Source organism: Bacillus sp. FSL P4-0334 (assembly GCF_038004825.1).
Lineage (GTDB): Bacteria > Bacillota > Bacilli > Bacillales > Bacillaceae > Bacillus > Bacillus velezensis.
In genome coordinates, this window is sequence record NZ_JBBORX010000001.1 from 2,445,812 (window position 1) to 2,561,154 (window position 115,343).

A 115,343-nucleotide genomic window follows, 5' to 3' on the forward strand; every position below is an offset into this window, starting at 1 on the left:
CCAATCTGCCTCTCAAGCCATTCCCCTTTACCTTGTTGACTCATTAGTAAAAAGGCATAACGGGACAATTATTTTTGACACAAAGAGTCAATCTCCAAAAGCTATTTTTACTGTCAATCACGATAACAAGGGGCTGTTGCCTTCGGGAACATATACATTATGGTTTGAAAATGAACAGTCACTCAGAGCAAAAATAAAACTCGCTCAAAAATATAATCTGAAAGGTCTTGGCAGCTGGAGTCTTGGACAAGAGGATGCGTCAGTCTGGAATACAGTGTTTAAAAATATATAATGATTTATAGTTCAAAGCAAAATTCGAAGATAATTGCAATGAATCTCTATCCTGAATGGATGCTGGTTTATCTAAAAAACATGATGAGAATTGATTGACCACTCTCATTAAAGGATGGGGAAATTCAAGGCGCCAAGGTACGTGGAGAACCATGACTTGTTGATAATCGACCATATAGTTTCTCCTCAGAAATGAGGGGGTTTTACATAAAAAAGACGAGCGAATCCGGGGGGAATTCCACTCGCCGCTTTCTAATGAAAAGACGGGTGCTGGATGGCAGCTCGTCTGTTTCATTATAAAATAGGGAACGTATGTTTGTAAAGGCCTGCGCTGTTTTTTCTCATTCGGAGCGGATCAATTGTAAAGGAATGGTCAGCATGATAGCATGTCCTGTAAAAAGAAGGAGTGTTCGTTATGGAGCCGTTAGAGTTAAACGGTGTAAGACTGAAAATGTATGATTGTAAAGAAAGTGCGGGTGAAAACGGCCGCATGATTTCATTTATATTGAAGGTGACCTCTGAAACGTATCATGATATTGCCGTCCTTTTGTATGAAAAAACATTTGACATCAAGGCGCCCGAGCGTGGGCTTGAATTCCGCGGTAAAATAACCAACTACTATACATCCGTCACTAATCTTTACAATAAAGATGAGACAGGTGATTTTTTTGTAGAAATGACCGAGATCTGAATTCATTTGAAAAAGCTGCCGGGCGGCAGCTTTTGTGCGGGATATGTAAATGGTTCGGATTGTTCGGGGGGTTTAATAGGAGTCTCTGATGATTTTATAATTCTTATGGTTGACGACAGTGAGGGAATCTAATTCAAGGTCACGATAATTATCCATGATGGTTACATCAACGATGACGGAGTTTTCATTTACTTTTTCAACAATACCGGTTAATCCGTTTTTAAATTCAATGACGTTTCCAACCTTAGCAATTTTCACGAGCTTCCTCTCCTTTATCATAAATCCTGTTTGAAAATATTTTGCAGTATTTTCTTTAAGAAGTAAAGCGATATGGGTATCAGCCCGCTCAATCATTGTCCCGGCGGGGGAAAGATGGTATATTGATTTTCGGGAAAAAGCCGAGAAAAGGAGGCTGTGTTCGTTGCTGCCTGAGGAAATTTCAGAATGTATCAACCAAATGCGCACCGGGGAAGTCAAAGAATTCAGGGTGCAGAAAGAACATTTTCTTGCATTTCGAGCAGTTTTATCGAAGCAGGAAGATTTTAAGCATTTCCGCGGTATTGCACAGCAGGGCGGAGATGTTGTTTTCCAGTATTTAGAACAGCCAAGAAGCTGACGGCTCCTCGCACTTGAGGAGTCTTTTTTTGTTTCTTAGTTTCTCATTTCATCTGGCTGTAACAGATGTAAACAAAATGTAAAATCCCTCCGATGGATACTTTTACTGCTATTTGGTTAATGTTGTGAAAATGACGGCTGTTTTCCTGCCAATAACAAGGCTGTTAACGAACTTCTTCCATCATAAAAGCTGATTGGGAGCACTGGAAAATCTTTAACCGTGAATTTGCGCACAGCTCTTGTTAAGGTAGTGAAGTATTTAAGGAGGAAATCGTATGACGACAAAATTTGCTGCCTTGGCTGTCTTTTTTCTATGTTTTATGCCTGCATCAAAAATTGAACATACAGAAGCTCTGTTTACTTTTGCGAAGAAGCCAAAGCAAGAACCCAGCACACTGGTTGCTGATTTAAATAAAAAAAGCTCGGTTCCGAAGCTTTCAAAAACGGATTATAAGCATTCTATCCAACCGATAAAGCTGTCATCTCACCAAGAGAAGAAAGCAAAACCGGAAGAGACGGCTTATCAGCCGCCGAAAAAAACGTATTCCCGCGCTGACAGACAACTTCTGTCGCGTCTCGTTCACGCAGAAGCGAAAGGTGAATCTTATAAAGGGAAGGTTGCGGTAGCCAGCGTAGTGCTGAACCGCACTGAAAAAAACGGCTTCCCGGATACCATTCGGGGTGTGATCTATCAAAGGAATGCATTTGAACCGGTAGCAAACGGAAGCATTAATCAAAAGCCGGATAAGGATTCCATCGCCGCCGCAAATGAGGCGCTTGACCATCCGGGCAGAGAAACGAACGCGTTGTTTTTCTACAATCCGAAAACGGCATCTGACCACTGGATCCGTTCCCGAAAAATTATCGAACGGATCGGCAGACACGTATTTGCGATGTAAGCATAGCGGGATCAAAAATATCCCGGCTATGCTTTTTTCAATTTTGAGAAATCGAAAATATTTTCAGAACTTGTCTCATATGATGATGGAAGAACGAGAGACAAGGAGAGACACCATGAATCGATTTGTGAAAGGGATCATTCTTTTATCCATCGCCGCCTTTTTCGCGGAATGTCTGGAATTTGTCGTGAATATGATACTGGCGCGGGAGCTTGGCGAGCATGGGATGGGACTTTACATGAGCATTCTGCCCACCATTTTTTTAATTATCGTCATCGCCAGTCTGGAGCTTCCGATCTCCATTTCAAAATTCATCGCGGAATCCAATCAGAAGCTGCATGAAAGCATGCTCCGGCATGCCTTCAGAATGACCGCCGTTTTTACCGCGTTTTCAACCGCGGCCGCAAGCATCGCGCTGCCGTTCATTCCTGTATTCGATACGTATCACCCGTTTATTAAAGGGATTGTCATCGGGCTGATTCCAGTCGTCGCTTTTACATCCATCGCCAGAGGTTATTTTATGGGTGTGCAGCAAATGGGAAAAATCGCGGTTGCGAATGTCATGAAAAAAATCATTCAAGTGCTTTGTCTGTTTATCTTTTTTCAATGGTACTCTTTTGAAATTGATATGGCCGTGCTCATTTCATTATTTGTGCTGGTCGCAAGCGATGTCGTGGTGTTCGTTTACTTGTATACGCAGTTTATTTTGGCGCGGAGGGCGCTTTCCGGCCATCAGCACATTCATCTGCGCGGCAAGGACGTGCGGAAACGCCTCCTGGCCGTATCCATCCCGACAACGGGACTTCGTATATTTCATGCGGTGACGAACGCCATTGAACCCTTTTTAGTGAAAGGAGCGCTGCTGGCGTCCGGGGCAGCCGGGACAGCCGCGATTGATCAATACGGCATGCTTGCCGGTGTTGCGATGACAATCGGTTCGTTTCCCGCATTTATCGCCCATTCGCTGATGGTCGTCATGATTCCCAGCATTTCAGAAGCGTATGCGCTGTCCCAATATGATATTGTGCTGAAACGGCTGAGACAAGCGATTTTTATTACATTCGGCTACGGCATTCCGGCAGTCTGGGTCATGTTTCAGTTCGCGGGCCCGCTGACCCATTTGTTTTTTCAGTCTCCGGAAGCGCAGTATTATTTGCAGCTTTTGTGGCCGTTTTTTCTTTTTCATCTGTTTGTGATGCCGCTTCAGGCCTGTCTGATCGGTATCGGCCACGTGAAAACGGCGTTTTATCATAACGTATGGAGCAGCATTGTAGGGCTTTCGATGATGTATGTGCTCGGTTCTATGCCGGAATTGCAAATGCTCGGCATTATACTCGGCATGAATACCGGCATGATTCTTCTGACAAGTTTACATTACGCGACGATCTGCAAAGACCTCGGTGTCTCCGTGTTTTTGACGGGCGGCGGAAGAACAGCGCCCCGGATCGAAAGCTGAAAAGGCTGATACATTTCAATAAGGAAGGGCAAGCTATCCGAAACGCGTGAAAGGAAGATCATATGCATAAAAACCGCCTAATTGTATGTGCAGTCCTTTTGATAGCTGCCGCCGTCTGGATGCCTGAAGCAAAAGCCTCATCAGAAAAACAGGCAGTTCCAGCCGTGTTTCTGATGAAGACGATTGAAGGAGACGAGATATCGATTCCGAATAAAGGGCAGAAAACGATTTTGCATTTTTGGACATCGTGGTGTCCGCCGTGCAAAAAAGAACTGCCTCAGTTCCAAACGTATTATGAACAGCATCAGTCCGATGATGTAAGCCTTGTAACGGTAAATTTGATGAATGCCGAGCGAAACAAAAATACCGTTCAAAACTTTGTCAGTCAGCACCATCTCACTTTCCCGATTGTTCTTGACACGAAAGGCGAGCTTATGAAGGAATACGATGTCATGACGATTCCCACGTCATTTCTGCTGAATGAAAAAGGAGAAATCGAAAAAAAGATCGTCGGTCCGATGACCGCCTCACAATTAAAAGAATGGTCAGAGAAATAAAAAGGTGCTGGAGGAATTCCTCCCGCACCTTTTTTGCATATAATGAACAGCTGAAGAAACACTAATGATAATTATTATCAAAAAGAAATTAAAACAATTATAATTGAAATCTTCCGCCGGCATGCTATAATAAAGGAAACACTGCGATAACACTGTGAAAATGCTGCCTGTCAGGCGGCTGTTTTGCTTTTATCGGGGAATTGAAGATGATTTGCGTTCTCAATTAGAGAGGAGAATTCATAATGAATGAACAAGTGATGACACAAACCCATTCACAACAGCACATACAAGAAGAGCGGGCCGGAAAAAAGTGGCTCCAGCATGCAGAACTCATTGCGGCGCTCGTATCCGGCGTCCTTATTCTTGCGGCCTGGTTTTTTACCGAAACAAAAGGCCTGTCCGTCACTTTGTATATCCTTGCCTTCCTGATCGGGGGATTTGCAAAAGCGAAAGAGGGAATTGAGGATACCATTGAGACGAAGGCGTTAAATGTGGAACTGCTGATGATTTTTGCGGCTGTCGGCTCCGCCCTGATCGGTTATTGGGCTGAAGGCGCTGTTCTTATCTTTATTTTTTCGTTAAGCGGCGCGCTCGAAACATATACGATGAATAAAAGCAGCCGTGATTTAACATCTTTAATGAAACTGGAACCGGAGGAAGCGACACTGCTTGCGGACGGACGGGAAAAGCGGGTGCCGGCTGCTGAACTTAAGATCGGTGACATGATCGTCATTAAGCCGGGCGAACGCGTAGCAGCAGACGGGATCATTGAGTCTGGCGTGACGAGCCTCGATGAATCGGCGCTTACGGGTGAAGCGATGCCGGCGGAAAAAACAGCCGGAGATTCTGTGTTTACAGGAACGGTAAACGGAAACGGCTCCTTAACGGTCCGTGTGACGAAAACAAATGAACAGTCTTTATTCAGAAAAATCATCCGGCTGGTGGAATCAGCCCAAAACAGCGTGTCACCGGCTCAGGCATTTATTGAGCGGTTCGAAAGTGTCTATGTCAAAGGCGTGCTGTTAGCCGTGGCTTTGCTTTTATTCATTCCTCATTTCGCTTTAGGCTGGAGCTGGAGTGAAACCTTTTACCGGGCGATGGTGTTTATGGTGGTCGCCTCCCCGTGCGCGCTTGTCGCTTCTATTATGCCCGCTGCGCTTTCCCTTATCTCAAATGGGGCCCGCAACGGATTATTGGTTAAAGGAAGTGTGTTTTTAGAGCAGCTGGGAAGCGTACGGATGATCGCTTTTGACAAAACCGGCACGGTAACAAAGGGACAGCCGGCAGTCGCGGCGTTTCAAGCTGCCGAAAATGTGAGTGAAGATGAGATCATGCAAGCGGTGTATGCGATGGAAAAGCAATCAAGCCACCCGCTTGCAAAAGCGATAGCTGAATTTGCCGAAAGCCGGGGTGCCGCGCCCGCAGGACATCTATCGATTGACGAGACGTCCGGATTCGGTGTTCAGGCTGAAATAGAAGGCGTCAAATGGATGGTCGGAAAAGCGGGGTTTGCAGGTGAAGATGCGGCAGATGCTTTTTTGCAAACATCGGGAAAAGAATTAAGGGATAAAGGTTTTACACTGGTCTTTGTTAAAAAAGATGACCGGATTGCGGGCTGCTTTGCCTTAAAGGATCAAATCCGACCTGAAGCCAAAGCCGTGATGGCTGAGCTTGAATCACTGGGCATTAAAACAGCCATGCTCACCGGCGATCAGTCTGAAACTGCGGCTGCCATTGCAAAAGAGGCGGGCATGACGACGGTTGTTGCCGATTGTCTGCCGGACCAAAAGGCAAAAGAAGTGAAGAAGCTGAAAGAAACGTACGGCACAATCGCCATGGTGGGGGACGGCATTAATGACGCGCCCGCTCTGAAAACCGCTGACGTCGGTATTGCGATGGGCGGGGGAACGGACGTGGCCCTTGAAACGGCTGACTTAGTCCTTATGAAAAATGATCTTCACAAGCTTGTGAAAATGTGCAGACTCTCAAGGAAAATGAACCGGATTATTAAGCAGAATATTGTTTTCTCGCTCTCGGTCATCTGCCTTTTGATCTGCGCTAACTTTCTGCAGGTGATGGAACTGCCGTTTGGCGTGATCGGGCATGAGGGGAGCACGATTCTGGTCATTCTGAACGGACTGAGATTATTAAAATAAACATGACAGCCGCACATCGGACGGCTGTTTTTTTAATGTTCGTTCACAGCATAAACGCCGGAAAACTGATAGAATGAATAAAGAGTCACTTTGGTAAGGAGGAAAAGCAAAAAATGAACAGATTAGAACGTGTTTCATCTTGGCTGAAAAAAGAAGGACATGATGCGGCGTTTATACATACAAAGGAAAACGTATTTTATTTAACTGATTTTTACACGGATCCGCATGAGCGGTTAATGGGATTGTTCCTGTTTCAGGAACAGGAGCCGTTTTTCGTTTGTCCGGGAATGGAAGCCGGACAAGCCCGCAGCGCCGGGTGGGAGCATGGTATTATCGGCTACGGCGATCACGAAGATCCGTGGGAGCTGATCAAAGCCGAGCTCACAAAACGAAATGTGCGGCTTGATTCCATCGCGGTTGAAAAGGATTCGATCTCTCTTTCCCGCTCAGAACAGCTCAAACAAGCTTCAGGGGGCGCGGCATTTGTTTCGGCAGAAGAAACGCTCAACCAATTCCGTCTCGTGAAAGATGAGAAGGAAATCAGCATTCTCAGGGAAGCGGCAAAACTCGCGGATTACGGAGTTGAAGTCGGTGTTGCGGCGCTTAAAGAGGGTGTGAGTGAAACCGAAGTACTCGCGCAAATTGAGTTTGAGCTGAAGAAAAAAGGCGTGCAGGGCATGTCATTTTCAACGATGGTGCTGTTCGGGGAAAAATCAGGCCAGCCCCATGGGAATCCGGGTGCAGACCGGTTGAAAAAAGGCGATTTCGTTCTGTTTGATCTGGGCGTTATTCTTGACGGCTACTGTTCAGACATTACGAGAACATTCGCATACCAATCAATCAGCCCGAAACAGGAAGAGATTTACGAAACGGTGCTTAAAGCTGAACAGGCGGCGCTTCAATTAAGCAAACCCGGCGTCAGAATCGGCGATCTCGATTTAAAAGCCCGCGGCATTATTGAAAAAGCCGGATACGGAGACTATTTCCCGCACCGCCTCGGCCACGGACTCGGGATTTCGGTTCACGAATATCCATCAATGAGCAGCGCGAACGACACACTCCTCAAAGAAGGCATGGTCTACACGATAGAACCGGGGATTTACGTGCCGGATGTCGGCGGCGTGCGCATTGAAGACGATGTGTTCGTCACAAAAGACGGCGCCGAAGCATTAACGCAGTATCCGAAAGAATTAACGATTCTGAAATAAAAAGCTTTGTGATAAAAAAGGACGGTTCTGAAACGCAGCGTCCTTTTTTATCACCTTTTAAATGAAAAAATCATCAAAATGCTGAAATGGTTTGATGTCATGCTTTTCATTCAGGGGCCGCATGGCAAGGTAACTGCCGCCGAGTATGGCGAGACACAAACCGATTAAGCAAAGAATCCCCATCGCTGTTCTTCTCCTTTCAAACGAATAGGCTGTTTCTGTTTCTAGCTTACTGTATGAAACGCATTCCAGATCAAGGGAAAAAAAGAAAGGGGGGGACGCAATGGCTACGATCAGAGACATTGCCGGCGCTGCCGGGGTTTCCGTTACAACGGTATCAAGAGTTTTAAACGATCATCCTTATGTAAGTAAGGACAAAAGAGAAAGAGTGAAAAAAGCGATGCAATCGCTCGGATATACGCGCAACATTCATGCTGTGCATTTATCAAAAGGTTTTTCCGATATGATTGGCGTTGTGCTTCCGTCGGTGAATCTTCCGTATTTTGCAGACCTTGTTGCAGGTATTGCCGAGGCTGCCGAAGCGTCAGGCGTGCATCTTTCTTTATACCAGACAGATTATCAGCAGCAAAAAGAACGTTTTGCCTTATCACAGTTACAGGAGCGCCAAGTGGACGGCCTGATTATCTGCTCCAAAGCAATTCCTGATGAACATCTGCTTACCGTGAAAGAACCGCTCATCCTCTGCCAGTACACTGATGCGGCAGGGCTTTCCTCCATCAGTAATCCGCATCGGGAAGCATTTCGGCACGGTCTGGATTATCTGATAGAAAAGGGACACCGGAAAATAGCGATCAGCCTGGCCAGAAAAAAGGGAAAAAACAGTCAAGTACGCATTGCCGCATACAAAGAGGCGCTCAAGAAGATCGGGCAGCCTTACAGGGAAGAGCTGGTTGTGGAAAAGGCGCTGACGCTGCTTGACGGGAAAGCCCTTTTTCAGAGATGGAAGAGCTGGGATGACAAACCGACTGCGCTGTTTGCGGCGAATGATCAAGTATCCGCAGGTCTTTACCTTGAAGCCAAGGCAAACGGGACGCGCATCCCGGAAGAGCTTGCGATTTTGAGCATCGACAATCATGATATCAGCAAGATGTTAGGTATTTCCACAATAGATATACAAACAAAAGAAATGGGAAAGCAGGCTTTTCACATGCTTGAGAACAGGATCAGCGGCGGGCCTCCGGCAAGGAAAGTTCTTGATTACCGCCTTATTGAACGATCAACCGTCTAAAAAAAGAATTGACGCGCTTTCCGTTCGTTTTGTACGATATGAGGTATTGAATGACAAAGGAGCTGAGGATCATGAAGGGGTCCTTTACAGTTGAAAAGGTATTAAATAACAATGTGCTCATCGCAACACATGATAGATACAGTGAGGTCGTCTTAATCGGAAAAGGGATCGGCTTTGGAAAAAAACAAGCGGATGTCATTGAAGATAAAGGGTATGACAAGATGTTCATCTTAAAGGATGAAAAAGAACAAAAACAATTTAAAAAGCTCCTCGGTTATGTGGACGAGACACTTGTCGACATCTCCAATGACGTCATTTATCATATCAAGAAGCGGACAAGCCAACCGTTAAATGAGCATATCCATATTGCGCTGACTGACCATATCGCATTTGCGGTAAAGCGGCTGCAGCAGGGTTTTGACATTAAAAACCCGTTTCTCATGGAAACCGAAACGCTTTATCCGGAAGAATTCCAAATTGCCCGTGAAGTCGTCGGCATGATTAATGAAAAGACGGGAATCTGCCTTCCGGAAGGGGAGATCGGCTTTATCGCTCTGCATATCCACTCCGCCCTGACGAATCGGCCCCTTTCAGAGGTCAATCAGCATTCACAGCTGATGTCCCGGCTCGTTCAGGTGATTGAGGAATCTTTCCAGATGAAAGTGAATAAAGAAAGCGTCCACTATTTGCGGCTGATCCGGCATATCAGATTTACCATAGACAGGATTAATCGGGAAGAGCAGACAAAAGAACCAGAAAAGTTAATGTTATTATTGAAAAATGAATACCCGCTATGCTACAATACTGCTTGGAAACTGATAAAAATCTTGCAGCAAATACTGAAAAAACCAGTTCATGAGGCGGAAGCGGTTTATCTCACGCTTCATTTGTACCGATTAACCAATAAAATTTCATAATTTCAGTTGAAACCTTAAAAACGTGTCACTGATTCGATCAGGCATGAGTGATTGAGGGTGAAAAACGGGAAGAACGGTCCCGTTATTTTGCACACCCTTTTTACTCATGCCTTTTTTGTTGTGTAAAAGGGCAAATGTAAACGGTTAAACTGAAGACTTGCGCCAGTGAATTTGTTGTCATGAATTTTCGCTGTAAGGTCACACTAGCTAACAGAGGAGGTACATCTTTTATGTTTAAAGCATTATTCGGCGTTCTCCAGAAAATCGGCCGTGCTCTTATGCTTCCGGTTGCGATTTTACCGGCTGCGGGGATCTTGCTTGCGTTAGGGAATGCCATGCAGAACAAAGATATGATTCAAGTCATGCACTTCTTAAGCAATGATAACGTTCAGCTTGTGGCGAATGTCATGGAAAGCGCCGGCCAAATCGTATTTGACAACCTGCCGCTTCTTTTTGCAGTAGGGGTTGCGATCGGTCTTGCCAACGGAGACGGTGTTGCCGGAATCGCGGCTATTATCGGATACTTGGTCATGAACGTATCCATGAGCGCCGTGCTTATGGCAAACGGCAGTATTCCGTCTGACAAAATTGAACGGGCAAAGTTTTTTGCGGAAAACCATCCGGCCTATATTAACATGCTGGGGATACCCACTTTGGCGACGGGCGTGTTCGGCGGTATTATCGTCGGGGTTCTGGCCGCGTTATTGTTTAACAAGTTTTATAAAATTGAACTTCCGCAGTACCTGGGATTCTTTGCGGGTAAGCGGTTCGTCCCGATTATCACATCGATTTCCGCATTAATTCTCGGTCTTATTATGTTAGTGATCTGGCCTCCGATCCAGCACGGTCTGAATTCCTTCTCCACGGGTCTTGTGGAAGCGAATCCAACCTTGGCGGCCTTTATTTTCGGGATGATTGAGCGGTCATTGATTCCGTTCGGTCTTCATCACATTTTCTACTCGCCGTTCTGGTATGAATTTTTCAGCTATAAAGATGCGGCCGGAGACATCATCCGCGGAGATCAGCGGATTTTTATGGCTCAGATCAAAGACGGCGTACAGCTGACGGCGGGAACATTTATGACGGGGAAATATCCGTTTATGATGTTCGGTCTTCCGGCGGCAGCGCTTGCAATCTATCATGAAGCGAAGCCTGAAAAGAAAAAACTTGTAGCCGGAATCATGGGTTCTGCCGCTCTGACAAGTTTCTTAACGGGAATTACCGAGCCGCTTGAATTCTCATTCTTGTTTGTGGCTCCTATCCTGTTTGCGATTCACTGCGTATTCGCGGGACTTTCCTTTATGGTTATGCAGCTGCTGCATGTAAAAATCGGTATGACCTTCTCAGGCGGTCTGATTGACTACTTCCTGTTCGGAATTCTGCCTAACCGGACGGCTTGGTGGCTTGTCATTCCGGTCGGCTTAGGATTAGCCGTCATTTACTACTTCGGTTTCCGGTTTGCTATCAGAAAGTTCAATCTGAAAACGCCGGGCCGTGAAGAAGAGGCTGCGGATGAAGGTGCGGGCGCCTCAGGCGAAGCCGGCGACCTTCCTTATGAAATCCTGCAGGCAATGGGTGATCAGGAAAACATTAAGCACCTTGACGCTTGTATCACGAGACTCCGCGTTACGGTCAACGACCAGAAGAAAGTGGATAAGACTCGTTTGAAACAGCTTGGCGCCTCAGGCGTTCTTGAAGTCGGAAACAACATTCAGGCCATTTTCGGCCCGCGTTCTGACGGTTTAAAAACACAGATGCAGGATATTATCGCCGGACGCACGCCGCGCCCTGAACCGAAAGTATCCGCGCAAGAAGAAGTCAGCCAGCAGGTTGAAGAGGTTATCGCAGATCCGCTCCGAAACGAGCAGGGTGAAGAAGTGTTCGCTTCTCCGATCACCGGCGAAATCCATCCGATTACCGATGTGCCTGACCAGGTGTTCTCAGGAAAAATGATGGGTGACGGTTTTGCGATTCTTCCTGAAGAAGGAATCGTCGTATCGCCTGTCCGCGGAAAAGTGCTGAATGTTTTCCCGACAAAACATGCGATCGGCCTTCAGTCTGACGGCGGAAGAGAGATCCTGATTCATTTCGGAATCGACACAGTCAGCCTGAAAGGCGAAGGATTCACTTCTTTTGTTTCTGAGGGTGACCGGGTTGAACCGGGACAAAAGCTGCTTGAAGTTGATCTTGAAGCGGTTAAACCTCATGTTCCTTCATTAATGACACCGATTGTCTTTACAAATCTTGCCGAGGGTGAAGCGATTTCCCTTTCGGCCGAAGGTACCGTAAAACGGGAACAAAAAGATATTGTGAAAATCGGAAAATAAGCATATAAATACGCCGTGCTTGTCAGATGACAAGTACGGCTGTATGATATAATATTGTGTAGTAAAATAGCTTTAATTTAAAGGAGAATGATAATCATGGCACAAAAAACATTTAAAGTAACAGCAGATTCCGGAATCCACGCTCGTCCTGCGACAGTTCTTGTACAGACTGCAAGCAAATACGATGCTGACGTAAACTTAGAATATAACGGCAAAACAGTAAACCTTAAGTCAATCATGGGCGTTATGTCTCTAGGTATTGCTAAAGGCGCTGAAATCACAATTTCCGCTTCAGGCGCTGACGAAAACGATGCTCTTAACGCTTTAGAAGAAACAATGAAAAGCGAAGGACTCGGCGAGTAATGCAAGAATTAAAAGGAATAGGCGCTTCAGCCGGAATTGCGATTGCGAAAGCATACCGGCTTGAAGAGCCGGACTTAACGGTTGAAAAGAAAAACATTGCTGATGCTGCGGCTGAAGTAAGCCGTTTTGATGAAGCGATTGTACGTTCTAAAGAAGAGCTTGAAAAAATTAAAGAGCATGCTTTAAAAGAACTGGGACAAGACAAAGCTGACATTTTCTCCGCGCACCTTTTAGTTCTGAGTGATCCTGAGCTGTTGAACCCGGTAAAGGAGAAAATCAGCACAGATTCAGTCAATGCTGAATTCGCTTTGAAAGAAACAGCTTCCATGTTCGTTACTATGTTTGAATCAATGGATAACGAATACATGAAAGAGCGTGCGGCGGATATCCGTGACGTAACAAAACGTGTGACAGGGCACCTGCTGGGCGTGGAAATTCCGAACCCGAGCATGATCTCAGAAGAGGTTGTTATCGTGGCTGAAGATTTGACACCGTCTGATACGGCGCAATTAAACCGTCAGTTTGTAAAAGGTTTTACAACTGATATCGGCGGACGCACTTCACACTCCGCGATCATGGCCCGTTCGCTTGAAATTCCGGCTGTCGTCGGCACAAAAGCGGCTACAGGGACAATTGAAAACGGTGTTACGGTAATCGTAGACGGCATCGATGGTGATGTGATCATCGATCCTTCCAGTGAAACGTTAAAGAAATATGAAGAAAAGCACAGTGCTTACCTGGCGCAAAAAGCTGAGTGGGCGAAGCTCGTCAATGAACCGACTGTTTCTAAAGACGGCCATCATGTAGAGCTTGCCGCAAATATCGGCACACCGGACGATGTAAAAGGCGTTCTTGAAAACGGAGGAGAAGCTGTAGGGCTTTACCGTACGGAATTCCTTTACATGGGACGCGACCAGCTTCCGACGGAAGACGAGCAGTTTGACGCTTATAAAACGGTTCTTGAGCGTATGGAAGGAAAATCAGTTGTCGTGCGGACATTGGATATCGGCGGCGACAAAGAGCTTCCTTACCTGCAGCTACCTAAAGAAATGAACCCGTTCTTAGGCTACAGAGCCATCCGCCTTTGCCTTGAAGAGCAAGAAATCTTCAGAACTCAGCTTCGTGCGCTGCTTCGTGCAAGTACATACGGAAACTTAAAAATCATGTTCCCGATGATTGCGACAGTAAACGAGTTTAAACAGGCGAAAGCGATTCTTCTCGAAGAAAAAGAAAAACTCGTCGAAGCCGGCGTAGCGGTTTCTGACGATATTGAAGTCGGTATGATGGTAGAGATTCCGTCTACAGCCGTTATCGCAGATCAGTTTGCCGCAGAAGTTGACTTCTTCAGTATCGGAACAAATGACTTGATCCAATACACGATGGCTGCTGACCGCATGAACGAGCGCGTAGCTTATCTGTATCAGCCATACAATCCGGCGATTCTCCGTCTGATCACCCTTGTTATTGAAGCCGCTCACAAAGAGGGCAAATGGGTCGGCATGTGCGGAGAAATGGCGGGAGACGAAATTGCGATTCCGATTCTTCTCGGCTTAGGCTTAGATGAGTTCTCGATGAGCGCTACATCCATCCTTCCGGCAAGAACGCAGATCAGCAAGCTTTCTAAAAAAGAAGCTGAATCATTCAAAGAAACAATCTTGTCTATGAGCACGACAGAAGAGGTTGTCGCATTCGTTAAAGAAACATTCAATAAGTAATACAAAAGCCAGACGGTGTAAGCCGTCTGGTTTTTGTCATATTCGGAAAAAAGGGGGGAACAATAACTTTCAACAGGAGGGATTATCATGACAAAATCATTTGCAGCGGGGGATACGGTCTATGTGATTTACCGCAATCCGCATGCCGCCAATGTTGCCCATATTAAAGAGGCGGAGATCGTCCATCACCCGTATCATGAGGGAGAGTTGTCTCTGTTTTTATACGAAACCTATCATCCGCTGGCCGAAGATGACGCGGTCTTTTCGACATATGAGGAAGCGGAAGCGCTTTACAGCGAGCTTTTTGAAGAAGACCGGTATCATTGATCAAAGGAAATGTTTACAACGCATATTCACTCTCTTTTAAACGGAAAGTAACAACATGAGAATATGTAAAGGGAGTGTCTGTCTATGCTGAAGCCGTTTGTGCCCCAGCTTGTTTATATTGAACCGAGAGCGCTCGAATACCCGTTAGGACAAGAGCTGAAGAATAAGTTTGAAAACATGGGGCTTGAGATCAGAGAAACGACATCGCATAATCAAGTCCGGAATATTCCAGGGAAAAATCACTTGCAGCAATACCGGAACGCGAAATCAACATTGGTAATCGGCGTCCGGAAAACACTGAAATTCGATTCTTCAAAGCCGTCCGCCGAATATGCCATTCCATTTGCGACGGGCTGTATGGGGCATTGCCACTATTGCTACCTGCAGACGACGATGGGGTCAAAGCCCTACATCCGGACATATGTCAATGTGGAAGAGATTCTGGATCAGGCTGATGAGTATATGAAAGAACGGGCGCCGGAATTTACAAGATTTGAAGCCTCTTGTACGTCTGATATCGTAGGAATCGATCATCTGACACATACATTAAAAAGAGCCATTGAACATTTCGGACAAAGCGAATTGGGACAGCTCAGATTCGTGACTAAATTTCACCACGTCGATCATTTGCTTGATGCAAAACATAACGGAAAGACTAGGTTCAGATTCAGCATCAATGCGGATTATGTCATTAAAAACTTTGAACCGGGAACTTCTCCGCTCGACAAACGGATAGAAGCCGCCGTGAAAGTCGCTAAAGCGGGCTATCCGCTCGGTTTCATCGTGGCGCCGATTTATATTCACGATGGCTGGGAGGAAGGCTATAAGGAACTGTTTGAGAAACTGGATGCGGCGCTTGATGAAGACGTTCGGCATGACATCACATTTGAACTGATCCAGCACCGTTTTACAAAACCAGCCAAACGGGTGATTGAGAAGAACTATCCGAAAACAAAGCTTGAGCTTGATGAAGAAAAGCGCAGATACAAATGGGGACGCTACGGAATCGGCAAGTATATATACCAAAAAGACGAAGAGCATGCTTTAAGGGAAACACTGGAATCTTATATCGAAACCTATTTTCCGAAAGCGAAAATCGAATATTTTACGTAAGGCGGAGCTGTCGGCATGACGGCTCTTTTTTTGCTGCGCCAAATGGCGGAAATTTTTGATATTTATTTCAAGGTTTATTCATTTTCATGGCCGAAAGACCGATATAACTCTCAGGAGGGGATGGTTATGTTTAAAAAAATGCATATCAAAATTGCTGTGTTTGTATCGGCAATGCTTATCGTAACGGTTGTTTTTTTAACGGTTTCTTCATATTTGACATTAAAGCCGATGATGACGGAGGAAGCAAAACGTACGACAGAGAATGTCACCAATTCACTCGGTCAGAACATTGAGCTTCAGCTGAAAAATGATGAGACCGTATTATTGAGATTAGCAGGCGGTGAATTGTCCCGGTCTTTTCTATCAGATGGGAACAAAGAAACCGCGCGGCTTTTTAACGATGAGTTAAAACAGATCGGACAGAATGACAAATATGTCGCGCTTGCGTACGTCGGAACCGCAAACAAACAAATGTTTACATATCCAAAGGCCGATTTTGCCAAAGACTATGATCCGACAAATAGAACGTGGTATAAGATGGCGGCTGAAAAACCCGATAAGGTTGTCTGGACTGACCCTTATAAAGATGCAGTGACGGGAGACATGATCGTGACGGCGTCAAAAGCCATTCAAAACAGCGGAACCGTCGTCGGAGTGGCGAGCTTAGATCTGAAGCTGTCCTCCATTCAGAGCATGGTCAACGAGCAAAAGGTACCGTATAAAGGATTTGCGTTTTTGGCGGATGAAAACGGCTCTCTTCTGGCGCATCCGGAAAAACAGGGAAAAAATATTTCGGAAGATCAGACGTTAAAAGACATCACCACGGATAAAGAAGGCGTCAAAGAGCTGCAGGGGAACATGGTCGTCTACCAAACGGTAAAAGAAACAGGGTGGAAAGTCGGAACGCAGTTTGAAAAAGATCAGCTGATGGGAGTAGCCGATAAAATGAACACGGTGAGCATTTTTATGTCACTGATCGCCCTTGTGATTACGATCGGACTCAGCTATTTCCTAGCAAAAACGATAACCGGGCCGATTCAGCAGCTGATCGCCAAAACAAATTCAGTCTCAGCTGGAGATTTAACCGTCCGCGCCCAGACGAAATCAAAAGATGAAGTAGGCGAGTTAACAAAAGACTTTAACCAAATGGTTGAAAATATGAAAGAGATGGTCGAACAGGTTAAGGCCTCCTCAGAAAATGTGTCTGATACATCTGACCAGCTAACCGTCATTTCACAAGAAACAAATGAAACGAGCGGACAAATCGCAAAAGCGATAGAGGAAGTCGCCGCCGGAGCGACAGAGCAAGCGTCAGAGGTTGAGACGATCAATGAAAAATCAGAAAATCTCTCGGTCAAAATAAAAGGAATCGCAGATCGCGCGGGCAGCATAAAACAACTCTCAAAATCTTCAGAGGATGCCAGCTACAAAGGATTGGACGCGCTCGGGCAGCTGCTGATGAAGTCAAACGAAGCCAATTCAGAAACGAAAAAAGTAGAGGCAATGCTGAATGACCTGGAAGAACAAACGAAAAACATAGAAGAAGTCGTGACGGCAATATCCGCCATTTCAGACCAGACGAACCTCTTGGCGCTGAATGCGAGCATTGAAGCCGCAAGAGCGGGAGAAAGCGGCCGGGGCTTTGCCGTCGTCGCTGAAGAAGTCCGCAAGCTTGCTGAACAATCAGCTCTTTCTTCCGGCCATATCAGTGAGACGGTCCGTCTGATTCAATCTGAGACAAAAGAAGCGTCACACGCGATGATTGAGGCAAGCAGAATGAATGATGAACAAAACAGCGCCATTCATGAAACGGGTGAGGTCCTCAATCTGATTACGACGGAAATGCAGTCTCTCGTTCAAGGTATAGATCATATTTACAATGACATTCAAAAAATGAGTGAAGAACAAGCCGGAATTCAAGAAGCAATTCAAAGCATCTCCGCCATTTCTCAAGAATCTGCGGCAGCCGCGGAAGAAGTGAATGCTTCTACTGATGAACAGCTCGTTACGCTTGAAAAAGTGAAGCAATCGACTGACATGTTAAAGAGCGCGAGCGAAGATCTGATCAGCGCGATTTCTAAATTCACCTTGTAACGCGGTCTCTATCAGCCTATAATATGGTAATATAGACATGAAAGAATGATATTATGAATCGCATCATGGGAGGAAAGCGCAGTGAACAAAACGGTCGGATTTATCGGTTTAGGCGTCATGGGAAACAGTATGGCATCGCACATTTTAGAAGCGGGCTATCCTGTTTTAGTCTACACGCGGACGAAACAAAAAGCGGAAGAGATTCTGAATAAGGGAGCGGTCTGGCAGGAGACGGTCAAAGACCTTTCAGAGAAAGCAGACATCATTATTACCATGGTCGGCTATCCGAGTGATGTCGAGGAAATCTATCTCGGCGAAAACGGCATTCTCCGGCACGCAAAAGAAGGGACGTTTGTCATTGATATGACGACATCAAAACCGTCTCTGGCGAAAAAGATTGCGGAGCAGGCCAAAGAAAAGTCCATTCACGCCTTGGATGCACCCGTTTCCGGCGGAGACATCGGCGCCAGGAACGGAACGCTTGCCATTATGGCCGGAGGAGAAAAAGAAGCGTTTGAAGCATGCCTGCCGCTTTTCTCCGTTATGGGGGAAAACATTCAGTATCAAGGGCCGGCCGGCAGCGGCCAGCATACGAAAATGTGCAATCAGATCGCGATTGCAGCGGGAATGGTCGGAGTGGCTGAAGCGATGGCTTACGCTGAAAAATCCGGTCTGAACCCGGAACAAGTGCTGAAAAGCATTACAACCGGAGCTGCCGGAAGCTGGTCATTGTCCAACCTCGCTCCCCGTATGCTGAAAGGCGATTTTGCACCAGGATTCTACGTGAAACACTTTATTAAAGACATGGGAATCGCCCTTGAAGAAGCGGAACTGATGGGAGAAGAGATGCCCGGATTGGCGCTCGCCAAATCATTATACGACAAGCTTTCCGCGCAAGGTGAAGAAAACAGCGGAACTCAAAGTATTTATAAGCTTTGGGTGAAATAAAAAAGATTGCCCGAACGCGACTATTTTATGGATGCTGAGGAAGCGATGGCTTTACGGTATTGTTGATGGTGTTTTGTAAACAATGATCTGCAAACCTTGTATTCTTAGAGCCTTTAATGAAGACAGGAACTTGGCAGGATAATGTATTAACGTGCATCCATTTATAATGCTCTACTGTGAATAATTTGGAAAATCCCCCTCGTTTGTTTGATGCAGACTGTCTATTATAAATCTAAAGGGGGATTTCCGAATAATGATTAGGATTAATACAACTTTCCAAAAGTAGGATGTATCATGACTGATTCAACTATGAATTCGAGTAACCCAAATGTACATAGCAATTAATCGAGTTCGTATTCCCGCAATTAAAACCAAATAATTTGGCATCCGAAATTGAAACTCTACAGATTAGCCTTCGCAAAACTGAAAAATAAAAGAGGATGTATCGTAAAAAATCCAAGAGATTTACGAAAACATCCTCGATTCAGAGATTTCATCTTTACATGCTGTTTTTTGAGAATTCCAGATGAAATCAACGTTAAACCCATTTGTTAATAATATGAATTTTAATGTTGTACAGTAATATAGTGTTTCAGTTCTCCTCTATGGGTTTGATTTCCCCAAGGCAATGCTACCACCACATCATACTTGCCTGCTGGAATATTTTTTGTCAAAAAGCTCACTTTAAAACTGCGAATATTACGGCCATTAACATCTATATCTTTGACAACATCTCCTTTTTTATTTTTAAGAAAAACTGTAACACCCCAGTTTACCTCATATTTTGAAGGCACAGTACCTGTTACGACAATAGAAGTAGCGTGTTTTGAGTAAGTATTAGCATCTGTTTGGAATTTAATTGCTCCTTTTGAAGTCATGGCTAACGCTTCTGAACTGTTTGAGAAAATCCCGAATGTCAATAGAGCAACTGTGAATAGTGTCATTACAATTTTTTTCAATTTAAACTTCCTTTCTCCATTTATTTAGAAACCCATTCAATATATTACTAAATTTTGAAAAAATATTCAACAGAAAATAGGTAAATTCTACTTTTTATTAAATAAAGTATTACTAAAGAAGCAAAGGCTAACAAAACCAATTTAATCATCACGTTTAAGATTTTACAAAAAAGCTCCCAGCACTTATGTGCCGGGAGCTTCAAAATTTATAAATTTATAAAGTGTCAGGCCCTTCTTCGCCCGTACGGATGTTGATTGTATTGGGAACTTCGAAAATTAAGATTTTGCCGTCACCGGGTTCACGGGTTTTGAGCACTTTTTACGCCGTCTCAGCCACTTTTTCGACAGACAAAAGATTGCCCGCCGGGGCAATCTTTTTTTGTTTATTTTCCGATGAATTGCTGTGTCCAGATGTTTCCTGATTCTACATAACCGACACCGATTTGAGTGAACTCAGGATTCATGATGTTCTTTCTGTGGCCTTCACTGTTCATCCAAGCTTTAACGACAGCTTCAGGAGTCGGCTGTCCTTTGGCGATATTTTCACCGGCAGTTTTATAAGTGATTCCGAAAGACTTCATCATATCGAAAGGTGAGCCGTAAGTAGGGCTTTGGTGATCGAAATAGTTTTTGTCTTTCATATCTTGTGATTTTGCGTGAGCTGATTTGCTTAATTTATCATCAATCTGCAGAGGTTTTAAGCCTTGCTTTTGTCTCTCTGCGTTTGTCAATTCAACGACTTTCTTTTCGTACGCACTGACAGATGAAGGAGTTTTCTCGCTGCTGTTGTTTGTGTTATCTGTCTGTTTTGCATTGTCAGCCGTCTGGTTTTGATCGGCTTTCGGTTTTTCGGCAGCTGCCGGTGCCGTTTTTGCCGGTGTTTCTTTTTGAACGTCTTTAACTGTCATATCAGAATGCTTTGCGTGTTTTTGCAGCTGCTGTTTCAGTTCTTTCTCATTTTTAACGTTCAGCTTTTTCACGCTCGTTTTCATATGTAGTTTTTCAACAGCCTCTTGAAGAGTCAGATGCTGTACGGTGTTTCCTTTTTTCACAGTAACGACGTGCTGGCATGACAGCTCTTTGGCAGATGCCTGCTGAATGCCTCCGAATGTAATCAAACTGACTGCCGCGGCAGCAGATAAGAGAAATGCTTTTTTCATAGTTAATAGCCTCCCAGAGAAGTTTTTTTCTACATGAAAAATCTTATCACAGCTTTTTTGTCATAATGCAGGCAGCCATTTCCTTTGACAACAAACGTTTGTCATAATTGTAATTGAGCACAGAAAAATGGCTTTATATCAGGAAAAACGATCTGTATTTATTTTTTAAAATCCGTTACATCTCTTCAAATTATTTGAAGTGTTAGATATATTTTAAGATAATTTGATCTTGACAGTTTTTTTTACCCGTTTTCGCTGTAACAACTTTTACAAAAATGTTACAATTAAAATCTGTTTATGTAAATATATTCAATGATTTGAGAGGTGTAACAGAAAGTGGCTGAAGTCGCGCGCGAACCAAAGAAAAAAACGAAACGTTACAGAGCGCTGAGAATGAATCTCTATTTTTTAGTTGTTTTCCTTCTCTTTACGGCACTGATTTTTAAACTCGGCATCGTCCAGATTGTCGAAGGGGATAAACACCGCCAGGATGCGGAGAAGGCAAATGCAAAAACCGCCTATTATCCGACACCGCGGGGAAAGATGTATGACAAGCGGAACAGAGTGGCGGTTGATAACCAGGCTGTGCCTGAAATTGTATACGTTTCTACCTCAAAAACCTCGGCAAAGGACAAATTGAAAACGGCAAAAAATCTTGCCGCACTGATTCATATTGATACTGAATTTATGAAGGATCGAAATATCATTGATTACTGGCTTGCCGCACATCCGAAGAAGGCGGAAAAGCTTATGAAGGATTCAGAAAACAGCCTGAAATCCCAAGAAGTATACAAACGCCAGATTGAACGCGTCCCGAAGCAGGAGATTGATGCGATCAAACAAAATAAAAAAGAGCTGGAAATCGCGGCGATTTATACGCGTTTTTCAAGCGGCAACGCCTATCAGCCGCAAGTCGTCAAATCAATGGACCCGAATAAGCTGAACGGAAACGGAAACAGCGGTTCACTGCTTGACGAGCATGAAAACAACAAGCAAAAACCAAAAAGCGACCTGACATATGAAGAAGTTTCCGTGGTATCCGAGCACCTGAAAGAGCTCCCCGGCATTGACGTGATCAATGACTGGACGCGGAAATATCCATACGACAAAACGCTGTACTCTCTGTTCGGCGGTGTGACGACACCGGAACAGGGATTGTTGGGCGAACGGAAAGATTATTATGTCACAAGAGGCTACTCACTGAATGACCGGGTGGGTAAAAGCTACATTGAATATCAGTATGAAGACTATTTAAACGCACATAAAGAAAAAGTAGAGTATGTGGAAAACAGCAAAGGTGAAGTCGTCAGCCAAAAGCCCGTCGATGAAGGCAGCAGAGGCTACGATCTGCAGCTCTCGCTCGATATGGAATTACAGTCGAAAGTCGAAAAAGTCATTGAAAAAGAGCTGAGAAGAAGCCGCGCCGCAGGCAACTTTATGGTTGACAGAGGATTTGCCGTCATGATGGATCCGAACAACGGGGATATTCTCTCAATGGCGGGGAAACGCATCGATCTCGAAACAAATAAAACACAGGATTTTGCGATCGGAGCATTTACGACCCAATATGAGATGGGCTCTTCTGTTAAAGGAGCGACTGTTCTCGCGGGTTACCAAAGCGGCCTCCCGCATTATAAAACGTTTGTCGATGCACCGCTTGTATTTAAAGGCAAAACGAGAAAACAATCGTGGACACAAATGGGAGCCATTACTGAGCTGACCGCGTTGCAAAGAAGTTCAAACGTATATATGTTTCATGTGGCCATGCATATCGCCGGCATTACCTACAGGCCGTACGGCACGCTGCCTGCCGGATTAGACGATATTAAGAAAATGCGCAACTACTACGCCCAATTCGGTTTGGGTGTGAAGACCGGGATTGATCTTCCGCAGGAATCAGCGGGCATGCAGTCAAATCCGCAAATGGTCGGGGGATTGCTGCTTGACTTTGCGATCGGACAGTTTGATACGTATACGCCGCTTCAAATGGCTCAATATATTTCAGCCATCGCAAACGGCGGGTATCGCGTTCAGCCGCGGATCGTCACAAGCATTCATGAACCGGACAGCAAAAATAAGATTGGAAAAGCGATTGAACAGCGAGATATTAAAATTTTGAACAAAGTAAATAACAGCCCGAGCGATTTTGATCAGGTTCATAAAGGAATGAAATTGGTCACAAGCTCACCTCAAGGAACGGCTTATTCAACATTCCAAGGTTCCGGCGCTGATGTTTCCGGAAAAACGGGAACCGCGGAGACGCACTATTACGGCACGAACAAAAACTGGTGGGGGAAGTACACGTATAACCTGACCTTTGTCGGCTATTATCCGTCAGAACATCCACGAGTGGCATTCAGCGTCGTCGTTCCGTCTGTTCGAAATGATAAAGATCATGTAAGCAAAAACATTGCCAAGGGAGCAATTGACGCTTACAAAGAACTTGAAAAGAAATACAATAAAAAATAACAAATGAAAGGGCGGCCGAACATCTCGTGCGCCCTTTCTTTCATTCAGGAAAATTGACGTTCACAATAAGAATAGAAGGAGAATGCTCATTTTTTAGCGAATCAATCTAGTGGAATTTCATTTTATACCAGTCCGTGTCCAGCCTGCAGTGCGAGTATAATGCAAAGGAGGGATTCTGTGGAACAGGATACTCAGCATGTCAAACAGTTTCAATCGAAAACCGATCTTCATGCCGTTTTGACGTCTAACGGGCGTATTATGTATATTTCTGCAAACTGCAAATCGTACTTCAGTTATTCTCAGGAAGAGATGATCGGGTCATTTCTCAAAACGTTCCTGCATGAAGAAGATCAATTTTTGGTTGAAAGTTACTTCTATAATGAGCATCATTTGATGCCTTGCACCTTTCGTCTTATTAAAAAAGATCATACCATCGTATGGCTTGAAGCGGGTGTGGAAATTGTCACACCGCAAATGGAGGGGACGGATCGGGAAATCATCCTCAAAATCAAGGTGCTTGAGGAGAAGACGCCCCGCCGGCCTTATATGTATGAACAAAAGAAGCAAAAGGCAGAACAACAGTCGGAAGATGCGGCTGGAAACGGCGAATTCGAGCGTCTTGTCGAAATGCTGCCGAATCCTTTATATGTCAGCATCAACGGCACAATCGCCTACGCCAACAACGCGATGCTTGCCATGCTGGGAGCCGAAAGCAAAGACGAGGTAATCGGCAGGCGCTCTTATGAGTTTATTGAAGAAGAGTATCACGACATTGTGAAAAACCGAATTGTGCGGATGCAAAAAGGAATGGAAGTCGGAATGATCGAACAGACGTGGAGAAGACTCGACGGCACGCCCGTTCATTTAGAAGTAAAGGCGGCACCGACGACATATAAAAATCAGCGGGCGGAATTGCTGCTTCTGATTGATATTTCTTCACGGAAAAAATTCCAAACGATTCTGCAAAAAAGCAGAGAGCGTTATCAGCTCCTCATTCAGAATTCAATTGACACGATCGCCGTGATTCACAATGATAAATGGGTATTCATGAATGAGTCGGGCATTTCGCTGTTTGAGGCTGAAACATATGAAGATTTAATCGGGAAAAACGTCTATGATCAGCTTCATCCCTGTGATCATGACGGCGTGAAACAGCGGATCCAAAATATTATCAACCGAAAGACTGAGTCAGAAATTATTAAGCAATCGTGGTTTACCTTTAAAAACCGGCTGATCTACACGGAAATGGTCTGCATTCCGACGACGTTTTTCGGAGAAACGGCCGTGCAGGTCATTCTGCGTGACATTTCTGAGCGGAAGCAGACGGAGGAATTAATGCTGAAATCAGAAAAGCTGTCTATTGCAGGGCAGCTGGCGGCGGGGATCGCTCACGAAATCCGCAATCCGCTGACGGCGATCAAAGGATTTTTACAGCTCATGAAGCCGACGATGGAGGAAAACGAACATTACTTTGAAATTGTGTTTTCTGAGCTGAGCAGAATCGAATTAATTTTAAGTGAGCTTTTAATGCTTGCCAAACCTCAGCAAAACGCCGTGAAAGAGCGTGTAAACTTAAAGAAAATTATAAGTGAAGTGACCGCTCTTTTAGAGACGCAGGCAAATCTTAAAGGGATTTTTATCAAAACGGATTACGAACATGACAGCATGTATATTAACGGTGATCAAAATCAGCTGAAACAGGTGTTTATCAATCTGATTAAAAATGCCGTTGAGTCGATGCCGGATGGGGGAACGGTTCACATTCTTATGACAGAAGATGAGTATTCCGTTAATGTGACGGTGAAAGACGAGGGTGACGGGATACCGGAAAACGTGCTGAAACGAATAGGCGAACCGTTTTTGACAACGAAAGAAAAAGGAACCGGCCTGGGGCTGATGGTCACATTCAACCTTATTAAAAACCACCAGGGAGCTATCCAAGTAGACAGCAAACCGGATAGAGGCACGGCCTTTCACATTACATTCCCGAAACAATAAAAAACAACGGCGTTATGCCGTTGTTTAAATAGTCTGCATGGATTCTCTCGTTTTTAAAATAAATGCTTCCAGCCGGTCCAAGCCTTCTCTCAATGTATCCAGTGAATATGCGAATGACAGCCTCACATACCCTTCACCCAACTTTGAAAACGAGCTGCCGGGCACAAGAGCCACACCTGCATCCTCTAAAAGAGCCATACTAAAATCAAACGATGACATTCCGAATGACTTAATGGAAGGGAAGATATAAAATGCGCCTGACGGCTTTACGACGTCAAGCCCCATTGAAACAAGACGGTCATATACATAGTCAAGCCGCTTTTTATACTGTTCTCTCATAATAAGCGCATCATCAACACCGTTTGTCACCGCTTCAAGAGCCGCTTTCTGAGAGATTGAAGACGCGCATGTCACACTGTATTGGTGAACTTTTAAGATGTGCTTGGCAATTTCTTTCGGTGCGAAAATGAAACCGATTCTCCAGCCCGTCATGCTGTGTGATTTTGACAGGCCGTTGATGACGATCGTCTGGTCTCTCAAATAAGACGCGATCGAATAATGCGGTCTGTCATAGGTTAATTCGCTGTATATCTCATCAGACAGGACAAAAACATTTCTGCCCTTCAGGACGGCTGCGATGTTTTGCAGCTCTTCCTCAGACAATGTCACTCCGGTCGGATTTGACGGATAAGGAAGAATGACGCATTTTGTTTTTGGTGTCAGCGATTCTTCAATGAGCCGCGCCGTCAGCTTAAATCCGTGTGTCGTCGTATCCACATGGACCGGAACGGCGCCCGACATGCGGATGATCGGTTCGTAGCCCGGATATATCGGTCCGGGGAGAATAACTTCATCGCCCGGAGATAAAATCGTCCGCAAAGACGCGTCAATCGCTTGGCTTGCCCCGGTTGTGACGATGATTTCAGTTTCAGCTTCATAATTCAAATCAGCTTTTTTCTTCATATAAAGCTGTACGGCCTGTCTCAGCTCAAGGCCGCCCGCATTCGGAGTATATGCCGTTGCGTTCTCGGCGATTGCCTTTTTGGCAGCCGCTTTGACATGGTGCGGCGTGAAGAAATCCGGCTGACCGATCGTAAGCGAAATGACATTGTCGTGCTGAGCTACAAGATTTGAGAATTTGCGAATTCCTGAAATTTCAATTTCTTTTACATTCGGATTAAGCAAATGTTCCATAATTCATCACCTTATACTATATATTGAGTTTCTCCTATTTTACCACTAGCTGAGCATTTGTCATCTTTTTATTGAACTATCCCGAGTATATGTCCGATATGTGAAAACATACCTTCTTTCAGAAAAAAATAAGACAACCAGCTGAAATGATTGTCTTCATTGTATCATGATCTATCTATTGTGATATGTGGCGAATGTCATTAATACCCGTATTCAAAGCTGACGTCTTCCCGCCATAAGATGTATGGAGCGGGCTTGTCGGGACGCTCTTTCGCCTCTTTTTTCATTTGCAGGTAAGCCGTTTTGCTGATATCTTCTAACACCGTCATTTGATCTTGGTCGAATATGACTACTGTACCCATTTATTACACCCTTCTTCCTGAAAAATCCTTGACTATTTTACCACTCGATGTCAAAAAGTCAATGGGATATCAGAAAAAAGCATCTTTTTATAAAGAGTTCATGGCCAGTTGGCCCGAATACATTCACTTTTTCCGTTTCCAGCCGATATATACAGTACAATACTGAATGCGGATAGCGAGGGATTGAATTGTCTTTACAACAATACGATATTTTATTGGATTCAGGCACAAACGAATTAGAAATCGTCAAATTTGAAGTAGGTGTCAATACATTTGGCATAAATGTGATGAAAGTCCGGGAAATCATTCAGCCGGTAGATGTCACATCTGTGCCTCAGTCTCATAAAGACGTAGAAGGGATGATTAAGCTGAGAGGCGAAATTCTTCCCGTCATCAGTCTGTATACCTTTTTCGGCGTTGATGCCGAAGGAGCAAAAGACGATAAATATATCGTAACGGAATTCAACAAGCGGAAAATCGTCTTTCACGTCGGTTCCGTTTCACAAATCCACAGGGTGTCCTGGGAGGCGATTGAAAAGCCGACTTCCCTGAACCAGGGCATGGAGCGGCACTTAACGGGAATCATCAAACTGGAAGACACGATGATCTTTCTGCCTGATTATGAAAAGATCATTTATGATATTGAATCGGCATCCGGAGTTGAGACTTATCATGTCCATCAGGAAGGATTTGATGAAAGACGGGCGGGTAAAAAACTGATCATCGTTGAAGATTCGCCGCTTCTGATGCGTCTTTTGACGGATGAGCTGACTGAGGCGGGGTACAGTGAAATCGTTACGTTTGAAAACGGAAAAGAAGCGTATGATTACGTCGTGGAACTGACGGATAACGGAGCAAACCTGTCAGACCATATTGACATGATTATCAGTGACATTGAAATGCCGAAAATGGACGGGCATCGTTTGACGAAGCTCCTTAAGGATAACCCGCAAAGCTCTGATGTGCCGATTATGATTTTCTCGTCCCTGATTACGGACGACCTGCGCCACCGGGGCGAAGTAGTCGGAGCGGATGAACAGATCAGCAAGCCTGAAATCAGCGAGCTCATTAAAAAAGTGGATACGTACGTGATTGAATAGAAAAAAGCCGATGCATGACGCATCGGCTTTTTTTGCGGCGGAATTAAAAATAACTCTCACCAAGTTTTTTAAATACGGGTTTATGATAAGCGGGCTGCTGCCTGTTGGCGGCAAGCGGTTTTTCCTTTAAGCCCACATATTTTTGCAATACGTTTTTCGCTTTTGTCAAAGACATTTGTGCTTTAGGATTGCGGTACGACTGATTTAACGTACCTAAATGCGGAAGATGCTGGAAGTCTTCTTTTGTTGGAGGCATGTGAAAATAGTAGTCTCCGATAGAGATAAGTACGTCTGACTGCTGTTGGCTAAACCTGGGATTATTTGAAAAGTGAAGCCCTATTTTTTTCCCTTTGCCTTCTTTCACAAGCTTTTGTAATGCCCGTTTTTTCAGCAGATAAAGGTATTTAGGGTTGGGGGCGGTTTTTGCATGGCGGTTCACAGTATAAACAGCTTTTGAAAGATTCTCGATGGTTGGCTGCAGCTCTTTCGAATAAGCGTGGTCGTCCATTATTTCTCTCCTTTGCATTGATCAAGTTCATATATAGATTATACTTTTTTAGCGTTGAAATGCAAATATTGATTATAAAAATACGCCTTTTTCTGATGAAAAGGGCGCATCTTTTTCCTTTATTAGACAGGTTTCGCATGTTTTTCAGAATCAGCCTTTAATGATTGCTGCACATCGATCTCTGCTGCCTCGGCGCTGTATTTCGGAAGAGCGATAAAATAGAACACAAATACCGCTAAAATCACGATTCCCATGCCGTAATAAAGGTAATCAATATTGGTAACGAATTTCGGAAATAACAGGGCGACCAGTCCGAGTGTAATCGATTGGGCAAACATCATAAAAGGATCCTGCCAGCCGCTGACCCGGCCCATTATTTTCGGATGAACGATTTTCGGCATCCAGCCGCCGATGGCGATATTGACAGGGCCGATGCACATGCCGAGGACGAAAGCCGCCGCATAATAAATCCACAGCTTATCCGTATAGCCGAGGACAAAAATGAGCAGTCCGGCTGCCAAAATAGGAATCGACATCAAATGATGCGGTTTGACTTTTTTTGCGATCATCGTTCCGATCACACTTCCTGCAAGCAGGCCGAAGCCGAGTGCAACGGTGAAGATGGAAGTATGTGATTCGTAATGATCAGGCGCAAGTCCGTATTTCATCGTAAACATCGGCAGTACGGCAAAGCCGCCGTTGACAAAACCAAAGATAAAAAAGCCGAAAATAAGGGAAGCAAGCAATTTGTTTTTAACAATATATACGATCCCTTCCTTAAAATCAGCGACCGAGTCTTTCAGAAACGAATCTCCCCATTTAAAAGGGCCGTTCGGCTGACGGGCTTCTTTCGGAATGCGGCACGCGCGGATCAGAAAGCCTGATACAATAAAGCTGACAAAATCAAGGATAATGGCTCCGTGAATACCGATCGTTTTATACATAAACGCGCCTATACCGACGCCGAATACCATGAAGATGCTGAACAGAATCTGGTTAAGTCCCGCCGCTTTCGCGTAATGCTCCTTAGGCAGAATAGCTTGTACAAGGCTGGCTTCCGCCGGGAAAAAGAACTTGGTCACGGCGCTTCTGATGAACAAAATACAGAACACGAGAGGGATGCTCCCGGTGTATAATGCGGCAAACAATACGATCGTCAGTCCGGCTCTGATCCAGTCACAATTCTCTGCGACCTTTTTCCTGTCAAGCCGGTCAGCTGCGACACCGACAATCAGAAATACGAAAACTGTCGGCAGTGAATACATCAGCTCAGCCAAAGTCGTGTATGCCGGCTGGTTTGAAAAATGGTCCAGCAAGTAAAAAGCGAAAGCCATATTACCTACAGTCGTTCCCATTTGAGAAGCGAGTGCTGCGAAAAAGAGACGGACAAAATTGCGATTTTTAAATATATCCATAAACACGCTCCTTACCCTAAAGGTCCCACTGTAATATATTATCATCAGCTCGTTCCATTAACAAATAAGATCTTTCTATCTTATAATAGTCACTCTTGTTCCATTAGGAACGGTAGCGGCAAGTTCAGTGACGTCCTGATTATACATCCGGATGCATCCTTTTGATACTGCTTTGCCGATGGAGGAAGGATTATTTGTTCCGTGAATGCCGTAATGAATTTTAGAGAGGCTGAGCCAATAAGCGCCGAACGGGCCGCCGGGCTTAGGCTGGCGGTTCACGATGTAAAATTCTCCGGTCGGCGTGGTCGTCAATATTTTTCCGACTGCGATGGGATACGTACGGATGAGCCTGCCAAGGCGGTATAACTCCAGTTTCTTCGCTCCGATATACACGATGATGGAGTAGGGAATGGTGGATGGGTCGGGAAGATTCGGTATGATAATATGCTGTCCCGCGTATATGACCGATTGGATTGAGGGATTTGCCTGAAGGAGAGCAGCAGTGCTTATTCTGAAGTCTTGCGCAATGCTTGAGATGGTTTCTCCTTGTTTCACTTGATATGTCAGCAGTTTCATCACCCTCCTTTTTGCTCTTTTCCATATACATATTACGGAGGGGGTGTCTGTGCATCAGGATAAAAGTCTTATTTTTGCTCGGTTTTCAATGTGAACAGCGTGATTTCCGGTCTGGCTAAAAATCGATACGGCAGTCTTGTCGTACCGAGCCCGCGATTGACGTAAACGGCTGTGTCATGCAGCGTATACATGCCGTCGGTATACGTTTTTCCGTAAGGAGGCGTAATGAGAGGGCCGAAAAACGGGAGCTGGACCTGGCCGCCGTGAGTGTGTCCCGACAGCTGGAGGTTTACGGGATATCCGCCTATCTTAAGAGCGGCATCAGGCTCGTGGACGATTAAAATGGAAAACGCATCTTCGGAAAGGCGTGACAGGGTGCCTTCATAATCTGGTTTTCCGAGCATAACATCATCCAAAAACGCGAATTCAATCCGGCTTCCGTCTGTCAGCTGCACCTGACGGTAGCCGTTTCGAAGCACTTGAAAATCAGCCGCTTCCATCAGAGCCTTGTACGTGTTCGTACCGTAGCCTCCATGGTCATGGTTTCCGTAAACACAAAGTTTGCCGAAGGGAGCTTCAAGATTTTGCAGCACGGCGAGTGCATGCTGGTGATCATTAAATAAATGCGGCTTATCAATTAAATCTCCCGTAAAGATGAGCAGATCGGGTTTCAGCTGATTGATCTTTTCCGCTGCTTTATTCAAGTCACCGGATGTAAACACATCACTGAGATGTGTATCGCTGAATTGAACGATTTTAAAATTGTCAAAGCCGCGGGGGATCAGGCGGCTGGTGATTGTATGCCGGGTGATCTCAATCATGCGCGGTTCAATATACCGGGCATAGCCGTAACCTCCGCAAGCCATTGCGAGAGCTGCACCCAAAATGCCGAATCCTCTTTTTAAAAATGTTCTTCTGGTCATTTTCTCCATATGTAAAACCAACCTTTGTCAGAGTTGTTCTATTATATCATCCGCCTGGCTGAAAAATCCCTTCTCAGCATGTAATGACGCGGATAGACATCTGTGATAAAATTATGAATGATTATTCATTCAATAAAAAGGGGTGGGTTTGTTATGGATAAGAAAGCGGTAATCATTACAGGCGGTTCAAGCGGCATGGGAAAAGCAATGGCGAAAAAACAGGCTGAATTAGGATGGCACGTCATGGTGACAGGGAGGAACCATGAAGCACTTGAGGAAACAAAAAAAGAAATTGAGACCTTTGAGGGACAGGTCGCCTGTTTTCAAATGGATGTCCGTTCTGATTCCGCCGCTTCAGACATGATTACAGAAGCGAAAAAAGTCTTTGGCCGGCTCGATGCGCTGATTAACAATGCGGCCGGCAACTTTATTTGCCCGGCAGAGAAGCTGACGCCCAATGGATGGAAAGCTGTTATTGAGATTGTTTTAAACGGCACATTTTTCTGCAGCCAAGCAGCGGCAAGGCATTGGATCGAGCAGGAGCAGAAGGGCGTCATCTTAAATATGGCCGCTACATACGCATGGGGAGCGGGAGCGGGTGTCGTTCATTCCGCTGCAGCCAAAGCGGGGGTATTGTCACTGACAAGAACGCTGGCCGTTGAATGGGGGAGCAAATACGGCATCCGCACAAACGCGATAGCCCCAGGCCCGATTGAACGGACAGGCGGTGCGGAGAAGCTGTTTGAATCGGAAAAAGCGGTGTCCCGCACTATGAACAGTGTGCCGCTCGGCCGGCTGGGCACACCGGAGGAAATCGCCGCGTTGGCAGCGTTTTTACTATCTGATGAAGCGTCCTACATAAACGGGGACTGTATCACAATGGACGGGGGGCAATGGCTGAATCCTTATCCGTTTTAATTTTTCATATATTGATTATTTTGCAAAACAAGCGAACGTTAAAGCCGCCGTTCGCTTGTTTTATTTTCTATTCAAAATTATGATATAATTTTGAAAGATTAAGGGGCGATTAATTGAAGAAATTATGAAAATGGTTCGTTGTACTATTTGTAAGCAGTTTCGTTATCATCTTTAATATTTGGTACTTTATTATTTGTGCTTTTACTCCGGAGTATTATCAAAATACCAATCTTACATCTGATGAAATAATCAGATTTGAAAAGCTATTTCACATAGATTTTCCTGATGAAACGAAATTTATTAAAGCCAGGGAGTATTTGAGTGGGCTCGGAGGCGATACATCGGCTGTATTATATGTGTCTCTGCCAACCAAGCTGGCGGAACGATTTTATCTGATTATACGTATATGCCAATAAATCATACTGATCATGCCGGTTCAATGTATGGAGTTGACGTTTCCGAGAGTGTTGGCGGGTTAACAACTCTTACATGTGGCACTTTAGATAAAAAAGGAACTTTCTTTCAGTTGAAACATGATGATGATTGGATATATAACAGCACTGATTGGAGCCATTATTTTGGATAGATGCCGGTTATAATGCTCTTATATTTATCCTTTTATTTGTGATTGTGAAACAAATGAATAACGTCCTTAATTAACCGGTCTGAAGAGTGATCTTAAAAATGTCCCCCTTTTATTTAAAGCTGCGGCCATACTGCCTCCTTTTCCCCTAATCTAAACATTTGTGGTGCTGATATAATTGTGTATAATCAGACAAAGATAGAGAAGCAGGTGATAACATGTTGGACCCACTTGATATACTGACGAATATTGATGATGTCATTCCGTATTACCAAGCGATTTTTAACGCTGAGGAACAAAGAGTCGTAGGCTACGAAGTGCTTGGGCGGATTTTGGCAGATGCGGAGATTGAGAGCCTCGGGCCGTTTTTCTTAGATTCCGGCATTCCGGAAGAATATAAGCTTGAGGTCGATGACAGAGTCATCAGGCAGGCGCTGGAGCGGTTTAAAGAAGCTGACCGTGATCTGTTGATTTTTATCAATCAGGATGCGAATGTATTGATGCTTGACCACGGCGAAAGTTTTCTTGAGCTTTTGAAAGAATACGAAGAGCAGGGCATTGAATTGAACCGTATTGTGCTTGAGATCACCGAGCACAATTTCGAAGGCGACATTGAACAGCTGTACCATATGCTTGCCTACTATCGTACATACGGCATTAAAATCGCGGTGGACAATATAGGTAAGGAGAGCAGCAACCTGGACAGAATCGCGCTCCTTTCACCGGACCTTCTGAAAATAGATTTGCAGGCGCTGAAGGTATCTCAGCCGTCACCATCATATGAGCATGTGCTGTACAGCATTTCATTGCTGGCGAGAAAAATCGGCGCCGCGCTGCTGTATGAAGATATAGAAGCTGATTTCCAGCTCCAGTACGCATGGAGAAACGGAGGCCGATTTTTTCAAGGCTATTATCTGCAGGCGCCGAGCGGGGATTTTATAGACCGGAGCCTGTTAAAAGCACGCTTGAAAACGGAGTTTCAGCAATTTATCACGAGAGAAAAAAAGAAGCTGGAAACGGTATATGAACACTCTGAGAATTTTTATAAGCGGGTCAATCAGGCAGTTTCCGAACTGAAGAAAACCCATCAGGCGGACGATGAGTTTATTAAAAAACTGGCGGAAAACCTGACGGACTGCTGTTTCAGAATTTATATGTGTGATGAAGAAGGCTATCAGCTGACGGGAAATGTGTTCAAGCAGTCCGGCGAATGGCTTTATCAGCCTGAATACATGGAGAAAAACTGGAGCTGGCGTCCGTACTTTTTAGAAAACATCATGAAGATGCGGAATTCAAGAAAAGGTTTTTTCAGTGACCTGTACAGTGATATTGAGACAGGTGAGATGATCAGAACCTTTTCATACCCGATGGATGACAATATGTATTTATTTATCGATCTGCCTTACTCTTATTTATATGAACAGGACGGGTTACTTTAAAGCGGCTGCTGTATGCCGCTTTTTTTGTTCATTTGAAAAAAGTTTTAAAAAACGATTGACAATGATACTGATAATCATTATCATTTAGTTATAGAGAGAAGTTACTCTCTGTTCCCCAACCCCTCTATCAGATCAAGATCCGAAAAAACTTGGCGCTACCCCCGCCAAGTTTTTTTATGCTGTCTCCTCATAAAAGGGCTTCTCCTTACATACATCTGATAATGGCGGCTCAAAAAGCGAAAAATTATTTTTGAAAGGTGTATGACATTCCGAAAAAAGCTTCAAACTATTCGAAAACACGGTTTTTCCCGTTTATTTCTTTTTGAAAATCCAGCGGGAAAATGCCATCCCGGTCTACTTTATGGTATGATGCTCTGTAGAACTTGTATTATAATAAATACTTGTTGATTTGAAGTTGTTTTTTGAAAGGAGTCTTTTTTTAGAATGTCACAATTAATGGGTATCATCACGCGGCTGCAAAGTCTGCAAGAAACAGCGGAAGCGGCTAACGAGCCGATGCAGCGTTATTTTGAAGTTAACGGCGAAAAAATTTGCAGTGTTAAATATTTCGAAAAAAATCAAACGTTTGAACTGACGGTTTTCCAAAAAGGTGAAAAACCTAACACATATCCGTTTGATAACATTGACATGATTTCTATTGAAATTTTTGAGCTCCTTCAGTAATTTGATTTGATTTTTCAGGCTGACCAAGCTTCCGGTCTTCCGCAAGCGGAGCTTTATTAAATTATGCAAAGGAACGTGCTTGTTCGTTTGGTTGTAGACTCTGGAAAGAGGAGTGTCCGTACATGGCTGATTCTTTTCTGTTTTATAATCTTTCTGAGGCACAGATGACCTTTCAAGACGTGACGGAGCGGCTGAAACGCTTTGTCAATAAAGACCCCCGTTCAGCATACGTGCTGTCTGTAGGGACTGATTCACAAGTTTACCGCGACTTCACAAAGTTTATTACGGCTATACACTTGCACCGTACAGGCAAGGGAGCTTGGGGCTGTTTGAAAAATCACGATCTAGCAAGACCGATACATAGCCTTCGCGAAAAAATTTCGCTGGAAACCGCGTTCAGCCAGGAGATGGCTGCGCATATCCTCGACGGCCGTCTTATGGAAATGACAGATTTACTCTTGCCTTTTGCGGATGAAGGGGCGGATCTTTCATTTGAAGTGCATCTGGATATCGGTCAAAAAGGACTGACAAAAGAATTGATACAAGAAATGACCGGCCGCATTACCTCGATGGGCATTGAAGCGAAAATCAAGCCCGATTCCTGCACAGCATTCAGTTATGCCAATCGTTACACAAAATAATATTTCATACAGAGTCCGCAAAATGTCGAATTATGCGGTTGACGATTTTTTTCTGTTTACTTATTCTAGCGGTAGAGCTGAAAGCAAATTTCACCTTGCTTTCGGAGGTATTCAGTTAAAAATAGGGGGCCTGATTACGTATGAGTCTTATCGGTGAACGATTTACGGAAGAAGAACAGAAACTTCTGCTGAATATCCTGATCAATCAAGAATATGCCATTGAGCTTTTGACCAGCGAAATCAACGATATAGAAGCAGGGTCAAAAAGCGTCGATGGAACCACTTATAAAAAACTCGTAACGCTCTATGACCGTTTTCGGAATGAAAATTAATCAGCGGCCTATAAATTGATACTCGATTGCAAAGAGTATCTTTTTTATTGACGGAAACTTTTCGACAAAAAATGATAATGTTTATATTATTGCAATATAGGGAATACATGCTTTGATGAAAAATGTAAAGGGGTCGAAGGAACATGATTAGCTTACAATCAGATCAGCTTCTTGATGCAACAGTCGGACAATTTATGATCGAGGCGGATAAAGTGGCGCACGTTCAAGTCGGAAACAACCTTGAACATGCTCTATTAGTGCTGACGAAAACCGGCTATACCGCCATTCCCGTCCTCGACGCTTCGTACCGTCTGCACGGTTTGATCGGGACAAATATGATTATGAACAGCATTTTCGGACTTGAACGGATCGAGTTTGAGAAGCTGGATCAAATTACGGTTGAGGAAGTCATGCTGAAAGACATTCCCCGTCTCCACATCAATGATCCGATTATCAAAGGATTCAGCATGGTCATTAACAACGGCTTTGTCTGCGTTGAAAATGATGAAGGCGTCTTTGAAGGCATTTTCACGAGAAGAGTCGTATTAAAGCAGTTGAGCAGCCATATCAGATCATTGAATAAGTAGGCTCGCACGATCAGCCTATTTGTTCTTTTGCATGCCGGAAAAAGAAAACGCATACATATGAGTGGCGCTTGCCTCGGCAGCCTTTATTTTATTAGAATGGTAGATAAGAAATACGAAAAGGCATTGAAAAGGAGGACGACATGCAGCTTCAAGAGCTTCATATGCTCGTAGTTTTAGCTGAGGAATTAAACATGAGGAAGGCTGCCGAACGGTTATTCGTGTCACAGCCGGCTCTGTCCCAGCGATTGCAGACCATTGAAAAAGCCTGGGGAACAAAGATCTTTCTTAGGTCTCAAAAAGGACTTACGGTAACGCCGGCAGGAGAAAAAATCATACAATTTGCAAATGACGTCACGGATCGGCAAGAAAGAATCAGAGAAAACATTGATGAACTTGAGGGTGAGATTCACGGCACATTAAAGCTTGCCGTCGCCTCGATTATCGGGCAGCACTGGCTTCCGAAAGTGTTAAAAACATATGTGGAACGATATCCGAATGCAAAGGTCTCTCTCATTACAGGGTGGAGCAGCGAAATGCTGAAAAGTCTGTATGAAGATCAGGTACATATCGGCATTATCCGGGGAAATCCGGAATGGAAAGGCCGGAAAGATTATTTAATGACCGATCATTTATATTTGGTCGATACGGAAATTTCCTGTATTGATGATATTGCCCATACCGACCGGCCGTTCATCCAATTCAAAAGTGACAGTACATATTTTCAGGAAATTCAGCATTGGTGGCATCAAAAATTCAAAACCTCGCCGAAACAGACCATCCTTGTCGATCAGATTGAAACGTGCAAGCAGATGGCGCTGCACGGGATCGGATATGCCATTCTGCCGTCAGTCACCTTAGAAGAGGAAGACAAAGTAAATAAAATGCCCCTGCTTGATACAAAAGATCATCCGATCGGCCGTGACACATGGCTGCTCGGTTATGAGCCGGCATTTGAATTAAAACAGGTGCAGGCTTTTGTTTCTGTCATTAAAGATATGCTGAAGCAGGAACGCCCATTTTAGAAAGACAGCAATCATGCTGTCTTTTTTTTATTTTTTATTGACAATGAAAATCATTATCATTTAAAGTGTTATATATGTTAATGAAAATCATTATCAATTACGAGGTGGTCATATGCAGAAAGCATTAATGATATACGCAAGCATGTCGGGGAATACAGAGGATATTGCCGGCATTATAAAAGAAACACTGAGCGGGCATCAGATAGCAGTTGACTGTCTTGACATGGACGAAGCAGATGCGGATTCTCTCGAAGCATATGATTATGTTTTTGTCGGCACGTACACATGGGGGGACGGTGATCTTCCTTACGAAGCGGAAGATTTTTACGAAGATATTCTGCACAGCCAGCTCAACGGACTGAAAACGGCCTGTTTCGGTTCAGGCGATCACGCCTACCCGAAGTTTTGCGAAGCGGTCACGCTGTTTTGCGATGCGTTTGAACAGGCCGGAGCCAATTTATATCCGGAAACGCTGAAAATTGAGCTGGCGCCCGAGACGGCTGAGGATCAGGAATGCTGCAAAGAATTTGTCCGCGGTTTTCTTGCATGGGCCGCTCACCACGGAGACCGGTGCCATGTTTCATAAAGGCGCGACGGCTGTGATGGCATCAGTATCTTCGGGATTTTTTGTGGCTGTGAAAGGCGAAGGTATTTTTCATTTTTCGGCGGAAGAAGGCTGGAAAAGACTGTTCCGAGTGAAAAGCAGAATTCATGTGCTGACTTACATAGGGCCCTACATATTCGCGGCTGGAGAAAAAGGCGCCGTCCTCAGATCAGCCGATCAGGGAAAGACCTGGACGGCCTCCCGGTTTCCGACCAGCGCCTCCGTATGGGCCGTTGCCGGGCGGAATGACGGGTTTGTCTGTGCGCACGGCACATACTGCCTCTACTTATCTGATGATTTCGGCGTCACTTGGCATGTGGCTAAGCCCTTTTCACAATTAAAGGAGCCGCCTGTCATCCGTTCGCTTTGTTTACACGGTCAGACGATTTATATCGGCACCCGGATTCACATGAATCATGGCGGCATTTGGGCGTATGATCTGACGGAAGACCGCATCCGGCGTATAAGCCGCGAAAGGCAGCGCATGACGGCTTCAATGAGGATGTATCAGAATGACTGGCTCATTGCAGCAAAGGGCGCGGCAAAGGGAGAACGGGGGGAGGTTGCCGTCCGAAACGTGCGGACGCAAGAGGAGTTTGCCATTACAGCCGGACCCGCCGTACGGGAAAAATCATTTCTCGACGTTTCTGAGGATAACGGGATTATTTATGTCACATCGACACAGGACGAAAACGGATTTTCGCGTATTTATCAAGCTGATCTCGCCGCCGGTGAATTAAAGTGGTTTGATACGATCCGCGGTCACGGATGGCGGGTGGCCAACCGGGAAGAAAACTTTTTTTGCGCGGGCCTTTACGAAAGTAAGTTTGTCAGACCGTATGAGGCGGTTCGGCTCGCACATTAGTTTTTATGCATAAAGGAGAGACGAAGATGGGGAATGTATTGCTTGTTTACGCCACAATGTCAGGAAACACCGAGGCGATGGCGGATTTAATTGAAAAAGGGCTGATCGAAGCACAAGCATCCGTAGACAGATATGAAGCGATGGATATTCATGCCGAACTTTTTAATGATTACGAGTATATTTTATTAGGCACATATACGTGGGGAGACGGGGATCTTCCTGATGAAATGCTCGATATTGCTGAAGATATGGAAAACCTGGAGTTTACGGGAAAAACATTTGCTTTGTTCGGTTCCGGAGATACGTCCTATGAGTTTTTTTGCGGGGCGGTTGACGAATTGGAAAAAGTAATCACGGCCCGCGGCGGGCGGGTGGTGCTGCCGTCGGTCAAAATTGAAAACAACCCTGAGGGCAGTGAGGAAGAAGAGCTCCGGGAATTCGGAAGACAGTTTGCCGCGCTGTGCAGCCAGCCGGCAGAATAAAGGCTTGTTCCTTTTTTTCTTGTCTTTGTATCCTTCCTTTGTTACAGTAATGAGGTAGAAAATCAGAGGAGGACAATACATATGAAAATGATGGATGCAAATGAAATTATTTCATTTATTCAAAATAGTACAAAATCAACGCCTGTAAAAGTGTATGTAAAAGGCGATCTTGAAGGAATCAGCTTTGGCGATTCCGCTAAAACATTCCTGAACGGCCAATCCGGCGTCGTTTTTGGCGAGTGGGCTGAAATTAAAAGCGTAATCGAAGAAAACAAAGACAAAATTGAGGATTACGTCATTGAAAATGACCGCCGCAACTCTGCGATCCCGATGCTTGATTTAAAAGATGTTAAAGCGAGAATCGAGCCCGGCGCTATTATCCGCGACCAAGTTGAAATCGGCGACAATGCCGTTATCATGATGGGTGCATCTATTAATATCGGTTCAGTCATCGGCGAAGGTACGATGATTGATATGAACGTTGTTCTCGGCGGACGCGCGACTGTCGGCAAAAACTGCCACATCGGAGCGGGTTCTGTATTAGCGGGCGTTATTGAGCCGCCTAGCGCTAAGCCTGTTGTCGTGGAAGACGACGTTGTGATCGGCGCAAATGCGGTTGTGCTTGAAGGCGTAACAATTGGTAAAGGCGCGGTTGTAGCTGCCGGAGCCATCGTTGTAAATGACGTCGAGCCATATACCGTTGTAGCGGGAACACCTGCGAAAAAAATCAAAGATATCGATGAAAAAACAAAAGGCAAAACAGAAATCAAACAGGAATTACGCCAGCTGTAAGGAATGGTTTGATAGAATGGGCGTGGATGATAAAATCCACGCCTTATTCTTATCTCAAGGAGGAATACATATGGAAAAAGAGCGGCTCATTGCCATCCGAAGAGATCTGCACCGCATTCCGGAGATCGGGTTTCAGGAATATAAAACCCAACAGTACCTGCTGAATCTATTGAACCAATATCCGGAGGAAAGAATTGAAATTGAAACTTGGAGAACCGGCATCTTTGTCAAAGTCAACGGCACGGCTCCGGAAAAAATGCTCGCCTACAGAGCGGATATAGACGCTCTGTCGATTGAAGAGCAGACGGGGCTTCCGTTTGCATCTGAACACCCCGGTTTTATGCACGCATGCGGCCACGATATGCACATGACCATCGCGCTCGGCATTATTGATCATTTTGTCCATCATCCCGTCAAACATGATCTGCTCTTTTTATTCCAGCCGGCTGAAGAAGGACCGGGCGGAGCGGAACCGATGCTTGAAAGCGATGTGCTGAAAAAATGGACGCCGGATTTGATTACCGCTCTCCATATAGCACCTGAGCTTCCTGTAGGCACAATCTCCACCAAAAGCGGCTTGCTGTTTGCCAATACGAGCGAACTCGTCATCGATCTCGAGGGGAAAGGCGGGCATGCGGCATATCCGCATACAGCAGACGACATGGTCGTCGCCGCGAGCACGCTTGTCACGCAGCTGCAGACGGTCATATCCAGAAATACGGATCCGCTTGACAGCGCTGTGATCACTGTCGGAACGATTACCGGGGGCACGGCGCAAAATATCATCGCAGAGCATGCTCATCTGGAGGGAACCATCCGGACGCTTTCCGAGGAATCAATGCGTATGGTGAAAAAGCGGATTGAAGAGCTTGTCAAAGGAATTGAAATCGGCTTCCGATGCAAAGGAAAAGTCACGTATCCGTCCGTTTATCATCAAGTTTATAATACAAGCGGCCTGACCGAAGAATTTATGCAATTTGTCAGCGATCATCAGCTTGCTGACGTGAGAACGGCGAAAGAAGCGATGACCGGAGAAGATTTCGGATATATGCTGAAAAAATATCCCGGCTTTATGTTCTGGCTGGGGGCCGATTCATCCCACGGGCTTCATCACGCCAAGCTGAACCCGGATGAAGATGCGATGGAAACCGCGGTAAATGTCATGGTCGGATATTTTTCGAAGTATGCCAATTAAATCCGAAAAGAAGAATAATCTAACAAAAATTGAGCATTCTACATAACGGAGGTGTTCAATATGACGAAAAAAATTGGAATTGAACAATCTTTATCGGATGTAGAACAGGCGTTAAAACAAAAAGGATATGACGTAGTGATGATGAAGACTCCTGAGGATGCGAAGAATTGTGACTGCTGTGTTGTAACCGGACTTGACAGCAATGTCCAAGGAATTGCCGATACGTCAACTCAGGCTCCCGTCATTACGGCTTCCGGAATGACCGCCGACGAAATCTGCAGCGAAGTGGAAAAAAAATTTCATTAAAAAGAAAAAACCGAAGCTTACGCTTCGGTTTTTCTATTCGGCGGAAGCGGCGTTTTTAAAACGGTCGAGCGCGATTTTTATTTCTCTCCGCAGTACGCGTTCAACCCGCCATTGCTCCATATTTTCTGTTTTGGCAATGATTCTGATTACCATTTCTGACGTGCTTAAATCCTGAACCCCGATGACGTCCGGCCCTTCCTTAATCTGCGGGAACTCAGCGGCTGCTTTGTCACACGCGGTTTGCAGGATTTGAATGGTTTCATCAAGATTTTTTTCAAGCGGCACTTTAATATCGACAAGCGCCTGCATCGTTCCGCGGGAATGGTTGCTCACATTCGTAATGCCCCGGTTGGGAAGATAGTGAAGCGTGCCGTCAAAGCTCCGGATTTGTGTCGTACGGAGACCGACCTGCTCGACAATGCCGCTGTAGCCGGCAACCGTAATATAATCGCCGACGTCGATCTGTTTTTCCAAAAGGATAAAAAATCCGGTGACGATGTCACTGACAAGCCCCTGAGCCCCGAAGCCGACTGCGAGACCGACCACGCCGGCGCCGGCAATGAGAGCGCTCGGATTGTAGTGAAATAAATCCAAAATCATTACGATAAAAACGAAAATCAGGATGTATCCATATACATTAAGCGCGAGGCTTCGCAAAGTATAAGCGCGGCCTGTGGAGAGGTTGTTTTGTTGCTCGAATTTCTGAAACAGATGCTTGATCAGCTTTTTTCCTGCCGCCCGGAAAATAAAGTACGCTAAAATAATGAGAGCCAGCTTTATGATGAAAATCCCGGCAGATGTGAGAAGCCCGGCCCAGTCAAAGTGTTTTAAATCAATCATAGTGATGTCTTCCTTTCAAGTCTTTTGCGGAAAAAGCTAAAAGTGATATACCCGTTTTTAAAAAAAATAAACCTTTTAATAGAAACCAGTTATTTCATTTATGATTTGTTCATATTGCCCGGTTTCAATATCATCATTTTTGTGAAGATATGAACTAAGGAATCGCCACACTCATTTTAACATGGTGATTCAGCCAAATCATATCCTTTGGAGGGAAAACAGGAGAACGTTGCCCGGCGAAACTGAAAGCCCCGGCAAAAAACCTTTTTCATAAGGAGGGAAATAAGATGAAATTACGTCAGCAAATGCCTGAATTGACAGGCGCTAAAGCATGGATTAACAGAGAAGTCACGAAGGAACAGCTGGTCGGCGGAAAGCCGGCACTGATTCACTTCTGGTCCGCCAGCTGCCGCATGTGTAAAGAAGCGATGCCTGAGATGAACGAATTTCGTGATAAATATAAAGATCAGCTGAATGTGATGGCCGTTCACATGCCCCGTTCCGAAGACGATCTTGACCTTGAGAAAATCAAGGAAACAGCGGCTGAACACGATATCTCTCAGCCGATTTACGTCGACAGCGATCATACGCTGACTGAAGCATTTGAAAATGAATATGTGCCGGCTTATTACCTTTTCGATAAAACCGGACAGCTCCGCCATTTTCAAGCGGGAGGAAGCGGGATGAAAATGCTTGAAAAACGCGTCAGCCGAGTACTTTCAGAAACGGAGCGGGCTTCTGAGTAATCGGGACAATCTCCGTCGGACTATTGTCTCGGTTCTGCAAACCCTTTGCCGTTTAGGTAACAGGGTTTTTTTGTGCCTATTGGATAAAAAATTCCAATATGACATGAGCGGCTTTAAAAATAAGAGAAACAGCCGTAAACACGCTGTACCGCTTGTTTTATCGATATCATTATCTTTTACATATTATAGTCGAAAATTGTAGATATCACGCTAATTTTCATTAAACAAGTAATTTCAAGTTATATTTTGAAATGGTTGAATAAATTGGAACTTTGTCCAGAATCCCCTATATGACAAGGGATTTTTGTATATAAAGTACCATTTTCAGAAAATAAGCAATTTTTCATAGAGTAAATAAAATAGTAAAATGATAAAATAATAGTTGATAAAATTACTTTTGTAATCTAATATCTTAATAAAAGCGTTTAAATTTTTGACAGGGGGTTTTACACATGTTTAATGAAAGAGAAGCGCTACGCTTACGTTTAGAACAATTGAACGAAGCAGAGGTAAAAGTCATTCGTGAATATCAAATAGAACGTGATAAAATATATGCAAAACTGAGAGAATTAGACAATACAGGCAGCCTGTCCGATACAAAAAAAGAGTTTCGTCCGGAGAAAAAAAGTGACTCTCTCCCTGTGCTTGCAGAGCTTGCAGCACAGGAAATGAGAAGCTATCAAAAGCCGCAGGCACAGCCTCAATCCTCCCAGCCGCAGATGCAGTCTATTACGTCTCTTCCCGCCGGCATTCCAGACGGTTCTACAAGAAGAAGAAGAGGGACGGCGAGACCGGGATCAAAAGCGGCAAAACTGCGCGAAGCAGCGATTAAAACATTGAAACGCCACAATGCAGCGATCAAAAGTTCCGAACTGCAAAAGGAAATTGAAAAGGAAAGCGGCCTTGAAATTCCTAATATGACAACATTTATGCAAAGCTTAATTAAAATGTATCCGGAAGTGAAAAAACCATACCGCGGCCAATATATTCTTGAGGGAGAAATTTCTCAGGAAACAGCAGAAACGGCAAATGATACGGCTGCTGAATAATAAAACAGTAAAAACTGCTTGCGTTACTCAAGCAGTTTTTTTGCGTTTTCCCGCTTATTCTGCGGAAGTGACGCCTCTTTTCCAGGCTTTTTTTCAAGCTTGACGACATATTTTTGGAAAGGCTTTTCGCCGTCAGCACGTTCTTTCAACGCATCCAGTTTTTCATCAAACGACTGATCGCGTGACTCTGATTGTACAAATTGTTTTTGCAGGGAGATGACTTGTTCGGTAACGGCTTTAAGCAAGTCTTCTGCCTGAACAGTCTCTTTGGAAACAGAAGGGATTTCCAGAGCTTGTTCCGCCGGTTCCGCCGTGCGGCTGTCAATATCAGCAAAATGGCCGGCAATCCAAGCATCACTTTCGTCCAGCTGCCGTTTATACGAAAGAATGGTTTCTTGAAATAACTTTTCTTTCGTTTTTTCTATTTCTACAAGCCGTTCTTTTGTTTCTAGTATTCGATCTCTCATATGATTAATTTCTATTTTAATATGTTTGAGCTGGTATTCTTTTTCTATCATTTGTGTTTGAAGCCGGGTATTTTCGTCTGCAGCGGCATGATAACGCTGTTTCATATCTTCGTGAGAAGTCCGTTCAGTTTGAATGGCGGTCTCAAGTGAGCGGATGCGGGTATGTAAGTTTTTATTTTCTTCTTCAAATTTTACATTTGTAAGATGCAGACGGTGCTTTTCTTCCATCTCATTTTTCCGCCGAAACGTTTCCTGCTGAAGTAGTTCTTGCAAAATGACGATTTTATCGAGCAGCCCGGCTCTGATTTCATGCAAAGAACGTTCCGTGTCACTTGTCTGTTTGTGTTTTTGAGCCATGGCTTCCAATTCGTCAGAAAGCTTGTGAAGCCGCTCTTTAATATTGGCGTTTTCCTCCTGAAGCTTATTATTTTTCTGATGGAAGTAGCTTGCTTCAAATTCTGAAATTAATTTTCTGCATCTGGAAAGTTCGGATTTCAAGTAAAGGTTCTCTTGAGAAGTGTCGTGGAAAAACGGACCGGATATTTTCATAAGAACCATCTCCCTCATGATGTTAACACTACAATATGGGAAAGGATCAACGGCTATTCCTCTTAATTAAACAGACAAGCACCGTAATATTGTATTTCGGCTGAGGCGTTTGCTATGCTTTTATATAGAATGGGAGAGAGATGACATGAAACGGGTGAATGTAATATTAGCAGGGGGAGCTTCCCGAAGATTCGGAGAACCGAAAGCTTTTGCAAAGTGGAAGGGCGGCATGTTTTATGAACAGGCGAAAAAAGCCTTCGGCGGCGGAGAAACGGTAATTATCAGCCGCCCTGAGCATATAAAAAAGTTCTTATCAAACAGGGAGCGGCATGTTTTGGCCGATGAGCCGCGGTTTCGGGGAATGGGCCCGCTTGCCGGCATCTATACGGCAATGAAACAAACGGAAGGCGAAATATATACGGTCATATCCTGTGACACGCCGCTCGTGACAAGAAAAACGATGGCTGCGCTTGAAATGAAGCTGACCGGAAACCTGGACGCTGTCATACCGGTTTGTGAAAACAGAGAGCAGCCCCTCTTGGCGGTTTACCATAAACGGGTGCAGGATGTGCTTTTTGATCAGCTGACACAAAACAAACTGAAAATGACAGACACGCTGAAACGGCTGTCTGTCTGTTATGTGCAGGCTGAAGACATCGGCGCCGGGCCGGAGGAGTTCGCTAATATCAACACACAGGACGATTACACCAGACTTTTGGCGCATGTCGAGTCTTCAAATCAAGACTGATCGGGAAGAAACATGGTATGATGGAAATAAAAATGCAAGGGGACAACACAGATGGAAGAGCGCTATTCGCGGCAGACAAGATTTAAGCCGATAGGGGAAAAAGGGCAGCAGGCGCTGGCTGACAGCAGTGTCCTGATTGTCGGAGCCGGAGCCCTCGGAACAGCCGCGGCAGAGGGCCTGGCAAGAGCCGGAGCGGGCCGTATGGCGATTATTGACCGGGATTATGTGGAATGGAGCAATTTACAAAGACAGCAGCTGTATACAGAAGAAGACGCGAGACAGCGCCTGCCGAAAGCAATGGCGGCTAAGGCGCGTCTTTTGGCGGTAAACAGTGATATACATATCGATGCTTACGCGGCGGAAGGTACGGCGGAAACGCTCGAACCGCTGATCGAACAAGCGGATTGCATCGTGGATGCGACAGATAATTTTGAAACGAGAATGGTCATCAATGATCTGGCGCTGAAAACGAAAACACCTTGGATTTACGGTGCCTGTGTCAGCAGTCAGGGAATGTGCATGACGATTATTCCGGGGGTTACGCCGTGTTTATCCTGCCTGTTTGAGCAAATGCCCGTGGGCGGAGCGACATGTGATACAGCAGGTATCATACCTCCGGCGGTTCATATCGTCTCCGCTTATCAGCAGGCTGAGGCGCTGAAATTGCTGACAGGAAATCATGCGGCGGTAAATCGGCGCTTTTTCACGTTTGACGTGTGGAATAACACCAATATGAGCATAAATGTGGATCAGATCAAACGGGATCATTGCCCTTCCTGCGGCGCGGAGCCCGTATATCCGTATCTGCAGCCTGAAAACAGGCCGAAAGCAAGCGTGCTGTGCGGAAGAGACACCGTTCAAATCAGATCGGAAGCCTTAAAGAGGCTGGATAAAGAAGAACTTGTCAAACGTCTGAAGCAGATCGGTAAAGTGGAAGCAAATGAATTTCTGCTGCACATGGCGTATGAGCGCTTCAGAATCGTTATTTTTCAGGACGGACGGGCTTTGATTCACGGTACAAACGATATAAAAGAAGCAAATTCAGTTCTGGCCAGGGTGATCGGCCTGTAGGAAGGGGAGATATTGCTATGCTTGAAAAAAGAACGCCGATTCAGGTGGACGAAGCAGTCCGCCGGGTGAGCCGGTATAAAAAACAGGGGGATACCGAATGGGTGGCGCTTGAGGACAGTCTCCACCGCTATTTGGCGGAGGATGTTAAGGCGGATCATGATGTGCCGGCCTTTAACCGTTCCCCGTATGACGGGTTTGCCATCAGGGCGAGCGATTCAAAAACGGCTTCCCGTGACAATGCCGTCACCTTTGAAGTCATTGACCATATCGGGGCCGGCGCCGTGTCAGAAAAAGAACTCGGGCCTTATGAAGCGGTCCGCATTATGACGGGGGCGCAGATTCCAAAAGGCGCGGATGCCGTAGTGATGCTTGAGCTGACAAGAACGTTTTCTGAAAACGGGACGAATTACATGTCAGTGAAACGCCCTTTCCATGCGGGCGATAATATTTCATATCAAGGAGAAGATGCGAAAAAGGGCAGCCCGCTATTAAAAAAAGGGACGAAAATCACGCCGGGCGTAACCGCTCTTTTAGCAACCTTCGGCTATGCTTCCGTTCCCGTGGTCAGAAAGCCGGTTGTCGGCATTATCGCAACGGGGACCGAGCTTCTTCATGTCAGCGATCCGCTTGAGCCGGGGAAAATCCGCAACAGCAACGCTGCGATGGTGTATGCCCAGGTCATTGAAGCGGGCGCGGTGCCGCTGAACTTAGGGAAAATTTCCGATGATTTTGATGACAGCTATGATGCGGTGAAGGAAGCTATGAAAAAAGCTGATTTTCTGATCACGACCGGCGGCGTGTCAGTCGGCGATTTTGATTTTCTTCCAGACATTTATAATAAGCTCGGAGCGGAAGTTCTTTTTAACAAAGTGGCAATGCGCCCGGGGAGCGTGACAACTGTCGCCCGGGCCGATGACATGCTGCTGTTCGGCCTTTCAGGCAATCCGTCCGCATGTTATGTCGGATTCACCCTGTTTGTCAAACCGATGATTCAGACGTGGCTTCTGAATGAAAAACCTCATTCCGGATGGGCGGAAGCCGTGTTAATAAACGACTTTCCGAAGCCGAATCCGTTTACGAGATTTGTGAGGGCGTTTGTTTATCATAAGGACGGAAAGATGATGGCGTCACCGGTCGGCCTCGACAAATCAAGCTCAGTCACATCTCTAGCCGAAGCAAACGCGTTTATCCTTCTGCCGGGAGGAACGAGGGGATATGAAGCGGGCCGGACGGTTCACGCGCTCCTCATCCGTGATGAGAATGGAAGTGAATGGCCGTGGTCAATTCTTTCCCGATCGTCCAGATCGTAGGTTTTCAAAACAGCGGTAAAACAACGTTTATTGAACGTGTGCTGAAAGCGGCGCCGAAAGAGTGCGATATTGGATGTTTAAAACATCACGGACATGGCGGAGAGCCGGAACCTTTTTCTGACGGAAAAGACTCGGAGCGTTTTTCAAAAGCCGGGGCCGCGGTTACGGCAGTAGAAGGGGACGGCGTCCTGCAGCTTACGGCGCGAAAAAAATGGGATCTGGCGGGTTTAATCAGTCTGTATGAACGTCTGGGAATTGACGGTCTTCTCATAGAGGGATTTAAACATGCGCCGCATCCGAAAATCATTATGATCAAAGACAGCGAAGATTGGCAAAAGCTGAAGCATTTGGAGCGCGTGATCGCGGTTGTCAGCAGAAATACGGAGCATATGCCGGCAGATGCAGGCATGCCCGTATTCCATGCGGACGATCCGGCTGCCATGATGTTTGTGCTTTCGCAGCTGAAAGGGGAATCTGCATAAATGGAACGTTTTCAAATTACAAGGGAACCTATCATTGCGGAAAATATCGTAAAAAAAGTTGAAAAGCGTGAAGCCGGCGCCATCACAACGTTTATCGGCACGGTCAGAGAGTGGACTGCAGGACGGCGGACGGTGCGTCTCGAATATGAAGCGTATGAACCGATGGCTGTTCAAATGCTTTCTCAAATCGGCAGTGAAATCAGCGCGAAATGGGAAGGAGCCGAAGCTGCAATCACTCACCGTGTCGGCGTCCTTGATATCGGAGAAGCCGCGGTCGTAATCGCCGTGTCTTCTCCGCACAGAAAGGCGGCATATGAGGCGAATGAATATGCAATTGAACGGATAAAACAGATTGTGCCGATATGGAAAAAAGAAATCTGGGAAGACGGAGAAGAATGGATAGGCGATCAGCTGGAAACAACGCCCTATCCGAACGGAAAACCGGATTTGGATAAAGGGGAATCGCGATGATTAAAGTATTATTGTTTGCCGGGCTTGCGGAGCAGGCGGGAACACCGGTCATTGAACTTGACGAAAAAGAGACGGCGGCGTCTGCTGTAAAAACGCTGCTAAAGGAACGGTACGGCCTTCAGACGATTGACAATGCCATGATCGCAATCAATGAAACATATGTAAAAGACAACAGCATCGTAACAGAAGGTGATACCATTGCCTTTATCCCTCCTGTAAGCGGAGGGTGAAAAAAGAGCCGGATGTGCATCATTGCCATCCGGCTTTTTTGTATATAGGCGCTGAATTCCAGAGAATATCTAAATGGGATTTAAAGGGATTTGCGATTGAGCTGGTTTTGACTGCATGAATAGGCTGAAGACAGTGCCTTCACAAGGCTTTGAGCCTCCCGTCATACCGGTCTGACAATGCTTTTTTTTACATAATTATGGAACGTAAAGCTGAGAATTTGTGTTACAATTTAGCATAAATACGCAAACGGCAAAAAAATTGAAACTTCTCTCAGCCTAAAGCGTACGTATAAACAGAATAATACATAGGAGGCATCAGCAATATGGAACCAAACCTGGAAAAAGGCAATACGGCAGTAACGGAAAAGCCGTCAATTTTCGGCGTCATTACAAGTCCTGTTGTGCAGTTTAAAAGATTAAAAGAAAAGCCGGTCATCGGCATTCCTCTCCTGATTGTCATCATTCTCATCGCGGCCGGCAGTATTTTGCGCGGACTGGGGATGAATTATGAAGAAGTGCTGAACAGCCCATCTCTTGACGGTTTGACGGATGATCAGATTGAAATGACCAAAACCTTCGCTAAATTCGGCACGATGTTCGGAGGAATCTTCGGGGGCATTATCGCTCTGTTTATCGTTCCGCTCATTTACTGGCTGTGCGTCAAAATTTCAGGCGGCGTGACAACTTACAAAAAAATGCTCTCACTCAGCCTGTTTACGGCATTTATTACCAATATCGGCTTAGTTATTAACGGTCTTGTTACTTATTTTACCGGTGCGGGCTCATTGTATGCCGTAACATCTTTGGCGAGTGTCATACCGGCCGGAGACGGCGTCGCGGTCTTTTTAAGCGCGTTCGACATTTTCAGCATCTGGAGCTATATTCTGCTCGCTTTGGGACTTCGCTATACAGGCGGCATTTCGAAAAAAGCGGCCTGGACTTCCGCGATTGTCCTGTTTGTTATTATGCTTTTAGTTTCAGCAGTCGGAGGACTGTTAAGTTCAGTGACAGCAGGTGTATAACATGAAAAAAATTTGGATCGGAATCGGCATCGCCGTAATTGTTGCAGTATTCATCGGTATCAATATTTATAAGTCTGCCGCTCCCGCGGGCGGCAGCGCCGGGAAAAAAATCGAAACCGGAACCATTGAAAATAGAGAAATCTCCTCTACGGTTATGGTTCCGGGAACACTTAAATTCTCTAAAGAACAGTATGTTTTTTATGAAGCGGATAAAGGAACTCTTGATAAAGTGAAAGTAAAAGAAGGCGACAAAGTAAAAAAAGGATCGTCGTTAGTCACGTATACAAATGAGCAGCTCAATCTTGATAAAGAACAAAACGAGTTGACAGAACAATCAAAACGGATGCAAATCGAACAAGTTGAAGAAAAACTCAGAGCATTAAACAGCAAGGAACAAGATCTGGCAAAACAAGTGGGAGAAGCGGAAGCCAAAAAACAAATTGAATCCGAACGGACTGATCTGCAGCTTCAGCAAAAAACGGCGGAAATCGAATTAAAGCAATCTGATTTGCAAAAGCAGTCTCTTGAAAATCAGGTGGCGAATCTCAATGTTAAGAGTGAGATGGACGGGACGGTAATCTCGGTAAATCAAGAAGCGGCTTCTAAAAAATCGGATATTCAAGAACCGGTTATACATATAGGAGACCCGGAACACCTGATCGTTGCCGGCAATTTGTCCGAATACGACACGCTGAAAGTGAAAAAGGGACAAAGCGTTACGATTACCTCAGACGCCATCCCCGGTAAAACGTGGAAAGGGAGAGTGGCGGCTGTCGGCCTCGTTCCTGATCAAAAGTCAAGCGCTGCTTCGGGGGAAAGCACGGAACAGGCTGTGCAGTATCCGTTTCAGGTTAAGCTGATCGGAAACCTTCCGGAGGGCAAGCCGGGGTTTAAATTAATTATGAACATTGAAACCGACAAACGGAAAGCCGATACGCTGCCGTCCTCCGCGGTCAAAAAAGACGGAGATGAGCACTGGGTCTTTACGGTAAAAGACGGGAAGGCCAAACGCGTGAAAGTTAAAGTCGGCGATACCGCAAATCAGCTTACGGAGATAAAAGAGGGGCTTTCAAAGGATGATAAAGTCATTCTGAATCCGGCTGACGGTTTGACTGACGGAACGGATGTGAAAGCATAGATGATTCAGCTTTCAAAGGTGAAAAAAAGCTATCAGATCGGCAAGGAGACGTTTGATGTTCTCCGTTCAATCGACTTGACGATTGAAGAAGGAGAATATGTGTCAATTATGGGACCGTCGGGATCGGGAAAATCTACGATCATGAATATCATCGGCTGTCTGGACAGACCGACGTCCGGCAGTTACAGGCTTGCGGGCGAAGATGTTTCTTCATGCACCGAAAAAGAGCTTGCGGCGGTCCGGAACAAATCAATCGGATTTGTCTTTCAGCAATTTCAGCTGCTGCCGCGATTGAATGCAAGAAAAAATGTCGAACTCCCCATGATCTACGCCGGTATCGGCAAAAAAGAGCGTGAGGAACGGGCTGAGCATGCGCTGGAAAAAGTCGGTTTGGCGGATCGGATGCGTCACATGCCGAATGAGCTGTCCGGCGGCCAGAAGCAGCGTGTCGCGATTGCAAGAGCCATTGTGAACGAACCGAAGCTCATTTTAGCTGATGAACCGACCGGCGCGCTGGATACGAAAACAAGCATTTCCATTATGGAGCAGTTCACAGAGCTTAATGCAGAGGGCGTGACCGTGGTGCTTGTGACTCATGAGCCTGAAGTGGCGGACTGTACAAACAGAGTGATTTTCGTCCGTGACGGCATGATCGTTTCCCGCGATGCTGAGCAGAGGAGAGTGGGGGAATGAGCCTGTCAGAAAATCTCCGGATGGCCCTCAGTTCCGTAAGAGCTCACAAGCTGAGATCGATTCTGACAATGCTCGGAATCATTATCGGCGTCGGTTCAGTAATCGTTGTTGTGGCTGTCGGCCAGGGCGGAGAGCAAATGCTGAAGCAATCCATCAGCGGGCCGGGCAATACGATTGAATTGTTTTACATGCCCAGTGATGAAGAATTAACAGCCAATCCGAACGCCTTACAGGAAGCGAGTTTTACAGAAGAAGATATTAATGGATTAAAAGGAGTGGACGGCGTAAAGCAGGTTGTCGCTTCCGCGGTAAAATCCATGACGGCCCGTTACCATGAAGAAGACACGGATATTACGCTGAACGGCATTAACAGCGGCTACATGGACGTAAAAAAGCTGGACGTTCAAGATGGACGGACATTTACGGACAATGATTTTCTTTCCGGGAAAAGAGCAGGAATCATCTCGAAAAAAATGGCTGAAAAGCTGTTCGGGAAAACGTCTCCGCTCGGAAAAATCGTCTGGGCCGGCGGACAGCCCGTAGAAGTAATCGGCGTACTGAAAGAAGAGAGCGGCTTTTTATCGTTAGGACTCAGTGAAATGTATGTGCCGTTCAACATGCTGAAAACGTCTTTCGGTACTAACGACTACAGCAACGTTTCCGTTCAGACGGAGTCCGCTGATCAAATCAAATCAACAGGAAAAGAAGCGGCCCGTCTCTTAAATGACAATCACGGTACAAAAGAGGCCTATCAAGTCATGAATATGGAAGAAATCGCGGCGGGCATCGGTCAGGTCACGACCGTCATGACGACGATCATCGGTTCGATCGCCGGTATTTCTCTCGTTGTCGGCGGGATCGGGGTCATGAATATTATGCTCGTATCAGTGACGGAACGGACAAGAGAAATCGGCATCCGCAAATCGCTCGGTGCCACGAGAGGACAGATTCTGACACAATTCTTAATTGAATCTGTTGTGCTTACATTAATCGGCGGCTTAATCGGAATCTGTCTCGGCTACGGGGGAGCATCACTCGTTTCCCTTATCGCAGGCTGGCCGTCGCTCGTTTCCTGGCAGGTGGTTTGTATCGGTGTGCTGTTCAGTATGCTGATCGGTGTCATTTTCGGCATGCTGCCCGCCAACAAAGCATCTCGCTTAGATCCGATTGAAGCGTTACGGTATGAATAACCCGTACCCCATGCAGTCTGCATGGGGTTTTTTGTGTTTTAATGATTGAATGAATATAATAGACTTTTTTCATTTATGATAAAAAGAAAATGTCATACAATTGTCCCCCTTTTTGTCGAATTTACAGTTTACAAACCCTATGTACATACGTTAATATGAACAAATGTGAAAGATTTTGATAGTTATTGAATGAATTTGAGTGATTTTAGTTGCTAGAAGTAAAAAAAGCGTTTACAATTATCTTGCAGCCGAAATGAATACGTTTCCAAAGGAGGCGGAATATGCTCACTCCTGAAAGGTATCAGCTGATTATGGATCAGATTGAAAAGCGTGATGTGGTGAAGATTCAAGAGCTGATAAGCATGACAAATGCTTCTGAATCAACGATCAGAAGAGATTTATCAACACTTGAAGAGCGCGGATTTTTAAAGCGCGTTCACGGCGGGGCGTCTAAACTTTCCAACAGCAGGCAAGAACCCGATATGCTTGAAAAATCCTCCAAAAACCTTCAGGATAAACTGAAGATCGCAGAAGAAGCGGCATCTTTATTAGAAGAAGGTGACTGTATTTATCTTGATGCGGGAACAACTACATTGCACATGATTGATTTTATAGATCCATCTAAGGACATTGTGGTTGTCACAAACGGAGTTATGCATATCGACGCTTTAATAAGGAAAGGGATCCCCTTTTATCTTCTCGGAGGATATGTGAAGCATAGAACAGGTGCGATGATCGGCGGCGCCTCATTAACGGCGGTCAGCCAGTACCGTTTTGACAAAAGCTTCCTCGGGGTGAACGGCGTGCACATTGAAGCCGGCTTTACAACACCCGATCCGGATGAGGCTCTTCTGAAGACAAAGGCTGTGAGACAGGCGAAAAATGCGTATGTTTTAGCCGATCCTTCTAAATTCGGCGAGATTTCTTTCGCAGCGTTCGCCGCCTTGGGCGATGCCGCTATCATTACCACTGAAGCTGAAGAACTTGCATTCGATAATTACCAAGAAAAAACTGTCGTAAAGGTAGTGAAACCATGATTTACACTGTAACCCTCAATCCGTCTGTTGACTATATCGTTCACGTTGAAGATTTTGCCGTAGGCGGTTTAAACCGTTCCAGCTATGACACGAAGTATCCCGGCGGAAAAGGCATCAACGTTTCGAGATTACTGAAAAGACACCATGTGCCGTCAAAAGCATTGGGGTTTGTCGGCGGATTTACCGGAAATTATATCACGTCATTTTTGCAGCAGGAAGGTCTGGAAACGGCTTTTTCTGAGGTGGATGAAGACACGCGTATAAATGTAAAACTGAAAACGGGCGATGAAACGGAAATTAACGGACAGGGCCCGACGATTTCAGACGAAGTGTTCAATGCCTTTTTAGAACAGTTCTCCGCTCTGGAAGAGGGAGACATCGTCGTTTTAGCGGGAAGCATTCCTTCTTCCCTGCCGCATAACACGTATGAAAAAATTGCTGAGGCATGCAGAAAGCAGAATGCCCGGGTAGTCGTGGACATCTCCGGTGAAGCGCTGATGAAAGCGACAGAAATGAAACCGTTTTTGATGAAGCCGAATCATCATGAGCTTGGCGAAATGTTCAATACGGTCATTGATTCAGCCGAAGCTGCCGTTCCTTACGGTAAAAAATTGATTGAACAAGGCGCTGAACATGCGATTGTTTCGATGGCTGGCGACGGTGCGCTTTTATTTACGAAAGAGGCGGTTTTCCTCGCCAATGTTCCTAAAGGAAAGCTTGTCAATTCGGTAGGCGCGGGTGATTCCGTCGTCGCGGGATTCCTTGCGGGAATTTCAAAACAGCTGCCTTTGGAAGATGCGTTCCGTTTAGGAGTTGCTTCCGGAAGCGCGACGGCATTTTCTGAAGAACTCGGAACTGAAGAGTTTGTACAGCAGCTTCTTCCTGAAGTTAAAGTCACACGTCTATAGAGGAGGAAAGAAAAGTGAAGATAACTGAGCTGTTAACAAGAGATACAATTCATCTCAATATAGAAAGCAAAGAGAAAGAAAACGTTATCGATGAAATGGTGACAGTGCTTGACAAAGCCGGCAGATTAAATGACAGAGAGGCTTACAAAGCAGCCATTTTAAATCGTGAAAGCCAAAGCTCAACGGGAATAGGCGAAGGCATTGCCATCCCTCATGCGAAGACGGCGAGCGTCATTAACCCGGCCATCGCATTCGGCCGTTCAAAAGATGGTGTGGATTATGAATCATTAGACGGTCAGCCGGCACACCTGGTCTTTATGATTGCGGCAACCGAAGGAGCGAATAATACGCACCTTGAGGCATTATCAAGACTTTCCACGCTTCTCATGCGTGAGGAAATCCGCAAACAGCTTCTTGAAGCTGAATCAGAAGATGCGATCATTGACATCATCAATCAGCATGACAAAGATGACGATGAGGAAGAAGAAGAGCAGGAAGAACAGGCAGCGCCGTCAGGAAAAGGCAAAATCCTTGCCGTTACGGCATGTCCGACAGGTATCGCCCATACGTTTATGGCAGCTGACGCACTGAAGGAAAAAGCGAAAGAGCTCGGCGTTGACATTAAAGTCGAGACAAACGGCTCAAGCGGTATCAAACATAAGCTGACGGCTCAAGAAATTGAAGACGCGCCTGCGATTATCGTGGCGGCTGATAAACAGGTTGAAATGGAACGCTTTAAAGGCAAACATGTTCTTCAAGTGCCTGTAACGGCCGGTATCAGACGTCCTCAGGAACTGATTGAAAAAGCCGTTAACCAAGATGCGCCGATTTACGAGGGCAGCGGCGGAGGATCTTCCGCTTCAAATGAAGACGGCCCGAAACAGAAATCAGGCACAAGCATCGGAAGTACTTTCTATAAACACTTAATGAGCGGTGTCAGCAACATGCTGCCATTTGTCGTCGGCGGCGGAATTCTCGTTGCGATTTCATTCTTCTGGGGAATTCATTCAGCTGATCCGAAAGACCCGACATACAACACGTTTGCCGCAGCGCTGAACTTTATCGGCGGCGATAATGCGTTAAAACTGATCGTTGCCGTTCTTGCCGGATTCATTGCAATGAGTATTGCGGACCGTCCGGGATTTGCGCCGGGTATGGTCGGCGGATTTATGGCTACGCAGGCGAATGCCGGATTCTTGGGCGGACTGATTGCCGGATTCTTAGCCGGTTATGTCGTAGTCCTTTTGAAAAAGCTGTTTGTCTTTATTCCTCAGACTCTTGACGGATTAAAACCTGTATTGATTTATCCGCTGCTCGGTATTTTTATCACAGGAGTTCTGATGCAATTTGTCATAAACACACCTGTCGCAGCGTTCATGAATTTCTTAACAAATTGGCTTGAAAGCCTTGGAACCGGAAACCTTGTTTTAATGGGTATTATTTTAGGCGGTATGATGGCTATCGACATGGGCGGCCCGCTCAATAAAGCGGCGTTCACTTTCGGAATTGCGATGATTGATGCCGGAAACTATGCGCCGCATGCGGCCATCATGGCGGGCGGAATGGCTCCGCCGCTTGGAATTGCACTGGCGACAACATTCTTTAAACACAAATTCTCTAAACGTGACCGTGAAGCCGGTATTACGTGCTACTTCATGGGAGCAGCTTTCGTTACAGAAGGCGCCATCCCGTTTGCAGCGGCTGATCCGCTTCGTGTCATCCCTGCAGCCGTTGTCGGTTCTGCGGTAGCGGGCGGGTTGACAGAGTTTTTCCGGGTAACGCTTCCTGCACCGCACGGAGGAATATTCGTTGCATTCATTACGAACCATCCGCTGCTTTACTTAATGAGCATCGTGATCGGAGCGATTGTAACGGCGGTTATCTTGGGAATCGTCAAAAAACCGGTTGCAGAGAAATAAGCAAAAAGCGTCCTTTACGGGCGCTTTTTTCAATCATGTACGCATAGAAGCGTTATGTATTTTGTGATGAGTTATGATAAAGTAAAGATGGTACATGAACTGAAACAGTGATCGTCTAGGAGGAACCACGTTGACTGAAGAACAAAAACCTACTTCTGAAAAATCGGTAAAAAGAAAATCCAACACATATTGGGAATGGGGAAAGGCCATCATTATAGCGGTTGCACTTGCGCTGTTAATCCGCCATTTCCTGTTTGAACCGTACTTAGTGGAAGGATCATCAATGTACCCGACATTACATGACGGTGAAAGGCTGTTTGTCAACAAAAGCGTCAATTATATCGGAGAAATCGAGCGGGGAGACATCGTCATTATTAACGGCGATACATCGAAAGTCCATTATGTAAAGCGGCTCATCGGAAAACCTGGAGAAACGGTGGAAATGAAAAATGACACGCTTTATATAAACGGCAAAAAAATCGCAGAACCGTACCTCGCGAGCAATAAAAAAGAAGCGAAAAAACTGGGAGTCAACCTGACGGGAGATTTCGGCCCCGTAAAGGTTCCGAAAGGCAAATACTTCGTCATGGGCGACAATCGGCTGAACTCAATGGACAGCCGGAACGGACTCGGTTTAATTGCCGAAAACCGGATCGTCGGCACCTCGAAGTTTGTGTTCTTCCCGTTTCATGATATGCGTCAGACAAAATAAAAACGCCGCGCTGCCCGATTTGGACGGCCGGCGTTTTTATTTGGCAAACGAGGCGGCGATGGCGATGAACATTACCGTGGCCAGCACTGATCCGACAATGGCCAGAACGCTGAAAAAAAGATTCACCTGCTGCTTCTCTTTGCCGCGTTTTTCAAGCATCCGTTTTGAAAAGAGATGCGAAAACGTATAAATGAGGGCGATTCCGACGTACAAGCCGATGTCACGTGCGGTAAAGCCTGTGACGGCCAGAAAAACCCCGGTAAAGAAAATCATAAGACAATATTCTGTGAGTGTTAAAAGCTTCAACTTGTTCCTCCGTGATGAATATGTATATATATCTATTGTATCACAGGGCTCCGGGTTTGACGCCTGCATCTTTTCAAACCCGTATATTCGCAGGGAAACATTTCTCTTCCCCTTTATTCATGGTATACTTTTAATGATGATAGACACGATGGAGGATTCTAAATGATTGCTGTAAATAATGTGAGCTTGCGTTTTGCGGATCGCAAGTTATTTGAAGATGTCAATATTAAATTTACGCCGGGCAACTGCTACGGATTAATAGGCGCAAACGGTGCCGGAAAATCAACATTTTTGAAAATTTTATCCGGTGAGCTGGAGCCGCAGACCGGCGATGTCCATATGAGCCCGGGCGAACGTCTTGCCATTCTGAAGCAGAACCACTTTGAATATGAAGACTTCGAAGTGCTGAAAGTCGTCATTATGGGACATAAACGTTTATACGAAGTCATGCAGGAAAAAGACGCGATTTATATGAAGCCTGATTTTTCAGATGAAGACGGCATCCGCGCCGCTGAGCTTGAAGGAGAGTTTGCGGAATTAAACGGATGGGAAGCTGAAAGTGAAGCCGCTATTTTGTTAAAGGGCCTGGGCATCTCTGAAGACCTGCATACGAAGAAAATGGCGGACTTAGGCGGTTCAGAAAAGGTGAAAGTGCTTTTGGCACAGGCGCTGTTCGGCAAGCCGGACGTTCTGCTGCTTGATGAACCGACCAACCACTTGGATCTGAAAGCGATTCAGTGGCTGGAAGAGTTTTTAATCAACTTTGAGAACACAGTCATCGTCGTATCCCATGACCGTCACTTTTTAAATAAAGTGTGCACGCACATCGCCGATCTTGATTTTAATAAAATTCAAGTGTACGTCGGCAACTATGATTTCTGGTATGAATCCAGCCAGCTTGCTTTAAAGCTTTCTCAGGAAGCCAACAAGAAAAAAGAAGAGCAGATTAAACAGCTTCAGGAGTTCGTGGCCAGATTCAGCGCCAACGCCTCTAAATCAAAGCAGGCGACATCAAGAAAGAAACTCCTTGATAAAATCACGCTTGATGATATCAAACCGTCATCACGCCGTTATCCTTATGTCATTTTCACGCCGGAACGTGAGATCGGAAATGACGTGCTGCGGGTTGAAGGCTTAACAAAAACGATTGACGGGGTTAAGGTGCTTGATAACGTCAGCTTTATTATGAACAGAGAAGATAAAATCGCTTTTACGGGCCGCAACGAACTTGCCGTTACGACATTGTTTAAAATCATTTCCGGGGAAATGGAAGCAGACAGCGGCACATTTAAATGGGGCGTGACCACTTCTCAGGCGTACTTCCCTAAAGACAACAGCGAATATTTTGACGGCAGCGACGCGAACCTTGTTGACTGGCTCCGCCAGTACTCGCCGCATGACCAAAGCGAAAGCTTTCTGCGCGGTTTCTTAGGACGCATGCTGTTCTCAGGAGAAGAAGTCAACAAAAAATCAAACGTTCTTTCCGGAGGAGAAAAAGTGCGCTGCATGCTTTCAAAAGCGATGCTTTCCGGCGCGAATATTTTAATTCTGGATGAACCGACAAACCACTTAGATTTGGAATCCATTACGGCGCTTAACAACGGCTTAATCAGCTTTAAAGGCGCTATGCTGTTTTCATCTCATGACCATCAGTTTGTACAGACAATTGCCAACCGCATCATTGAATTAACGCCTAAAGGCATTGTTGACAAACAAATGTCTTATGACGAATTTCTTGAAAACGCAGATGTGCAGAAAAAGCTTGAAGAGCTATACGCGTAATAAAGAAGCAGGGGAGACTCTGCTTTTTTATTTATGAAAAAAGTTTTCAATCTTCTGACTTCCCGTTACAATAAATGAATACATAACTTGAAAAGAGACGGAGGAATGCATCATGAAGTTTTTAGTTGTCGGAGCTGGAGGAGTGGGCGGATATATCGGCGCGCGTCTTGCAGAAAAGGGAAATGACGTGACGTTTCTCGTCCGCAAGAAACGGGCGGAACAATTACAAGAGACGGGATTGACCGTCAAAAGTGAAAAAGGTGATGTTTCAATCAAGCCGAAATTAATCATGGCGGGCGAAGAAGGAGCATTTGACGCGGTTATCATCGCTTCAAAAGCGTATTCTTTGCAGGACGTCATTCGGGATGTCAAACCGTTTGTCAAACCTTCGTCGGTCATTATTCCTTTTTTAAACGGATACAGGCACTATAACCAGCTGTTTGAAGCTTTTTCAAAACGGCAGGTGCTGGGCGGCCTCTGCTTTATTGAGAGCGCCCTTAACGACAAAGGGGACATTCTTCATACGAGCGCTGCCCACCGCTTTGTTTTCGGTGAATGGAACGGGGAACGCACAGAACGTATGAATGAGCTGGAAAACGCATTTGCAGGTGTGAAAGCGGATGTCATCATCAGCCGGGATATTGAAAAGGACATTTGGAAAAAATATATGTTTATTGCCGCGCAGGCAGGAGTGACCACTCTGTTTCAACAGCCGGTCGGACCGATTTTAGAAACAGAAGGCGGCCGCAACACCGCAAAGCGCCTCTTTGCTGAAATCGGTGCCATCTTCAAGGCTGCCGGCATCCCGAAAGATCCTGGTCTGGAAGAGGAGAGTTATCGCACATTGACAAGCATGTCTTACCATATGAAATCGTCGATGCTGAGAGATATGGAAAAGGGCAGGGTGACGGAAGGTGATCATTTACACGGATTTTTGCTTGAGAAAGCGAAAGGCTTGTCAGTTGATACACCTGTTTTGGAAACCGTCTGCACCAACTTGCAAATGTATGAAGCGAAATAAAAAAAGGAGGCCTGATCGCCTCCTTTTTTTATTAAAATGCCCAGTTTCCGTTTCTGAAGATCGGTTCTCTTTTGCCGTCCGCAGTAATGCCGTCGATATTCATGTCTTTGGAACCGACCATAAAATCTACGTGTGTAATGCTTTCATTTAAGCCCTCTTTGACAAGCTCTTCCCGTGTCATTTGTTTGCCGCCCTCAATATTAAAGGCATACGCACTGCCGATCGCCAAGTGGTTAGAGGCGTTTTCATCGTACAGTGTGTTGTAAAATAAAATATTTGATTGTGAAATCGGTGAATCGTACGGCACTAAGGCCACTTCTCCGAGATAGTGTGAGCCTTCATCGGTTTCGACGATGCCTTTTAAAATCTCCTCGCCTTTTTCAGCTTTCACATCAACGATGCGGCCGTTTTCAAAGGTAAGAGTGAAGTTATCAATAATGTTGCCGCCGTAGCTCAGCGGTTTCGTGCTGGAAACCGTGCCGTTCACCCCGTCACGCTGCGGAAGGGTAAAAACCTCTTCTGTCGGCATGTTGGCCATGAATTCGTGCCCGCTTTCATTCACGCTTCCTGCGCCTGCCCATACATGTTTTTTCGGCAGTTCAATGGTTAAGTCTGTTCCTTCAGCCTGATAATGCAGGGCGCTGTAATGTTTTTTGTTTAAGTGTTCCACTTTTTCATGAAGGTTTTGATCATGTTTTTTCCATGCTTCAACAGGGTCTTCTTCATTTACGCGGGTCGTTTTGAAAATTTCTTCCCATAAAAGCTGAACGGCTGTTTCTTCCGGCTGATCCGGGAACACTTTTTTCGCCCAGCCTGTTGAAGCGGCTCCGATCACCGTCCAGCTGACCTTATCTGATTGAATATATTGTCTGTATGTATGCAATGCTTTTCCGGCGGCTTTTTGGAACGCTGCAATCCGTTTGCCGTCAGTGCCTTTTAATAGGTCGGGGTCGGATGAGACGACAGAAATAAACGCAGCCCCTTTTTTCGCGAGCTCTTCTTTTCCTTTTGCTTCCCATTCAGGATACTCTTCAAACGCTTCAAAAGGTGCCATCTCGTATTTTAATCTGGACAGTTCATCGTCCTGCCAATTTACTGTGACGTTTTTAGCGCCTTTTTCATAAGAATGTTTGGCAAGCAGTCTGACAAGTTCCCGGACATCAGTTGAGGCATTGATTACGACATGCTGTCCTTTTTGGACATTGACGCCGACTTCTACCGCCAGCTGAGCATATGTATGTAACTTTTCAGTAAACGAACTCATCGTTCATTCCTCCTCATCGGTTTTTCTCATCATATCAAATATCGCCTCATAAAGGAAAGAAAGGAGCACAAACGAAAAAGACACAGCTTTTGCTGCGTCTTTACGGGTGATTCAGTTTTACGGCGCCGCCGGCCGGAGAATGGGGCATATTGGCCAGTGAAATGCTCATACCCCCCAAAATAATTCCGCTTAAAATGACGGCTACTGCTACGCGTCTTCCCACATCTCTAAGCATATGCTTCCTCCTTAATGTTTCTCCAGTTCTCACAATATGAGCCGGGTGGAGAAAAAAGAAGCATAATCTTATTATTTAATTGCTTTTTGCAGCTTGTCGATGACGTCTAATGAACGCCCCGTGCCGATAGCCACTGATTCAAGCGGATTTGCCGCCAAATGAACGGGAACGACGATTTCATCTGTCAGCCATTCTTTCATCCCGTTTAAAAGGGAGCCTCCTCCGGTTAACACGACGCCGCGGTCAACGATATCACCGCTGAGCTCCGGCGGACAATCTTCAAGTGTCGCTCTGATCGCTTCAAGAATATGCAGGAGCGACTCACGCATCGCGTGCTGAATTTCATTAGATTGCAGTCTGATTGTCTTCGGCAGACCGGTTACAAGGTCACGCCCGCGGATTTCCATCGTTTCCGGCACATGTTCGATCAATGCAAAACCGATTTCCATTTTCACTTGTTCTGCCGTACGTTCCCCGATCAGCAGGTTGTATTTTTTTCTGACGAACGAGGCGATATCTTCATCAAGCTGGTCGCCGCCGATTCTGATCGAATGGCAGGATACGACGCCCCCGAATGAGATGATGGCGACTTCAGTCGTACCGCCGCCGATATCTACGACGACGTTTGCGACCGGCTCGTCAACAGGGAGGTCGGCCCCGATTGCAGCGGCTACGGGTTCTTCAATCAAGTGAACGTTTTTCGCTCCGCAGTTTTTGACAGCGTCACTGATGGCGCGTCGTTCAACGGCTGTTGAGCCTGAAGGCGTGCAGACGACGACATTCGGTTTGCGGAAAGTCATTCCGATTTTTTTTCCGGCTTTTTTCATAATGTGTTTTAATAAGTCAGTTGTCATATCATAATCAGCAATGACACCGTCTTTCATCGGCCGAACGGCGACGATTTTCCCCGGCGTCTTTCCGATCATGCTTTTGGCATCCGTTCCGATGGCAAGCACCGCTTTCGTTGTTGTATCTACAGCGACAACGGAAGGCTCGTTTAAAATAATTCCTTTATTTTTACTGTAAACAAGTATATTAGCGGTTCCTAAGTCGATTCCGATCTCAGTTGATTGAAACATGTTTTCACCCAATCCCTATCCTGATTTAATTGATTCTACATTTAAAGTTTCTGAGAAAAACCACGATTTTTGGGGGTTTCCGCCGGGAATGAAATGTTTTTGTAAAAAAGGAGGGAAAGTCTGTATCCCATATTTCAAAAGGATTTTCTTCTGTAAAAAAACATTCAGTTCCGGATGCTGAGAAACTTTTGCTCCGTTCCTTTCGTCTACGTTTATGAAGGATTTTCCTTGGACATAAAGAAGAGACATTAAAGGAAGTAGGGGATTTCTATGAAATCAATTGGTGTAGTAAGAAAAGTAGACGAACTCGGGCGTATTGTCATGCCGATTGAATTGAGAAGAGCATTGGATATCGCTATTAAAGATAGTATTGAATTTTTCGTTGACGGAGACAAAATTGTCTTGAAAAAATACAAGCCGCACGGCATTTGCTTAATGACGGGGGAAATTACTCCCGAAAATCAGGAGTACGGCAACGGCAAAATTATTTTAAGTCCTGAAGGAGCGAAAATGCTGCTTGAGGAAATCGAGGAAGCGTTAAAAGATAGATCATAATCAGCAAAAAGGGCGGAGCATCATTCCGTCCTTTTATTATGAACTTGTGCAAAAACTCACGGGAAAAGTAAGCGAACCTGCTCAATTAATTGGGAATAGTTATCATTTTTTAGTCAATAATGCAGTCAACAATGTTACAATATATGTAGAAATGCTAGCGGCAGGTGGGACTATGGGAAAATATCAAGCGCGTATCATTTCCTTAATCTTGGCAATGATTTTTATTATGTTTTGGGATTATTTATTTTATATGATTGAACGGAATCCGATTAACTGGCCCGTTGACATCACCTTTACCGCCGTCACATTAATCAGCGTCTGGCTGCTGGCTTATTATGTGGATAATAAAAAGCAGCTGCTGGCGGAGCTGAAGGACAGCGAGCAGAAAGCAAAGGCGCTTTCAGATGAGAAAAACCGGATCATGGACAATCTGCAGGAAATCGTTTTTCAGACGGATGCTCAAGGGAATATTACATATTTGAATCAGGCCTGGACGGCGATTACGGGCCACTCCATCAGCGAATGTATGGGCACGATGTATAATGATTATTTTATAAAAGAAAAACATATCATTGATTATATTATCTCCCAAATTAAGCAGCAGTCCCCGTCAGGAATGTTTACGGCCAAATATATTAAAAGAGACGGCTCGATCTTTTGGGGAGAAGTCCATTATAAGCTGTATTATGACCGCAGACAGAAATTTGTCGGAAGCCTGGGGACGATGTCTGATATCAGTGAACGGAAAAAAGCTGTCGATGAGCTTCTGGAAACGAACGAACGCCTCGCCATGCAATCTCAAAAGCTGGCCATTGCCGGGGAGCTTGCGGCAGGAATCGCCCATGAAGTAAGAAATCCTTTAACGTCAGTCAGCGGCTTTCTCCAGCTGATGAAAGCCCAGTATCCGGAAAGAACGGATTATTTTGATATTATTTTTTCGGAGATTAAAAGGATTGATCTCGTGCTGGGGGAGCTGCTTCTGCTCGCCAAGCCGCAGACCGTGACGTTTACCGCTCATCATCTCAACCATATTTTACGGCAGGTGGCGACGCTTCTTGACACGAACGCGGTGCTGTCGAACACTGTGATTGAGAAGGATTTCAGGCAGACTGAGTCCTGTATGGTCAACGGTGACGAAAACCAGCTGAAACAGGTATTTATCAATATTATTAAAAATGCGATTGAAGCGATGCCTGACGGCGGGAATATTCATATTTATACAAAACGGGATGAAGAATACGCGGTGATCAGCATACAGGATGAAGGAAACGGCATGTCGAAAGAAAAGCTTGAAAACATCGGGAAACCGTTTTTCTCAACAAAAGATCAGGGAACGGGTCTCGGGCTTCCGATTTGTTTACGAATTCTGAAGGAGCATAATGGTAAACTTAACATTAAGAGCAAAAATGGAGAAGGCAGTACGTTTCAGGTGATTCTGCCGTTAGAAGCGGCTGCTGTCCAAAAGGAGGAAAAATAACTTGCTTCTTTTTGTATACGGTTTGTTACGGAAGCGTGAAGAAAACCATGAACTGCTGAAAGGCGCTCCGTGTGTGTGCGAGCAGGCTGCGATAAACGGCGTGCTGTACGAAACGGATAAAGGTCAGCCTGCGGCGTCTTTAGCAGAAACAGCTTTTGTGTACGGGGAATTGTATGAAACAGATCATCAGATGATCCGTAAGCTGGATGCGTATTATGCTGATTTTGATCGAAAAGAGGTTGCCGTGACGACGGATGCCGGGAATAAAACCGCCTTCGCATATGTCGTAAAGCCCGACCAGTGTGCTTCATTCAGCCGTATCAAAAGCGGAGACTGGAAAGAATACCGTTTTATGAAACGGGAGGATGACAGTCCGGTTTATTATTTCGCTTACGGCTCCTGTATGGACAATGCCCGGTTTAAACAGGCGGGGGTCGACCACTTTTTTGCCGAGCCGGTCGGAGGGGCGGTTGTTGAAGGGTATTCGACGAGATTCACATTAAGGCGTCCTGACGGTTCCAGAGCCGATCTTGTTGAAGACGGGGGACGAACTGAAGGCGTGCTGTACAAGCTCCCGTTTGAAGCGGCAACCTATCTGTACAAAAGAGAAGGTGTTGATAACCACACATACCGTCCCGCGTTCATAGAAGTGTGTGCCGGCGGCCGTGTATACAGAGGCGTCCTGACGTTTCTCGTTCTTGATAAAGCTGAGGAAATTGCGCCTCCGGGTCACTATCAGGAAGAAATCGAACGCGGAGCGGATCTGTATTTATCGCCCGCCTTTTCAGAAAAGCTTAAACGCTATATGAACTCATTGCCGAAAATGTGATACTATTCCTATTAGAGATATTGTTTAAAGGAGTACTGTTATGAGAAAAGAGTTTGCCGTTATCGGTCTCGGACGCTTCGGCGGAAGTATTTGCAAAGCATTAAGTGAAGAAGGCCTTGAGGTCATGGCGATGGATATTGATGAAGATAAAGTAAATGAATACGCCAAAATCGCATCACACGCGGTCATCGGCGATTCAACCGATGAATCGGTGCTGAAAAACTTAGGGCTGCGCAACTTTGACCACGTCATTGTGGCAATCGGCGAAAATATACAGGCGAGCATTTTAACGACGCTGATCTTAAAGGAACTCGGCGTGAACACGATCACGGTTAAAGCGCAGAACGATTATCATGAGAAAGTGCTTGCGAAAATCGGGGCCGATCACATCGTCCACCCTGAACGTGACATGGCAAAACGCATCGCCCACAACATCGTATCAAATAATGTGCTTGATTATTTGGAGCTGTCCGACGAACACAGCATTGTGGAGATCGTGGCCAACAGCAGGCTTGCGGGCAACACACTGCTTGATCTGGACATCCGGGCGAAGTACGGCATTAATATCGTGGCCATCAAGAGAGAAAAAGAAGTGATCGTATCTCCCCTGGCGACTGAAATGATCCAAAAAGAAGATATTCTCATCGTTATCGGCTCTCTTACGGACATTTCCCGATTTGAAAAAAGAGTGCTTCACACAAAGTGAAAAGCCGTCCGTAAAAGGACGGTCTTTTATTATGTCAGAATAGAAAGACATTATCGTGTAAGCGGTATTTTCTGCAATTTTTATTGACTATGATCAGGCGATCCGATAGCATATTGTACCATATACAGAAAAAGAGGAGGCCTCATTTTGAACAAAGAAACACTGGCTGAACGGCTGAATGCATCAGCCGGCAGACAAAAAGCCGATACCGTCATTAAAAACGGAAAAATCATGGATGTATTTAACCAGGAATGGATTTCTGCAGATATCGCCATTACGGGCGGAGTGATCGTCGGGCTGGGCGAATATGAAGGGGAAGAAGTCATTGATGCAGAAGGTCAAATGATCGTTCCGGGCTTTATTGACGGACATGTTCATATCGAGTCCTCTATGGTTACTCCGATTGAATTTGCTAAAGCCGTCCTCCCACACGGAGTGACTACTGTCATTACTGATCCTCACGAAATTGCGAACGTTTCCGGAGCAAAAGGCATTTCTTTTATGATAGAGCAGGCGAAAAAGGCGCCGCTGAACATCCGTTTCATGCTTCCTTCCTGTGTTCCCGCCGCTAGCTTTGAACGCTCAGGAGCCGTATTAAAAGCCGAGGATTTAAAGCCTTTTTATCAGGAGAAAGAGGTGCTCGGACTTGCGGAAGTAATGGATTATGTGTCTGTTGCGGAAGGTGAAGAGGATATGCTTCAGAAACTGCTTGATGCCAAGCGTCACGGAAAACGGATCGACGGGCATTTAGCCGGACTGTCTTCAGATATCATCAATATATACAGAACCGCAATGGTGTCAAATGATCATGAAGTGACGACAAAAGAAGAAGCGCTGGACAGAATCAGACGGGGAATGTATGTCATGCTGCGCGAAGGATCGGTGGCAAAAAATACGCTCAATGTGCTGCCGGCGGTGAATGAAAAAAACGCGCGGCGCTTTTTCTTTTGCACGGATGATAAGCATGTAGATGATCTGCTTTCAGAAGGAAGTGTGAACCACCAAGTCAAAATGGCGATAAAGGCGGGACTTAATCCATTCCTTGCGTATCAGCTCGCCAGTTTAAATGCGGCTGAGTGCTACGGTCTTGAAACAAAAGGGGCGGTAGCGCCGGGTTTTGACGCAGATCTGCTGTTTATTTCAGATGTACGGGAGGCTGCCGTCACGAAGACCATGGTCGCCGGCCGGACCGTTGCCGAGAACGGACGCACGGTTTATGAACAGTCTGCCGGTTCCTATTCGCCGGACCAGGCGCTGTTGGATACAGTGCGGCTGAAAGCGCCGCTGACTGAATCGGATTTTCATATACCGATTCAAGAGGGTAAGAAAATGAATGTAATCGAAATGATACCGAATCATTTGGAGACGAGAAAAAAAGAAGTGCCTGCACCGTCTGCTGACGCGTTTTGTCCTGATACAAAAAATGATTTATTAAAAATCGCCGTCACAGAGCGGCACAGCGGCGAAAAAATGATAGGACTCGGGATTGTACAAGGGTTCGGGTTAAAAGAAGGCGCCATCGCCACAACCATTTCTCACGATTCCCATAATATCATCGCCGTCGGTACAAACGATGCCGATTTGGCAAAAGCAATCAACAGGCTCCGTGACACCGGAGGAGGATTAACAGCCGTGAAAAACGGAGAATTGCTTCACTCCGTTCCGCTTCCGATCGCCGGGCTTTTGTCTGATAAGTCGGCGGAATGGGTCAATGACAGCTTGGGCGTGCTTCATGAAAAGCTTCCTCTGCTCGGATTCACCGGTGATTTCAATCCGTTTCTCACATTATCGTTTTTAGCGCTTCCGGTGATTCCGGATATTAAAATGACAGCAGCCGGTCTGTTTGATGTCAAAGCCTTTCAGCATATTCCGCTGCAATAAAAAAACTGCACTCATTACGAGTGCAGTTTTTTTTAGACCTCCATAATGATCGGAAGGATCATCGGGCGGCGTTTTGTTTTTTCGTATAGGAACGGAGCAAGCGTATCGGTAATTTCGTTTTTAATTTCGGACCACTGCGTTGTTTTCCGATCCATTACTTTCTCCAAATGGTTCGAAATCAGCTGCTGCGCGTCATTGATCAAATCACCGGATTCTCTCATGTATACAAAACCTCTTGAGATTAAATCAGGCCCCGCCGAAACCTTAAAGTCGTCCATATTGATGCTGACAACAACGATAACAAGGCCTTCTTCTGAAAGAATGCGGCGGTCGCGGAGCACGATATTGCCGATATCACCGATTCCGCTTCCGTCAATGTAAACGGAGCCGGACGGAATTTTGCCTGCCACAGCGGCTTCTTCGCCTTTGAGGGCCAGCACTTCGCCATTATCCATGATAAAGCAGTTTTCTTCAGGTATCCCGCAATCAGTCGCGAGTTTGACGTGCATTTTCTGCATTCTGTACTCACCGTGAATCGGCATAAAGAACTTCGGTTTGATCAGGCGGAGCATTAATTTCTGCTCTTCCTGTCCGCCGTGTCCGGATGTATGAATGTCATTCAATGAACCGTGAATGACTTCTGCGCCCGCACGGTACAGCTGGTTGATGGTGCGGCTTACGCTGATTGTGTTTCCGGGAATCGGAGAAGAAGAAAAGACGACCGTATCTCCGGGATTAATGGAAATCTGCCGGTGCGTCCCGTTAGCGATGCGTGATAACGCCGCCATCGGTTCACCTTGGCTTCCCGTACATAAAATTGTTACTTTATTGGCAGGCAAACGATTGATTTCGTTATGCTCAATAAACGTATTTTTAGGACAGGTAATGTAGCCGAGATTTTGTCCGATTTCAATAGCCGATTCCATACTGCGTCCGAATACGGCAACTTTTCTGCCTTTTAAAACGGCTGCTTCAATCACCTGCTGAAGACGGTGTATATTCGAAGCGAATGTCGCAAATATAATTCTGCCGTCCACTTTTCGGAAAATATCGTGAATGCTTTCGCCTACGCGGCGTTCTGACATGGTGAAATCAGGAACCTCACTGTTTGTACTGTCAGAAAGCAGGCACAGAACGCCTTCTTTCCCGATTTCAGCCATCTTTGTCAAGTTTGCCGGTTCGCCTACCGGTGTGAAATCGAACTTAAAGTCCCCGGTATGTACGATATTGCCAGGCGGTGTTTTGACGACGATTCCGTATGAATCCGGAATGCTGTGTGTCGTTCTGAAGAAGGATACTGACGTCTTGCGGAACTTCACGATGTCGTCTTCACCGATGATGTTTAATTTGGTCTGTCTTAACAGCCCGTGCTCTTCAAGTTTATTCCGAAGTAAGCCGATCGCGAGTTTACCGCCGTAAACGGGAATATTTACTTGTCTGAGCAGGTACGGAATACCGCCGATATGGTCTTCGTGACCGTGGGTGATAAACAGACCTTTAATTTTATCTTCATTTTTTACTAAATACGTGTAATCGGGGATTACGTAATCAATGCCGAGAAGTTCATCTTCCGGGAACTTGATTCCCGCATCAATCAGTACAATTTCATCCTGAAACTGCACCCCGTACGTATTTTTTCCGATCTCGCCCAATCCGCCGAGGGCGAAAACGGCAGTCTGGTCATTTTTTACAAATTTCATTCCGCTCATAACTCCAATACTTTAAAATTTTCGCTCTGCTTCTCATATTCTAAAAAAGCACCGTCCACAGGCTGAACAAATTCAATGTTGTATTTCTGATCTTTCAGTTTCGTTCTGACGTCCCGTTCTGAAACGCCCTCAATGTAAAGTGAATCTGTTTTTTCCCGAACAGGTACTTCGTCAGCCTTCTCTTGATAAAATACCTTATAAATCATCCAAATCTCTCCTTAAATGCCGTATGTTAGACTCGCTTATTCTATTATATTCGAAAACGGATTATAAGGAAAGTCTCGAGCAAAAAAGGGACTTTCAAAAACCGAAAGATCCCTTCTACGCGATGACTTTTTTCCGGAGCATTCCGCCCCACTGTCTTCTGAGTTTCTTCCGTAATCGGCGCAGCATCGTATACCTCCTTTAAAGCCCTTTATAGCAGTAGTATGCGGAAAAAATGAATTTGTTTTCGTGGGTAAAACTGGAATTTCATCAAGGCGGTTTTCCGGAAGAAAAACTTTCTGTATGATGATATTGAAAAAGACACGACTGATAAACGGGAAAAAGGAGAAATTAACATGAATCCAAAACTGATCTTTTTTGATATTGACGGCACGATCTATGACCATGATAAACATATTCCCGATAGCGCAAGAAACGCCGTGAAGGCGCTTAAAGAGGCTGGCCATCACGTTTTTATCGCCAGCGGAAGGTCCCCGTTTATGGTAAAACCGATTCTGGAAGAGCTTGAGATTGAATCATTTATTTCATACAACGGCCAGTATGTCGTATTTGAAGGTGAGGTCATTTATAAAAATCCGCTTCCTGAAGATGCGGTTGCGCGTTTATTAAAGCAGGCGGCAGAAGGGGAGCACCCCGTCGTATTTATGGCGGAAGACACGATGAAAACGACCGTCCCCGGACATCCGCACGTCTCGGAAGGAATCGGCAGTCTGAAAGCGCCTTATCCCGAAGTTGATGAAACATTTTATAAAGGAAAAGAAATTTATCAGCTGCTTTTATTCTGCCGCGGACATGAAGAAAAAGCATATGCCGCTTTTCCGGAGTTTGATTACGTCCGCTGGCATGAATTGTCAACGGATGTGCTTCCGAAAGGCGGTTCAAAAGCGGAAGGCATTAAAAGAGTGCTTGAGCGGCTTCCGTACGGCATAAGTGACACTTATGCATTCGGCGACGGACTAAATGATCTTGAGATGATTCGTTTTGTCGGCACCGGGGTGGCGATGGGAAATGCGGTTCCGGAATTAAAAGCTGCCGCTGATTTCGTCACAAAGCCGGTGGATGAGGAAGGAATCAGCTGGGCCGTCAAAGAACTGGGCCTTTTGAAATAAAGAAAACCGGCACTTTGGGAAGTGCCGGTTATTTTTAACGGTCAATGGCAATGGCGTTTTCAGGTTCTTTGAACGGATTTTCTTTATCAATATGGTCGTAAAACATCACGCCGTTCAGATGATCGATTTCGTGCTGAAACACGATGGCCGGAAAACCTTTGAGGCGGATGTCAATCTGTTCTCCTTCAAGCGTCACCGCCTTTACGCGGATGCGGGCGTAGCGCGGCACATAGCCGGGAATGGGTTCGTCTACCGACAGGCAGCCTTCTCCGCTCGTCAAGTAGCTTTTTTCCACTGAGTGGCTGACGATCTTAGGGTTAAAAAGAGCATAGCTGTATAAAGTGCCTTTCGCATCTTCTGCATGGACGGCGATCATCCGTTTTTTTACGTCTGTTTGGGGAGCGGCAAGACCGACGCCCGGACGAAGCTTGTATTTCTCGGCTAATTCAGGATTTTGGCTGTTTTTCACAAACTCAATCATATCAGCAAGATGCTGTTTTTCTTCGTCAGAAGCGGGAAGCTGAACCTCTTCAGCGATCTCTCTGAGCGCGGGATGTCCGTCGCGTACAATATTTTCCATAGTAATCAAGAAACTTCACTCCTAAAGCTTAATATGTAAATTATAGCGAATTTCTTTATCGCGGCGCAACGAAACAATTGGCCGGCCATAGCAGGCCGGCCGATGTTCATGGTGTATAATGTCAGCAGCCGCAGCCTAAATAAGCGGCACCGACGATGATTAATAAGATAAACAATACGACGATTAATGCGAATGTGCGGCCGTATCCGCCGCCGCAGCCGTAACCGTAACCGCCGCCATAACCATATCCGCCGCCGCAACAACCGCCGCCAAATCCGCCGCCAAATCCATATCCGTACATAAAAAAACCTCCTCTTTTAATTACGCTGACCCTCTGTCAGCAGGGCCGGCGTCTACTATAAACTATGTAAAAGCCAAAAAGATGTATGGTCATCCGCCCTGTTTTCTCAATTTTTTACGCAAGTATTCTTTGAAAGCACCGTAAGCGTCTTTACACGGTCATGCCAATTACAGCTCAGCTATTGTCAAAAAGCGTTCGGGCTTCTATAGTGGAAATTGTCAAGATTGGGGGATTTTAAGTGAATATGATTCAAAAAAAGGTATTAGCAGGAATCGGAGCGCTCGGCGCCGCAAGTATGCTGCTTGCCGGCTGCGGGGGAAAAGATCCGGTTGAATCGCTTCATGACTCGATGGAAAAAGCCGTTCAAGCGGAAAAACCGTTTCAAAAAGAGCAGAAAACATTAGAAAAATTGGAGAAAAAAGAGCATAAGCTATACGACAGCGCGGTTAAACTGAATATGGATGATTACCAGAAAATTGTCACACTGTCTGATCAGGCTCTGAGCAATGCAAATCAGCGAAAAAAACATCTGAAAGCAGAAAAAGACAGTATTGATGATTCAAAAAAAGCGTTTGAATCCGCAAAAAAAACTTCTCAAGAAATAAAAGATAAGAAAGTAAAAGAAAAAGCCGGGCATGCTGTCGCTTTAATGGAGAAAAGGTATGCATCTTATGATCTTTTGTACAAAAAGTACGAAAAAGCCATTTCACTTGATAAGGACCTTTATAAACTGATTAAAGATAAAAAGCTCACATTAGCGCAGCTGGAAGAGCAAATCAGCAAAGTAAACTCAGTTTACGAAAAGGTGCATAAACAAGCAGATGAGTTCAATCAATTTACTAAAGACTACAACAAAGAGAAAGAACTATTATTCCGCAAATAGTATAGTGAAGGCATATCGGCATGGGCTGATGAACTGATAACAACCGAGTTCAGCCGCCTGTAAAAAGGCGGCTGAAGAATTGGTATATACGTGTGTTTCCCATTGACAACAAGTAAATCATGGTATAGTATTTATTTAGGGAAATATTCACATAAAACCAATCGTTGTTTCGGCACGTTGGAATGTTTTTATTATATTGATATATATAAAACAGAATGAAAATGTGATTTTAATTATCAGAAAATTCCGTTTATTTATATTTGCGGCGATATGATATTTGTACATGCTTTTTGCTTTTAAACCTTTATCCGGCATAAAGGTTTTTTTATTTTGCTTCGTAATGCTTATTAAGTAAGGGTGCTGAGAGTAAACGACAATTTTAAAATTGAAGTGAAAAACGTTAATCAAAATCGGAACGAAAAGAAACGGCAGAAATACGGAACAGGAGGAAAACAAATGCTTGCTTACGTCTTTCCCGGACAGGGAGCGCAGTTTAAAGGAATGGGCAGAGACTTATTCGATGAATTCAGTGAGCTCATTAAAAAGGCAGATCATATTTTAGGATACTCCATAAAGGATTTATGCCTTTCAGATGAAAAAGAGAGGCTGACTGATACGAAGTATACACAACCTGCAATTTATACAGTGAGCGCACTGCAATATTTAAAGGGTTTAAAAGAAGGTCATACACGCCCTGATGCTGTTGCGGGACATAGTCTGGGTGAATATACTGCGCTTTTTGCGGCCGGCGTTTTTAATTTTGAAACAGGTCTCCGGCTGGTTGCTAAAAGAGGCGAGTTAATGAGTGAGGCTTCCGAAGGCGGAATGGCTGCCGTGATCGGACTGGATGAGCATCACATAAAAAAAATACTTCAAAAGTATGAACTCGGCCAAATAGATATCGCCAATTACAATACATCTTCACAAATTGTGATAGCAGGGGCTTCAGAAGAGATAAAACGGGCAGCCTCTTTTTTTGAAAAAGAAGGGGCGAAAGCTTATATCGTATTGCAAGTCGGCGGAGCTTTTCATTCTCGTTTCATGGAAAGTGCACAGCGCGAATTTGCGGAATTTATCGAGGAGTTTCATTTTTCTGAATTGAATTTCCCGGTCATTTCTAACTATACGGCAAGACCTTATAAACAAGAAGATATCAAACGGAATTTAATTGAACAAATAACAAACTCGGTAAAATGGACTGAAAGCATCAGGTATTTAATGGGACAAGGCGTCACTCTGTTTGAAGAGATCGGTCCTGGAAACATTCTGACTAAATTAATTCAAACCATACAAAGAGATGAAGAACCGCTTACTATCAGTGCGCCGGAAGACAGTCTCTTTTTTTCTGAAGGGAACACGGACAATTCGGAAAGCGGGAAAGAGCATAGCCTCTTGGCCGAAAATATAGAGAGCGGTGCAGCTTCACCGGTGTCCCGATTGGGTGATCAATCTTTCAAAGAAGATTACGGTTTGACATACGCGTATTTGGCAGGTGCGATGCATAGAGGGATTTCTTCCGATGAAATGCTGATCCGCCTCGGGAAGAAAGGAATGCTGGGGTTCTTTGGCACAGCGGGTTTACCTATAAGGGAAATTGAACAGGCCCTTATTTCTATTAAGAAGACACTCAAAAATGGCCAGCCCTATGGAATGAATCTGCGATTTGAGCCGGATCATCAAGATAGAGAAAAGGAATTGATAGATTTATATATCAAGCATGACGTACGAGTAATAGAAGCGTCTTCGTATTTTTCCGTCAGCGCACCATTAATTTATTACAAAGCGCATCAGTTGAAGATAGACAAAAGCGGCACGGTCATACCTCATAATCGGATCATTGCCAAAGTTTCACGGCCGGAAGTTGCGGCCGCATTTCTGAGTCCGCCTCCTCAAAGTATCGTAAAGAGAATGTGTCAGCACGGTATGCTGACGGAAGAGCAGGCGGAGTGGCTCAGCCGTATTCCGGCAGCAGACGATATCATTATTGAAGCAGATTGCGGAAGTAATACTGAACAGGGCTCATTGACAGCGATGCTGCCGTTTTTTGTTAACCTGCGGGATGAAATGATGGAAACACACAAATACGCAAGGAAGATAAGGGTCGGGGCTGCGGGAGGAGTCGGAACTCCCGAGTCTGCCGCGTCTGCTTTTTTAATGGGCGCTGATTTTATTATGACGGGATCCATTAATCAATGTACAGTTGAAGCCGAAACAAGCGGTTTTGTTAAAGAAATGCTGAGTGAGACAGGAATATGCGATACTGCTTATGCGCCTTCGGAGACTCTGTTTGAGTTCGGAACAAAAGTTCAGGTGCTGAAAAAGGGCACGCTGTTTCCGGTCAGGGCAAATAAATTATTTCAAATCTACCAACAATATGAGTCTTTGAGTGAGATAGATGAAAAGACAAAGATTCAGCTCGAAAATGATTATTTTAACAAGACTTTTGATGAAATCTACGAAAGCTTAATAGAAAAACAGCCGAACCTCGCCCAAAAAGCTGAGCGCAATCAAAAATATAAGATGCTGTTACTATTTAAGTGGTATTTGCAGAGAGGATGTCTGCTTGCTTTGGAAGGGCAGGAAGAACAAAAGGTGAATTTCCAAGTTCATTGCGGCCCGTCTTTAGGCGCTTTTAATCATTGGGTAAAGGGCACGGATTTGGAATCATGGAGAAACAGACATGTCGATGACATTGGTGAAAAATTAATGAATGAGACCGAAAGTCTGCTAAGGCACAGATTGGATACGTTATTTCTACACTAAAGAAGGGGCGGGTGGAGGCCAATGGTTCATTTGAATAAACAGAGTGCGGATATCGCGATAATCGGGGTTGCTTGCAGATTCCCCGATGCAGATCATTATCATGAATTCTGGGAAAACATAAATAGCGGCAAAGATTCCATCCGGGAAGTGCCGATTGAACGGTGGGATCCCGATCTTTATTATTCAGCTGATATCAGTATACCGAACAAAACAATCAGCAAGTGGGGAGGTTTTATTCATAAAGCTGACCATTTCGACCATAAGTTTTTTAATATCTCTCCCCGGGAAGCGAAAAACATGGATCCTGAGCAAAGAATCCTTTTAGAAGAAACTTGGCGGTGCATCGAAGATTCAGGGGTTTCTTTGCAGGATCTCCAGTGTAAAACCACTTCTGTTTTTGCGGGTATTATGAATTCTGACTACCGGCAGACAGGTCATGCTGAATCGGAAATCGACAGTTATGCCTGTTTAGGAAGTTTCGAAGCTATGCTTTCCAACCGGCTTTCATACACATTCGGTTTGACCGGAAAAAGCATGTCTGTAAATGCCGCTTGTGCATCATCGCTTGTTGCTTTACATGAAGCGGTTAAGTCATTGCGGACAAAAGAAAGCGATTATGCAATCGCATCGGGAGTAAACTTGAATTTCCAACCCGGAAAATATATTTCTTTTTCTAAAGCCAGAATGCTGAGTCCTGACGGCAAATGTAAAACTTTTGACGCAGCGGCGAATGGGTACGTTCCCGGAGAAGGGGCAGGCGTTGTATTGCTGCAGCGCCTGGGTGATGCAGTAAAAGCCGGTCACCATATATACGGGACCATAAAAGGGACAGCTGTTAATCATGGCGGTAAATCCCGTTCCATAACCGCTCCCAGAGCAGAAGCGCAGTGCCGGGTCATCTCAGAAGCTTTACACAACGCTGCTGTCGATGCTGCGACGGTTTCTTATGTAGAAGCACATGGCACAGGTACATCTCTGGGCGATCCGATAGAAATAGAAGCATTGACAAAAGCGTATCGGCAATATACTGAGGATACTCAATATTGCAGGATCGGAAGTGTGAAAACAAATATCGGTCATACAGAAGCAGCGGCGGGAATGGCCGGATTGATAAAAGTTCTAATGATGATGAAACACCGGAGGGTGCCGAAAAGCCTGAATGTACATACGGTAAATCCAATTATACAGTTTGAAAAAACACCGTTTAGGCCGTCGCTTGATTCAAGTGATTGGAAGGCGGCAGATGGGGCTCCGCTCAGGGCGGGAATCAGCTCCTTCGGTTTTGGGGGTGTCAACTCTCACGTCATCATCGAAGAATTTATACATACAAAAGACGAATCTGACAGAAAAGGAAGGGTACCCTTCCTTTTTTCCGCTAAAAGTGAAGAAAGCATGAAACAAATGATACATCATTGGAGAACCTTTGCTGACGATTCTGAGGAATTTTGCAAAATATCAAATGAAGTGATCAGCAGCACCCTTTTAACAAGGACATCGTTTGATTACAGGGCTGGTTTATTGGCAGGCAGCAAGGAGGAATTTAAAAATCAGCTTAAAGAGGGATTAAGTTTTCGGAGGAAACAAGATTCTGAATGGGCGCTTGCCATCGGTGACTTCAAATGGGAAAGTTATAAACAATTTGCCGTTTTGAAACGGGTGTTCCCTGATTTAGAAAAGAACGTAAGGCTGGTGCTGAAGGGTATACCAACATTGCACAGTTCATTTAAAAGAAAATGGACACCTGAGAAAATCCGCTTGTATTCTTTAGTTATCAATACGGAAATCATAAAAAGTATCCTGGCATCCGGTTTTAAGCCAAGCCTCATTACAGGCGCCGGAGACGGATATTACGTCGCTCTTGCAGCAGCGGATATCATCAAAATTGAAAAGGCCATTTCTGTCATCACAGGCGCTGAAAAACCTTCGCACATATCCTGTGAGCCGCCGTCCATTCCATTTGTCAATCCGTACACTTCAAAAACATACCCGCCGGTTCGATTAAATGAAGATTATGTAAGGATGCTGCTGAACGGTCTGAGCTTCCCGGCTGATTTTACAGACCGCCTGTACGGGAAAACACGGCTGCTTCTTGAGCACCAATATACGTTTAAAGGGTTTTTAGAAGAGTGGGATAAAGCGGGAAAGACTCAGGAAATCGAGATTTTATCTTATATTGTGAATCGCACGGCGGATAAAAGAAACGCATTGCCGGCTGATGAGGAAGCGGCGATCATGGCTATCCTTGCCTCTATGAGAAGACTGTATAAGAGATGGGATTTAACAGATTATGATGGATTCTTTAATAATGATTATGTTCTGGAAATATTAAATTTACTTGATGAAGGAATCTTGTCTAAAGAACTTTTTCTGAGCATGTTATTGAAAAAGCAAGACGGAATTAAACAGGCTGTTGCTTGTATGAATGAGCAGCCGGCAGGTTTTTATGATAAAACTCGTTTTCCGTTGATGACAGAATACAATCAAATGGATGCCGTGTCTCAGGAGATAGCTGACCATATGCCGCTTCACACGGAAGAAACGGGAACGGAGCCGGATGTGTATATTTCTGATTTTTCAGTTTTCCAATTCGGATCGCTCCCTCCATCAGCAAAACTAAACAAAGCGGCTGCTTTTGAAACGGACAAAGCAGCTGATGAGGCTCTTTATCATTCATTTATGCAAATGTGGCTTTCAGGAGAAGAGATTGAATGGGCGAAACTAGGTGATGATCATAAAAGAAAAGCCCCGCTTCCGCCTTATCCGTTTGAGCGCTCTCAATTTTCTTTAAACCCTCAGCCGGTAAAATCAGACGCGGCTTTTTCAGAAAAGAAGAATCAGGCACTTTATACGCCGGTATGGAAAGAAACCGCACTTGAGAATGAAGCGGGCAGCGGACAAGCCTGTACTATTTTGTTGTTCTCCGGGAATAAAGACTATTTTGAAGAGCTGAAAAAAAGAGAGAATACGTCCGCATATCTTATTATGCCCGGTGACCGTTTAGAGCAGATAAGCGACAGTGTTTTCACGATCAACAGGCAGCGTCCCGAAGATTATCAAGGTGTCATTCGTCTGTTAAAGGAAAAAGGCGCAGCGCCTGATGCAATTTTGCATACGTGGTCTGAAAAACAGCCTGAACTGGAAGAAACACTCGAATCAGGAATTTATTCCGTGTTTTATCTGACTAAGGCTTTAATCAGCGAGAACCTTATAAACAAAGTAACGTTCATTTATACATTCAGCGCAGATCAAAAAGAAAAATTGCCGTATTTTGAAGGTGTGAACGGTTTTTTAAAATCGGTAAAACAAGAATACCCGCAGCTGCATTGTAAGACGGTTTGCTTTGAACATGATTCTGCATCCGTTTCATTTTCAGAGAAGGCTGACATTCTTTATAAAGAAATAAACACAGCGCCTGATCGGCATATTCATATCACTTACAGAGGCTGCGTAAGATATGCACGGATGTTAGTGAAGCAGAAAGAATCATACACAAAGACCATTCAATACCCTGAAAAAGATAAAGTGTATTTAATTACAGGGGGATTTGGGGGGATTGGCAGTAAAGTCGCTGAATATTGCGCGAAAACTGAAAGATCCACCATTATCCTATCGGGGCGATCTGTTTTAAACGGAGATAAGCAGAAACATTTAGAATACCTGAACAGCTTTAAAGCAAAGGTTTATTATATACAGGCGAATATATCCGATAAAGAAGCGGTAAAAAAAATGATTGACGGTATTACCGATCAGCATGAAGGTCTTCATGGCGTCATTCATTGTGCAGGCGTTATCAGAGACTCGCTGCTTTTTCGAAAAACAAAGCAGGAACTTTCAGAGGTGATTGCTCCGAAAGTTCATGGTGCATTGAATCTTGATCATGCAACGAAGTCGCTGGAATTGGATTTTTTCGCCGTTTTTTCTTCAGTCGTCTCTATTGCAGGGAACGAAGGCCAATGTGATTATGCATATGCAAACGGCTTTTTAGATCATTTTGCCGAATATCGGGAGCAGAAACGGCAAAATTCTCTGCGCAGCGGCCGCACGCTGACAATCAATTGGCCTTTATGGCAAGACATCGGAATGGGGGCGAACCTGTCAGGTCAAGGGCGGACGTCTCTTTTTCATGGTTCCGGGCTCGAAGAACTTCCTGCTGAAGACGGAACGCAATGGTTTTCGCGGATTGTAACTTCGGGTCAGCTGCATAATATTGCAGTCTGCGGTGATCATGAGCGCTTTGAACAATTTATGCGGCAGAGATTTTTGACGGACGAAACAGAGACAGGCAGTGCCATTCCTTTGGCTCAAGGCGATATTTTGGATCAGACAGTTTTGTTTTTAACCAATATCATCTCCTCTGAGGTCGGTGCAGAACGGGAAGAGATCGATCAAGATGTGCATCTGGCTGAATATGGAATGGATTCGGTTATGATTCATCAATGCAACACAAAGCTGGAGCAGTCACTGGGAGCAATTTCGAAAACGCTTTTATTTGAATTTCATACAATCAGAGATTTAGCAGATCATCTTGTAAAGGAATATCCGGATCGGCTGGGGCGTTTATTTTCACGGGAGGAAAAAGGAAAACAGATTCAGAGCATTACCCCCGCCAGACCGGGACAAAACATCACTGCACCTGCGGCGGAGGAAAAAGAACATCTTGACGGGATAGCGGTAATCGGTATCAGCGGCCGTTATCCCGGGGCTGAAAATATCGAAGAATTGTGGGAGCTTCTATCAAAAGAGAGAACCGCAATCACAGAAATTCCGAAAGAACGATGGAATTATGAGACCTACTATGATCCAGACCCCGCTAAAGCGCATGAGGGGAAAATTTATTGCAAATGGGGCGGGTTTTTAAAGAATGCTGAATCATTTGATTCTTTGTTTTTCCAAATATCGCCGAGAGAAGCAGAAGCGATGGATCCTCAGGAACGAATATTTCTCGAAACCGTGTGGAAAGCATTTGAAGATTCGGGATATACCATTGAAGGGTTGAGAAAGCAGACCGAAAAACATGTCGGTGTATTTGCGGGAGTGACAACCAATTCTTACAAGCTGCTCGGCGAAAGAATACCGACGGATAAAAACGATGTACTTCCAAATTCGTTCCCATGGTCTCTCGCGAACAGAGTGTCTTACACATTTGACTTTACGGGTCCCAGTGTCCCTGTAGATACGGCTTGCTCTTCATCCTTAACGGCAATTCACATGGCTTGCCAAAGTTTAACAAAGGGTGAGTGCTCGGTTGCGGTTGCGGGAGGAGTAAATTTGTATCTTCATCCTTCTGACTATTTATACCGATGTCAGATGGGGATGCTTTCAAAATCGGGAAAATGCAGAAGTTTTGGAGAAGGCGGCGACGGTTTCGTACCCGGGGAAGGTGTCGGGGCCGTTATTCTTAAACCGCTTAAAGATGCCATACGTGATAATGATACTGTGTACGCCGTCATTAAAGGAACGGCAATTAATCACGGCGGAAAGACGAATGGCTATACGGTGCCTAATCCTGCCGCACAGGCGGATTTAATTCAAGGAGCTCTTAAAGCGGCCGGTTGGAGCGCCAGAAGTGTCAGCTTTATTGAAGCCCACGGCACGGGGACGCCGCTGGGTGACCCAATTGAAGTCCGAGGCCTGACCAAGGCGTTTAGAGCTTATACCGAAGATGTTTCATATTGCTCTCTCGGATCGATTAAATCTAACATCGGCCACCTGGAAGCGGCCGCGGGTATTGCCGGCCTGACAAAGATTATCTTACAAATGAAGTATAAAAAAATAGCCGCAACACTGCATGCTGAACGGGTGCATCCGGATCTTTATCTGGAAGAGACACCTTTTTGTCTTCAGCAGGAAACCGCCGACTGGATAAAACCCGCGAATGAAAAACATTCTGACAGCAAATATCCGCGGCGCGCGGGATTAAGTTCTTTCGGAGCGGGCGGGGCAAATGCTCATATCCTTGTGGAAGAGTATGAGTCTGCTGCTGACTGTCATACGAGGCATGAGGAAAGTGAGGAACTTATCGTACTCTCAGCCAAGCATTCACTGAGTTTACGGGAATCAGCAAAACAGCTGGAGGAATATCTTCAAAAGGCCCGTCATAAGCAGGGCGAGTTTTTACAGCAAGCGGGAACAAACAAGCCGCTTCACCTTTCTGATATTGCGTATACCCTTCTTGAAGGGCGTGAAGCCATGCCGGAAAGGCTTGCTGTCATTTCAAATAATATCGATGATCTGATGTTGAAATTAAATCACTTTTATAATGGAATTGATGATCACGAAATATTTAGAGGGAAAAAACTGAATCATAAACGCAGACAGCAGCAATCGGATCTTCCGCTCAAATCCGGCAGCACCACATTAGCCGAAATGGCTGAATTCTGGGTATCAGGAGGCAATTTAAGCTGGGATGACTTCCGCACCGGCAGAAAACCGAGAAAAATTGCCCTGCCGACTTACCCTTTCTTAAAAAACAGACTGTGGGTGTCAAATAAGGCGCAAACAACATCAGCAGCCGGTACAGCTCCTTTATTTGATTTTTCAGCAGGTGAGTGCCGATTTTATAAAACGCTTTCAGATTCTGAATATTATGTAAAAGACCATGTTGTACATGGGAATATGGTTCTGCCCGGAGCGGCAATCATCGAAGCGGCCAGAGAAACGGGAGAGAGGCTGTACGGAAAATCAGTCATAAAACTGAGTCAGGTTGTATGGGCGGTTCCGATAACCGTTGAGAAAGAAAAGACGATAATGATAGATCTGCTGCCGAATCAAAAAGACGGCAGATTTGTGGTGAAAACCGATATGCAACCTGAAGCGGCAGTTCACTGCCAAGGAAACATTATCACATGCGGAGATCAAGATGCCTCTCATACAGAGCATTTTCAATTGGACAGCTGGTTAACCGGACAGAAAAGATTAATCAGCGGCGCTGAGTGTTACAGGGATTTCCGGCAGAGCGGTTTGGACTATGGAACCAGCTTTCAGGTAATAAAACAGCTGTTTATCCATGAAAATGCTGTTCTTGCACGAATATCACTTCCTGAGAGCATTCATAAAAAATCCGGCACGCTGCTGGAACCGTGTTTATTGGATGGCATTTTTCAATCCACAACAGGGTTTACGTCCGGTCAGGAAGACGATCACACCGCATATTTGCCTTTTGAATTAGGTGAGCTGGAGATTCTTCACGCACCTTCGGCAAACGGCTATGCTTACATTACAGCTGCCGATGAAAGACAACATGATGATGTCAAAAGGTTTCATATACTATTTATGGATGAAAACGGATCTGTAAGTCTTAAAATAAAAAACTTGGCGTTGAAGGCATTAAGGGCTGCACCGCAGACTCAGGATGAGCGGCATTCAGTTAAGTATTACACTGATATGTGGAAGCGGGCCCCTCTGCTTCATCAGCCTGAAGCCAGCGGTTTAAACAGCTGCCTTGTGATTTCGCTCCGTCGGGATATATCAGAACCGCTGATCCGCCAGGCATATAAAGATATCGGCCTGAACATGATCTTTGTCCGCCATGGCGGCAGTTTTCAAGAAAAAGAAGCTGATTCCTTTGAATTGAACAGCGTCAAACTTGACGGCTATCAGAAATTGCTGGCGATTCTTAAAGAAAGACAAGTGACAATTGACCGCGTCATTTTAATCGGGATGAGCCCTGAAACGGGAATTGAGCAGAACGTTCGTGAAAAGCTGGAAGAGGCTGTTTTGCCGGTTTTCAATGTAACGAAAGCTCTGTTAGCAACAATCCCAAGACATAAAATCCTGATATCACATGTATTTTTCAAAAGGGAAAATCAAATCTTACCTTATCAAATGGCAATCAGCGGCTTTTTTAGGTCGCTTCATTTAGAACATCCTATGTTGTCCGGTAAAAATATTGAAATACACAGCGACGAAATTCAGTTACAGCTGAACACCGGTCTGCCTGAATTAAAAAACCTTGTGAAAGAAACAATCATCAGCGATGATACTTCAGAAATCAGATACAGAGATGGAATCAGGCAGGTGAAACACTCTGCAGAAATTGAAAGTGCCGAGCCCCCCAAAAAGATGGAAGTAAAAGAAGGGGGAGTTTACCTCATTACAGGAGGAACAGGCGGTCTGGGACTGATTTTCGCCAGACATCTTGTGCGAAAAGGGAGAATAAAACTTGTCCTTATCGGCAGGTCAGAGCTTTCTGAGGAAGCCGTAAGCAATGTAAAAGAGCTCGAAAAAAACGGATCAGAGGTTTTTTATGTAAGAACCGATATTTCTGATAAGGAAAATGTCAACAACCTGATACAACTCGTCAAAAACAAATTAGGTCCTGTTAAAGGAATTATTCACAGCGCCGGTGTGATAAAAGATTCATTACTCATCAATAAGCGTGAAGAGGATATCAATTCAGTCTTGGCCAGCAAGGTTTACGGAACGATATGGCTTGACCGGTATACAGACAGAGAACCTCTGGACTTTTTTGTTATGTTTTCATCTATCAGCGCAATAATCGGGAATGCCGGACAAACTGATTATGCTTATGCAAACCGGTTTATGGATTATTTTGCGGAAATGAGAGCGGCGGAAAATAAACCTGGAAAAACAGTCTCGATTAATTGGCCTTTATGGAAAGAAGGCGGTATGCAAATTGATATTCATTCAGAGAAGTTCCTTTATGACCGTTTCGGAATGCTGCCTCTGGGAAAACGGGAAGGCCTTGCAGCATTTGATCAAGCAATGACAGGGTGTGAACATCAAATAATGGTATTTAGCGGTAATGAATTAAAGCTGGAACGAATGATAACGATTGACAGCGGAAAAAGTGATCCGGCAATCGCCGACGAAAATCACGAACCGAAAGAGCTGTCAATAACTGAATCTTTAAAAAGCACTTTGACGCGCACCATCACCGGCGTATTAAAAATTGAAGAACGGGAATTTGATTTTGAACTGCCGATAAGTGAATACGGATTTGATTCAATTATGTTTACAATGCTGGGCAACGAATTAAACGAAACTTTAGGAATATCAATGATGCCGTCAGATTTTTTCGGTCTTACTGATTTTAATGAACTTCTTGAGTTTTTAAAGAGTGAGTATTCCGAGGAGCTTCATCTCTGCGGTTCTTTTTCTTCAGATGAATCTGCGGCGAAAGACCGGAGAGAAAATCTGATTGAGGGCATCGCAAAGATGATGTCAAGTATTTTGAAGATTGACAGAAAGGAAATAGAAGAAGAGACTTCATTCGGCGAGTACGGATTTGATTCGATTACGTTTACCAGACTCGGAAATGAAATCAATCAACAATATGGTACGGAATTATTGCCGTCCGTTTTCTTTGAATGCAATTCACTGGCTGAATTGACTGATTATGTAATCGAGCAATACGGAGAAATCCTTTTTGCTGAGACAGAATCTTTTTCTGCAGCTGACGAAAAAACATTGTACAGCACGCCTCCGCCGGAATCTTATGAACATTCCCCTGAGCCTGAAAACAAAATCAGGCAAGAGGAAAGACATATGAATGAGCCGGTTGCAATAGTGGGAATAAGCGGCCGTTTCCCCCAAACAGATTCGCTGGAAGACTTTTGGGAAGGAATTGAAAAAGGGCGGGATATGATTACAGACATTCCTGAAGACCGTTGGAACTGGAAAGAGTTTGACGGCGATCCGATCAGGGACGTCAATAGAACAAAAATAAAAAAAGGCGGATTTATCAAAGGCGCGGACAGTTTTGATCCGTTGTTTTTCGGGATTTCTCCCGCCGAAGCAGAATTAATGGATCCCCAGCAAAGAATTTTTATGGAGACTGTATGGAAAACAATAGAAGATGCGGGCTATAAGCCGTCTGATTTGGCAGGGACGAAAACCGCGGTGTTTGCAGGGGTCGCCACAACGGATTATGCTGAACGTCTGAATGAAAATGGCGTCTCTGTTCAGGCGCAGACCGCAACCGGTTTAAATCATTGTATATTGGCAAATCGTATTTCTTACCAGCTGAATCTGACGGGTCCGAGCGAACCGATTGACACTGCCTGTTCAAGTTCGTTAGTTGCGCTTCATCGTGCGGCTGAGGGGATTCAAAGAGGCGATTTTGAAATGGCGATTGCAGGCGGTGTGCATATTATGACAAGCCCTACTCTGTTTATAGCTTTTGATAAAGCAGGTATGCTTTCCAAAGACGGAAAGTGCAAAACGTTCGATAAAAGCGCTGACGGCTATGTAAGGAGTGAAGGGGCGGCTGCAGTATTGCTCAAGCCGCTCAGCAAAGCACAGGCAGACGGTGATCATATATATGGTTTGATTAAAGGGTCAGCTGTAAATCACGGCGGCCGCGCCAATTCTTTGACAGCTCCGAATCCGAACGCACAGGCGGACTTATTAACCGAAGCTTGGCGGAAGGCGGGAGTCAGCCCCGCCACTGCGGGATATATAGAAGCGCATGGCACAGGGACAAGTCTTGGCGATCCGATTGAAGTAAACAGCATCATAAAGGCATTTAAAACGTTATATCAAGAATGGGACATTCCTTTTGCGAAACAGAAATGCTGCGGAATCGGGTCTGTGAAAACAAACATCGGCCATCTCGAAACCGCTGCCGGAATAGCCGGAGTGATGAAAGTGTTACTGGCATTTAAATATCGCAAACTTCCGGGACTCGCCCATTTTTCAGAACTCAATCCATACATCAAACTGGAAAATACACCATTTTATATCACAGAAACCGCTCAAAAGTGGAATCCGATAAAAGATAAAGAGAACAACGATCTGCCGAGGAGAGCGGGTGTCAGCTCATTCGGATTCGGCGGTGTGAACGCGCATATTGTTTTAGAGGAATATAGGGAACCTCAAAAAGAAGTGCCGGAAAACAACGGTAACACACATATTTTTGTTTTATCTGCGAAAACCAAAGATCAATTACTTGAGTATATCCGGCTTATGCTTCAGTACTTGGAGCGCGTGATTGCCGGTGACATGACCGTTAATGCCAGTGACATGGAATTTACATTGCAAAACGGCCGGGAAGCAATGAACGAAAGAATTGCCGTATGTGCAGCGAGTCTGACTGAGCTGAGAGATAAATACGTCAGCTTTCTTGATGACAGCAAGGTGCAAAAAGGCGTATTTATAAGCGAAAACACTGAAGAGCCCACAGCTGTTTCTGAATATATGATTGAGGAGGCTCTTCAAAGCGGAAAAGAGGAGCTGCTCGCACAATGGTGGGCCAATGGAGCCGAGTTTGAATGGAAGACAATCGGCAATAAGAAATTGAATAGAGTGCCGCTGCCAACTTATCCGTTTGCAAAAGAGAGTTATTGGTTCACCCCGAAAAAGAACAAAAGCGAGGTTAATAGCAAAAGTCTTCACCCATTAATCAGCGAGAATGTCTCAACATTAAAGAAACAAGCATTTAAAACTGTTATTTCCGGAACTGAATTTTTCGTCACTGATCATCTTGTTTCAGGAGACTATGTGCTGCCAGGAGCCGCTTCGCTTGAAATGGCTCTTGTTTGTGCGGAAATAAGCGGAGAAAGTAAAGTATATAAAATAAAAGACGTGATGTGGAACAGACCTATATTATATAAAGGAAAAACGCTGCGCATTTATACCGACTTGGAAATGAAACAAGATAAGTTGAACGTAACGATATGTAAAGAGGGTCCGGATGGCGTGCAGCAAATCTGCACACAAAGTGAAACAGTATTCGGAGACATAAACAGCAATGCTGAGTATGTCGATATTGATAAGTTCAAACGCAGCAGTAAGGCTGTCATAAGCCGGGAAGAGTGTTATCACCGCTTCAGTCGTATGGGCCTGACATATCATAGCAGTTTTCAAACGTTGAAAGCCGTATACCGCGGTGATATGGAGTTAATGGCAGAATTGGAGCTTCCGGCTCATTTAGCGAAAGGGTTTTCACATTTTACACTTCATCCTTCATTAATTGACGGCGGTTTTCAAGCGGCGGCATTTTTGTTAAGAGATAATGAGAAAGACGGCTTATTTGTTCCATATTCACTTAGAGAGCTTCACATTAAGAGGGCGCTTACTGCCCGATGCCATGTCTCGGTGAGAGAAACCGGTTTTTATACGTATAACATTGATTTTATTAACGAGAGCGGCGAAATAGCCGTGAGCATGAAAGACTTTTCTGTCAGAAAAGTGACCGGGGGAGAATTAACCGCAGGACGTAAAAATGAAGATCAGGAAATTCTCTTCTTATTAGAACAATTGAAAAACGGTGAACTTTCTGCTGACCAAGTTTATCAGCTGCTGGAGGGAAAATAGTGCAGATCAAACAAATACTTTCCTTAATTGAAGAACAGCAAATGTCTCCTGATGCAGGACTGGAGCTAATTCGCACTTACAGAAAAGAACAAATGGAAAAAAAGGCGGAGCCGGAATCACAAGCTCCGTCCCCAACCATTTTTTTTAAGAACGATTGGGTAAGAACAAATAACATTGATATGCCGAATCAGCAGGCACCGGGGAATATGCTGATTTTTGATGAGGATAACCGTCTGTTTCAGCATGCCGAGATGATGAATGGAGATCATAACCGTGTCATTCTCGTAACGCCCGATTCTAATTATAGAATTGAACGGAATAGATGCACAATCAATCCTTCTGATGAAAATCATGTCGAAATGCTGCTGTCTGATTTGGCTGAAAACGGATTTACACCTGATGTCGTGCTTTATTTATGGAACGGAGAAATCAGAGAATTCACTGAAGAATCCGTTAATGAAACTCTTCGCAGAGGGATAAACTCGCTCTTTTTATTATCAAAAGCTTTAATGCGGAGAAACGAACCTGTTACATTATTGCATATTTATTGGACAAGCGGTCTGAATCAGCCGTTTCATGAAGCTGTCGGAGGGTTCATGAAAACGGTAAACATGGAAAGCTCCAAGCTTCAAGCGAAAACCATACAGATTCGCCATGAGGATTCTGACAAAAATCCTCCGGTTTCCGAGATGTGGGATGCTGCAATCAGTGAAATACAGCGCTTTCGAACGGATGAATGTGAGGTTTTAATAGACTCACATACCCGTTATGTGAAAGGGCTGCAGCATATTGATAATCCGGAACACGATAACGGATCTGTAACGTATCAAAAAGGCGGTATATATATCATTACCGGAGGAGCGGGAAAACTCGGGCTGCTGTTTGCGGAACACATCGCTAAAGAAAACCAAGCCGTGATTATACTTACAGGCCGTTCTTTTTTAACCGCTGATCAAAAAGAACGGATCAGTAAGCTTAATGAGAGCGGCTCTATTGTTGAATATCAGCGGACGGACATCACAGATCGAACAGAGGCAGAGCGATTCATTTTCGGCGTTAAACAGCGGTACGGCAGCATAAACGGGATCATTCATGCTGCCGGCATCCTTCGTGACTCATTTCTTGTAAATAAAAGTCTCAGTGATTTTACGGACGTACTGAAACCGAAAGTTTACGGGACAATCTGGCTGGATGAGCTGACAAAAGACGAAGATCTTGATTTTTTTGTTCTCTTTTCTTCTTTTTCCGCTTATGGAAATGCCGGCCAAAGTGACTATGCGTACGCAAATCATTTTATGGACAGTTTTGCAGTGCTTCGATCCCAGCTCTCCCGAAACGGAAAAACCCTTTCAATCAATTGGCCGTTATTGAAAGATGGCGGGATGAGTCTCGACAGCAATGGAATCAACCAAATAAAAGAAAAATACGGAATGACTCCGATGCGAACTTCCTCTGTTTTGGAAGCGTTTCTGAAAATGCTGCGGTCTTCATTTACCAGCTTAATGCCTGCAGAAGGAAAGCGGGATAAAATGATAAAAGCGCTTTCTATTCAAAGAAATACAGCTGCAGCAGATCATGATACACTCACGGCGGAACACGATGAAGAAGAGGAACACGCTGCGAAAGAAAAAGTCAATGACTATTTAATCAAGATCATCAGCGGTGTCTTGAAAATCCAAGCTCATAAAATAAATGCGAAGGACTCTTTTGAGAAATTCGGAATCAACTCACTTATGATCATGTCACTTATTTCAAAGCTTGAAGATACTTTCGGGGATCTTCCAAAAACAATCTTTTTTGAATATCAGAACATTGAAGAGCTTTCAAACTTCTTCCTAACATCTTTTAAAGAAAAAGTGCTTAAGTCCGCAGGGGCAGCTCCGGTAACAAGAGTGCAAAAGAAAAGAGAAAATCTGAGTAAAAAACAGCATCGGCAGCAGAGGGTTGCAGCTGCACCGAGCATGGTTCCGCCGGGTGAGGATATTGCCATTATCGGTGTGAGCGGAAGATATCCGAATTCCGATACTCTTGAGGAGTTCTGGGAAAACATTGCCGGAGGGAAAAACTGTATTATTGAAATCCCTGAGGAACGTTGGGATTTCAGATCGAATTACAGTCCCGACAGAATGGAGAAGGGGAAAATCAACAGTAAGTGGGGCGGTTTTATCAGCGGTGTTGATCAATTCGATCCGCTGTTTTTCCACATTTCTCATAAAGAAGCTGAGCTGATGGACCCTCAGGAGCGAATTTTTCTCGAAACCTCCTGGCATACGTTTGAAGATTCAGGATATACAAAAGAGAAGCTTAACGGTATGAAAGCCGGTGTGTTTGTCGGAGCCATGTACGGACAATATCAATTATTCGGCGCAGAAGAAACTGCGCGGGGCAATCCGATTGCGCTCAGTTCCTTCTTTTCATCTATTGCGAACAGGGTTTCATACTTTTTTAATCTCTCCGGTCCGAGCATTGCACTGGATACGATGTGTTCATCATCGCTGACGGCCATTCACTTGGCATGTGAGAGCATTAAAAGAGGGGAAAGTGAAATTGCGCTTGCGGGCGGCGTTAATGTGTCCATACACCCCAGCAAATACCTTTGGCTGAGTCAAGGTAATTTTGTTTCCACCGAAGGATTGTGCAGAAGTTTCGGAGAGGGCGGAGACGGCTATGTCCCGGGAGAAGGTTCGGGCGCCGTCCTTTTGAAACCTTTGGAAAAAGCAATTGCTGATCAGGATCATATATACGGAGTAATTAAAGGAACATCTGTAAATCATGGCGGAAAAACCAATGGATTTACGGTTCCGAATCCGAATGCACAAGCTGAGCTGATTGCTGAAAATTTCAAGAAATCGGGCATCAGTCCGCGATCCGTCAGCTACTTGGAAGCACACGGAACGGGTACCTCGCTCGGAGATCCGATTGAGATTGCAGGATTGACAAAAGCGTTTGAGAAATTTACGGACGATAAACAATTTTGTGCCATAGGTTCAGTGAAGTCTAATATCGGACATCTGGAGTCTGCTGCAGGTATAGCAGCCCTTACAAAAGTTCTTTTACAATTTAAGCATCAGAAATTGGCGCCATCCATTCACTCGGAACAGCTGAACCAAAATATCCGATTTGAAAAGACGCCTTTTTACGTTCAGCAGAAAGAAGAAGAGTGGCGGAAAGAATCAGGCGCCTCCCGCAGGAGAGCAGCAATCAGTTCGTTCGGAGCGGGCGGAGCAAATGCCCATGTCATTGTGGAAGAATATCAAAACCATGCGGACACACAAACAATAAGCGGTCCGTTTGCCGCAGTTCTCTCTGCCAAAAATGAAGACAGGCTGAAAGAATACGCTCGGCGCCTTCTGCAATTCACAGAGCGGGAGACAAAGGCCTCGGCAGCTGATATCGCTTTTACATTGCAGACATGCAGGGAACCGATGGAAGACAGACTTGCTGTTGTAGCTTCCGATTTGCCGGAACTTAAGGAGAAACTGAGAACTTTCTGTACTGAAGGAACAATTGGGGAGGGCGTATACAAAGGGAATGTTACGAAAGATTTTGATAAAGTCTTTATCTTTCATGATCAAAAGATGAAAGATAAATTCCTCGAGGTGATGATGGAGACAAAGGACTTGAATCTTCTTGCAAAATTATGGTCTTTCGGGGCTGATATTCAATGGAGAGAGTTATATGAAGAATATACCCCGCAAAAGGTCAAGCTTCCTTTATATCCATTTGCTGAGGAGTCTTACTGGGTGCCTCGAAACCAAAGTGCAACATTTCCGGAAATATTGCCGCGGCAGTCTTCACTGCACCCGCTTCTGGATTCGAATGAATCTACTCTGGAACAGCAGTTTTTTAAAACGACATTAAGAGAAAAAGAGATTTGGTTAAAAGACCACATCGTAAAAAACAAGAGCATTCTCCCGGCAGCTGCTTTTCTTGAAATGGCATGCGCAGCGGGAACGCGGTCATATCGAAAGAAAAAGGTCACTCGTTTAAAAAACGTGATATTTGCCAGACCGGCCATGCTTTTGCAAGAGAGCCTGACCATTTACACTCACATTTCCGTAAAAGACGGCAGCATATTATTTAACATGTCACCTGACGAGGATGCTGCTGTAAGGACTGGATTTGTGACGGGGGAATTAGATTATGATCATCATTACAGTGATGATGATATAGAGAACATCGACAGACAAGAGATCATAAACAGAAGTGCTTTTGTCCGTGAACAAGATGAATGTTACGAGTATTTTCGGGAAAACGGGTTCCTGTATGGGCGCGCTTTTCAGCCGATTCAACGTTTATGGGGCGGAAAAACGGAAGCGGTTGCACACTTATTGCTGCCAAAAGAAGCCGAATATGCTCTTGAACATTATACATTGCATCCGTCTTTAATTGATGGGGCTCTGCAATCTTTGTTCGGAATTACCGACGGAAGAGAAGAGGCATCTGTTTATGTTCCTTTTTCAATAGGAGAGATTACGATTCGGAAAAAAGTTTCAGCAGAATGCTGGGTTTATGCGCGTAAAACAGGCCAAAAAGGTCAATCCGAGCTTATTTACGATATTCAGCTGCTTAATGAACAAGGAGAAAGACTTGCAGGTTTGAAGGATGTAACCATTCGTAAAAAAGAAACGTTTTCCGCGGAGGCACAGACTCGTGCAACAGCGGATTCCAATGGAAAGAACGAGAGAGTAAAAGAGCTCCTCAGACAATTAAAAGCGGGCGAACTGACTGCGGAGGAAGCAGATTATGCGCTGGAGCGTATGCAGGATTAGTTTATCATTTTGCGGAAGCGCCATTTGTAAAGGGGATGAAGATTTTTATGAAAGAAGCCCGTCATATTAGAAAAAAAGTACTTTCTGACATAGAAAGCGGCATCATTTCTTTGGAAGAAGGAGTAAAGCGGATACAGCAGCTTGGTTCTCATTCCGCAGGGGGTAACGGACAGGCGATATATTATCAGACGATCTGGCAGCGGACAGATCTCAGCATTCATGTAAAAGGCGGCCGACGCGAGGGCAGCCTTTTATTATTTGATAAAAATGAAGATGTGAGTAAAGAACTTGCTGCATTGCATGATACAAGGGTTATTTTGGTTAAGCCGGGGAAAGAGTTTCGAAAAACCGGGGACGGTGTATTTGAAATCGACCCCCGCTCTGAAAGAGATTACATAAACCTGTTAGGATGGCTTATAGAAGAAGAGAAGTCAGATATACGGGAAGCGGTGCATTTGTGGTCAGACATGCCGTTTGAAAAGACAGAGAGAGCGATTCGTGAACAATGCGACAGCGGAGTCTATTCTTTGTTTTTTCTACAACAGGCGCTCTTCAAAAATAACTGCCGCAAACCGATCAAGCTGTTATATGGATATTTTTCGCATCTTTCTGGAGAACAGCCTCTTTACGCGGCGGCAAGCGGATTTTTGCGGACATTGCAGCTGGAAAATCCGTTAATCTCAGCAAAAAGCATTGAGATGGAGCAGTCAATAGCAGCTGTTCACGCAGCTGATATCATACGCAATGAGCTGAGTGATTTCCAGCCTTCAGATGTAGAGATTCGTTATAAAGACATGCAGCGTTATGTTAAACAGCTCAAAACGTATGAACCCGAAAAAAATTCCGGAAGCGGAGATGTGCCGCTGAGAGAAAATGGAGTATATATTATCGCAGGAGGCGCGGGCGGATTAGGATTTACCTTTGCAGAATATTTGGCTTTTCAAACAAAATGCTGCCTTGTTCTAACAGGTAGATCTCCGCTTTCAGATCATATAAGAAAACAGCTGAGACGATTAGAGGATGCCGGTTCGTCAGCTCTTTATGTTCAGGCTGATATTACCAATAAGGAAGAAGCCGAATATGTAGTCAAAACAGCCAAAACTTCTTATGGAAAAGTAAACGGGGTCATTCAGGGCGCGGGAATCATTCGTGACTCTTTCCTTCTTAACAAGTCACGAGAGGAATTCGATCAGGTAATCAGACCGAAAGTATTGGGTACGATGTGGCTGAATGATGCCGTTGAGAAAGAAAATCCTGACTTTTTCATTTGCTTCTCCTCTACTTCCGCAGTGTTGGGAAATGTCGGGCAATCTGATTACGCGTTCGGAAACAGTTATATGGATCATTTCATGAATATGCGTTCTGCCCGGGATTCTGATACGATTTCTCTCTCTCTGAACTGGCCGCTGTGGAAAGAAGTCGGCATGCAAGTGGATGAGCGCACGGTAGAGACAATGAAAAAGGCGGGTTTTTATCCTTTAGAAAAAGAGGAAGGTAAAGAAGCGTTTGCAGTCGCATTGTCCTCCGGTTTTTCGCAATTTACTGTATTTTACGGAGATGAGCAAATTGACAATCATGTTCAGCAATTATATGAACGAAAAGACAATATTCAGGCAGATGAAGGAACAGGGAGAAATATCGAATCATTTGATTCAGAGAAACTGAAAGCTGAAACATCTGATTTCATCATAAAAGTGATTGCTGCAGAATTCAGGATGCCTGCGGACAAAATAGATGCAGAAGAGGCATTGGAAAAATACGGACTTGATTCCGTTATGATTATCAATATGACGAATGAGCTTGAAAAACATTTCGGCGCGCTCTCAAAAACGCTGTTATTCGAATATCAGACTGCGGAAGAATTGTCACAGTATTTCGTTGAGGAGCACAGGGATACTCTTCTTCATAAACTCCGGTTAGGAGAAAACGGGAGCAGCACCCCATCTCAGAAGAAAAAAGATCATGAACAGACAGCCGAAGTTAACGGGAAACAGAAAATCCAGATGAAAAATCAGGTGCAGCAGGAGAAGTATCATGACAATGATATCGCGATTATCGGTATCAGCGGACGTTACCCGATGGCAAATGATCTTGATACTCTGTGGGAAAACTTATTGAACGGTAAAGACTGTATAACTGAGATACCTGAGGATCGGTGGGATTCGGGGCTGCACTATCAGCCTGCGGCGGGCGACGAAGTAAAAAACCAAAGCAAATGGGGGGGATTTATTGACGATGTGTATCATTTTGATCCGTTGTTCTTTAATATTTCTCCTGCCGAAGCTGAATTAATTGATCCGCAGGAGAGACTGTTTTTAGAGACGGTTTGGCACACCATAGAAGATGCGGGGTACGCAAAGAAAACGCTTGAACGAAAAAACGTCGGTGTTTTTGCAGGGGTTATGTACGGCCAATATCAGCTGTACAGCGTTGGTCACGAAGCGGCCGTTTCTTCCTCATATGCATCAATCGCCAACCGGGTATCGTACTTCTTTAATTTCAGCGGACCAAGTATTGCTTTGGACACGATGTGTTCCTCATCATTAACGGCTGTTCATTTTGCCTGTGAAAGTTTAATCAGGAATGAATGTGAAATTGCAATTGCAGGAGGCGTCAATTTATCCATTCATCCTCATAAATATGAACTCCTGACTCAAGGCGGATTTTTATCCAGTGATGGCCGGTGCAGAAGCTTCGGTTCCGGAGGAGACGGCTATGTGCCGGGAGAAGGGACAGGTGCCGTGCTGCTGAAACCTGTAAAAAAGGCTATTGCGGACGGTGATCAGATTTATTCAGTTATTAAGGCAACAGCCATCAACCACGGTGCTAAGACGAATGGATATACCGTGCCGAATCCCAAAGCTCAAAGTGAGGTCATTACGAGAGCCTTAAAAAAAGGATTTATTGATCCAAACAGCATCAGCTATATAGAAGCTCACGGAACAGGCACCGCGTTAGGAGATCCGATTGAAATCACCGGTCTGACCAGAGCATTTTCAGGTGCCGAACGCGATAAGAAAACATGCGCGATCGGGTCGATTAAATCAAATATCGGACATCTTGAGGCTGCTGCAGGCATAGCGGGCATTACGAAAGTTATTCTTCAAATGAAACATAAAACGATTGTTCCGTCACTGACTCATTCTGCTGAATTGAATGAAAATATACCGTTTCAAAAAACACCTTTTTATGTACCGGACAGTGCCGAAAAATGGGAGTCATCCGTTCCCAGGCGTGCCGGAATCAGTTCTTTCGGGGCAGGAGGAGCTAATGCCCATGTTATTTTAGAAGAATTTGCGGATGAAGCTATCTCTCCTCTCGCGGCTGAAGAACCTGAACAGCTTTTATTTGTTTTTTCTGCAAAAAATGCCGACAGGCTGGCAGAATACGCAAAACGCGCAAAAGAACATATAGCAGCCAGAGATTATCCATTAGAAACACTTAGAAATACAGCATTTACTTTACAAACCGGCAGAGAAGAAATGCCGCACAGATTGGCTGTTATCGCCTCCACAAGAGATGAATTGCTTAAAAGACTGACAGACTATATTCTCGGAAACGCGACGGATCATATTTTTACAAGCGGCAAAGACACAACAGAAGCTCAAAGGATGAATAAAGTTGAAATTGAAGAAGCAGCCGCAAACAGGGATCTTTTGAAGATTGCTGAATACTGGGTTGGCGGTAACGGGGTAGATTGGCCGTCACTTTATAAAGATGACACTCTGAGACGGGTATCAGCACCCGGATATCCATTTGCCAAAGAGCTATGCAGAATAGATGCGCAAAATATGGGAAGCCGCCGGATGAACGTTAATAACGATCTGCATCCTTACATTTCATGCAATATATCTGATTTTAAAGCACAGAAGTTTCTTATCAATGTAAGCGATACCGGTTTGTATATAAAAACAAAGTATCAAGACAAGGAAATGTTTCCGTTTCTCAGCCAGATTGAAATGGCGAGAGCTGCCGGAGCGATGGCTTCAGGGAATCCGATTATTAAATTAACAGAGCTCTCCTTTAGAGAACCGATGTTACAAAGCGGAAGCAATGAGCAGATCCGGATTGTATTAACCCCGGATAATCAGGGTGCATCGTATTCTATAGAAAAACAGAGCGACTCATCCATTTATTCCTCAGGGCGGCTCGAATTAGAAGGCGGGGCGTACGAGAACGGAAATGTTCATCTTGAGCCGTTTCTGTCTCAGCGCGCAGACCGCATACCGTACGAAGCGTTTTATCAGCGGCTTGCCGAATTCGGATACAGCTGCAGTGACAGTCTGAAAGCGGCAGAGTACTGCGTCAGCAGGAACGGACAGGTACTTTTAAAAATAAAAGCAAAGGCCGGGCCGAAAGGGTGCATAATCAAACCGGAAGTTATTGAGAGCGTATATCAAGCCGTCATATACCTTGCGGGGGAAAATGCCGGAGAGCTCCCGGAAAACATTAAGGAATGTACGATTTTTGATCATGAGACTGAACCCGTTTATGTATATGCAGAACAAACTGAAGAAAGCGATTCGGCTTATGATGTGTATGTATTAGACAATGCCGGCGGGATTTTGATGGAGCTGAGCGGGCTGGTTTTTGGCGAAAAGCCTAATAAAAATGTACGTTTTTATGAGCATAAGTGGGATCAAAAAAACCCTCTGATTGAAATCAAAGATAGGGAGCCAAAAACAATTCTGGTCTTTGCAAAAGATGAAGCATTAGCTGAAGCTCTGAAAAATCAATCAGACAGCCGTGTCATTCTCGTCACGCCGGATCAGCGGCAGACCGATCAAAATCTGCTGACATTCTGTGTAAAACCGGAAGTGACTTCAGATTACATTCGTTTATTCGAAGAATTGGAGAAAAAGGGGGTTGCTCCTGATGTCATCTTGCACACGGGAGAAACATTTTACGCGGGTGACCGCCTTCTCAGCGGCCTGGAATCAATTTTTTATTTATTAAAAGCCCTGAGCGCCCGCAGTGACGCCTCTCTTTATCTTCATTCTCTGCTTCTTGTTCACTCTTTTAAAGAAGGCGTGAATGATCCGTATACGGGCGCTCTTGCAGGCTGTTTAAAAACGGCAAATATGTTGGTGCCATCCGCAGAGAATGTGAAGTCAATCGGTTTTTCAGAACGTATATCAATTGAAAAAATGGCTGAATTTTGTCTTAACGAAATGGTTTCAGGCGCGGAACGGCAGGCTGAAGAAGTTAAATATATTAATGACAAGAGGTATGTTAAGACATTAAAAGACTATGTATTCAATCATACAGAGCACTCTCATCAGCTGAAACAGGAAGGGATTTACCTCATAACGGGCGGTTTGGGCGGTCTGGGCCTGATTTTCGCAAAATATTTGGCCTCTCAATATCAAGCAAAATTAGTATTGACGGGAAGGTCACCGTTAACAGCTGATAAACGCCATAACATTGACCGGCTGCAGGCGCTTGGAGGAGATGCGGTATATTATCAAGCTGATGCCGCAGATCAAAAGACGATGGGACGGGTCATAGAAGAAACGAAACGGACTTGGGGCTCCATTCAAGGCGTTATTCATTCAGCTGGTCATGCCGATGATCGGTTATTTACAGAGATGAATCTGGCTGATTTTTCAGATGGCATGACTGCTAAAATTGAAGGCACGGTATGTTTAGATGAATTAACGAAAGATGAGCCGCTTGATTTCTTTATCGTATTTTCTTCTATTTCTTCGGTCTTCGGAGATTTTGGACAGGTTAACTATGCGTTGGGCAATTATTTTCAAGATCAATATATAAATTGGAGATCCGAACAGAGCCGCCGGCAAGAGAGACAAGGCAAGAGCATTTCGATTAACTGGCCGTTGTGGCGTAAAGGCGGAATGCATTTAAACAAAGAAGCTGAAGAAGCATATCTTTCCGCATCCGGGTTTGATTATTTGGAAACGGAAGAAGGGATAGCGGCTTTTGAGACGATTTTGGCAAGTGACTGCCCGCAAATTTCGGTTGTTACCGGGGATGCCGAAACGACACCAGCAAGAAAAGATCTGCCGCATCAAAAAGTAAATACGCTTCCGGTTCGTCAAGAGGAAATTTCTTATACAGCACCGGCTTATACAGACAATGTCCTGGAAGAACTGAAGCAAATGGTATCGGAATTATTGAAAATTAACATTGAACAGCTGGATACGGCAGAGAATTTCGGCAATCTCGGCTTTGATTCTATCAGTTTGAAAACATTAGCTGTCCGACTGAATAAAAAATACAAACTAAAGCTGACACCTGCCGTTTTCTTTACTTACAGCCATATTAAGTCTCTTTCAGAATTTCTGAACAGTGAACTGCGTACTGTTGCAAAAGGGAATACAGATGCAGAAAAAAACATTTCTGAAAAAAGGAAAGTAGTGCACGCTGGGAAAACCACGGGGAAAACCGTGAAGCCGCCGCGAAGTTTTCCGTTTGAAAAAAAGACAACAAGACAGGCTGACCATCATCCGGAGAAGCAGCCAGTTGCCATTATCGGGATGAGTTGTGTTTTTCCGGGAGCAAAAAATGCAGATGAGTTTTGGCTCAATTTAATCAATGAAAAAGATTTGATCCAGGAAATTCCCCCGGATCGCTGGGATTGGAAAAAATACGCCGAAGGCAAAGGAAGCAACGAAGTATATTCGAAATGGGGCGGCTTTATCACAGATGCCGATAAATTCGATGAGGCGTTTTTCAATATTAATCCGCGGGAAGCAGAACTCATGGATCCTCAGCACAGAATTTATTTGCAGGAAACCTGGAAAGCGATAGAAGATGCGGGTTACAAAGCTTCAAAGCTGTCTGGCAAAAATATCGGGGTGTTTACGGGCATTCAATTTAATGATTACCGCCAGCTGCTGATGAGGCATTCGGACGGGGCGCACGCGTTTGCGGGAACCGGAAACAGCCAGGCGCTCATCAGCAATCGTGTATCCCACTATTTTAATTTCAGAGGTCCGAGTGAGTCCATTGATACAGCCTGCTCAAGCAGTCTTGTAGCAATCCACAGAGCTGTGCGCTCGATTCAAAATGGTGAAAGTGAGCTGGCGGTAGCAGGCGGGGTTTCGCTGCTTTTAGATCCAGTCACGCATATGTATACTGATAAACTCGGTATTTTGTCTAGGGACGGCCGGTGTAAGACGTTTGATAAACTTGCCGACGGTTATGTCCGCGGTGAAGGTGCAGCTGTTCTGTTATTGAAACCATTGCAAGCGGCAATGAATGACAGAGACAATATTTACGGAGTTCTGAGAGGAACCGGAGCAAATCACGGAGGAAGATCTGCTTCATTGACCGCTCCGAACCCGGAAGCTCAGGCAGAACTGTTAACGTCTGTTTACAAAAATGCCGATATTCCTGTTGATACGATATCTTACATTGAAGCACACGGAACCGGGACAGAACTGGGAGATCCGATTGAGATTGAAGGCTTGAAAAAAGCGTTTGGATCTTTTGAGCCGCATCCAGGAAAGAATCATGATCAATATTGCGGCATCGGTTCAGTAAAAACGAATATCGGTCATTTAGAGCCCGCCTCTGGAATGCCGGGGCTGATTAAAGTATTACTATCCATGAAGTATAAAACACTGCCTGCCACACTTCATGTCAAGGAACTGAACCCTTACATTCAATTAAGCGGAACACCGTTTCATATTGTCAATAAAACTATGAAGTGGGCCAGATTAATAGATCGAAAAGGAAATGAAATTCCGCGCCGTGCCGGAGTCAGTTCCTTTGGATTCGGCGGGGCAAATGCTCATGTCATCGTGGAAGAATTTGAATACGGACAAGATAAAGCAGTAACTGGCGAGCGGGAACAAATCATTGTTCTATCGGCCAAAACAAAGGAAAGACTGATGGTTAAAGCCAAAGAGTTAACAACGTTTTTACATGAAGAACTATCAGTTCAATTCAGTCAGCAAGAGGTGCAGGAACGTGATTTGCAAGAGGCGGTTCGGGAAGCGGCAGCGGGTATCCTGCGTTTAGATACCGCAGATATAGATGCAAAGACACCTCTTTCGGAATTCGGATTTGATCCGTTGGCTTATTCCGAATTAATCTCTTTTATAAACCAAATGTACGGCACAGAAATATCACTTGACATATTTCAGGAATTAAAGACACTGAGCGAGCTGTGCCGCTATATCAGCAGCATCCGGAATCGATCAGCTGATAAACCGTATAAGGGCAATTTTAGAGAGAAGTCCGGAATCAGTCTTGAAGAAATAGCATATACGCTGCAAACCGGAAGGGAACCATTTGAATGCCGCCTTGCGATCACTTGCTCGAATACAGGAGATCTTCTTGAAAAATTAAACGGTTACATCCAGGGGAGCAGGCTGCAAGGTGTTTATGAAGGAAATGTAACGGATTTTGATAGTCTGTACGCTCCTTTATTCGGCGGCCCCGAAGGTCATGCATATGTACAATCACTGATTCAGCAAAACAAGCCGGCCAAACTGGCTCAGTTGTGGACGATCGGTTGTGAAATCAGCTGGGAAGACTTGTATGAGGAGGAACTCAAACCGGTTAAACTGTCTCTTCCTCTCTATCCTTTCAGTAAGAACAGACATTGGATTCATTTAAATAAAGATGAAGCGCAGAAGGCTGAGGCTTTCTCGAACACTGAGCTTCACAACTCAAATAAAGATACAGCAGATGGAGAAATCATGTCGCTTCTTGAAAAAGCACAAACAGGTGAGATGAATACGAAAGAGACGTCAGAGCTGATAGAGGAGTTGCTTTTCCATGAATGAAAAAACGATGCAAATTGAGCAAATCGTGAAAAAGGTGAAAGAATGCAGCCTGACGCCTGAAGAAGGGCTGGAATTAATTAAGAGCTTGGGGACAACCCATCTATATGAAATGGTATGGGATAGACATGAATTTAAAGGCAGTAAAAAATTCCCGCATACGAAAGAGCCAATTTTATTTTTTTGCGAAGACGACAGCATGTATACCGTAATGAAGAGACAGCTTGAAGGTTATGAGGCGCCTTTCATTTACGTGACTTCCGGCGAGCGTTTCGAAGATTGCCGGAACGGTCGTTTTACAATGAACTTTGCAAAAGGTGAGGATTATGATGCGTTATGCGGGGTTCTGCGTTCTCAAAATATAAGACCCCGCCATATTATTCATTTTTTGGCTGCCGGGCTCTTCAAAAATACAGAAGATGCAATGAGAAAGCAGCTCAATAAAAGTCTGTATTCCTTGTTTCAAATGTTTCAGGCCTTCATGGCGAACAAACTTTGTCCGAAAGCAGAAATTTTGTATCTGTATGAAAATGCCGAGGGCGAGGTTCAGCCGATTTATAACGCGGTTGAAAGTTTTCTTAAGACCGTACAGGCCGAAAATCCGAATTTCACATGTAAGGCTGCAGAGCTGAAATCAATGTTTGACGAGCCGTTTACAAAGCAGCATATTGCAGATGTCATCTCTTTTGAATGGAACAATCAATGTAAGACGGACCACTTTACCTGTTATGAGCCGAGGCATTATTATAAAAGGCAGCTTCAAAGAGTAAAAAAAGAAGATGGGGAGAAACATAGTTTCAGTGTAAAAAAGAACGGTGTGTATTTAATTACGGGAGGAGCCGGCGGTCTCGGGTATCTGTTTGCTGAATATCTGGCGAAACAGGCAGAAGTCAAGCTGATATTAACCGGGCGTTCCCCGGCCTCCCGTGAAACGGCGCAAAAATTAAGTGCTCTTGAAAATCTCGGCGCTGAAGCCTTATATGTCCCGGCAGATATTTCAAAGGAAAAAGAGACGGACGCTTTGATTAAGCACATTAAGCAGACATTCGGAGAATTAAACGGAATTTTGCACAGTGCCGGACTTGTTAAGGATGCATTTATCATAAAAAAAACGAAAGAAAGCATAGAAGAAGTTATAGCGCCTAAAGTATTCGGAACCGTTTGGCTGGATAAAGCAGCTGAAGAAGAGCCTTTAGATTTCTTCGTTATGTTTTCATCCCTTTCGGCCGTTCTGCCTAATGCGGGTCAAAGCGACTACGCCTTCGCTAACGGATGTATGGACGGATTCACCCAGTATCGAAGCATTAAGGGACGTCCCGGGAAAACACTTTCTATTAATTGGCCGTTATGGGATGCGGGCAATATGACAGTCGGGCCGGGAGAGCTGCAGGCTTTAAGACATGCAGGGCTGGAACTTTTATCCGCCCAAGCAGGGCTTGCCGCTTTTCAGGACAGTATGAGCCGCTCTGCTTCTCAGCTGGCTGTTATCAGCGGAGACAAAGATAGAATAAGTGAATTACTCTCAACTGACCATAAAAAGATAGAGACTGTGCCTGAAAACAACAGTAATCTGCCGCAATTACATGAAAAAGATCTGAAAAAGCAAACGGTCCGTCTTTTGACAGAGATCGTCGGAGCGGAAACGGGAAGACCGGCGGACAGTATTTTACCCGAGGATACGTTTGACCGTTACGGAATTGATTCTCTAACGATTTTAGGTCTTAACTCCCGTCTGGAAAAGTATTTTGGAAGAGTGTCTAAGACTCTTTTCTTTGAATACAGCAGTGTTGAAGAGCTGTCAGAGTATTTTCTTGAACACTATCAGCATGAGTTGCAGAAGGCGTTTTTACCGGCAGCCGAACAGCGAATTGATCATTCGGCGCCGGCGAAACGGCAGAAGCTTTCCGTTTCCCGCATACCATCCGCACCTTCCGAGGAAGATATTGCAATTATCGGTATAGCCGGCCGCTACCCGATGGCGAAAGATGTGGAACAGTTTTGGGAAAATATTTCTTCCGGAAAAGATTGTATAACGGAAATACCGAAAGAGCGCTGGGATTTTCGGAAATATTATCACACAGGTGACAATGCCCGTCATGACAGCAAATGGGGAGGTTTTATAAAAGACGCTGATAAATTCGATCCGCTGTTCTTCTCAATTTCGCCTCGTGATGCCGAGTTAATTGATCCTCAGGAACGGTTATTTTTAGAGACAGCATGGCACACGTTTGAAGATGCGGGTTACACAAAGAAAAAGTTGAAACGGCATAAGACAGGTGTATTTGTCGGTGTCACCTACAGCCACTATCAGTTATTTGCAGCCGGTGCTTCAGATGATGAGGAACGTCAGGCGCTCTTGTCTTCTTATTCGTCTATCGCAAACCGGGTGTCATATTTCTTTGACCTGCACGGACCCAGCCTTGCAATTGATACAATGTGTTCTTCCTCACTTTCTGCTGTTCATTTTGCATGTGAAAGTATAAAAAGAGGAGAATCCACCCTCGCTATAGCCGGAGGAGTGAATTTATCCTTACACCCGGATAAATATACTTTGCTTTCACAAAACCATTTTGTTTCAAGTGATGGGCGCTGCAGAAGCTTTGGAGCGGGAGGAGACGGATATGTGCCGGGAGAAGGAGTCGGGGCCGTTCTTTTGAAATCGCTTTCTGCCGCGAAGGCTGACGGGGACAGGATTTACGGTGTGATTAAGGGAACATCTGTAAATCACGGCGGAAAAACAAACGGATACACTGTGCCAAATCCGGGCGAGCAGGCAAACGTCATCAGTGAAACTCTTGATAAGGCGGGGATTGATGCAGACAGCATAAGTTATATTGAAGCGCATGGCACCGGGACATCTTTGGGAGACCCGATTGAAATTTCAGGTTTAACCAAAGCTTTGCACAGCTCGAAAAGCGATTATCGTTGTGCAATTGGTTCGGTTAAGTCAAATATCGGACACCTAGAGGCTGCGGCGGGAATTGCTTCTATCACAAAAGTGCTGATGCAAATGAAGTATAAACAGCTTGCTCCTTCCCTTCATTCCGATAACTTAAATCCTAATATTGATTTTGAGGAAACACCGTTTTACGTGCAGTCTGAACTGACCGATTGGGAGACGCCGCAAAATCAAGCCAGAAGGTCAGGCATCAGTTCTTTCGGCGCTGGAGGATCTAATGCCCACATTATCATCGAAGAGTATAAGAATGAAGAAAAGATGGAAACGGTAAAGAGCAACAAGACGCAAATTATTCTGCTTTCTGCCAAAAATGAAGAACGGCTCAGACTCTTGATTGATGCATATATAAATGAACTGGGGCCAAAAACGTCACTAGCTGATGCCGCGTACACCTCGCAGACCGGGAGAAACGCTATGGAAGAGCGGCTCGCTGTTGAGGTTAGCAGCATTGACGATCTTCGCAATAAGCTGACGATGTATTTGCGGTCAGATCATAAGTTAAACGGTTTATATAGGGGAAAGGCCCGCCGAGACGCTGGTCAAAAGGATGCCCTGTCAGCCGCCCGCTTTAAAAGTGCAAGAGAAATGGCCATTCACTGGGTGAACGGAGGAGACGTTCAATGGGAAGAGATGTACACTGCGGAATTACCGAAGCTTGTCTCTCTTCCTGCATATCCTTTTGAACGGAACAGATATTGGGTGCCTGCCGCAAAAGCTGCACAGAAACAGAAAAAAACAGGCGTACCGCAGAGTCTGCCACACGCACCGACTCACTTACCATTTGATGTATATAAAAAATCGTGGAAAAAACAAAAGGCTGCGCCCTCCGCTTTTACGAAAGGACAGGTGATGATCCTGGCTAATAGTGAAAGTGAGCGGCTTGCATTCGAATTGTTTGATTCAGATCCTCTGATTGAATCCGCTGTCATTTGCGCAGATAACTGGGATCATTCGGATGGGGAAGCCAAAAAAACGGCTCTAGCGGTCATAGAAGAAAATCCGGAAATCATCGGCATGATTGACCTGTCAGATTTGCGGAGTGATCAAAACGGGGCACGCACCGGCACAATCGGGAAGCTGACACTGCTGCAGGAAATCATAAAGACACGTAAACAGCTTTTCGTTTTACATGTGACCAGAGGGCTGCAGACATTTCTGAATGACAAGCCGTCGTTAGCCGGAGCCGAAACAGCCGGACTATATAAAATGCTGAGTGCGGAGTATCAAAAGATAAAATCAAAAACAATAGATGTAGACGGTCATGTCGGGACTGCGGCGGAATTGAGACAGGTAATCACAGATGAAGCTTACGCTGACGGGCTGTATAGTGAAATCTGCTACCGGAACGGTGAACGTTATATTCCATACGTCGAGAAATTACATGCAGCGGAAATAAACCGGAAACTATCCGGTCTGCCAGTATGCCGTACGGATCAAACCCTGATTATTACAGGGGGAACAAGAGGGATCGGAGCAGAACTTGCCAGACATTATGCCGGCAAGGGAGTCAAAAAACTTGTGTTGATGGGAGTAACCGACCTTCCGGAATCTGATAAAATAGCCGGCATGTTAAAAGACACCGATGAAAAGTCATCTCTTTATTCGAAATTACAACTGCTGCATGAGTTGGATCAAAAGGGAGTTCAGGTGGAAGTGTATTCCGGGCCGCTCACGGAAAAAGAAACATTACAACGCTTCTTTTCAAAGGTGAGACTGAAGTTCGGCAAAATCGGCGGGGTGATTCATTGCGCTGGTGCAGCCAATCATTCGAATCCGGCTTTTATTCATAAATCTGATCAAGAAATAAGAGAAGTATTTGAGCCAAAGGTACAGGGGATGCAGGTACTTCATGACATTTTTATTGATGACAAACTTGATTTCTTCATTTTGTTTTCATCTGTTGCGAGCGCCTTTCCTTTATTAGGCGCCGGAACAAGTGACTATGCCGCAGCGAACGCTTTTATGGATTACTTTGCGGCGTATCAGCATGCAGCCGGCAGAACGTATTATCAATCAATTAACTGGCCGAGCTGGAAGGACATTGGGATGGGCGAGGTGACCAGTCCATCATATCAGGCACTTGGTTTACTTTCACACTCAACAGAAACAGGTATTGCCATGCTGGATGAAATGATGACGATAAACGGATACCCCTGCCTTATGCCGGCAAAGACACATCCGGAGAAATTCAATCTGGAGCAGCTGCTTCAGACAAGAATTCAAGCTGCTATAAATAACCCGGATGCTAAAGAAAAAGAGATCTCTGGTCAGGGAGACAATGAAGCTATGATCAGGAAGTTAATGGAGATTTTTTCCGCGGAGCTGAAAATACCTTATGAGAATTTAGATCAGGATACGTCTTTTACGGATTACGGTGTTGATTCAATCTTACTGGTTCAGCTTGTCAAAAAAGCGGAAGCTGCATTTCAAATAAAAATTGAACCATCAGCTTTTCTGGAGTATCCGAGTTTTTCACAACTGGGTGTCTATTTCAACGAATTATTTGCAAGTGAGGGGATCAGTCCTCAAATTGATTCAGAAAACATTGAGGTTCGGAAAAAAGAGCAACATATAAATCAAAATGCTTCCGAAGTACGGGACAGCGGATCTCAAATACAACAAACCAGTCTGAACCAAATCGCTATTATCGGAATGGGCTGTGAGTTTCCGGATGCTCCGGACACAGAAACGTTCTGGACAAATTTGAAGAAAGGACAAAATAGTGTCCGCGAAGTCCCGGCGTCGCGATGGGATATTTCTTCATACTACTCTGACACCTATGAAAAGGGAAAAAGTATCAGTAAGTGGGGCGGATTTCTTCAAGATATTGAGTCTTTCGATCCCGCGTTTTTTAATATGAACAAAAGTGAGGCATCAGAGCTTGATCCGTTAATCAAAAAATGCCTTGAGGTCAGTGTCCAGACATTGAGAGACGGCGGCTATACAAAAGAAGAAGTATCAAACAAAGAAGTCGGCGTCTTCATCGGTTCGCGGACCGGGACGTTTATGTCCAAAATAGGTTCCCCTTCAAAAAATACGATCGTGGGTATAGGACAAAATTTCATAGGCGCGCATATCTCACACTTTTTTAATCTGAAAGGACCGAATCTGGTTGTAGACACGGCTTGTTCTTCTTCATTGGTCAGCGTCCATCTCGCTTGTCAAAGCCTGATGTTAAAAGAGTCAGATATGGCGATTGCGGGCGGAGTTGACATTTTGCTGGATCAAAAGCCTTACGTCATGCTGAGTGAGGCTCGGGCGCTTTCACCTGAAGGAAAATGTCATACATTTGATGAGAAGGCAGATGGATTTGTACCGGGAGAGGGATGCGGCGCAGTCCTTTTGAAAAGACTTGATGACGCCCTTGCCGAAGGTGACAGAATTTACGCGGTAATTGACTCATCCGCGGTTAATAATGACGGACAGACAATGGGAATGACAACACCTAATCCGAAAGCGCAAAGCGCAGTGATAAAAAAAGCCCTGAAAAAAGGCGGAATTGATGCAGATACTCTCAGTTATGTCGAGACGCATGGCACCGGTACGATGATAGGAGATCCTATTGAATTAAAAGCGCTGACAGAAGTGTTCCGGGAGGTTACGGAAGAAAGGCAATTTTGCGGAGTAGGCAGCGTAAAAACGAATTTCGGACATTTAATGAGCGCAGCGGGGATAGCGAGTATTATAAAGGTTGCCTTATCCATAAAAAATCAGATGCTCCCGCCGACATTACATTGTAAAACGCCAAATCCGCGTTTTAAATTTGATCAGTCGCCATTCTTTCCGAACACGTCTTTAAAAGAATGGCGTCCCAGAAAAGGGGTTTTGAGAGCCGGAATCAGTTCTTTTGGATTCGGGGGCACGAACGCACATATGATATTGAGCGACAGCCATCTCACATTAGGATATGGAGAGACAAAAAGACACCCGCTTTCTCCGATTATATTCAATAAGGAACAATGCTGGATCGACAATGGAGAAACTCCAGAAAAGGAAGAGTCAGAATTGCTGATTCCTTTACTTGATTTCAAAGAATTATAAAGAAAAGGAATGAGACAGGTGGCCAGTAATCAAAACTATCAGTTCACATTAACAATTAAACATACGGACTATATTGTCAGGGATCACCGGGTGCATGGCACCCGGATTATACCCGGTGTCACATTTTTAGATATGATATACCGTATGGCGCTGAGCAAAGGTTTGCCTATTGAAGAACTCGAATGTCAGAATATTTTGTATTTGGAACCTGTAGCAACATCGGATACCTTTGACAGAGAAATCCGCATCCGTTTTCAGGGATTGGAACAGGGATGGGGAATTCAGGCGAAGAGCAGAAAGGTAAAAGATGACCGCATTCTGGATGAAAGCTGGGATGAGAATATGACCTGCAGGCTCATGCAGAAATTCCCGGAAAGCATGAGTTCAATCAATATTGATGAAATTAAACATGCCTCCGCCCGTGAAGCTGATATGGAGATATGTTATGACTATTTAAAAAAGGTTGATATAGAGCATTTTGAATTTATGAAGAGTCTGGGGAAGGTTTATGCGTCTGATCATTCTGTACTTGCAGAGTTGACGCTCAGCCAAATTGCCAATCAATATACCGGCTATTTTCAATTGCATCCCACTTTTCTTGATGCGTCTACCATCATATCGATCCTTTATCAGGCATGTCCCGAATATTTTACACAAGGATCTCCGGCAAGCCGGATGAAGACGTATATTCCCATTCATATTGAATCTTTCCGTATGACGAAGCGCCTGGAAGACAGGTGTTATGTGTACATAGAGAAGCAAGACCAAAATCATGATTCAGGGGATGTCATCCAAGTAAGTTACGGTTTGTACGATGCATACGGGGAGATGATCGCTTATTTTACGCGGCTGTCTGTGAAACATATTCGCTCAAAAGATTTAATTGAAAATCTGAAGCAGACTCGTTTGGAAACTGAAGCGGCTTCTCAGCCAAAAGACAGCCTGATCAGAAAAGATTCAATCATAAATCGAAGCGAAAGCATTGAGACACACCTTAAAGAATTAATATCCGGGGTTTCAAATATAGATCTGCGTGACATAAGGACAGACATTGGTTTTTATGAACAGGGCCTGGATTCAGCTTCTTTGCTTGCCATTGTCAAAGAACTTGAAAACAAAACAGGGGAACAGCTGTATCCTACACTCCTGTTTGAGCAGAAAACGATCCGGGAACTCGCCGCGTATATTAAAGAAAATCAAAAAATGTCCAGTTATTTCTTAACGCGAAATCAATCAGCTGAAAAGCCTGACATGAAAGAAAGTATGAACGAAAATCTTTCCGCTCTTATAACAGAAGGAGACATTCAGCAGCTGATCGCAGATATCAAAGGGACTGCCCCTGAAACACTCTCTGTGGTAAAAGGTTTTTATGAACAAGGCCTCGATTCCGTAACACTTGTGCAAGCCGTAAAGGCATTGGAAGAGAAAACAGGCAGGGAACTGTACCCTACTTTATTGTTTGAGTATCCGACGATTCAAAAACTTGCAAACTATTTTGCAGAGAGCGGCGAAAAAACTTCCGTTGAAAAAGACCTCCCTCTTCATCATGGAGAGAATCATACGGCTCTGACCTATTTAACGCCGCATTGGAGACAAAAGGCTGCCGCTTGGGACCCGAATTGCGGAAATAAAAAGAAAAGAACATGCCTGCTGTTTCAATATGACAGAGAGCTTTTTCATTTTATGCGGGAAAATGCTGAAAATGGATTCGAAAATACACAGATCATTCTCGTTTTATCAGGGAATCGTTTCTCCTATCACGGAGACGGTGTTTATGAGATAGATCACAGGGAGGAAGCTCACTTTGACAGGCTTGCAGCTGATCTGAAAAAAAGGGGGCAAATGCCCGACACCGTGGTTTACGGGTGGCCGGAAGGGTCATTTGCCGGCCCGGAAAAAATAAGTGAACAGCTTTCTAAGGGGGCTTATCCGCTATTCTTTTTCAGCCGGGCATTGATGCGCAGCAAGACGGAAAAAAAGGTTGTATCGCTTTTCCTTTATCCGGCGGACCATAAAAATGATCAGCCGCTTTACGCTTCAGTCCATGGCGCAGGGCAGTCTATTGTGCTTGAGAACCCGAAACTGGCCCTTAAGACAATCGGGATATCAGTTTCAGACAAGTCATCGTTGACGGAACTTACAGCTGAAATCATCAGAGTCGAATCTACGGAAGCTCATCCGGGAGAAACCGATCTTTATTATGAAGGAAATGTGCGCTGGGTCCGTGCCTTACGGGAAGCGGAACCGGCTCCAAACTCAGATTTCTCCTTTAAAGAAAACGGAGTATACATGATTACAGGAGGGGCCGGCGGCTTAGGCCTTATATTTGCTGAACATATCGCAGCCCAAACGAAAGCCAATATTATTTTAGCGGGCCGTTCTGAACTTACGGAAGACAAAAAGAACAAAATCAGCCGAATGAAAGCAGGCGGTTCTTCGGTTCAATATATAAGAGGTGATTTTTCAGATAGCCGTGATGCAGAGCGAATCATAAAAACCATTAAAAGGCAATTCGGAGAAATCAACGGTGTGATACACAGTGCCGGTGTGACGCACGACGCTTTATTGATTCAAAAATCAAAAGATGAAATTCAGGAAGTAATCGCTCCGAAAATAAATGGGACGGTCTTATTGGACAGCTTGCTGCAAACCGAACCTTTGGACTTCTTTGTGATGTTTTCATCAAGCACCTCGATGTACGGGAATATCGGACAGACGGATTACGCATTGGCCAACCGGTTCATCGATCTTTTCGCTGAGTGGCGTGAAGGAATGAGGCGGAAAAAAGAACGCTCCGGCGTCTCAGTAGCCATCGGCTGGCCGCTATGGGAAGACGGCGGCATGAAAGTGGATAAACAAACTGAAAAATGGATGAAACAAAAAATCGGTATGGTTCCTCTTAGTAAAACCAATGGGATCAAAGCTTTTCAAGATTCACTCTCTCTGAACGCATCACAGCTGATCGTGTTTGAAGGTGACAAAGAAAAATTGGAATCTGCACTTCAAGATACCTTCATAGAGGATGAAAACTGCGAGATCCAAATAAATGAGAAAGCTGATACAAGGCATGAGGACATTGCCATTATCGGATTAAGCGGAAAGTATCCGATGGCTGAAGACTTACCTGAATTTTGGGAGAATTTAAAGAGCGGAAAAGATTGTATTACAGAAATCCCGCCTGACCGCTGGAATATGGATGATTTCTTCAGCGAAGACAGAGATATGAAAGGGAAGTCTTACAGCAAGTGGGGAGGTTTTATCAGCGGAGCCGATCAATTTGATCCGCTTTTCTTTCATATTTCCCCAAGGGAAGCAGAACTTATGGATCCCCAGGAAAGGCTCTTTTTAGAAACGGCCAAACATTGTTTTGAAGACTCAGGGTACCCGAGAAACATGCTGGAAAAGATGAAAGTCGGTGTATTTGTCGGTGCAATGTGGGGCCAATATCAACTATTTGAAGGAGAAGAAAATGGAGTGGCTTTCTCGCCGGCGTCCGTCTATTCTTCAATTGCCAATCGGGTGTCTTATTATTTTCATTTAAAAGGTCCGAGTTTGGCTCTGGATACAATGTGCTCTTCATCACTGACCTCTATTCATTACGCATGCCAAAGCATACATTGCGGAGAGAGCGATATGGCATTAGCCGGCGGAGTGAATTTGTCAATACATCCGAATAAATATAAGTTCCTCAGTATGGGACAGTTTCTATCAAGTGACGGCAGATGCCGGAGTTTTGGAAAAGACGGAAGCGGTTATGTTCCCGGTGAGGGAGTCGGAGCCGTATTGTTAAAACCATTGAAAAAAGCAATAGAAGATCAAGATCAAATATACGGTGTGATTAAGGGAAGCGCCGTTAACCATGGAGGAAAGACGAGCGGATATTCCATACCGAATCCGGATGCGCAGGCGGAGGTCATTTCAGAAGCGCTTCGTAAAGCTGACATTGATCCGAATACCGTCAATTATATTGAAGCACATGGAACAGGGACGTCATTAGGCGATCCGATTGAAATTCAAGGACTGAAAGATTCCTATCAATTGAACCATCCTTGCGCCATCGGTTCGGTGAAATCAAATATCGGACATTTAGAATCTGCGGCAGGAATCGCTGCGGTAACGAAAGTGCTTCTCCAAATGAAGAATAAGCAGCTTGTTCCTTCTCTGCATTCCGATATTGTTAATCCGTTTATAGATTTTGATCAGGTTCCTTTTCAAGTGCAGCGGAAAGCGGCTGAATGGAATATTCCGCAAAACAGCAATGCTGTTCATCCTTTGAGAGCCGGGGTAAGCGCTTTTGGGGCAGGAGGAACAAACGCGCATCTTATATTGGAAGCGTATGAGCCGCCAAAAGCTTTTGATCATCAAAGCGGCCGAGTGATCTTTGTTTTATCGGCTCAAGACAAACAACGGCTGATAAAATATGCAAAGGTTATGGCTGATTTTCTATCAGAAAATGAATCGAAGGATAACAATCATAAACTGCGTCTTCAGGATATTGCCTATACACTTCAGACGGGACGCGATCATATGGAAGAACGGCTGGCGATAGTGGCAGATTCCGGGCGGGCCATTGCTGAAGAGCTTTCAGCTTATATCAGGGGTGAAAAAAGCAACTTCAGTCATACCGGTAATACATTCGAATCAGAAGTTCACAATGAAATGCCTCACGTTTGTTCAGATTACGCCGAAGCAGCATCCAAATGGGTAAATGGAAGAAAGATAGATTGGGAGACTTTTGAGGTGAATCGGAATGCTCGCAGGATTTCTATTCCGGGACAACCGCTGATCAAACAGCGGTATTGGATAGCGGAAAAAGGGGAAGCACTTGTTTCAGCGGATGTGAGTAAGCCGACTCACCCTTTCTTGGGGAGTAACACGTCCGATTTTAATCAGTTCAGTTTCACGAAAAAAATCAGCCGTAATCATCCGTTCGCACTAAGTCTGTCTGAAGGAAACGTGTCCTTTTTCCCTTATGCATCTTTGGCTGAAATGGCTATCGTCAATGCAGCGGCGGCATTTGGACAACCAGTTCATACATTGACTGATTTATTGTGGACCGAAAGCATGAACGGAATAACTGATATACGGGAACTGATGATTACGCTGACGCCTGAGCGCGACTTTGCGCGGTTTGACATATATGCAAACACAAAAAATGAGAATAAAGTACGTCTTGCCAGGGGAAATGCGCATATTGCTAAGCCTGAAAGCGGTA

83 protein-coding genes and 3 pseudogenes (2 of these 86 running past the window's edge) are annotated in these 115,343 nt (G+C 44.8%); 65 read left to right on the forward strand and 21 right to left on the reverse strand.

The window, feature by feature from the left end:
- Together NSQ37_RS12770 and NSQ37_RS12775 are read left to right on the forward strand one after the other, a co-directional pair.
- Positions 1 to 292: the end of a glycosyl hydrolase family 18 protein gene (locus NSQ37_RS12770; protein WP_032871331.1), read on the forward strand. Its footprint begins 644 nt before the window's first position; 292 of the gene's 936 nt are visible here — the last part of the coding sequence; the start codon falls outside the window, past its left edge; it ends in the stop codon at positions 290 to 292.
- Positions 293 to 706: 414 nt separating this feature from the next.
- Positions 707 to 982, forward strand: coding sequence for a DUF3219 family protein (locus tag NSQ37_RS12775; RefSeq protein ID WP_007409590.1), 276 nt, complete (start codon positions 707 to 709; stop codon positions 980 to 982).
- Between the two features lie 72 nt (positions 983 to 1,054).
- Here the strand turns inward: NSQ37_RS12775 and NSQ37_RS12780 are convergent, their stop codons facing one another.
- Positions 1,055 to 1,240: a YkvS family protein gene (locus NSQ37_RS12780; RefSeq protein ID WP_003154669.1), complete on the reverse strand. Its 186-nt coding sequence runs from the start codon at positions 1,238 to 1,240 to the stop codon at positions 1,055 to 1,057.
- A gap of 163 nt (positions 1,241 to 1,403) precedes the next feature.
- Here NSQ37_RS12780 and NSQ37_RS12785 point away from each other — a divergent pair, with 163 nt between their 5' ends.
- The 6 genes from NSQ37_RS12785 to NSQ37_RS12810 all read left to right on the forward strand — a co-directional run bounded on the left by NSQ37_RS12785 (position 1,404) and on the right by NSQ37_RS12810 (position 7,873).
- Entirely contained in the window at positions 1,404 to 1,598 is a 195-nt protein-coding gene (locus NSQ37_RS12785; protein WP_059367104.1) for a hypothetical protein, read from the forward strand.
- A gap of 274 nt (positions 1,599 to 1,872) precedes the next feature.
- Positions 1,873 to 2,496 carry a cell wall hydrolase gene (locus tag NSQ37_RS12790; RefSeq protein ID WP_167340630.1) on the forward strand — a complete coding sequence of 208 codons (624 nt, stop codon included), beginning with the start codon at positions 1,873 to 1,875 and terminating at the stop codon, positions 2,494 to 2,496.
- Between the two features lie 115 nt (positions 2,497 to 2,611).
- Complete coding sequence (locus NSQ37_RS12795; RefSeq protein WP_007409593.1) at positions 2,612 to 3,952, forward strand: polysaccharide biosynthesis protein; 1,341 nt, start codon at positions 2,612 to 2,614, stop codon at positions 3,950 to 3,952.
- 62 nt (positions 3,953 to 4,014) lie between these two features.
- Positions 4,015 to 4,509: an endospore biogenesis thiol-disulfide oxidoreductase StoA gene (gene stoA, locus NSQ37_RS12800; protein WP_007409594.1), complete on the forward strand. Its 495-nt coding sequence runs from the start codon at positions 4,015 to 4,017 to the stop codon at positions 4,507 to 4,509.
- 242 nt (positions 4,510 to 4,751) lie between these two features.
- Positions 4,752 to 6,665, forward strand: a complete 1,914-nt coding sequence (locus NSQ37_RS12805) for a heavy metal translocating P-type ATPase (protein ID WP_167340631.1) — start codon at positions 4,752 to 4,754, stop codon at positions 6,663 to 6,665.
- A 113-nt stretch (positions 6,666 to 6,778) separates the two neighbouring features.
- On the forward strand, positions 6,779 to 7,873 hold the full coding sequence (locus NSQ37_RS12810) for a M24 family metallopeptidase (protein WP_007611047.1): 1,095 nt from the start codon (positions 6,779 to 6,781) through the stop codon (positions 7,871 to 7,873).
- A gap of 57 nt (positions 7,874 to 7,930) precedes the next feature.
- Here NSQ37_RS12810 and NSQ37_RS12815 read toward each other — a convergent pair whose 3' ends face one another.
- Positions 7,931 to 8,056: a hypothetical protein gene (locus NSQ37_RS12815; RefSeq protein ID WP_255764256.1), complete on the reverse strand. Its 126-nt coding sequence runs from the start codon at positions 8,054 to 8,056 to the stop codon at positions 7,931 to 7,933.
- Between the two features lie 100 nt (positions 8,057 to 8,156).
- Here NSQ37_RS12815 and NSQ37_RS12820 point away from each other — a divergent pair, with 100 nt between their 5' ends.
- The 9 genes from NSQ37_RS12820 (at position 8,157) to NSQ37_RS12860 (ending at position 18,926) form a co-directional block, all read left to right on the forward strand.
- Complete coding sequence (locus tag NSQ37_RS12820; RefSeq protein ID WP_072589034.1) at positions 8,157 to 9,122, forward strand: LacI family DNA-binding transcriptional regulator; 966 nt, start codon at positions 8,157 to 8,159, stop codon at positions 9,120 to 9,122.
- 50 nt (positions 9,123 to 9,172) lie between these two features.
- A complete protein-coding gene (gene glcT, locus NSQ37_RS12825) occupies positions 9,173 to 10,039 on the forward strand; it encodes a glucose PTS transporter transcription antiterminator GlcT (protein ID WP_012117426.1) in 867 nt (288 codons plus the stop codon).
- A 230-nt stretch (positions 10,040 to 10,269) separates the two neighbouring features.
- Complete coding sequence (gene ptsG, locus NSQ37_RS12830) at positions 10,270 to 12,366, forward strand: glucose-specific PTS transporter subunit IIBC (protein WP_003154656.1); 2,097 nt, start codon at positions 10,270 to 10,272, stop codon at positions 12,364 to 12,366.
- Between the two features lie 96 nt (positions 12,367 to 12,462).
- Positions 12,463 to 12,729, forward strand: coding sequence for a phosphocarrier protein HPr (locus NSQ37_RS12835; RefSeq protein ID WP_003154654.1), 267 nt, complete (start codon positions 12,463 to 12,465; stop codon positions 12,727 to 12,729).
- Positions 12,729 to 14,444: a phosphoenolpyruvate--protein phosphotransferase gene (gene ptsP, locus NSQ37_RS12840; protein ID WP_015417356.1), complete on the forward strand. Its 1,716-nt coding sequence runs from the start codon at positions 12,729 to 12,731 to the stop codon at positions 14,442 to 14,444. Before NSQ37_RS12835 ends, ptsP begins: the two co-directional genes overlap by 1 nt.
- Positions 14,445 to 14,531: 87 nt before the next feature.
- On the forward strand, positions 14,532 to 14,771 hold the full coding sequence (locus NSQ37_RS12845) for a transcriptional regulator SplA domain-containing protein (RefSeq protein WP_003154646.1): 240 nt from the start codon (positions 14,532 to 14,534) through the stop codon (positions 14,769 to 14,771).
- Between the two features lie 84 nt (positions 14,772 to 14,855).
- Positions 14,856 to 15,884 carry a spore photoproduct lyase gene (splB, locus tag NSQ37_RS12850; protein ID WP_003154644.1) on the forward strand — a complete coding sequence of 343 codons (1,029 nt, stop codon included), beginning with the start codon at positions 14,856 to 14,858 and terminating at the stop codon, positions 15,882 to 15,884.
- Between the two features lie 126 nt (positions 15,885 to 16,010).
- The gene (locus NSQ37_RS12855) at positions 16,011 to 17,978 is read left to right on the forward strand and encodes a methyl-accepting chemotaxis protein (protein ID WP_069007525.1); all 1,968 of its coding nucleotides are present in this window, start codon (positions 16,011 to 16,013) and stop codon (positions 17,976 to 17,978) included.
- Between the two features lie 81 nt (positions 17,979 to 18,059).
- Positions 18,060 to 18,926 (forward strand): NAD(P)-dependent oxidoreductase, encoded by an 867-nt coding sequence (locus NSQ37_RS12860; protein WP_043021224.1) that lies wholly within the window; start codon positions 18,060 to 18,062, stop codon positions 18,924 to 18,926.
- Positions 18,927 to 19,492: 566 nt separating this feature from the next.
- Here NSQ37_RS12860 and NSQ37_RS12865 read toward each other — a convergent pair.
- The 3 genes and pseudogenes from NSQ37_RS12865 to NSQ37_RS12875 form a co-directional block, all read right to left on the reverse strand.
- A complete protein-coding gene (locus NSQ37_RS12865) occupies positions 19,493 to 19,885 on the reverse strand; it encodes a hypothetical protein (protein ID WP_098081365.1) in 393 nt (130 codons plus the stop codon).
- A gap of 214 nt (positions 19,886 to 20,099) precedes the next feature.
- Positions 20,100 to 20,225: pseudogene (locus NSQ37_RS12870) on the reverse strand (P-II family nitrogen regulator); the annotation flags it as partial.
- 43 nt (positions 20,226 to 20,268) lie between these two features.
- On the reverse strand, positions 20,269 to 21,045 hold the full coding sequence (locus NSQ37_RS12875) for a CAP domain-containing protein (protein ID WP_072589035.1): 777 nt from the start codon (positions 21,043 to 21,045) through the stop codon (positions 20,269 to 20,271).
- 336 nt (positions 21,046 to 21,381) lie between these two features.
- Between NSQ37_RS12875 and NSQ37_RS12880 the strand changes: the two genes are divergently transcribed.
- Entirely contained in the window at positions 21,382 to 23,514 is a 2,133-nt protein-coding gene (locus NSQ37_RS12880; RefSeq protein WP_076424033.1) for a peptidoglycan D,D-transpeptidase FtsI family protein, read from the forward strand.
- A gap of 177 nt (positions 23,515 to 23,691) precedes the next feature.
- Positions 23,692 to 25,512: a PAS domain-containing protein gene (locus tag NSQ37_RS12885; protein ID WP_021493759.1), complete on the forward strand. Its 1,821-nt coding sequence runs from the start codon at positions 23,692 to 23,694 to the stop codon at positions 25,510 to 25,512.
- Here NSQ37_RS12885 and NSQ37_RS12890 read toward each other — a convergent pair.
- Both NSQ37_RS12890 and NSQ37_RS12895 read right to left on the reverse strand, forming a co-directional pair.
- A pseudogene (locus NSQ37_RS12890) lies at positions 25,493 to 26,706 on the reverse strand (aminotransferase A). The gene NSQ37_RS12885 and the pseudogene NSQ37_RS12890 overlap by 20 nt on opposite strands.
- Before the next feature lie 200 nt (positions 26,707 to 26,906).
- Positions 26,907 to 27,068: a hypothetical protein gene (locus NSQ37_RS12895; protein ID WP_007409608.1), complete on the reverse strand. Its 162-nt coding sequence runs from the start codon at positions 27,066 to 27,068 to the stop codon at positions 26,907 to 26,909.
- Positions 27,069 to 27,256: 188 nt separating this feature from the next.
- Here NSQ37_RS12895 and cheV point away from each other — a divergent pair, with 188 nt between their 5' ends.
- Complete coding sequence (cheV, locus tag NSQ37_RS12900) at positions 27,257 to 28,168, forward strand: chemotaxis protein CheV (protein WP_007409609.1); 912 nt, start codon at positions 27,257 to 27,259, stop codon at positions 28,166 to 28,168.
- 43 nt (positions 28,169 to 28,211) lie between these two features.
- Here cheV and NSQ37_RS12905 read toward each other — a convergent pair whose 3' ends face one another.
- From NSQ37_RS12905 to NSQ37_RS12920, 4 genes are all read right to left on the reverse strand, one after another.
- A complete protein-coding gene (locus NSQ37_RS12905) occupies positions 28,212 to 28,676 on the reverse strand; it encodes a YkyB family protein (protein WP_003154622.1) in 465 nt (154 codons plus the stop codon).
- A 122-nt stretch (positions 28,677 to 28,798) separates the two neighbouring features.
- A complete protein-coding gene (locus NSQ37_RS12910) occupies positions 28,799 to 30,091 on the reverse strand; it encodes an MFS transporter (RefSeq protein WP_015239757.1) in 1,293 nt (430 codons plus the stop codon).
- 75 nt (positions 30,092 to 30,166) lie between these two features.
- Positions 30,167 to 30,661: a L,D-transpeptidase family protein gene (locus NSQ37_RS12915; protein ID WP_088462390.1), complete on the reverse strand. Its 495-nt coding sequence runs from the start codon at positions 30,659 to 30,661 to the stop codon at positions 30,167 to 30,169.
- Between the two features lie 74 nt (positions 30,662 to 30,735).
- Positions 30,736 to 31,599, reverse strand: coding sequence for a metallophosphoesterase (locus NSQ37_RS12920; protein WP_015239758.1), 864 nt, complete (start codon positions 31,597 to 31,599; stop codon positions 30,736 to 30,738).
- A 144-nt stretch (positions 31,600 to 31,743) separates the two neighbouring features.
- Here NSQ37_RS12920 and fadH point away from each other — a divergent pair, with 144 nt between their 5' ends.
- The 14 genes and pseudogenes from fadH (at position 31,744) to NSQ37_RS12990 (ending at position 42,040) form a co-directional block, all read left to right on the forward strand.
- Complete coding sequence (gene fadH, locus NSQ37_RS12925) at positions 31,744 to 32,508, forward strand: 2,4-dienoyl-CoA reductase (protein ID WP_003154618.1); 765 nt, start codon at positions 31,744 to 31,746, stop codon at positions 32,506 to 32,508.
- A 164-nt stretch (positions 32,509 to 32,672) separates the two neighbouring features.
- Positions 32,673 to 33,168: pseudogene (locus tag NSQ37_RS12930) on the forward strand (hypothetical protein).
- A 141-nt stretch (positions 33,169 to 33,309) separates the two neighbouring features.
- Entirely contained in the window at positions 33,310 to 34,530 is a 1,221-nt protein-coding gene (locus tag NSQ37_RS12935; protein WP_007409615.1) for an EAL domain-containing protein, read from the forward strand.
- A gap of 444 nt (positions 34,531 to 34,974) precedes the next feature.
- The gene (locus NSQ37_RS12940; protein WP_003154613.1) at positions 34,975 to 35,214 is read left to right on the forward strand and encodes a YkuJ family protein; all 240 of its coding nucleotides are present in this window, start codon (positions 34,975 to 34,977) and stop codon (positions 35,212 to 35,214) included.
- 122 nt (positions 35,215 to 35,336) lie between these two features.
- A complete protein-coding gene (locus NSQ37_RS12945; RefSeq protein WP_012117439.1) occupies positions 35,337 to 35,855 on the forward strand; it encodes a ribonuclease H-like YkuK family protein in 519 nt (172 codons plus the stop codon).
- A gap of 140 nt (positions 35,856 to 35,995) precedes the next feature.
- On the forward strand, positions 35,996 to 36,187 hold the full coding sequence (abbA, locus tag NSQ37_RS12950; protein ID WP_007409618.1) for an antirepressor AbbA: 192 nt from the start codon (positions 35,996 to 35,998) through the stop codon (positions 36,185 to 36,187).
- A gap of 143 nt (positions 36,188 to 36,330) precedes the next feature.
- Positions 36,331 to 36,774, forward strand: coding sequence for a cyclic-di-AMP-binding protein CbpB (gene cbpB / locus NSQ37_RS12955; protein WP_003154608.1), 444 nt, complete (start codon positions 36,331 to 36,333; stop codon positions 36,772 to 36,774).
- Between the two features lie 140 nt (positions 36,775 to 36,914).
- Positions 36,915 to 37,796 (forward strand): transcriptional regulator CcpC, encoded by an 882-nt coding sequence (gene ccpC, locus NSQ37_RS12960; protein ID WP_007611101.1) that lies wholly within the window; start codon positions 36,915 to 36,917, stop codon positions 37,794 to 37,796.
- Positions 37,797 to 37,908: 112 nt separating this feature from the next.
- Entirely contained in the window at positions 37,909 to 38,382 is a 474-nt protein-coding gene (locus NSQ37_RS12965; RefSeq protein ID WP_012117440.1) for a flavodoxin, read from the forward strand.
- Positions 38,372 to 39,265 (forward strand): WD40/YVTN/BNR-like repeat-containing protein, encoded by an 894-nt coding sequence (locus NSQ37_RS12970; RefSeq protein ID WP_015239761.1) that lies wholly within the window; start codon positions 38,372 to 38,374, stop codon positions 39,263 to 39,265. Before NSQ37_RS12965 ends, NSQ37_RS12970 begins: the two co-directional genes overlap by 11 nt.
- A 26-nt stretch (positions 39,266 to 39,291) precedes the next feature.
- Positions 39,292 to 39,747, forward strand: a complete 456-nt coding sequence (locus tag NSQ37_RS12975; RefSeq protein ID WP_007409622.1) for a flavodoxin — start codon at positions 39,292 to 39,294, stop codon at positions 39,745 to 39,747.
- 81 nt (positions 39,748 to 39,828) lie between these two features.
- The gene (dapD, locus tag NSQ37_RS12980; protein ID WP_012117443.1) at positions 39,829 to 40,539 is read left to right on the forward strand and encodes a 2,3,4,5-tetrahydropyridine-2,6-dicarboxylate N-acetyltransferase; all 711 of its coding nucleotides are present in this window, start codon (positions 39,829 to 39,831) and stop codon (positions 40,537 to 40,539) included.
- A gap of 70 nt (positions 40,540 to 40,609) precedes the next feature.
- Positions 40,610 to 41,734, forward strand: coding sequence for an N-acetyldiaminopimelate deacetylase (locus tag NSQ37_RS12985; protein ID WP_012117444.1), 1,125 nt, complete (start codon positions 40,610 to 40,612; stop codon positions 41,732 to 41,734).
- Positions 41,735 to 41,794: 60 nt separating this feature from the next.
- Positions 41,795 to 42,040: a YkuS family protein gene (locus NSQ37_RS12990; protein ID WP_003154596.1), complete on the forward strand. Its 246-nt coding sequence runs from the start codon at positions 41,795 to 41,797 to the stop codon at positions 42,038 to 42,040.
- Between the two features lie 33 nt (positions 42,041 to 42,073).
- Here NSQ37_RS12990 and NSQ37_RS12995 read toward each other — a convergent pair whose 3' ends face one another.
- Positions 42,074 to 42,880 carry a mechanosensitive ion channel family protein gene (locus NSQ37_RS12995; protein ID WP_160223022.1) on the reverse strand — a complete coding sequence of 269 codons (807 nt, stop codon included), beginning with the start codon at positions 42,878 to 42,880 and terminating at the stop codon, positions 42,074 to 42,076.
- A 287-nt stretch (positions 42,881 to 43,167) separates the two neighbouring features.
- On the opposite strand from NSQ37_RS12995, the gene NSQ37_RS13000 reads away from it, so the two are divergent.
- Both NSQ37_RS13000 and rok read left to right on the forward strand, forming a co-directional pair.
- Entirely contained in the window at positions 43,168 to 43,626 is a 459-nt protein-coding gene (locus tag NSQ37_RS13000; protein ID WP_038463805.1) for a TlpA disulfide reductase family protein, read from the forward strand.
- A gap of 452 nt (positions 43,627 to 44,078) precedes the next feature.
- Positions 44,079 to 44,675 carry a transcriptional regulator Rok gene (gene rok, locus NSQ37_RS13005; RefSeq protein WP_012117447.1) on the forward strand — a complete coding sequence of 199 codons (597 nt, stop codon included), beginning with the start codon at positions 44,079 to 44,081 and terminating at the stop codon, positions 44,673 to 44,675.
- Between the two features lie 23 nt (positions 44,676 to 44,698).
- Here rok and NSQ37_RS13010 read toward each other — a convergent pair whose 3' ends face one another.
- Complete coding sequence (locus NSQ37_RS13010; protein ID WP_043021218.1) at positions 44,699 to 45,691, reverse strand: hypothetical protein; 993 nt, start codon at positions 45,689 to 45,691, stop codon at positions 44,699 to 44,701.
- A 145-nt stretch (positions 45,692 to 45,836) separates the two neighbouring features.
- Here NSQ37_RS13010 and NSQ37_RS13015 point away from each other — a divergent pair, with 145 nt between their 5' ends.
- The 14 genes from NSQ37_RS13015 to sipT all read left to right on the forward strand — a co-directional run bounded on the left by NSQ37_RS13015 (position 45,837) and on the right by sipT (position 58,622).
- Positions 45,837 to 46,439 carry a molybdenum cofactor guanylyltransferase gene (locus NSQ37_RS13015; protein WP_130571042.1) on the forward strand — a complete coding sequence of 201 codons (603 nt, stop codon included), beginning with the start codon at positions 45,837 to 45,839 and terminating at the stop codon, positions 46,437 to 46,439.
- A gap of 51 nt (positions 46,440 to 46,490) precedes the next feature.
- Positions 46,491 to 47,510, forward strand: a complete 1,020-nt coding sequence (locus tag NSQ37_RS13020) for a molybdopterin-synthase adenylyltransferase MoeB (protein WP_007611113.1) — start codon at positions 46,491 to 46,493, stop codon at positions 47,508 to 47,510.
- Between the two features lie 17 nt (positions 47,511 to 47,527).
- Entirely contained in the window at positions 47,528 to 48,820 is a 1,293-nt protein-coding gene (locus NSQ37_RS13025; RefSeq protein ID WP_192452972.1) for a molybdopterin molybdotransferase MoeA, read from the forward strand.
- Positions 48,781 to 49,302: a molybdopterin-guanine dinucleotide biosynthesis protein B gene (gene mobB / locus NSQ37_RS13030; RefSeq protein WP_337681102.1), complete on the forward strand. Its 522-nt coding sequence runs from the start codon at positions 48,781 to 48,783 to the stop codon at positions 49,300 to 49,302. Before NSQ37_RS13025 ends, mobB begins: the two co-directional genes overlap by 40 nt.
- A complete protein-coding gene (locus NSQ37_RS13035) occupies positions 49,303 to 49,773 on the forward strand; it encodes a molybdenum cofactor biosynthesis protein MoaE (RefSeq protein WP_003154579.1) in 471 nt (156 codons plus the stop codon).
- Positions 49,770 to 50,003: a molybdopterin converting factor subunit 1 gene (gene moaD, locus NSQ37_RS13040; protein ID WP_007409633.1), complete on the forward strand. Its 234-nt coding sequence runs from the start codon at positions 49,770 to 49,772 to the stop codon at positions 50,001 to 50,003. Before NSQ37_RS13035 ends, moaD begins: the two co-directional genes overlap by 4 nt.
- Positions 50,004 to 50,326: 323 nt before the next feature.
- The gene (locus tag NSQ37_RS13045; protein ID WP_043021215.1) at positions 50,327 to 51,025 is read left to right on the forward strand and encodes a Yip1 family protein; all 699 of its coding nucleotides are present in this window, start codon (positions 50,327 to 50,329) and stop codon (positions 51,023 to 51,025) included.
- A gap of 1 nt (position 51,026) precedes the next feature.
- Entirely contained in the window at positions 51,027 to 52,163 is a 1,137-nt protein-coding gene (locus tag NSQ37_RS13050; RefSeq protein WP_060561748.1) for an efflux RND transporter periplasmic adaptor subunit, read from the forward strand.
- Complete coding sequence (locus tag NSQ37_RS13055; RefSeq protein WP_007409637.1) at positions 52,164 to 52,856, forward strand: ABC transporter ATP-binding protein; 693 nt, start codon at positions 52,164 to 52,166, stop codon at positions 52,854 to 52,856.
- Positions 52,853 to 54,046: an ABC transporter permease gene (locus tag NSQ37_RS13060; protein WP_007409638.1), complete on the forward strand. Its 1,194-nt coding sequence runs from the start codon at positions 52,853 to 52,855 to the stop codon at positions 54,044 to 54,046. Before NSQ37_RS13055 ends, NSQ37_RS13060 begins: the two co-directional genes overlap by 4 nt.
- Positions 54,047 to 54,327: 281 nt before the next feature.
- Positions 54,328 to 55,083 (forward strand): DeoR/GlpR family DNA-binding transcription regulator, encoded by a 756-nt coding sequence (locus NSQ37_RS13065; protein WP_007409639.1) that lies wholly within the window; start codon positions 54,328 to 54,330, stop codon positions 55,081 to 55,083.
- A complete protein-coding gene (gene pfkB, locus NSQ37_RS13070) occupies positions 55,080 to 55,991 on the forward strand; it encodes a 1-phosphofructokinase (RefSeq protein WP_003154572.1) in 912 nt (303 codons plus the stop codon). The genes NSQ37_RS13065 and pfkB overlap by 4 nt, the downstream gene beginning before the upstream one ends.
- Positions 55,992 to 56,005: 14 nt before the next feature.
- Positions 56,006 to 57,910: a PTS fructose transporter subunit IIABC gene (locus NSQ37_RS13075; RefSeq protein ID WP_025284667.1), complete on the forward strand. Its 1,905-nt coding sequence runs from the start codon at positions 56,006 to 56,008 to the stop codon at positions 57,908 to 57,910.
- Positions 57,911 to 58,040: 130 nt separating this feature from the next.
- Positions 58,041 to 58,622, forward strand: coding sequence for a signal peptidase I sipT (gene sipT / locus NSQ37_RS13080; RefSeq protein ID WP_003154568.1), 582 nt, complete (start codon positions 58,041 to 58,043; stop codon positions 58,620 to 58,622).
- Positions 58,623 to 58,658: 36 nt separating this feature from the next.
- On the opposite strand, the gene NSQ37_RS13085 is transcribed toward sipT, so the two are convergent.
- Entirely contained in the window at positions 58,659 to 58,928 is a 270-nt protein-coding gene (locus tag NSQ37_RS13085) for a hypothetical protein (RefSeq protein WP_015239771.1), read from the reverse strand.
- 162 nt (positions 58,929 to 59,090) lie between these two features.
- Between NSQ37_RS13085 and NSQ37_RS13090 the strand changes: the two genes are divergently transcribed.
- Positions 59,091 to 60,710, forward strand: a complete 1,620-nt coding sequence (locus NSQ37_RS13090; RefSeq protein ID WP_341123940.1) for an ABC-F family ATP-binding cassette domain-containing protein — start codon at positions 59,091 to 59,093, stop codon at positions 60,708 to 60,710.
- A 112-nt stretch (positions 60,711 to 60,822) separates the two neighbouring features.
- Positions 60,823 to 61,731 carry a ketopantoate reductase family protein gene (locus NSQ37_RS13095; protein WP_085341959.1) on the forward strand — a complete coding sequence of 303 codons (909 nt, stop codon included), beginning with the start codon at positions 60,823 to 60,825 and terminating at the stop codon, positions 61,729 to 61,731.
- Between the two features lie 31 nt (positions 61,732 to 61,762).
- Here the strand turns inward: NSQ37_RS13095 and NSQ37_RS13100 are convergent, their stop codons facing one another.
- The 3 genes from NSQ37_RS13100 to mreBH form a co-directional block, all read right to left on the reverse strand.
- Positions 61,763 to 62,995: an aminopeptidase gene (locus NSQ37_RS13100; RefSeq protein WP_039063007.1), complete on the reverse strand. Its 1,233-nt coding sequence runs from the start codon at positions 62,993 to 62,995 to the stop codon at positions 61,763 to 61,765.
- Positions 62,996 to 63,095: 100 nt separating this feature from the next.
- The gene (locus NSQ37_RS13105; protein WP_003154559.1) at positions 63,096 to 63,230 is read right to left on the reverse strand and encodes a protein YkpC; all 135 of its coding nucleotides are present in this window, start codon (positions 63,228 to 63,230) and stop codon (positions 63,096 to 63,098) included.
- A 71-nt stretch (positions 63,231 to 63,301) separates the two neighbouring features.
- Positions 63,302 to 64,309 (reverse strand): cell shape-determining protein MreBH, encoded by a 1,008-nt coding sequence (gene mreBH, locus NSQ37_RS13110; RefSeq protein ID WP_003154558.1) that lies wholly within the window; start codon positions 64,307 to 64,309, stop codon positions 63,302 to 63,304.
- 270 nt (positions 64,310 to 64,579) lie between these two features.
- Between mreBH and NSQ37_RS13115 the strand changes: the two genes are divergently transcribed.
- The 5 genes from NSQ37_RS13115 to ade all read left to right on the forward strand — a co-directional run bounded on the left by NSQ37_RS13115 (position 64,580) and on the right by ade (position 69,757).
- Positions 64,580 to 64,864, forward strand: a complete 285-nt coding sequence (locus NSQ37_RS13115; RefSeq protein WP_003154557.1) for an AbrB/MazE/SpoVT family DNA-binding domain-containing protein — start codon at positions 64,580 to 64,582, stop codon at positions 64,862 to 64,864.
- Between the two features lie 172 nt (positions 64,865 to 65,036).
- Entirely contained in the window at positions 65,037 to 66,341 is a 1,305-nt protein-coding gene (locus NSQ37_RS13120; protein ID WP_007409646.1) for an ATP-binding protein, read from the forward strand.
- Between the two features lies 1 nt (position 66,342).
- The gene (locus NSQ37_RS13125) at positions 66,343 to 67,170 is read left to right on the forward strand and encodes a gamma-glutamylcyclotransferase (protein WP_015239773.1); all 828 of its coding nucleotides are present in this window, start codon (positions 66,343 to 66,345) and stop codon (positions 67,168 to 67,170) included.
- A gap of 40 nt (positions 67,171 to 67,210) precedes the next feature.
- The gene (ktrC, locus tag NSQ37_RS13130) at positions 67,211 to 67,876 is read left to right on the forward strand and encodes a Ktr system potassium transporter KtrC (protein WP_003154554.1); all 666 of its coding nucleotides are present in this window, start codon (positions 67,211 to 67,213) and stop codon (positions 67,874 to 67,876) included.
- A gap of 147 nt (positions 67,877 to 68,023) precedes the next feature.
- On the forward strand, positions 68,024 to 69,757 hold the full coding sequence (gene ade / locus NSQ37_RS13135) for an adenine deaminase (protein ID WP_015239774.1): 1,734 nt from the start codon (positions 68,024 to 68,026) through the stop codon (positions 69,755 to 69,757).
- 32 nt (positions 69,758 to 69,789) lie between these two features.
- On the opposite strand, the gene rnjA is transcribed toward ade, so the two are convergent.
- Positions 69,790 to 71,457, reverse strand: coding sequence for a ribonuclease J1 (gene rnjA / locus NSQ37_RS13140; protein ID WP_007611151.1), 1,668 nt, complete (start codon positions 71,455 to 71,457; stop codon positions 69,790 to 69,792).
- A 5-nt stretch (positions 71,458 to 71,462) separates the two neighbouring features.
- The gene (locus NSQ37_RS13145) at positions 71,463 to 71,672 is read right to left on the reverse strand and encodes a DNA-dependent RNA polymerase subunit epsilon (protein ID WP_003154548.1); all 210 of its coding nucleotides are present in this window, start codon (positions 71,670 to 71,672) and stop codon (positions 71,463 to 71,465) included.
- A 354-nt stretch (positions 71,673 to 72,026) separates the two neighbouring features.
- On the opposite strand from NSQ37_RS13145, the gene NSQ37_RS13150 reads away from it, so the two are divergent.
- On the forward strand, positions 72,027 to 72,800 hold the full coding sequence (locus tag NSQ37_RS13150; protein ID WP_025284673.1) for a Cof-type HAD-IIB family hydrolase: 774 nt from the start codon (positions 72,027 to 72,029) through the stop codon (positions 72,798 to 72,800).
- Positions 72,801 to 72,834: 34 nt separating this feature from the next.
- Here NSQ37_RS13150 and def read toward each other — a convergent pair whose 3' ends face one another.
- Together def and NSQ37_RS13160 are read right to left on the reverse strand one after the other, a co-directional pair.
- Positions 72,835 to 73,389 (reverse strand): peptide deformylase, encoded by a 555-nt coding sequence (def, locus tag NSQ37_RS13155; protein WP_003154544.1) that lies wholly within the window; start codon positions 73,387 to 73,389, stop codon positions 72,835 to 72,837.
- Between the two features lie 112 nt (positions 73,390 to 73,501).
- The gene (locus tag NSQ37_RS13160; RefSeq protein WP_007409651.1) at positions 73,502 to 73,681 is read right to left on the reverse strand and encodes a YjcZ family sporulation protein; all 180 of its coding nucleotides are present in this window, start codon (positions 73,679 to 73,681) and stop codon (positions 73,502 to 73,504) included.
- A gap of 244 nt (positions 73,682 to 73,925) precedes the next feature.
- Here NSQ37_RS13160 and NSQ37_RS13165 point away from each other — a divergent pair, with 244 nt between their 5' ends.
- The 7 genes from NSQ37_RS13165 to NSQ37_RS13195 all read left to right on the forward strand — a co-directional run.
- Entirely contained in the window at positions 73,926 to 74,564 is a 639-nt protein-coding gene (locus tag NSQ37_RS13165; protein ID WP_032865273.1) for a YkyA family protein, read from the forward strand.
- A 456-nt stretch (positions 74,565 to 75,020) separates the two neighbouring features.
- Positions 75,021 to 77,327 (forward strand): ACP S-malonyltransferase, encoded by a 2,307-nt coding sequence (gene fabD, locus NSQ37_RS13170; RefSeq protein WP_032868052.1) that lies wholly within the window; start codon positions 75,021 to 75,023, stop codon positions 77,325 to 77,327.
- Between the two features lie 21 nt (positions 77,328 to 77,348).
- A complete protein-coding gene (locus NSQ37_RS13175) occupies positions 77,349 to 89,603 on the forward strand; it encodes an SDR family NAD(P)-dependent oxidoreductase (RefSeq protein ID WP_341123941.1) in 12,255 nt (4,084 codons plus the stop codon).
- Positions 89,603 to 94,375 carry a type I polyketide synthase gene (locus tag NSQ37_RS13180; protein ID WP_341123942.1) on the forward strand — a complete coding sequence of 1,591 codons (4,773 nt, stop codon included), beginning with the start codon at positions 89,603 to 89,605 and terminating at the stop codon, positions 94,373 to 94,375. Before NSQ37_RS13175 ends, NSQ37_RS13180 begins: the two co-directional genes overlap by 1 nt.
- A 47-nt stretch (positions 94,376 to 94,422) precedes the next feature.
- On the forward strand, positions 94,423 to 103,131 hold the full coding sequence (locus tag NSQ37_RS13185; protein ID WP_218791619.1) for a type I polyketide synthase: 8,709 nt from the start codon (positions 94,423 to 94,425) through the stop codon (positions 103,129 to 103,131).
- Positions 103,124 to 110,128, forward strand: coding sequence for an SDR family NAD(P)-dependent oxidoreductase (locus tag NSQ37_RS13190; protein ID WP_094032411.1), 7,005 nt, complete (start codon positions 103,124 to 103,126; stop codon positions 110,126 to 110,128). The genes NSQ37_RS13185 and NSQ37_RS13190 overlap by 8 nt, the downstream gene beginning before the upstream one ends.
- A gap of 18 nt (positions 110,129 to 110,146) precedes the next feature.
- Positions 110,147 to 115,343: the 5' portion of a type I polyketide synthase gene (locus NSQ37_RS13195; protein WP_341123943.1), read on the forward strand. It continues 515 nt past the right edge of the window; only the first 5,197 of its 5,712 coding nucleotides appear in the window; the start codon lies at positions 110,147 to 110,149; its stop codon lies off the right edge, out of view.

What these genes read in the sequence shown, in the direction of transcription:
- NSQ37_RS12775 (WP_007409590.1), top strand. Translation starts at nt 707, where the DNA reads ATGGAGCCGTTAGAGTTAAACGGTGTAAGACTGAAAATGTATGATTGT.
- NSQ37_RS12790 (WP_167340630.1), top strand. Translation starts at nt 1,873, where the DNA reads ATGACGACAAAATTTGCTGCCTTGGCTGTCTTTTTTCTATGTTTTATG.
- NSQ37_RS12795 (WP_007409593.1), top strand. Translation starts at nt 2,612, where the DNA reads ATGAATCGATTTGTGAAAGGGATCATTCTTTTATCCATCGCCGCCTTT.
- stoA (WP_007409594.1), top strand. Translation starts at nt 4,015, where the DNA reads ATGCATAAAAACCGCCTAATTGTATGTGCAGTCCTTTTGATAGCTGCC.
- NSQ37_RS12805 (WP_167340631.1), top strand. Translation starts at nt 4,752, where the DNA reads ATGAATGAACAAGTGATGACACAAACCCATTCACAACAGCACATACAA.
- NSQ37_RS12810 (WP_007611047.1), top strand. Translation starts at nt 6,779, where the DNA reads ATGAACAGATTAGAACGTGTTTCATCTTGGCTGAAAAAAGAAGGACAT.
- NSQ37_RS12815 (WP_255764256.1), bottom strand. Translation starts at nt 8,056, where the DNA reads ATGGGGATTCTTTGCTTAATCGGTTTGTGTCTCGCCATACTCGGCGGC.
- NSQ37_RS12820 (WP_072589034.1), top strand. Translation starts at nt 8,157, where the DNA reads ATGGCTACGATCAGAGACATTGCCGGCGCTGCCGGGGTTTCCGTTACA.
- glcT (WP_012117426.1), top strand. Translation starts at nt 9,173, where the DNA reads ATGACAAAGGAGCTGAGGATCATGAAGGGGTCCTTTACAGTTGAAAAG.
- ptsG (WP_003154656.1), top strand. Translation starts at nt 10,270, where the DNA reads ATGTTTAAAGCATTATTCGGCGTTCTCCAGAAAATCGGCCGTGCTCTT.
- NSQ37_RS12835 (WP_003154654.1), top strand. Translation starts at nt 12,463, where the DNA reads ATGGCACAAAAAACATTTAAAGTAACAGCAGATTCCGGAATCCACGCT.
- ptsP (WP_015417356.1), top strand. Translation starts at nt 12,729, where the DNA reads ATGCAAGAATTAAAAGGAATAGGCGCTTCAGCCGGAATTGCGATTGCG.
- NSQ37_RS12845 (WP_003154646.1), top strand. Translation starts at nt 14,532, where the DNA reads ATGACAAAATCATTTGCAGCGGGGGATACGGTCTATGTGATTTACCGC.
- splB (WP_003154644.1), top strand. Translation starts at nt 14,856, where the DNA reads ATGCTGAAGCCGTTTGTGCCCCAGCTTGTTTATATTGAACCGAGAGCG.
- NSQ37_RS12855 (WP_069007525.1), top strand. Translation starts at nt 16,011, where the DNA reads ATGTTTAAAAAAATGCATATCAAAATTGCTGTGTTTGTATCGGCAATG.
- NSQ37_RS12875 (WP_072589035.1), bottom strand. Translation starts at nt 21,045, where the DNA reads ATGAAAAAAGCATTTCTCTTATCTGCTGCCGCGGCAGTCAGTTTGATT.
- NSQ37_RS12895 (WP_007409608.1), bottom strand. Translation starts at nt 27,068, where the DNA reads ATGGGTACAGTAGTCATATTCGACCAAGATCAAATGACGGTGTTAGAA.
- NSQ37_RS12905 (WP_003154622.1), bottom strand. Translation starts at nt 28,676, where the DNA reads ATGGACGACCACGCTTATTCGAAAGAGCTGCAGCCAACCATCGAGAAT.
- NSQ37_RS12910 (WP_015239757.1), bottom strand. Translation starts at nt 30,091, where the DNA reads ATGGATATATTTAAAAATCGCAATTTTGTCCGTCTCTTTTTCGCAGCA.
- NSQ37_RS12920 (WP_015239758.1), bottom strand. Translation starts at nt 31,599, where the DNA reads ATGGAGAAAATGACCAGAAGAACATTTTTAAAAAGAGGATTCGGCATT.
- fadH (WP_003154618.1), top strand. Translation starts at nt 31,744, where the DNA reads ATGGATAAGAAAGCGGTAATCATTACAGGCGGTTCAAGCGGCATGGGA.
- NSQ37_RS12935 (WP_007409615.1), top strand. Translation starts at nt 33,310, where the DNA reads ATGTTGGACCCACTTGATATACTGACGAATATTGATGATGTCATTCCG.
- NSQ37_RS12940 (WP_003154613.1), top strand. Translation starts at nt 34,975, where the DNA reads ATGTCACAATTAATGGGTATCATCACGCGGCTGCAAAGTCTGCAAGAA.
- NSQ37_RS12945 (WP_012117439.1), top strand. Translation starts at nt 35,337, where the DNA reads ATGGCTGATTCTTTTCTGTTTTATAATCTTTCTGAGGCACAGATGACC.
- abbA (WP_007409618.1), top strand. Translation starts at nt 35,996, where the DNA reads ATGAGTCTTATCGGTGAACGATTTACGGAAGAAGAACAGAAACTTCTG.
- cbpB (WP_003154608.1), top strand. Translation starts at nt 36,331, where the DNA reads ATGATTAGCTTACAATCAGATCAGCTTCTTGATGCAACAGTCGGACAA.
- ccpC (WP_007611101.1), top strand. Translation starts at nt 36,915, where the DNA reads ATGCAGCTTCAAGAGCTTCATATGCTCGTAGTTTTAGCTGAGGAATTA.
- NSQ37_RS12965 (WP_012117440.1), top strand. Translation starts at nt 37,909, where the DNA reads ATGCAGAAAGCATTAATGATATACGCAAGCATGTCGGGGAATACAGAG.
- NSQ37_RS12970 (WP_015239761.1), top strand. Translation starts at nt 38,372, where the DNA reads ATGTTTCATAAAGGCGCGACGGCTGTGATGGCATCAGTATCTTCGGGA.
- NSQ37_RS12975 (WP_007409622.1), top strand. Translation starts at nt 39,292, where the DNA reads ATGGGGAATGTATTGCTTGTTTACGCCACAATGTCAGGAAACACCGAG.
- dapD (WP_012117443.1), top strand. Translation starts at nt 39,829, where the DNA reads ATGAAAATGATGGATGCAAATGAAATTATTTCATTTATTCAAAATAGT.
- NSQ37_RS12985 (WP_012117444.1), top strand. Translation starts at nt 40,610, where the DNA reads ATGGAAAAAGAGCGGCTCATTGCCATCCGAAGAGATCTGCACCGCATT.
- NSQ37_RS12990 (WP_003154596.1), top strand. Translation starts at nt 41,795, where the DNA reads ATGACGAAAAAAATTGGAATTGAACAATCTTTATCGGATGTAGAACAG.
- NSQ37_RS12995 (WP_160223022.1), bottom strand. Translation starts at nt 42,880, where the DNA reads ATGATTGATTTAAAACACTTTGACTGGGCCGGGCTTCTCACATCTGCC.
- NSQ37_RS13000 (WP_038463805.1), top strand. Translation starts at nt 43,168, where the DNA reads ATGAAATTACGTCAGCAAATGCCTGAATTGACAGGCGCTAAAGCATGG.
- rok (WP_012117447.1), top strand. Translation starts at nt 44,079, where the DNA reads ATGTTTAATGAAAGAGAAGCGCTACGCTTACGTTTAGAACAATTGAAC.
- NSQ37_RS13010 (WP_043021218.1), bottom strand. Translation starts at nt 45,691, where the DNA reads ATGAAAATATCCGGTCCGTTTTTCCACGACACTTCTCAAGAGAACCTT.
- NSQ37_RS13015 (WP_130571042.1), top strand. Translation starts at nt 45,837, where the DNA reads ATGAAACGGGTGAATGTAATATTAGCAGGGGGAGCTTCCCGAAGATTC.
- NSQ37_RS13020 (WP_007611113.1), top strand. Translation starts at nt 46,491, where the DNA reads ATGGAAGAGCGCTATTCGCGGCAGACAAGATTTAAGCCGATAGGGGAA.
- NSQ37_RS13025 (WP_192452972.1), top strand. Translation starts at nt 47,528, where the DNA reads ATGCTTGAAAAAAGAACGCCGATTCAGGTGGACGAAGCAGTCCGCCGG.
- mobB (WP_337681102.1), top strand. Translation starts at nt 48,781, where the DNA reads ATGGCCGTGGTCAATTCTTTCCCGATCGTCCAGATCGTAGGTTTTCAA.
- NSQ37_RS13035 (WP_003154579.1), top strand. Translation starts at nt 49,303, where the DNA reads ATGGAACGTTTTCAAATTACAAGGGAACCTATCATTGCGGAAAATATC.
- moaD (WP_007409633.1), top strand. Translation starts at nt 49,770, where the DNA reads ATGATTAAAGTATTATTGTTTGCCGGGCTTGCGGAGCAGGCGGGAACA.
- NSQ37_RS13045 (WP_043021215.1), top strand. Translation starts at nt 50,327, where the DNA reads ATGGAACCAAACCTGGAAAAAGGCAATACGGCAGTAACGGAAAAGCCG.
- NSQ37_RS13050 (WP_060561748.1), top strand. Translation starts at nt 51,027, where the DNA reads ATGAAAAAAATTTGGATCGGAATCGGCATCGCCGTAATTGTTGCAGTA.
- NSQ37_RS13055 (WP_007409637.1), top strand. Translation starts at nt 52,164, where the DNA reads ATGATTCAGCTTTCAAAGGTGAAAAAAAGCTATCAGATCGGCAAGGAG.
- NSQ37_RS13060 (WP_007409638.1), top strand. Translation starts at nt 52,853, where the DNA reads ATGAGCCTGTCAGAAAATCTCCGGATGGCCCTCAGTTCCGTAAGAGCT.
- NSQ37_RS13065 (WP_007409639.1), top strand. Translation starts at nt 54,328, where the DNA reads ATGCTCACTCCTGAAAGGTATCAGCTGATTATGGATCAGATTGAAAAG.
- pfkB (WP_003154572.1), top strand. Translation starts at nt 55,080, where the DNA reads ATGATTTACACTGTAACCCTCAATCCGTCTGTTGACTATATCGTTCAC.
- NSQ37_RS13090 (WP_341123940.1), top strand. Translation starts at nt 59,091, where the DNA reads ATGATTGCTGTAAATAATGTGAGCTTGCGTTTTGCGGATCGCAAGTTA.
- NSQ37_RS13095 (WP_085341959.1), top strand. Translation starts at nt 60,823, where the DNA reads ATGAAGTTTTTAGTTGTCGGAGCTGGAGGAGTGGGCGGATATATCGGC.
- NSQ37_RS13100 (WP_039063007.1), bottom strand. Translation starts at nt 62,995, where the DNA reads ATGAGTTCGTTTACTGAAAAGTTACATACATATGCTCAGCTGGCGGTA.
- NSQ37_RS13105 (WP_003154559.1), bottom strand. Translation starts at nt 63,230, where the DNA reads ATGCTTAGAGATGTGGGAAGACGCGTAGCAGTAGCCGTCATTTTAAGC.
- mreBH (WP_003154558.1), bottom strand. Translation starts at nt 64,309, where the DNA reads ATGTTTCAATCAACTGAGATCGGAATCGACTTAGGAACCGCTAATATA.
- NSQ37_RS13115 (WP_003154557.1), top strand. Translation starts at nt 64,580, where the DNA reads ATGAAATCAATTGGTGTAGTAAGAAAAGTAGACGAACTCGGGCGTATT.
- NSQ37_RS13120 (WP_007409646.1), top strand. Translation starts at nt 65,037, where the DNA reads ATGGGAAAATATCAAGCGCGTATCATTTCCTTAATCTTGGCAATGATT.
- ktrC (WP_003154554.1), top strand. Translation starts at nt 67,211, where the DNA reads ATGAGAAAAGAGTTTGCCGTTATCGGTCTCGGACGCTTCGGCGGAAGT.
- rnjA (WP_007611151.1), bottom strand. Translation starts at nt 71,457, where the DNA reads ATGAAATTTGTAAAAAATGACCAGACTGCCGTTTTCGCCCTCGGCGGA.
- NSQ37_RS13145 (WP_003154548.1), bottom strand. Translation starts at nt 71,672, where the DNA reads ATGATTTATAAGGTATTTTATCAAGAGAAGGCTGACGAAGTACCTGTT.
- NSQ37_RS13150 (WP_025284673.1), top strand. Translation starts at nt 72,027, where the DNA reads ATGAATCCAAAACTGATCTTTTTTGATATTGACGGCACGATCTATGAC.
- NSQ37_RS13160 (WP_007409651.1), bottom strand. Translation starts at nt 73,681, where the DNA reads ATGTACGGATATGGATTTGGCGGCGGATTTGGCGGCGGTTGTTGCGGC.
- NSQ37_RS13165 (WP_032865273.1), top strand. Translation starts at nt 73,926, where the DNA reads ATGATTCAAAAAAAGGTATTAGCAGGAATCGGAGCGCTCGGCGCCGCA.
- fabD (WP_032868052.1), top strand. Translation starts at nt 75,021, where the DNA reads ATGCTTGCTTACGTCTTTCCCGGACAGGGAGCGCAGTTTAAAGGAATG.
- NSQ37_RS13175 (WP_341123941.1), top strand. Translation starts at nt 77,349, where the DNA reads ATGGTTCATTTGAATAAACAGAGTGCGGATATCGCGATAATCGGGGTT.
- NSQ37_RS13185 (WP_218791619.1), top strand. Translation starts at nt 94,423, where the DNA reads ATGAAAGAAGCCCGTCATATTAGAAAAAAAGTACTTTCTGACATAGAA.
- NSQ37_RS13190 (WP_094032411.1), top strand. Translation starts at nt 103,124, where the DNA reads ATGAATGAAAAAACGATGCAAATTGAGCAAATCGTGAAAAAGGTGAAA.